We start from the raw sequence: 115,343 nt of genomic DNA on the forward strand, positions 1-115,343 counted from the left end.
CTTCAGCTCGCCGTCCGCGGAGAAGAACTCCGTCACGAACCCGTCGAAGAACTCGTCGCGGTCCTTCGTCAGCGACGCCGCCATCCCGGCGGCCTGCGACTTGGTGAGCGGCCCCTCCGGGTTGTCGCCGGACTGGAGCAGGAACGGCGTGATGGCCGAGGCGAAGACGACGTCGCGCACGCGCTGCGGCCCGAAGTTCGCGATGTAGCGGGCGACCTCACCGCCGCCCATGGAGAAGCCGACCAGCGTGACGTCGTTCAGGTCGAGCTCGGTCAGCACCTCGTGCAGATCCTCGGCGAGCGTGTCGTAGGTGTAGCCGGTCAGCGGCTTGCTGCTGCGCCCGAACCCGCGCCGGTCGTAGGTGACGACGCGGTGGCCCGCTTCCGCCAGCGCGGGCACCTGGTACTTCCACGACTCCCCCGACAACGGCCAGCCGTGGATGAGCACGACCGGGCGTCCCGGCCCTCCCGTGTCGTCCACGTGCAGGTCGGTGTCCTTGAAAAGGCCGTGGTGGGCGGTGACTTCAGGCATGCGGGTCTCCCAGGTGGTCGATGTCCACCCCGGACTACCCGTGACCGGTCGCTCTACACCGGGGCGATGTCCACGACCAGAGCCAACAGCACCATGTCGACGGTCAGATCGTTGCGGATCAACGGGATCCACCGCAGGTTCGTGCGCGGATCGACGATCTCGGTGCCGATCGCGACCGCGCGCCGGAACAGCCCTTCGGCGAACGGGGAGGGGTCGAAGTACGTGACGACGGCGCCCATCTCGAGGTCTTCGGTGATGGATCTTCGGTCAGCGGGACCTGCTGGAGTGGTCATGGCCGGAGGTACCCCGTGCGGACGTGGATAAGCAGGTCGGCCGCGAACTTCAGCTCTCGCAGAGCTCGGGGTGGCGGGAGACGCGCGGCGGTGAGGTGTCCGCGTGGAGGGTCTGCGACGGTGACTCGCCGTACGCGGCGCGGTAGAGCGCGGCGAAGGTGCTGGCGCGGCTGAAACCCCAGCGCGCACCGACGCGGGTCACCGTCACGTCGCCGGGACCGGAGGCCCGCAGGTCCGCCCTGGCCCCGTCGAGCCGGACGCGCCGCAGGTAGACCATCGGCGTCATGCCGAGGTGCCGGCGGAACGACAGCTGCACCGCGCGCAACGTGACGTTGGCGGCCGTGGCTATGTCCGCGGCACTGATGTCCTTGTCCGCGTTGGACTCGATGAACACCATGGCCCGGCGCAACGTCCCGGTGTGGGCGTCGCGGTCGTCCATCGCGGACGGCGAGGAGCACGCGGTGCCCGGGAACGCCTGCACCACCGATGCCGCGAGGTACTGCGAGGCCGCCGACACCAGCAGCGGGCCGGTTTCGGGAGCGTTGAGCACGGTGTCGCGCACGTGGCCGATCGCGGACCGCAGCCGTCCGGCCGCGCGGTCGTCCACCGGACGGTGAGCCAGCGGCACGATCCCCCGTTCCGGCCCCGCCACCTGGGCGAGGAGGTCGGGCGCGAGCAGGGTGACGCGGGCGCGAGCGTGGTCGATCCTGCCCGTGACCGGCAGGTCCGGTGGGGCGAAGGAGAAGAGGTCGCCTGGCCCGAACCTCTCCGGTGCCCGCTGTCCCCGCACGAGGTGGTCCTCCACCGTGCCCGACTGGAGGTCGACGAGGCAGATCCGGCCGGTCGGCCCGGCCTCGAAGGCCATCGCGAAACCGAGTTCGAGCTCGTCGACGCTGATGGCGCCAGCGGTGAGCCTCGTGAGGCGCGCCTGCGCCCTGCCCGTCGCGCCGCTGATCCGCATCGGCGCGTAGGCGGTGCTCAGGAACCCTTGCACGCGGTCCACCTCGGCCTCGCTGAACGAGAGGCTGTGCACCGCGCCGCCGTTCGTGCCGGTGTGTCCGGCGAGCGCCTGGTCGAGCGTGCCGAACCGCGGCACGAGGGCGCTCGGGTCGACCACGTCCAGCACCAGGTGCACCGAGGCGTTCGCCGCGTCGGGCACCAGCACGCAGCCGACACTCCGTTCGGCACAGCCGTCCGCGAACGCCATCAGGACTTTGGCCACGCGCATCGAGACGAGGCCGAGCGCTCTCAGGTCGAGCACCACCAGCTTCGCGTCCGGGACGACGGCGACCGCCAGCGTCTTCGCGAGCAGTGCGGAACTCACGGTGCCGACGGTGTCGGGAATGGTCAGCACGACCGCGTCGCCGACCTGCCTCGGCCGGATCGTCACGTGCTCCACGGTTCAGCCCTTCGCCGACGGCCCTCTGCCTGAGCCTGACCGGACGTGCGGGAGCCCGTTCGCCATCTCGCGGATCGGCGGACACTCCTGAACCGAACGTACCGCTCCTGGAGGCGAAGAGCGCGAAAAAGGCGGGACCGGTCGAAACCGGCCCCGCCTTGTGATCACCTCGTGGTCACGCCTTCACGGAGTGCTTCTTCCCGTGGGTCCAGGACGCGGCGTCGCCGCCGTCGCCCGCAGGACCGGAGTGGCCACCGACCGTGTTGCTGTGGTTGGAGGCGTCGCCGGTCGAACCCGTGGCACCGGTGTCACCGGAGTCGCCCGAGGTGACCTCGGTCCAGGACTTGGTGCCGTGGTTCTTCCAGCCGTCGTGCTTCCAGCTGTGCTTCCAGCCGGAGTGCTTCCACCCGTTGTGCTTCCAGCTGTGGTCGTTCCAGCTGTTGTTCTTGTTCTCGGTCTTCACCACTGCGGAGTTGCCGCCGGTGTCGCCGGAGTTCCCGGAGTTGCCCGAGTTGCCGGTCGTGGCGTTGTTCGAGCTGGTGGCGTTGCCGCCGTTGCCCGAGTTACCGCCGTTGCCCGCGGTGGCCTCAGTGGAGCCGTTGTTGTTGTGGTTGCTCCACTTGCTGTGGTGCTTCCAGGACTTGCCCTGCTCGGTGACCGCCCAGGCGTCGCCGCCATCGCCGGCCGGACCGGAGTTGCCGCCCACCGTGTTGCTGTGGTTCCACGCGTCACCGGTCGAGCCGGTGGCACCCGTGTCGCCGGAGTCACCCGACGTGACGGTCGTCCAGGACTTGTTGCCGTTCCAGGACTTCTTGTCCCAGTTCCAGCCGTGGCCCTGCTCCGAGCCGATCGAACGCACGACGGCCTTGTTGCCGCCGGTGTCACCCGAGCTGCCCGAGTTGCCGGAGTTGCCGGTCGTGGCGCTGTTCGAGCTCGTGGCGTTGCCGCCCTTGCCCGAGTCACCGCCGTTGCCCGCGGTGGCCTCGGTGGAGCCGTTGTTGCTGTTGTTGCGGTGGCCCCACTTCTGGTCCTTGCTCACGACCGCCGCGTCGCCGCCGTCACCGGCGGGACCGGAGTTGCCGCCCACGGTGTTGCTGTGGTTGGAGGCGTCACCGGTCGAACCCGTCGCACCCGTGTCACCGGAGTCGCCCGAGCTCACGTTCGTGTGGCACTCGGCCAGCAGGCAGACGCCGTAGGCGCTGTTGCCACCGGTCGAGCCGGAGTTCCCGGAGTTGCCCGAGTTGCCGGACTGGGCGTTGTTCGAGCTGGAGGCGTTGCCGCCGTTGCCCGAGTTGCCGCCGTCGCCCGCGTTCGCGTTCGCGCCGGAGTTCCTGCCGTTGCCGGCCGCGGTGGCGTCGCCACCGTTGCCCGCGGCACCGGACTTCCCGCCCACGGTGTTGCTGTGGTTGGAGGCGTCACCGGTCGAGCCGGTCGCACCCGTGTTCCCGGAGTCGCCCGAGCTCACGTTGGTGTGGCACTCGGCCAGCACGCACAGGTTCGTGGCGCTGTTGCCGCCGGTGGAACCGGAGTTCCCGGAGTTGCCCGAGTTGCCGGACCTGGCGTTGTTCGAGCTCGTGGCGTCTCCGCCCTTGCCCGAGTCACCGCCGTTGCCACCGTTCACGACCGAGTGGACGACGTTGCCGACGTCGCCCAGGAGGCCGTTGCCACCCGTGTCAGCGCTCGCCATCGCCGTACCGAACAGGAGGAAGCCTCCCGAGAACGCTGCGGCCACCAGACCGCGTCGCACATAGCTGTGCATTGTCGAACCTTCCTGTCAAACAAGCTTGGTGATCTGTCGGCTTGGTTGTCAGGACTGCTCAACTGGGATGATTCCGGCCGTAGTAGTAGCACCACGACCCGTGGACCTGGTGGTCGGTGACCACCACGAGCGATCCGCTGCCCGGACGGGCTCCCTGTACTGCCGGGAGGTCCGAGACCGCGAGTCCCGTGGATCCGGTCGACGACGCCGATCCCGTTGTGCCGGGTAGAGCGAACGGCACGTCAGGTGACGGCGGGGACGGCGCCTCGATCGGTGGCGCCACTTCAGGTGCGGAGATCTGCTGCCGCTGCGGCGTTTCCGCCACGGCGAACCGGTCGGCCCACGCCGCGGTCTTGATCTGCGGCGCGACGGCCGGTGCCTGCGGCGTTTCCGGAGCCACGGGCACGACCACCGGCGGCGGGACCTCCGCCGGAGCGGAAGGCTGTGCCACCAGAGGTTCCGCGATCCGCGGTACCAACGGCACGTCCTGCACCGTGTTCACCACGGGGGTGAGCAGCGGCGCGGTCACGGGCTGGAGAGGCTCCAGCACCGGGCTCAGGGTGCGCGTGGTCGTGTCCACGAGCGGAGCCAGCGGTTCCAGGACCGGTTCGGTCACCGGAGCGGCGGCCTTGAGCACCGGCTCGACCACCGGGGCGGCCAGTGCCGACACGTCACGTGTCACCGGAGCGAGTGAGTCCGTCACCGGCGCGAGTGAATCGGCCACCGGCCGAAGCGAACCCGTCACCGGAGCGACGAGATCGGTGACGCCACCCAGCAAGCCGGGCGAATCACCGTCGTCAGCGCTCGCGACTCCCGCCGAGAGCAGGCCGAACCCGATCAGGAACCCGGCCACGCCGAGAGTCCGCCTGAGCGCTGTGGAGCATGTCAACTTCATGCAATCACCCCCTCTCACCGAATCAGCACCTGCTTACGTGGGGCATTCGGATTCACCCAGGAGAGTGGATTGCACGAAAGTCGAAGTTATTTCGTCCGCGCAGCTCAAAGGAACAAAATAATTTGAAACATATTTTTACGACTACTTTGCGGCACATAATCGTGCCCGCGATGTCGACACGCTGTGATCACGAGGGCGCCGCGTCCCTGTGCGTTCCCACTCGCGAAACGCACAGGGACGTGCGTGGCGCCGGCCCGAACCGGCTGAACCGCATCTGGCGGATCCGCGCACAGGACATCCGCGCCACACACCCGGTTCGGATTGGCGTTCTGAGCTAATGCACCTGATGGAGTGACTACCGCGCGGAGGACAGGTCAACGTCCTCCAGCGCGCGTTCGAGCTCGCGCCGGTTCTTCGCACCGAGTTTGTTCCGAATGCGGGTGACGTGGTGCTCAACCGTTTTGGCCGAGATGAAAAGCGCGTCGCCGACCTCGCGGTAGGTGAGCCCGTCCCGCACCAGCGCGGCCACCTCCTGCTCGCGTTCGCTCAGGACCTCCGCCGCGGTGCCACCCTGCCCGTTCGGGCCGTGGAACTGCCGGGCGATGTCGAGCAGCTGCGTCATGGCCTTGCGGTCGGTGGTGTGCATCGCCGCGTGCCCCGCGAGCCGTGCCGCGTCCGCGCGCATGCCGTGGGCGTGCAGCTCCTGCGCCGCCGACTCGACGCGCAGGTGGTCCACCTCGCCGCCGGCGGCCTGGCTCCAGCAGTGCGCGGCGGTCGCGAGCGCGCGGCCGAACGGCAACGCGTCCGCCGCGTCGTCCAGTGCCGCGAGGTGCTCCTTCGCCGCCGGGTGGTCGCCGAGCAGAAGCGTGGCGTGGAAGGCGTTCCACCGCGGCAGCACCGACCACAGTGGAGGATCGCCCAGGTCCGCGAGCAACGTCCACGCCTCGTCCAGGTGCGTCTCGACCCTGTGGAACTGGCCGACCCTGGCCGCCGCGACGGCGATCTCGGTCAGCGGGATCAGCGTGTAGAGGTCGACGGGGTGCACGACGAGCGCCTGCTGGGCCGGTTCCCACGCCGTGCGCAGGGCGTGGAGGTCCCCGGCGCGGCGGGTGATGCCGAGCTCCAGCGCCGCGGCCAGCAGTGCCTCACGCGGTTCTCTGGACGGGTCGGGGCGCGAGAGCCGTTGCGCCGCTTCGACGTCACCGCCGAAGAGCTCCACGCAGGCGAGCAGCAACTGGTGCCGGTCCGCGTGCAGTCCCCTGCCGCCGTCGCCCTGCACCGCCTTGGCCAGCAGCGACCTCGCCACCGTCAGCTCACCGGCGTGGACGCAGATCAGCGCGGCGAGCGCGGTGGGGCTGTCCGGCTGCACCGAGGCCCTCGACCCGGCCTGGTTCACGCCCGCCGTGGCCACCGCGGCGGCGACGGCGGCCATCGGCGGTCCGGTGACGGACTCGAGCACCACCCCTGCCAGCCGGTGCCCCAGCGTGTCGGTGAGCGACCTGACCGGCTGCGACCCCGCGCCGGACCGGACGCCGCGCGCCTCCTCCAGGCGACCGGCGCCGAGGAGACCGGTCACGGCGAAGCCCAGCGCGAGACCGTTGTCCGAGCGCTGGAGCAGTTCGCCGCCACGACCGACCTGCCCGCGCAGGGTCAGGACGGTCGCGGCGACCAGCAACGCGTCCGCGTCGGCGTGTTCGAGGTCCACCACGTCCACGGCACCGTCGAGGTCACCGCTGAGAGCACGGGCCCGCGCCAGCAGTGCGGTCGAGCCCGTGCCGGCGGCGGTGAACAGCCGCGCCGCCAGCGCCGGATCGTCGTCGACCACCTCGTGGCCCGCCGCGGTGAACACGTCCGCGAGCCCGGGATCCACCACACCGAGCTCCAGCAACGGCCGCGCGTAACCGGCCACCGGCTGCGCCCGTTCGGCCTGGGTGAGAGCGAGCTTGCGCAGCAGGTCCGCGCGCTGTTCGACCGGCGCGAGCACCTCGATCGCCGCCGTAGCGACGGGGAGCGGTGCCCCGTCGAGCTGGAGCACGCCGGCCGACCGGAGAGCCTCGACGGACTCCGACACCGTGCTCGGGTCCAGTGCGAGCACCGCCGCGAGCAGTCCGACGTCCAGGGGAGCACCGAGCGCGCGGGCCAGCAGCAGGTCGCTCGCGGCGACGGACAGCCCGTCGAGGTGGCGGGCGAACGCGACGCGCGGCTCCGGCGACAGCTCGTCCAGCACGAACCCCGGCGTGCCCCCGGTCCGCTCGTGCAGGCGTTCCGCGAACTCCTCGCTCACCTCGGCGTCCAGGACGTGAGCGGCGAGGGCCCGGACGTGCCCGCGGGACAGCGGCCGCAGCCGCACCCGGACCACGGCACCGGGCAGCGAGCCGATCAGCCGCCCCAGCGCGCGGTTGTCCGGCCAGGGCCGATGGGCGAGAGCGAGCCCGCCTCCCGCGGCCACCTCGTCCAGCAGGCGGTCGACCTCGTCCTCGGTGAGCGCGTGCCCGTCGTCGACGACGATCGGCTGCCCGAAGGTGCGCAACAGGGTGGTCTTGCCGCACCCGGCGGGCCCGGCCAGCACGACGTGGTCGGCGTCGCGCGCGCGTTCGAGCGTCCGGGCGGTCCCGCTGTCGAGCAACAAGGGCGTGTCCGACATCGGGGACATGAGCGCGTGAACCTCCTGGTGGCCGACCTCTACCTCAGTCCTTCGGTGCATCACCCGTTCAGGTTTGGTCACGACCGAAAGATCGGGACTCACCCCTATTCCCCTATACGCGGCGACACCGATCCCCGACCCGTCCCCCACCGACAGGACCAGGCACGTCACCCGATGCGGTAATCCCCTAGCTCTCCGTAGCTTTCAGTGGCACAAGCTCAACAACGCACCTGGAGTTCGACGTGACCCTGCCGCAGACGCTGCACGACTTCACCCTCAACCTGCTCAGCGACCCCGAGGCCCGGTCGGCCTTCCAGCTCGACCCGCAGGGTTCGCTCGACGCGGCCGGCCTCGGTGACGTGCACCCCGCGGACATCCAGGAACTGCTCCCGCTGGTCCTCGACTTCGCGCCGACCACCGCGCTCGGCGACTTCGGCTCGACGATCTCCGGCCTCGACCTGGACCAGCAGCTCGACCTGATGAGCACGCTGCAGAACACCGTCGGCCAGCAGGTGGACGACAACACGGTCCTCGGCGCCGTCTCGGGCCTCACCGCCGCCGTGCACGGCGTCACCAACGGCTTCGACGTGCTCAGCGACCCGTCCAGCGCCCTGGACGTCGTCGGGAAGACCGAGATCACCGACGTCACCAAGACCGTCACCGACCTGAACGTCACCGACACCGTCGGCGACATCAGCAACGGCACCGACGTCCTCGACACCACGCACGTCACCGACGTCGTCGGCGACGTCACCAGCGGCGTGCAGACCGGCGACCTGGGCGTGACCGACGTGCTCGGCGGCGACATCACCTCCGCCGTCGGCAACGTGACCGGCAACGACCTCTCGCTCGACCACGTCGGCAACGTCAGCGACCTCGTGTCCGACGTCAACGTCACCGACGTCGTGTCGCACGTGGGCAACGTCGGCGACGTGACCGGCGTCGGCTCCGTCGGTGACATCGGCAAGATCGGTGACATCTCCGGCGAGCTGGGCGACGTCAACGTCGGCGGGGTGTTGAACGACCTCGACCTGAGCCTCTGACGCACCGGCTCGTGCACGACCGCTCGTGAAGCACCGCTCGTGAACCGCCGCACGTGAAGCACCCGCTCGTGAACGACCGCACGTGACAGGCCGCCCCGACCGCGCCCCGGGGCGGCCTGTCGGCGTTGCCGGGGCTGTCTGTCGGCCGGTTCAGGGGCTGTTTGCCGGCCGTTCGCGGTCGCCAGCCGTTCGCGGTCTCCGGCGGTTCGCGGTCTCCGGCGGCGGGCAATCCGCGCCGCTCCCGGTTCCGAAGAACTTCCGTGAAACCAGGAGACACCGCCCCCGACTTCACCCTGCCCGACGACAACGGCGAACCCCGCACCCTGTCCGCGTTCCTGGCCTCCGGACCGGTCGTGCTGTTCTTCTACCCGGCCGCGATGACAGGCGGCTGCACCGCGGAGAGCTGCCACTTCCGCGACCTGGCCGCCGAGTTCGGCGAGGTGGGCGCGCACCGGATCGGGATCAGTCCCGACGGCGTGAGCAAGCAACGCGCGTTCTCCGCCGCCAACGGCTTCGACTACCCGCTCCTGTCCGATGTGAACGGCGCCGTGGCGAAGCAGTTCGGTGTCTGGCGGCGCTTCAGTCCGCTGCACGCGAAGAGGCACACGTTCGTCATCGACACCGACCACGAGGTCCTCGCCGTGATCAAGAGCGAGCTGAAGTTCACCGTCCACGCCGACGAGGCCCTCGCACTGCTTCGAGAGCGCGCCGCCGAACGCTCCTAGGGTGCGCCGCGAGCCCGCCGCCCGGGAGGACGTGGGCGAGGGGCTCGTGCCGGGCGTGACTGGGGTGCCGGCTGGAGGTCACCAGCGAGGTCCGGTGCCACGGCTGTGTCCGGACCGCTGGCTCAGTTGGCCGGCAACGGCTCCGCCGCCACGACAGGTTCGCGCCGTCTGCTCAGGTGGCCAGCAGCGCCTCCAGGGCCCGGGCCGTGTCCGGGTGGCGGCTCAACAGCGCCACCCCGCTCGGCGCCGCCTGCCACGCGCCCTCGCAGCCCAGCAGGTCCGCCAGCGCGTCGCAGGTCGCCGGGTGGGCCGCCAGCAGCGCCAGGCCCGTGCCGGTCGTCCTGCGCACCGCTGCTGGTGCGGGTTGGTCGTGCCAGGGCGGGGTCCACTCGTCCAGTGCCGGGAGCCTGCCCGGGAACAGGCGGCCCGCCTCGCGGATGAGCAGCGGGACGAACTGCGCGCCGCGGGAGCGCAGGGTGCTGATCAGGCTGGGCAGCCACGGGAGCAGGAGTGGGTCCGGGAGGTGGGCGAAGGCGTTGGAGATCGTCTCCACCACGAAGTCCACCAGGCTCGGCACCGGCTCCAGGGCGTGCACGAAACCGCTGAGGTAGCGGGGATAGCTGGGCAGCGACAGCGGGTTGCGCAGGAGGTCGTCGCACCGGGCGCGCAGGTCGGCTCTGGACAGGCCTCCCAGGTGGACCTGGGCGGCCCACAGCAGGGCCACCTTCGACGGCTCCTCCGGGTGGGACTGGGCCACGGCCAGTTCCAGCTGGGTGCGGTCGCAGCCCAGGGACAGCGCCAGGGACTCCATGCTGAACAGGAAGCCGAGCATGGCGGCCACCTGGTCGACGCCCGCCTCCTCGTCGGTGAACGCCGTCGGCAGCAGGGTGCAGTAGTGGGCGTAGCCGGTCCTGACGAACGACTCGATCCACTGCGGCAGAACGGGTTCGTTGGTGCGGTAGTAGGCGAGCAGGCGGCGTGAGCGGCGCAGGACCTCCGGCGCGCCGTCGACCGTGCGTTCGGCGGACAGCACCTCCAGCGCGCGGATGCCCAGTTCGCCCGCCAGGCGGGGGCTGTGCAGGTAGCGGATGGCGTCCTCTACGGCTTCGAGGACGGTCGCGGTGGTGGCCTGCGGGTCGTAGGCGTTGCGGCGCAGGCGTTGTTCCACCACCTGCTCGATGCTGACGCCCTCGTAGCCCAGTTCGATCAGGGACCGCTGGTGGGTGCCGAGGGCGAGGTCCCAGGACTCCTGGATGGGACGTTCGCCCAGCTTCCGCTCGCCCATGATCGGGCGCGCGGCACCGTGCGGCAGCAGGTAGCGGAGCATCCACAGCAGGTTCGAGCAGGGTTCCAGCTCCGGGTGGGAGGCGATGTCGAGCAACGCCCGCTGCACGCCTCGTTGCTGGAGCTTGAGGTCGAGCGGGGCGAGGCGGTCGTGCACGTCGCGGGCCAGGGGTGGCAGCGCGTCGTAGCCGACCTGGCCGATGCGGTCGCCGCCCATCATGATCTCGACCAGGCGCCGGACGTCGCGGCGGCCGGGGACCACGTCCTTCTCGATGCAGGTGACGGCCGCGTCCTGGAAGTCGTACGGCGTCGGCCTGGCCCGGTCGCGCAGGCCCGCCAGCAGGATCGACGTCTCGAAGACCGCGATCGCGTCCGCGGTGGAGGCCAGATAACCGTTGCGGCGCGCGGCGCGCACGATCTCCACCGACCAGCCCAGCAGCTCGGCCTCGTCGAGGCGGTCCAGCACCGGCGGCCTTTGCAGGAAGCCGGAGAGCTGGTCCGCGGCGGCGAGTTCGGCTGCGGGACCCGGTAGCGCGGCGGGCTTCTTGGCCTTCTTGCCACCGGCCTGGCCCGCGAGCTGGAACGGCTTCACCTTGGTGCGCTTCAGGTTCTTCGCCCACTCGGTGGCCGCGATGGACACCGAGCCCGCCGCCAGGCCGAACTGCGCCTCGATCGCCGCGTGGCTCGACGGGATCAGGCCGTGCTGCCACTTCGTGGCGCTGCGCGGGCTGATCACGAACCCTTCGTTGCCGTCCACGCCGAACTCCGCGACCCGGCTGGCCGCGTGGAAGGCGCCGCAGACGTACAGGCAGTCGGCCGGGTCCGCGCCGGCCGCGGCCAGGTGCTCGCGCATCCGGGTCCACATGTACCGCTCGCGGTCCTCGTCGACGCTCACCCGGTGCGGATCGCCGGGCGCGAGCCGCCGGAACAGGCTGCCGATCAGGAACATCACCTGGCGGTACGTGTCGTGGTCGCTGTCGCCGAGCGGGAGCTCGACGTACTGGTGCCACCACTCCGACCAGTGCCGCACCTTGCCGTGGTGCAGCAGGTGCTCCTCCAGTTCGGCGAAGCGCGGCCGCAGGTCGCCGATCTCCACGCCGACCGCGTCACCGTGCAGCGCGTCCTCGTCCGCGTGCCTGCTCTCCGGCGGCTGCCACTGGAACACGTGGTCCGACGACCGGTCCACCAGGACCAGCTCGACGCCCGGCGTGTCCAGCGCGTACGCGATCGCCTGGTACTCCGCGGACGCCTCGGTGATCGGCGCGACCACCGACAGCGGTGCCCACTCGGCCGGGAATCCCTCGACCTCGCTGGAGAACGACTGCACCGCGACGGGAAGACGGCAGTTGCGCAGCTCGGTGAGCAACGGCGCCATGTCCTCGCACAGCTCCAGGTAGATCACCTTGGGCTGCTTGTCCCGCAAGCGGCGGGCCATCGCAACGGCGGAGGCCGGCGAGTGGTGGCAGACGGGGAAGATCTCCAGCGGTTCGGAGACCGCGCGGTCGACGTCGTCGACCATGCCGAGCAGGATGCCCTCCAGGGCGCCCGGACCGTCGGCGAACGTCGTCGCCGCCTCGTTCAGCTGCGTGCGCAGCGACTCGAAGCTCACGAGAGGGTGGCGATCGTGTCGCGGCCGCCGGCCAGGAACTCCGGCCACTCGCCGCCCTCGTCCTTGCCGCGCGGCTCGACGACCCCGTGCAGGTACTTGTTCATGATCGCCAGGTCTTCCGGCGCCCGCCTCGACAGCGAGCCCACGAGCGAGGAACCGAGCGTGCGCGCGGTGAGCGCCTGCTCGCCGAAGAAGTTGCTGTGCAGGATGGCGTCCTCCAGCACACCGATCTGCTCCGCGGTGGAGAGCGCGGACTCGAGCTTCTCGTCGTCGCTGCCCGCCGCGGCCGACGCGGCGCGCAGGTCGGCGAAGCTGCGCAGCAGCACGTCCAGCAGGGTGGGCGGCACGTCCAGCTCGATCTGGTGCCGGCGCAGCAGTTCCTCCGTGCGGAACCGGACGATCTCGGCCTCGCTCTTCTTGTTCGTCACCACCGGGATGCGGACGAAGTTGAACCGCCGCTTCAGCGCGGACGACAGGTCGTTGACACCCCGGTCACGGCTGTTCGCGGTGGCGATCACGGAGAAACCGGGCTTGGCGAACACGATGTTGTCGTTGTCCAGCTCCGGCACCGAGATGTACTTCTCGGACAGGATGGAGATCAGCGCGTCCTGGACGTCGCTCGTCGACCGGGTCAGCTCCTCGAACCGTCCGATGGTGCCGGACTCCATCGCGTTCATGATCGGCGACGGGATCATCGACTGGCGCGACTGGCCCTTGGCGATCACCATCGACACGTTCCACGAGTACTTGATGTGGTCCTCGGTGGTGCCCGCGGTGCCCTGCACCACCTGGGTGGAGTTGCGGGAGATCGCGGCGGCCAGCAGTTCGGCCAGCCAGCTCTTGCCGGTGCCGGGGTCGCCGATCAGCAGCAGGCCCCGGTCGGACGCCAGCGTGACGATGGCGCGCTCGACGATGCTCCTGTCGCCGAACCACTTCTGCGCGATCTCCCGGTCGAGGCCGTCGGACCGCTCGGCGCCCAGGACGAACAGGCGGATCATCTTCGGCGACAACCGCCAGGAGAACGGCTTGGGGTTGTCGTCGACCGACTCCAGCCAGTCCAGTTCCTCGGCGTACTTGAGCTCGGCGGGGGCGCGCAACAGGTCGGACATGTGCTTGTGATGCCTTTCGGGGAAGTCTGCCGGGAAGTCAGATGGTGAGGAACGTCTTCAGCTCGTGAACGAGCTTGCGGATGTGGCCGGAGAGCACCGGGGTGCCCAGGTCCTTGAACCGCTCGCGGAACCACGGGTTCACGCTGCCGCGGCCGGCGCTGGTCACCGAGCCGACGGGGATGAACTTGGCGCCGGAGCGGTGGATGGCCGCCATCGACTCGTAGAGCTGCTCGCAGTGGGACTCGTAGAAGTCGGAGATCCACACCACCACGGTGTTGCGCGGCTCGGCGATCTTCGGCTGGGTGAGCGCCATCGCCACCGTGCCGTCGGTGCCGCCGCCGAGCTTGGTGCGCAGCAGGGTCTCGAACGGGTCCGCCACCCACGGGGTCAGGTCGAGCGCCCTGGTGTCGTAGGCGATCAGGTGCACGTCGACCTTGGGCAGCCCGGCGAAGATCGAGGCGAGGATGGTGCAGTTGACCATCGAGTCGACCATGGAGCCGGACTGGTCCACCACCGCGATCAGCCTCTGCGGCGTGGTCTTGCGCGCGGTGTGCCGGTAGTAGAGGCGGTCGACGTAGAGCCGTTCCTCCTCGGGGCTCCAGTTCGTCAGGTTCTTCCAGATCGTGCGATCGAGGTCGAGGTTGCGGAAGACCCGCTTGGGCGGCACCGACCGGTCCAGCGCGCCGGCGGTGGCCTTCTGCACCTGGGTGCGCAGCACCTCGGCCACCTCGTCCACGAAGCGGCGGATCAGCGACTTGGCGTTGGCGAGCGCCACTCCGGAGAGGTTGTCCTTGTCGCGCAACAACTGCTCGATCAGCGACATGCTCGGCGTGAGCTGGGCGGCGAGCGCCGGGTCCGCCAGCACCTCGCGCAACCGCATGCGCTTGACCAGATCCGCTTCCAGGGCACCGAGTTCCGGGCCGATCTGCGGGATCAGGGTGCTGAGGTCCGGCGTTCCCGAGTCGACTCCGGTACCGGTCTGGCTCGCCTGGCGGCCACCACCGCGCAGTTGCCCCGGCTGACAGCCCAGCGCCCGTTCGAGCCAGCCCGCGTCGGACTGCCACCGCGCGAGCTGCGCGGCGCTGACGTTGCCGGATCCCGTGCCGTAGACGTTCAGCAGCACCTTCGACACCAGTGCGGCGCGGCGCACCTCGGCCGACCTGTCGCGGTCCTCGTCGGACCGCGGGACCATCACGCCGTCGAACTCGGCGGCGAGCTCGGGGTGGCGTTGCACGATCGAGTCGACGCCGGCCTGCTGGTCGAGCAGGGCGGGCGGCAGGCCGATGTCCTGGAGCACTGCCAGGCTCGCGGACTCCAAAGTGGACTGTTCCTCGTGGTCGAACAGCCTGGACAGCAACCGCCAGTACAGGACCTGCCGGCGGTTCTCCTGTGCGTCGGTCATTTGCGCAGCAACCTTCCCGCGCGCTCGCGGAGCACGGTCGCGGCGTCGGTGGCGGCCTTCTCCGCCTTCACGCCGGCCTTGTCCACCGCTCCGCCCGCCCACGCACCGGCGTGCAGCGACGCGGTCTTCTTGCGCGCGGTGGTCTCGACGGCGAGCGGCTGGACGCGGAACGTGCCGGCGTCCCAGCGCAGCAGGCCGATGCAGGCGTTCGACGCGGCCACCGCCTCCGGGGTGAGCGGCCCGGCGGCCGGCACCCTGTCGGTGTCGACGGTGATGGACTTCCCGGTGAGGGAGAAGGTCAACGCCTCGTCGGCCTGCTCGGCGGTGTACCCCTCCAGGAACACGGGCACGGCGATGCGTGCCGGGTGCCGGTCGAGAGGTGCCGTCGGCAGCGCGTTCGCGGCAGGCAGGACGACGCGCGCGGTGGCGAACGGATCGGCGGGCTCGCCGGGTTTCGCGTGCTCGTCGCGCCACAGCAGGTCGCCCTCGGCGGTGACCGGCATGTCGGTGAGTTCCATGGACCTGCCCTCGCTGACGGCCGTCAGCAACGACATGTGCGGCCTCAGCACCTGCCAGATCCCGGCGCCGATGATCGTGTCGGGCTTCGGCGCGGACACGCTGGCCCGCACCAGGTACGGCGTGCCGCCGTCGGCCGGTTCGAACACCGCGTGCACCTGGGCCTGCGCGGCGGTCGCGTGCTCGTGCAGGTCCACGCCCAGCGGCAGCAGCCGGCCGGTCACCGTGCTCGTCGTGGTCTCCGTCGCGCCGGGCAACGTCAGCAGCAGCGCGCGTGACCACAGATCTCCCCAGCGGCGCACCGGAATCCGCTCCAGGGCGGCCCCGGGACACGACGCCGCGAGCTCGGCCGCGAACCCGTCCAGCAGCGCGGCCAGGCGACGCAGACGCGGCTCCGGCAGCAGCGCGGAGATCACCGGTTCGGCCCCGGACACCAGGTCGTGGTCGATGCCCTGCCACCCGGCGCGCGCCAGGTCGGCGAGCCAGGACCGCGCGGCCAGCAACAGGTTCTCGGCCTGCCCGCCACCGGACACCGGCTCACTCGTCCCGGCCTGCGCTCGTCCGGTCGCCTGCTCGATCCGCGCCATCAACGCGTCGTGCACCGAACCGAACAGCGCCATCCTCGCCGCCGCGAGGGAGAGGAAGTGCTCCTCCCCCGCGGCGCCCGCGGCCGCCTTCTCCGCGGCCTCGGCCACCTTCGCGCTCAACGGCGACGCCGCCACCGCGTCGGCGAGCGCGGCCAGCCCTTCGGCCTGGGAGGCCTGCGGCCTCAGGAGCCCGCCCACCAACGCCTGGTCGGCGCCGGCGACGACCGCCAGCACCTCGTCGACCCCGTCGACGGGATCGGCCAGCAGATCGGCGCGCATCACACCACCACCCTGGTCGGCGGGAACCACTGCAGCTCCGGCAGCGGAGCCGTCGTCGCGGGAAGCTCCACATAGGCCAGATGCCGCAGGAACCGGCTGAACACCTGCGCCGCGGCGGCGTTGCCCGCCTGCGACGGCCGCGCGCCCAGCATCAGCGAGTAGATGGCCTGCGCGTCCATGTCCGCCGCGTCGACGCGCAGGTACCGCGCCACCCGCTCCACTCCGTACTGCAGCACCGCCTCGGTGATCAGCGCGGAGATGTGGTTGCAGAACGACCCCCGCGCCCCACCGCACGGCCGGTTGTTGTTGGTGCTGCAGGCGAACTCGTAACTACCCGCGGCGACGGAGGAGACGTACACCCGCTCGATGTCCGACCCGCTGGACACCACCCCCTGCAGCCGCCCGTCCGCCAGTTCGACGAACGGCACCTTGGCGAGCTTGCGCGGCCGGGCGGGCGGCAACACCCGCGCCGTGCTCGCGCTTTCCCAGTCTGACAACGATTCCTCTCCTTGCCCCCGAGCCGGTCGATCCGCCTGATCGGCGGTGCACGACGAACGTTAGCGAGCACCACCGACAATTTTCGGCCGATCGGGCTGAGCTGGGAGAAGAGAGTGGACGCGGACGGGCGAAGCGAGAGGAGGGCACCTGCCGAACGGCCCGGCTAGTGCATCGCGTCGAGCAGGGCGTGCGCGGCCTTGGTCAGCGAGGCGCTCGCCGCCGCCCAGTCGACGTCCTGGCTCCAGGAGCTGAGCAACGTCACCACGTAGGTGTCACCGAGCTCGACCAGACCGGTGCTGTTGAGCACCCGGCGGCCGTCCGAGCTGCCCCAGCCCTGCTTGACCGCCCACGTCGCGTCCGGCATGCCGCTGGGAATGCCGAAGTGCTGGTCGAAGCCGTCCGCCGCGGCACGTGGTGCCTCGGCCATCGCCGACGTCAGGAGTTCGCGGTCCTCGGCACCCAGAACGCCGGCGATGTGGCGGTAGACCGCGGAGACGTCCGCCGCCGACATCGCCGTGCTGCCCCACTGGCCCGCGGCCGCCGGTGGACGGGTGTTGCGCAGGCCCAGCGCCTTGACCTGGCGCGTGACGATCGCCGGTCCGCCACCGCTCTGCCACAGGCGGCTCGCCACGCCGTCGTCGCTGCGGGCCAGCATCGCGGTGACGTCGTTCTCGACGCTGCCGGAGTTCGACGACGTCCTCTGCAGCAGGTCGAGCGCGATGAGCAGCTTCACCACCGAGGCCGTGGGCTGGGCGAGGTCGCCCTTCCAGGACAGGGCGGTCGCGCAGGTGTCGAGGTCGACCACCTCCATCGAGAGCACCGGGTCGTGCCCGACGCCCAGCAGCTCCTGACGCGCCTTCTCCAGGGCGGGCACCGCACCGGCGGCCGGTGTGAACTGGGTGCAGTCCGTGCTCCAGTCCGGACCGGACCGGCCGATCACCACTCCCAGTACCGCGACCAGCACGATCGCCAAACCCGTTGGCACGACCCACTTCTTCCGGCCGCGCCGCTTCCGCAGGGGCTGGGTGACCATCTCCGACACCATTTTGCGGGTCGGCAAATCCGCATTGCTCTTGATGACCATGATTCCTGCCCCCGCAGAAGACGAAAGGTGAACTACTCGGTCCGCAGCCCCAGGGCTCCTGTCGCCCTTCTCAGCGCGGGCAACGTCAGCGCGGTGACCAGCACGACGAGCCCGACGGAGATGCCGGTGACGACGCCGATGCCCGTCCAGTCGTAGGCGACCTCGGCGCCGAACGACCTCGTGACCAGCACGCCGAGCAGGACGCCGGTGCCCACGGAGACCACCGTGGAGATCACCAGCGGGATCGCGTTCTGCCACACCAACGAGAGAGCGAGCGTGCGGCGCGGCACACCGCTGGCCGCCATCACGGCGAGCGGGCGGCGGCGTTCCCGCACCTGTTCCAGCGCCACGACCAGCAGCGACGCCCCGGCCAGCAGCAACGTGAGCAGCGCGGCCGCGTACAGCGCCCTGCGCACCGCCAGGAACACCTGCTCGGTCTCGGAGGTGTTGTCCTGTCCGATGTAGAGGGTGTGCACCCGCCACGAGTAGGGCGCCAGTGCGTTGCGCACGTGCTCCGCGACGTCCGGCCTCGTCGTGTCCATCTCGGCCTGGATCTCGGCGTAGGCGTGGGTCAGGTCGACGCCCTGGGCGGCGGCCGGGGTGGTGAAGATGCCGAGCAGGGGTCCCCTCGCGCTCTCCATCGCCGGCACCGTCCACGAGGCACCGGTCTTGCCGAACGTGAGTGTGTCACCGGTCCTGGGGTCGCCCTGGCCGCTGGCGAACGGGACGAGGTAGCTCTTGCCGTCCGTGCAGTCCGAGGCGTTCACCAGGGACTTGAGCGCGTCGCACGTGCCGACCGTGATGGAGGTGTTGTCACCGTCGGGCGTCATCGCCTGCACGCGCCGAAGGCTGTGCACGTCGAGCACGCCCGGCGTCCTGGCCAGCACGTCCGGCAGGTCCGGGAGCGGCGTGGACGCGTCCACCGAGACGGTCAGTGAGTGGTTGTCCGCCGACCGCGCGTCCTCGGCCTTCACGTCCAGCTCGACGCCGGCGAGGATCACCTGCAGCGTCACGGTGCCCGCGAGCACCACCGCCACCCCGCCGACCACACGCGCCGCGGTACCGGCGTCGAGCTGCAACCGGCGCACGGCCAGCTGCAACGCGGGCGTCGCTCCGCTCATGCGGTAGACGACCAGCTCGACGAGCCACGGCAGCAACGTGGGCACGGCGAACATGAGCAGGACGACACCGAGGACGATCGGGTACTCGTCGGCCTTGGCCCCGTTCGCGAACTTGCCCGCCTGGCTCGCCAGCAGCGCCACGCCACCCAGTGCCGGCACGACCCGCCACCACAGCCTGCGCCGCACCGGCTTCTGCTCGCGCACGACGCCGAGCGGTTCGATGATCGTCCGGCGCATGGCGAACACCGAGGTCAGCACCGCCAGCACCGGCACGGCGACGACCACGACGAGCGTCAGCGGCAGCGTCGGCGTGAGGTCGCTCGGGAAGGACGCGACCTCGGGCAGCGGGATGTCGTCGGCGAGCGGCCTGATCGCGAACATCAGTCCGAACCCGACGGCGAGACCGACCACCGCACCGGCCAGCGCCTCACCGGACGCGATCAGCCGCACCCGCGTCGCACCGGCCCCGACCAGCCGCAACGCCGCCAGCCTGCGGTCGCGCTGAGCGGCGGCGAGCCTGGCGGAGACGCTGACGAACACCAGCACGGGGAACAGCAGCACGACCGCGCCGACGATGCTGAGCAACGCCAGGACCGTCGGCAGCGATCCACCACCGCCCTCGTGGCCGAACGAGTAGACCTGGTTGCCCTCGCTCGGTTCGATCTTCGCGTCACCGGCGAGGAACCGGAGGTCCAGCGGACCGTCCATGCCCTCCTGGGTGAACGTGCCGACGACCTTCTGCGGGAACCGCGGTCGCAGCAGTTCTCCTTCCGGGCTCGCGAGCAGGGCGGCGAGCCGAGGCGACACGATGATCTCGTTGTCACCCGGCAACCGGTCGACACCGGGCGGCTTGGGCGCGTCCGGCACGAGTGCGCGCACGTACTCGCCACGGACGTAGTCGGCCCGGTACGCGACCGACCCGTTCTCCAGCAGCAGCGGCGCGGGCCCGGTGCCCTCTTCCACGGCGTAACGGGCGTCCTCGCGCAGGTCGCGGTTGCCGAACGCGGTCGGGATGGACGCGGCGAGCAGCAGCACCGCCACGCACATGCCGATCCCGAGGCCTTGGAGCAGCAACCTCGCCCAGGACTTCCGGCTGCCCCCGACAGCCAGCCGGACCCCCAGGGCGAGGTCGCTCAGCACGCGGTTCACCTGACGAACTCCACGTCCCGCGAACGGCCGTCCCGCACCACGACCTCGCGGTCCGAGTACGCGGCGACCCGTGCCTCGTGCGTGACCAGGACGACGGCCGCGCCGGTCTCCCTCGCCGCGGTGGTGAGCAGGTGCATGACCCGCTCGCCGTTGAGCGAGTCGAGAGCACCGGTCGGTTCGTCGGCGAAGATCACCTTCGGTGCCGTGACCAGCGCACGGGCGACCGCGACGCGTTGTCCCTGGCCACCGGAGGTCTCACCGGGCCGCTGGTCGGCGACGCCGTCGACCTCCAGCCGGGCCATCCACTCCCTCGACGCCCGCTCGGCGTCCCTGCGCTTCATGCCGCTCAACCGCAACGGCAGCGCCACGTTCTCCAGGCAGGTCAGCTCCGGCACGAGCTGGCCGAACTGGAACACGAACCCGAACTCGGTCCGCCGCAGCTCGCTGCGGGTGCCGTCGTTCATCGTGGTCAGCTCGCGGTCCCGGTAGGTGACCGTGCCCGAGTCCGGCGGCAGGATGCCCGCGAGGCAGTGCAGCAGGGTCGACTTGCCGGACCCTGACGGGCCCATGATCGCGACGACCTCGCCCTCGCGGACCGAGATGCCGGCGCCGTCCAGCGCGTTCGTCTTCCCGAACGCCTTGTACAGGTCCGTCGCGGACAGCAGCGCGGTCACCGGGCCACCTCCGCCGCCAGTTTGTCGACGCGGGCGGCGGTCAGCTCCAGCCACCGCAGGTCCGCTTCGAGGTGGAAGAGCGCGAAGTCGCAGATCAGCTGGTCGGCGAGGTCACCGTCGGTCTTCCGCCTGGTCAGCTCGCGCATCGTCCGCAGGTGCGCGGAACGCTGCGTGTCGAGCACCTCCGCCGCGCTGCGCCCCGACAGCAACGCCAGCACGACCTTCGCGTACAGCGTGTTCTGCAGGTACGGCTCCGGCTTCTCCGGGGTGCCGAGCCAGCGCTCCACGTCGGTGACGCCGGCGTCCGTGATCGCGTACCGCTTGCGCTCAGGACCGTCCCCCGCCTCGACGCCCGCCTCGCTCACGAGGCCGTTCTTCAGCAGCCGGGACAGGGTCGAGTACACCTGCCCGTAGTGCAACGGCCGGTCCTGCCCGAAACGCTCGTCGTAGGCGCGCTTCAGGTCGTAACCGTGCCTGGGACCGCCTTCTAGCAGGCCCAACAGCGTGTGTCCGATCGACATGGGAGCCACTATACACACTAGGTATACACATGGTGCATACCTGGATCGCGGGAGCCGCTCGCAGCTCCCGCGCCCCTGGTCAGGTCACTTCGCCGGCTTGTCCCCCGCGTGCTCGACGACGGCGGAGTCGACGGCCGAGAAGGAGATGTTCGTGCCCGCGGGCACGCCCTCGGCCGGCTGGAGGAGAACCCGCCGCGTTCCGATGTACCGGCCCGAACCGGGGTCGATGATGATGTCGTCGCGGGTCTTCTCGCCGGACACCCCGAGAGCCGTGCCGACCCTGCCGTCCAGGTTCGCGGCCGCCTCCACGACCCGCAGGCCGGGCAGGTTCAGCAACGCCTCGTAGAGCGCGGACCTCAGCTCCCGCGACGCCTCCGGTGACGCCAGGACGTGGCCGGCGTTGGACAGCGCGTTCTCCGCGTCGTCGCGCGAGTCGGTCCACAGGCGGTCGTACAGCGCCTGGGGTGAGGTCGGCAGCGAGGCGAGGAACCGCGGGTTCGGCTCGTGCCAGGCTCCGACCCGCTCGGCGCACGGCCTGCCCCAGTCGGGGTCACCGCCGAGGTCCGGGTTCATACCGGGGAAGTCGCCGCACGGACCGCGCCGCTCCTTCGTCGAGGCGTCCTCTGCGAACAGTCCGCCGTCGCCCTCGGACGCGGCCAGCTCCTCGCTCCCGACCAGCCACCGCCGGTCGAGGACCGCGCGCCGTTCCAGCCACTCCGCCGAGCGGTCGGTGGGGATCCACACCTCGTTGAGGTTGTGGAAGAGCACCGAGAGGGGCTTGCCGGTGCCGGTCGTCGCGCTGCCCAGGTCCCACGAGTGGGTCGCGACGTACTGGTACTGGCTCGCGGACGGCCGGGGCTGCGCGGTCGTGGCGGCGGCCGCCCGGCGCAGCGTCTCCGCGGCGCTCGCGGTGGTGCCCGAGTCGTCCGACCACAGGGCGGGAACGGCGATCAGGGACCCGGCGACGAGCGTCACCGCGGCGGCTGCGACCAGCCAGCGGTTCCGGGGCTTCTCCTCGGCGGCCAGCATCCGGGCGAGTGCGCGCTCACGGGCTTCCGCCGTGAACGCCGGGCCCTCCGGCTGGTCTCCGATCGCCCGGTCCAGCTCCTCTTCCGTCCACATCTTCTCAGTCATCGTTGTTCTCCAGGACGATGGCGGGGCACGCGGTGCGCAGCTGCTGCCGGACGCGGTGGAGCCGGGAACGCACGGTGCCGACGGGGATGTCCAGCGCCTGCGCCACCTCGGTGGTGTCCAAACCGGCCCAACTGGTCAGCAGCAGCACGTCGCGATCCCGTTGCTTGAGCTGCCTGACCGCCACTGCGAACTGACGTGCCTTGACCTCGGCGTCCACGGAGTCGACGACCCTGCCCTCGTGGCTGTCGCTCTCGCCGGCCTGCACGAGGCGCGCGTACGCCTCCCGTTCCCGCCGGCGACCGCGCAGGTGGGTGTGCAGGAGGTTGGTCGCGATGCCGAACAGCCAGGCCCGCGCGGAGCCCAGGGAGGGGTCGAAGCGAGCACGGCTGCGGATCGCCGAGACGAACACGTCGGCCACGAGGTCGTCCGCCGCCATCGGCACCCATCTGGCCAGATAGCGGTGCAACTCGTCGGCGTGGCGGGTGAACAGAGCTGTGAAGTCCTCCCCCGGCGAGGCCTCCGCTTCGGCGGGGCGTTGCGGGGGTGGGACTCCGTCCCGCGAACTACGGTTGATCACGGTCATCACACGAGTACTTGGCCGCAGCCGCCTTCCGCGTTCACGCCGGAGGGTCTTCTGCCCGGCACGGTACTCAGCGGCCGGTCAGCAGCACGACCTGAGGTCCCGCCACGGGCGTGGAGGCGGCGTGGGCGAGCAGTCCGGCAAGCCCGGCGGCTCCGGACGCCGACGCACGGACGCCCCGCCGTGCCAGGAAAGCCTGAGCGTCGACCAGGTCCGCGTCGCTCACCGAGTGCACGGCGCCGTGGGAGTCCGCGATCGAGACCAGGGCGTCTGGGCCGTGCAACGCGTGCCAGTTCACCAGCGGCTCGTTGTGCTCGGTGGTGGTCACCTCGTCGCCGCGCAACGGCCGGTACGGTCCCGGCCAGCTGGTCGCGACCGGGTTGTTGCCCGCGGAGCACACGCCGTGCACCGCCAGCGGCCACCCGAGGTCACGGGCCCGGCGGTGCGCGGCCACGACGGTCGTGCCGTTGCCGACCGGCACCCACAACGAAGCCGGTTCGCCGTCCAACGCGTCGTGCAGTGCGTCGACGACGTGGCCGTGGCCTTCGAGAACTGTGTCCTTGTAGGGGCCGTTGACGTTGCCGTCCGCCGCGCCGGTCGTCTCGGCGAGCCTGCTCGACTCCGCGACCGCGTCCTCGTACCCGCCCGGCACCTCGTGGACGACGGCGCCCGCCGCAGCGGCGAACTCCCCGCCGTCGCCCCATCCCTGCGGGATCACGACGGTGCACCGCAGACCGGCGGCGGCACAGGCCACCGCCATCGCGCGCCCGTAGCTGCCGCAGGACCCCACCACCACGTGGGTGTGCCCTGCCGTACGGGCGCGTTCCACGACCGCGCGCGCCGACGGTTCCTTGTGGCTGCCGGAGGCGTGCCGCGACTCGTCGGCCAGCAGGACGCCGGGCAGCGGGCCGTCCGCCAGGGGGATCAGCGACGGCAGGATGGTCCGGGTCATCGCGGAGTCCGTTCTGCGGCGGTGTGCGTGGCGAGGAGTGCGTCGGCCTCGCGCTGGAGGTCGTCGCGGCTGCCGATGTGCGCGGGCGGCAGTGCGTCGGGCAGCTCGTCCTCGATCAGGCGGAGCCTGCGGTTGACCCACCCGCGCAGGGCCCAGGCCAGCTGGAGCAGTCCACTGAGGACGATCAGCAGGCCGAGTCCCCGCCCGCCGAACGTCCCGGACGACTCCAGCAAAGGCTGGACGTAGCGCTCGGCCAGCGGCCCGACCACGAGGTAGCCCAGCGGCATCGTGAGCATCATCAGGGTGATGAACAGCGAGAGCACCCGGCCCTGCAGCTCCAGGCCGACCTTGCTCTGCACCACCGCGATCCAGTGGCCCTCCGCGAGGGACTCGCCGAACCCGACGAGGAACATCCCGGCGATGATCAGCGCGGGAACCGTGCTGATGCCGACGAGGAACATCGCGACGCTGCCGACGCACATCGCGGCGAGCATGCCGTGGGTTCGGCGGGCGGTACCGCCCCAGACGCCCATCAGGACGCTGCCGGTGAGCCCGCCGACACCGCCCGCGCCCAGCGCCAGGCCCATCACCGCGGCGGGTTGTTCCGCCAGCAGCATCGGGGTGATCACGGCGAACCCGAGCGTGTAGAAGACGTGGTCGATCACGAAGAACCGCAGCGCGGCCCGCAGTCCCGGCCTGCGCGTGATGTAGCGCCAGCCGTTGCGGATCTCCGTCCCGAACGTCTCCTCGCGGCGGCGGAACAGCAGGTTCGGGAACCGCACGAACAGCAGGGTGAGCGCCCCGGCGGCGAACGTGGCGGTGTCGACGAGCAGCACGCCCTCGATGCCGATCGGGCCGATCAGCGCGGCGCCGAGCATCGGTGAGAACACCACGCCGACACCGACTCCGAGCTGGCCGATGCCGCTCGCGTGCCCCAGGTACCGCTTCGGCACGAGCTGTGCGACCGCGGCCAGGTACGCGGGCCGCTGGAACGCGCCGGCGAGCGAGGTGACCGTGACGGCGACGTAGACGTGCCAGAGCTGCAGGCCGTCGGTCAGCATCAACGCGGCCAGCGTCGCCATGGAGAGGCCCGCCGCGCTGTCACTGGCGAGCATCACCCTGCGCCGGTCCCACCGGTCGGCGACGGCGCCCGCGACGGGTCCTGCGAGGATGCCCGGCAGCATGCCGATCGCACTCACCAGCGCGAACGACGTGAGCGACCCGGTCAGCTGCAGCACCCAGATGCTCAGCACCAGCGTGCTCAGCCCGCTGCCGACCATCGACAGCAGCTGGCCGGTGGCGACGACCGCGAACTTGCGCAGGTCCGGCTCGGCCACCGGCGCCGGAGCCGGCGGCACCGGGGTCTGCGCGTCGCCCGCCGCCAGCTTCCGCAACGCCTCGGACAACGGTTCCGCGTGGCTGCGGAGGAAGAAGTGCCCGGCGCCCGGCAGCACCGCGACGCTCAGCTCACCGTCGGTGAAGTGCCCCCACTCCCGGTGGCGCTCCTGGTAGTGCTCGGTCACGCGGTCGCGGGCGCCCACCACGGTGAGCACGGGTGCCTTGAGCCGCGCGAACTCCTGCCGGTACGCGGCGGTGAAGTACTCCTCGGCGGCGCGGGCGTCGTGGCGGACGTTGCGCAGCACGAACGACTTCTGCTCGGCGTCGAGGTCGGTGAACCCGCCCCTGGCGCGCAGGAACTCGAGGTACTCGCGGTCGGAGGTGAACCTGTCCACGGGCAGGGTGCGGTAGATCCAGTCGAACAATCGCCCCGGAAGGCGCGCCTCCGGGAACCCCGCCCCGAGCGCGACCCCGGCCAGTTCGATGCCCGCTGCCTCGGCCCTGCGCGCCGTCTCCACGGTGTAGGCAACGCCCTGGCAGTGTCCATAGAGGACGATCGGGCCGTTGATCGCCTTCATCTCGGCGACGACGAGGTCGGCCACGGCCTCGATGGACAGCAGTTCCTCGTCCGGCCGCGACACCTCGTGGCCGGGCAGTTCGACCGCGTGCAGCGCCCAGCCGTCCGGCAACGAGTCCGCGAGCGGCTGGTAGGCGACCGCGCTGCCGCCGTTGTACGGCACCGCGACCACGGTGTGCCCGCCGGCGGACGCGTCGGCGTTCGTCAAGCGGTGCAACAACTTCCGCTCGACCTCGCCGGTACGCCCGTCCAGGAACCGCGCGAGCCCGCGGACGGTGTTGTGCCGGTAGAACTCGACCAGGGTGGGCGCGGGGTCGATCCGCCGGACGGCCTTGAGCGCGCTGAACGAGTCTCCCCCGAGCGCGAAGAACGGGTCGTCGACGCCGAACTCGCTGATCCCGAGGACCTCGGCCCACACAGCCGCGATCCGCATCTCGGTCGCGGTCTCCGGCAGCACCAGCGACCCGGCCTCCGCCGGAGCGGGCAGGCGCCGACGGTCGAGCTTGCCGTTGGGGCTCAACGGCAACGCGTCCAGCTCGACGATCCTGGCCGGGATCATGTGCGGCGGGAGACTGTCCGCCAACGCCTCCCGCAGTCGTGCCTCGGTGACCCCGCCACCGGTCACGACGTACCCGACGAGCTGGGTGTACCCGGTGGACGACTGGTGCAGGCCCGCCGCGGCCGCCACGACGCCGGGCTGCGCGCCGAGGGCGACCTCGACGTCACCGAGCTCGATCCGGTAGCCGTTGACCTTGACCTGGTCGTCGAGCCTGCCGAGGAAGTCGACCGTGCCGTCGCGGTGGAACCGGGCCGAGTCGCCGGTGCGGTACATCCGGCCGCCGGTGAACGGGTCCGCGACGAACTTCTCCGCCGTGAGCTCGGGCCGGTCGTGGTAGCCCGGCGCGACACCGAGGCCGCCGAGGTACAGCTCCCCCACCACACCCGCCGGAACCGGTTGACGGTGCTCGTCGAGCACGTAGACCCGGTTGTTGGGGAACGGCCTGCCGATGGGCAGGGGCGCGTCGTCGGCGAGGTGCTCCGCCGGCCCGTCGAACAGGACGTTGTCGACGGTGACCTCGGTGACGCCGTACGAGTTCCCGACGCGGTTGCGCGGGCCGACGAGCCGTTGCGCCAGCCGGTACTCGCGGACGTGCCACTTCTCGCCGCCGCCGATCAGCAGGCGCACGAAGCTCAGGTCCTCGCCCGTCTCGTCGACGTGGTGCAGCAGGGCGCGCAGCACGGCCGGGACGAGTTCGGTGCAGCCGACCCGTTCGGCCTTCATCAACGCGAACAGGCCCGCGGGATCGAGCACCGCCTCCCTGGGCGCGACGACGAGACGGCCACCGCTGAGGTGCGCCCGCATGGTCTCGCCGACGAACATGTCGAACGAGAAACTGGCCGCCTGCAGGTACGTCCACCGAGGACTCAGGCAGTACGCGGCACGCCACATGCCGGCCGCGTGGACGAGGTTGCCGTGCGTGATCACGACGCCCTTGGGCCTGCCCGTGGAACCCGACGTGTAGATGACGTACGCAGGGTCGTCGGCGTTGCCGCACAACGGAAGGTCGCTGTCGTCCTCGGAACCGGTGTCCTCGGCCAGGTAGCCGTCGTCGATGACAATGGCCGCGCCGCTGTCGGCGAGCATGTGGTCGAGGCGGTCCCGCGGGTAGGACGGGTCCATCGGCACCCAGGCGCCACCCGCCTTGAGCACCGCCCACATCGCGACGAACAGCGGAACCCCGCGGTCGAGGTGGATCGCCACCCGGTCCCCCGGCGTGACACCTTCGCGCCGCAACCGCCGTGCCAGCCGGTTCGCCCGGCGGTTCAGCTCGCCGTAGCCGATCGTCTCGGCGCTGAAGGTCAACGCCGGGGCGTCCGGGGTGTCCTGCGCGTGTCGTTCGAAGAGCTGGTGCACCGCAACGACATCTGGCACAGGGGCAGTGATGTCGTTCCACTCGTGGACGATCCGGTCGTGCTCGGCGGCGGTGAGCAACGGGAGCCGGGTGATCGGCGTGTCCGCACCGGAGATCGCCGCGTCGAGCACCGTCAGCAGGTGGTCGAGGAACGCGTCGATCCGTGGGCGGTCGAACAGTTCGGTGGCGAAGTCCGCGTGCAGCACCGGACCGCCGGCCGGGAAGTCGATCGAGAGCGAGAGGTCGGCCATCAGCGCGACCGGCGCCAGTTCCCCGGCGTAGCTCAGCACGCCGTCCTGCGGCGCGGGAGTGTTGTGCACGGTCAGCATCACCGGGCTCAGCCGCCGCACGGCCAGCGCCCGCATCAGGTCGGGCAGCACGAGATCCTGGTGGTCGAGGTCGCTCAGCACGGCCTCGCGCACACGTCCCACCAACTCCGCGAACGACGGCTCGCCGGTGACGTCACCGCGCAACGGCAGGGTGTTCAGCGCCGGTCCCACGAACGACGCCAGCTCGCTCGCCGCCCGCCCGGCCACCGGGGAGAGCACGGTGACGTCGGCGGACCCGGTGTAGCGCCGCAGCACGACCTGAAGGCCCGCCAGGACGACCATGAACAGGCTGGCGCGCTGTTCACCCGCGTAGCCGCGCAGGCGGTCCAGCAACGTCGGGTCGAGCGGGCGGACGATGCGTTCGGAGGCGTAGGTGCGCGCGACCGGCCGCGACCGGTCCGCCGGCAGGTCGAGTTCGAGATCCGCGTCCGCCAAGCGCTTCCGCCAGTACTCGACGAGCACGGCGTTGTTGTTCGCCTCGGCATCGCGAGCGGCGAGATCCAGCGCGGGCAGGGCCGGCAGCGCGGTTCCGGAGTACAACGCGGCCAGGTCCTGCGCCACCACACCGGCGGACCAGCCGTCGAAGGCGAGGTGGTGCACGAGGAGGACGAGCTCGTCGCCGTCCAGGAACGCGTGCGCCACCGGGCCTTCGCGGTGGTCGACGCCGCTTCGGTCGGGCAGGCCGCGCGTCAGCGGGATGGCCCCGGCGGAGTCGATGACCACGTGCGGTTCGGTGCCGCTGTCGGGAAAACGCCCGCGCAGCAACGGATGCCGCCGCGCCAGCGCCGCCAGTGCCGACGTCAGCGCGGCCTCGTCGACCGGCGCGGTGAAGCGGTACCGGATGCCGAGCGTGTACACCGGCAGGTCGCACAGCTCCTCGGCCAGCCAGTAGTCGCGCTGCATCGGGCTCAGCGGGTGCGGAACACCTTCTGCCAGCACGGGATGCGCGGAGGTGGTGGCGCCGGACGAACCAGTGATCACCGCGGCGAGCGCGGTGACGGTCGGGTCTGCGTACCAGCGGCTCAGCGTCAGCTCGGCGCCGTACCGCTGCCGGACGGCGGAGATGAGCCGAACCGAGTCCAGCGAGTCCCCGCCCAGCACCAGGAAGTCGTCGGCGGCACTCGTGACTACAACGCCGAGCACCTCGGCGAAGAGGTCCGCCGCACGCCGTTCCGCTTCGGCCAGCTCGACCTCCGGCGACTCCTCGACCGGTTCTGCCGCAAGAGCCGCCTTGTCGATCTTGCCCGCCGGGGTCAGCGGGAACCGGGGATGCCGCACCAGCACGGCGGGCACGAGGTGGTCCGGCAGTTCCAGCGCGAGCTCCGCGCGCAGGGCCGCGAGGTTCGTCGCATCGGTGACCACGTGCCCGACGAGCCGCGCGCGACCGGTGCTCCGGTCGACCAGCACGACCGCGTCGGTGACGTCGCCGAGCGCGCGCAACGCCGCTTCGGCCTCGCCCGGTTCGACCCGGTGGCCCCGGATCTTCACCTGGTCGTCGAGGCGCCCGAGGAACTCCAGCTGCCCGTCGGACGACCAGCGCACCCGGTCTCCCGTGCGGTACTCGCGCACGCCGCCGGGTCCCTCGACGAACCGCTCGGCGGTCAGCTCCGGCCGGTTGAGGTAGCCGTCCACGACACCGGCGCCGCCGATCAGCAGCTCGTCGCCGGCCCCGATGCGGCACGTGACGCCGGGATGAGGTGTGCCGATGGGCACGACCTCGCCGGACCACTCGGTGACGTCGCCGGCGGTGGCGCCGACCGTGGTCTCGGTGGGGCCGTAGGTGTTGAACAGCCGCGTCGCGGTGCCCACGGCGGCCTGCCACTGCCGCACGGCGTCGGGTCGCGCGGTCTCGCCGCCGATGATCACGCAGCGGATCGACGACGGCAGCGCGGCGTCGCCCCGGTCCAGCGCCGCGACCAGCTCGTGCCAGTACGCGGTCGGCAGGTCCAGCACGGTGATGCCGAGCGCGCCGCAGCGGTCGAGGAACAGGTCGGGCCTGCTGATCATGTCGTCGTCGCGCAGGACCAGCGTCGCCCCGCGGATCAGCGTGCAGAAGATCTCCTCGACGCTGGTGTCGAAGCTCAGCGACGCGAACTGGAGCACGCGGTCGGCGGCGGAGAAGGCGAACCTGTCGGCGAACACGCGGGTGAAGTCGCGCAGGTGACGCCGCCCGACCAGGACGCCCTTGGGCCGGCCCGTCGAGCCCGAGGTGAAGATGACGTAGGCGGGATCGTCCCGGGAGACGCTGCCGGCCAGCGGCAGCACGCCGTCCTGCGTGACCAGGGCGCTCGGGCGCGTCTCCTCGATCATCATCGCGAGCCGCGCGTCGGGGTAGAGCGGGTCCAGCGGCACGTACCCGGCGCCGGCGCGCAGCACGGCGAGCGCGGTGACGACGAGGTCCCGGCCGCGCGGCAACCGGATCGCCACGAGGTCGCCCGGCAAAACACCCTCGTCGGCCAGTCGTCCGGCCACGTCCTCGACCAGCCCGACGAGCTCGGCGTACCCGACCTCACCCTCCGCGTCGACCAGCGCGACGGCGTGCGGGGCCAGGGCGGCGTGCGAGGTCACCTGCGACCACACCTCGTCGTCCACAACGGACGGACGCGTCGCGACCTCTCCCGGCGAGATCACATCGACCAGCTCGTCGGCGAGCGGTCCCAGCGGTGGGCGCGCAGCACGTCGACCAGCTCCGCCGGCAACGGGCCGAGGCCCGACACCGCGAGGTTCGCCCGCACGTGCTCTGGACGCCGCATGCCGGGGATGACCACGGACACGGCGGAATGGTGCAGGATGAACCGCAAGGCCATCTCCGGCAACGACATGCCGTCCGGCAGCACCTCGCGCAAAGCGTTCACGCGCCCGACGGTCGGCAGCAGGTTCTCGGGTCCGAAGTAGACGGCACGCCAGTCCTCGTCCGGGAAGACGGTGTCCGCGTTCAGGGTCCCGGTGAGCGAGCCTTCGTCGAACGGGACGCGGGCGATGATCGCGATGTCCTCCTCGGCCGCGCGCGGGAACAGCTCGTCCTCGGGCGCCTGGTCGAAGACGTTGTAGATGACCTGGATCGCGTCGACCAGCCCGGTGTCCAGTGCGGCGAAGCAGTTCGCGGGCTCCCAGCGGTTGACGCTGATGCCGAACCCGTCGACCAGCCCCTCCTCCTTGAGCCGCGTGACGACGCGCTGCCAGCCGGGTTCGGCCGCCCAGCGGTCCTCCCAGACGTGGAACTGCAGCAGGTCGATCTTCTCGACGCCGAGGTTGTCGAGGCTGCGGCGGGTGTAGTCGAGCACGTGCTGCTCGGGGAAGACGTCCTCCAGGGTGTCCTGGGGACGCGGCGGCCACTCGCGGTTGAGCGGCGGGATCTTGGTGGCCAGTCGCAACGTCCGGTCCGGCTGCCTGCGGCGCAGCTCACCCAGCAGCTCCTCGGACTTGCCGCGCCCGTAGACCCAGGCCGTGTCGAAGAAGTCGCACCCGAGTTCGACGGCGAGGTCGAGCGCGGTGGGAGCGGTGTCGTAGTCCCAGCCGGTGAACCCGCCGGGGCCACCGCCGATGCCCCACATGCCGTAGCCGATCTCGCCGACCTCCCAGCCCAGCCGCCCCAGGGTGCGGCGCCGCACCAACGGCTCCGCGTGGCTCTCGCTCATCACTTGCTCCTCGTCACGCACGGGCGGGCTTCTTCGGTCGCGCGTCCGACACGGCGAACAGCGCGGGGTTGTCCTGCAACAGGTCTTCGAGCACTCGGCGCACGACGTCCTCGTCTCCTGCGGCACCGGCACAGCGGTGCTCGACGATCGCGAGCAGCGTCGCGAGGTCCGCGTCACCGGACCGGCGCAGTTCGCCGAGGAAGCGCAGGCACGACACCGGGGTGGCGTCGGTGAGGTCGCCGAAGTGCACGCTGCCGTCGCGGAACAGGTGCCAGGCCCTGCCCCACGCGGCCGGGTCGGCGACCGTCTCGACAACGGCGCGGGCCACCTCGTCGACCGGGCTCACGTCGGACCGGATCGCGGCGTCCGGCACCACGCCCAGCCGGTCGAACGCCTTGAGCAGCAACGTGGTCAGCGCCGCCGGGTTCGGCACGGGCACGTCGGTCGCGGGCATGACCTCGCCCAGCCGCAGCACCGTCACCGGCAGGTCGGTCGCGGCACGCACGAGCCGTTCGGCGACCCACTTCGACAGGCTGTAGCCGCTGGACGGCGGCGTCACCCCGGCCAGGTCCACGTGCTCCGGAACCATCCCGGGGACGCGCAGCGCGTGGTCGTGCAGCACACCGAGGGTGGAGACGTGGTGCAGCGGAACGCATCCCGCCGCCCGGGCGAACCGGATGACCTCCGCCGTGCCGAGGACGTTCGGCTCGCGGTGCATCCGGTAGTCGTAGAGGAGGTTGACCAGCGCTCCGTTGTGGACGATCAGGTCGCACTCGGCGGCGAGCGCGCGCCAGCGTTCCGGGGTGAGCCCGAGGCCGGGTTTCGCCAGATCTCCCGCGACGGCGGTCATGCGGCTGTCCGGGAGCCCGAGGCCCTGTGCGGCGAGAGCGGCCAGCACACGTCGTTCGGCGTGGGCGTCGTCGTCGCCTCTCACCAGGCACACCACCGCCAGGTCGGTCCGCTCCAGCAGCTCGTGCAGCAGCCGAGCCCCGACGAAGCCCGTAGCTCCCGTGAGCAGAACAGTCCGAACAGGACCGTCGGCGGGTTCGGAGCGCAGCCCTCGGGGTGTGGCCGTCAGGGCGGCGAGATCGGCGGTCGCCAGGTCGGCCTGAGAAGGAACGGCGACGCCGTCGGTCGCGCGGCGGGCCAGCAGGATCCGCAGTTGTGCGGCGGTCGGGTGGTCCACCAGGTCGCGCACCCCGACCTCGACCCCGGTCAGCTCGCGGAGCCCGAGCACGGCCCTCAGCGCCCGCAACGAGTCACCGCCCGCGGCGAAGAAGCCGTCCTCGGCGGTGAGAAGGGGCCGGCGGAGGACTTCGCGCAACAACGCCAGAACCGGGTCGGCGTCGTCGGACGGCTCGCCGGACAGTTCCAGCAGGTCGGCCAGGCGACGGCGGTCGATCTTGCCGGGACCGGTGAGCGGCATCTGGCCGACGTTCACCACGCGCGAGGGCACGGCACCACGGGGAAGCCTCGCCCGCAGGACGTCGAGCACGTCGCCGGAGGTGGCCGTGCCGGTCATCGCGAGCACGAGCTCCCGGTCACCGGATGCCCCGACGACCATGGCCACCGACTGACGAACGCCCTCGCACGCCAGGGAAACCGCCTCGACCTCACCCGGCTCGACGCGCACGCCGCCGATCTTGATCTGGTGGTCGATGCGCCCGGCGAAGCGGAAGCGCCCGTTCTCGTCGAGCCGGCCGAGGTCGCCGGTGCGGTACATGGCGCGCTCCGCGCCGAACCAGTCGCTGGTGAAGAAACGCGCCGCCGTGCGGTGGGGTTCGCCGTGGTAACCCGCTCCGACGCACGCGCCGCCGATGACGATCTCGCCGGTCGCTCCCGGTGGCAACGGCCGCCCGTCGACGTCGACGACCACCGCGACGCAGTTGTCGATGGGCCGTCCCAGCGGGATCTCGTCGCCGTCCTCGGCCCTGACGTCGTGGAAGATCATGCCGATCGACGCCTCGGACGGCCCGTAGGCGTTGCTGACGCGCAGGCCGGGCAGCAGCTCCCGCAGCCGGTGCACGTCCTGGGGGATGATCTGCTCGCCGCCGACCACGACGTGCCGCAGCGACCTCAGCCGTTCCACGAGGGCGGGCCGCTGCTCGACCAGCGCCAGCAACGCGCTCAGCACCGCCGGCACGAAGTCGGTGACCGTCACCCCGTGGGCCTCGACGAGGTCGATCGTGTGCTCCAGGTCGAGCAGGTCTCCCGCGTCCGGCACCACGGTCGTGCCACCGGTCGTCAGCGGCCAGAAGATCTGCCAGAACGCCGAGTCGTAGGTGTGCCGGGTGCTCTGCAGGACCACCTCGCGGCCGGACGGGGGCTCGCCGAACCAGCGGTCCATGAACGACAGCCGGTTCGCCAGGCCGCCGTGCAGGTTCACGGCGCACAGCGGCGTTCCGGTGGTGCCGGAGGTGTAGATCCCGTAGACGACCTCGGCCTCGCCGAGATCCGGCGCCTCGCCCTGGACGGGCTCGCCGGGATCGGCCGGGTCGACCAGGAGCGCCCTGCCGCGGTGGGCGACCGGCACGGCCTCGGGGTCGACGCACACCACCGGCCCGCCGACGAGGTCGAGCACCTGCGTGATCCGCTCCACCGGCCAGCGCGGGTCGATCGGCACGTACCCGGTTCCCGCGAGCATCACCGCGGTCCACGACACCGGCAGGGCGAGGCCGTCCGCGACCAGCACGGGCACCAGTGACCCCGGCGTGGTCACGGCGCGCAGCCGGGAGGCCAGAGCGGTCGCCTGGCCGAGCAGTTGCCCGTAGGTCAGCGTGCCGTCGCCCGCGTGCACGGCCACGGCGTCCGGACGGGACGCGGCCGTGTCCCAGATCCGCCGGGGCACGCTGCGGTACGGCCCGTGGTCCACCTCGACGCCGGCCAGCTCACCGAACACGGATTCAGCGACCTTTTCGGACATTCCAGCCGCCGCCGGGGACTCGTTCAGCAGCTCTACGCACATCTCGGCGACCGCATGGATAGCGCTTTCCCACAGGTCTCCCAACGGACAGGTGACCTCAAGCCCCTGAGGCCCCACCCGCACGGCCGGCCCAGGACCGCCGTCGCCGTCACGCGAACCGACGACGACCTCGGAACCAGGCTCCTCGAACACCTCCAGTTCGCGGTCGAGCCGCCGCGCCACCTCTGCCAGCACCCGCACCACCGCTTTTCCCGGTGGGACAACGGATCCGGGCAGCGGTCGACGCACCTGGCGCGCCGGTCTCTGTGGCATGGGTGCCACACAAGGTGGCCCAGGTTTCCAGCTGGAGGCAGCGAGATAGCGCTCTCACGAACTCGCCCTGAACGATCACCACGACGGCTGTGCGCGGCCGTTCGGACTATCCATCATGAACACCCGTGTCTCCCGTTGTGTGCAAGGAAAAGGCCAGGGCGAGCGCGACCCGCGCCGCCACCACGTCACGTGTGCGCGTGCGGATGCTCGACACGATCTCGGACTGCGCCGCCGCCGAGCGGCTGCTGTGCGAGGTGTGGCGGACCGGTCCGGACCAGCCGCCTCTGGCTGCCGACGTCGTGAAGGCCATGGCCGACGCGGGAAGCCACGTCGCCGGCGCGTTCGACACGGCGGGCGACGACCTGGTCGGGGTCTGCGTCGGACTCTGGGGGCCGCCCGACCGGCCTGGCATGCACAGCCACCTCGCCGGGGTGCTCGGCTCCGCCCGCGGCCGGCACGTCGGCCTGGCGTTGAAGCTGGACCAGCGCGCGCACGCCCTGGAGCGCGGAACCGGCCGGATCAGCTGGACGTTCGACCCGCTCATCGCGCGCAATGCGCACTTCAACCTGACCAGGCTCGGCGGCACGGTGTCGCGGTACCTCCCCGACTACTACGGCCGGTTGCCCGACGGGCTGAACCAGGCCGACGAGTCGGACCGGCTGATGCTGGACTGGGACCTCGCCGACCCGCGGGTCGTCGCCGCGTGCGACGAGGCACGACCCGAACCGCCCGGCCCCACGCCGTTGCCCCTGCTGGCCGACGACGGCGGCCGGCCCGTGTCGAGACGGACGTCCGGCGGTCCCGTCCTGGTCGCGGTGCCCGAGGACTTCGAGACGCTCCGCGCGGAGCAGCCGTCGCTCGCACGGGAGTGGCGGGTCGCCGTCCGGCACACCCTCGGCGCCCTTCTCGACGGCGGCGCGCGGCTGACCCGCTTCGACCGCGCCGCCGGTGGCTACGTCCTCACGACGGGAGAAGGACGATGAAGATCGAACGCGTCTCGTTGCGACGCATCCGCCTGCCGCTGGTCGCGCCGTTCCGCACGTCCCTCGGCGTCGAGCACGAACGTCCGGCGCTGCTGGTGCAGGTGACCACGGCGGAGGGCGAGGGCTGGGGCGAGTGCGTCGCCGGCGCGGACGCCAGCTACTCCTCGGAGTACCTCGAAGGCGCCGAGGACGTCCTCCGGCGGCACCTGGTTCCTCGTTTGCTGGCAACGGATTCGGTGTCCGCGCACGCCGTGGCGCCGTTGCTCGCCGCGGTGAAGGGCCATCGGATGGCGAAGGCCGCGCTGGAGACGGCGGTGCTCGACGCCGAGCTCCGCGCGCTCGGGATCTCGTTCGCCACCGGGCTGGGCGCGCTCGCCACCCGAGTGCCGAGCGGGGTGTCCGTCGGCATCATGGACTCCGTTCCCGAACTGCTCGACGCCGTGGAGACCTACCTCGCGCAGGGCTACCGGCGGATCAAGCTCAAGATCGAGCCCGGCTGGGACGTCGTCCCGGTGCGGGCGGTCCGCGAGCGGTTCGGCGACGACCTCCTGCTCCAGGCCGACGCCAACGCCGCGTACTCCCGTGCCGACGCGCCTCTGCTGGCCCGTCTCGACGAGTTCGGCCTGCTGCTGCTCGAACAACCGCTCGACGAGGAGGACCTCCTCGGTCACGCCGCGCTCGCCCGGCGCCTCACCACCCCGATCTGCCTCGACGAGTCGGTGGTCTCCGCCCGGTCCGCCGCCGACGCGATCGCCCTTGGCGCGTGCCACGTCGTCAACGTCAAGCCCGGCCGCGTGGGCGGGTACCTGGAGGCCAGGCGGATCCACGACGTGTGCGCCGCGTCCGGGATCCCCGTCTGGTGCGGCGGCATGCTGGAGACCGGGCTCGGCCGCGCGGGCAACGCGGCGCTGGCCGCGCTGCCGAACTTCACGCTGCCCGGCGACATCTCGGCCTCCGACCGCTACTACGCCACCGACATCACCGAACCGTTCGTCCTGAAGGACGGGCATCTGGAGGTGCCGGACGGGCCCGGTCTCGGGGTCGCGCCGCTGCCGGACGTGCTGGCGGCGGTGACGACCGCGGTGAGCGAAGTGCGTTAGAGCGACACGTTTCCGCCCGACACCACGACCGCGGCGCCGTCCGGGAACTGCCCGGGGTGGGCGAGCAGGGCGGCGAGCGCGGTGGCTCCACCGGGCTCGGCCACGACGCGCAGCCGTTGCCAGAGGAGTGCGCGCGCAGCGGCGATGTCCTCGTCGGCGACTGTGAGGGTCTTCATGCCGAACGAGAGGCCGACGGCCGTGGCGATCCCGCCTGCCCGGCGGGCGCCGAGGCTGTCCAGGGCGATGCCGCCGACCTCCACGTCCACCGGGGTGCCCGCCTCCAGCGCGGCGGTGAGCGAGGGTGCCGAGGACGGTTCGGCCGCGATCACGGGGTTGCGGCCGTCGAGCGCCAGTGCGACGCCCGCGTACAGGCCTCCTCCGCCGCAGCCGACCAGGACGGGCAAGCCCTCCGGCACCTGGCCGGCGAGTTCGAGGCCGAGGGAACCCTGTCCCGCCACCGTGTGCGGGCCGTCGAAGGCGTCGAGGTGGAACGCTCCCTCGTCGCGCGCGTGGTCCTGGCTGGCGACCAGCGCGTCGGCGTAGAAGCCCTCGACGCGGTGCAGGCGGGCGCCGAGGGACTCGATGATGTCCGTCTTGGCCCTGGGCGAGAAGCCGGGCACGAACACGGTGGCGGGCAGGCCAGCCTGCCGCGCCGCCCAGGCCACAGCGGCACCGTGGTTGCCTCCCGACGCGCAGCAGACGCCGGTCGCGTCCCGCAGCAGGGCGACCGCGTTGGACGCGCCGCGGACCTTGAACGAACCGGTGTGCTGGAGGTACTCCAGCTTGAGGGTGACGGGCACGCCCAGATCGCCGGCGGCCAGCTCGATCACGGGCGTATGGCGCACCAGGCCACGAATCCGCTCGGCCGCGTTCCGGATGTCCTGCAGTGAAGGGATTTCAGCGTTCACGAGGTGTGTCCCGAGGAGTTGGTCTGCACGGCGCTGCGGGCCGTGGTGTCGACGTGGAGGCGGAAGACGTCGGGCCGCGCGTAGTGGCCGACGGCGTCGAAGTCGTAGCGGGCGCGCGGGATCAGTCCCATGTCGAGGTCGGCGGTCAGCAGGACCTCCTCGTCGTGGACGGGTCCGGCGAGCACCTCGCCCAGCGGGCCGATGATGCTGCTGCCACCCCGTGAGAGGAGTTGGTCCGGGCCGTACGGCGTGGGGTGGTCGGCCGGGAAGTCGCCGGCGCGCAAGAACTGGTTCGCCGTCAGCACGAAACACCTGCCTTCCATGGCGATGTGGCGCATGGTCGCGTGGTGGCTCTCCCTGCTGTCCGCCGTCGGCGCGCAGTACAGCTCGATCCCCTGCGCGTACATGGCCATCCGCGTCGCGGGCATGAGGTTCTCCCAGCAGATCACGGCGCCCAGCCTGCCGAGCCTCGTGTCGTGCACGTCGAGGGTCGAGCCGTCGCCGAAGCCCCAGATCATCCGCTCGGCACCGGTGGGCATGAGCTTGCGCCGCTTGCCGAGGAGGGTTCCGTTGTCGGAGAAGAACAAGACCGTGCAGTAGAGCGTGCCGCGTTCTCGTTCGACCACACCGATGACCAAGTGCGTGCGGGCTTCGGCCGCCAGTTCGCCCAGGCGGTCCGTGACGGGGCCGGGCACCTCCACGGCACCGTTCCAGTACCGCGCGAACTCGTCCCGCCCCTCGGGGGTCCGGTCGCCCACCACCGCACCGAACGCGGACCCCTTGGGATACCCGCCGACGAACGCCTCGGGGAACACCACGAGGTCGAGATTCCGTTCAGCCGCCTCGGAAAGCCACCGCCGCACGACGTCCAAAGTGGCCAATGGGTCGAACGGAACGGGCGCGGCCTGCACCACGCCCGCCCGGACGTGCGTGCTGTCGTCACTGGTCATGGCAGCGAGAATGCTGACGTCAGAGAGCGTGCGGAAGACGTCGACCCGTTCAGTGGGACACGGCGAGCCGGGAGAGCGCGTGGGCGGCCGCACGGACCTGGTCGATCAACGGGGACAGCGGCCGCGACGCCGGAACGGACACCGACAACGCCCCCGTGATGCCACCACGACCTGCGAGAACGGGCGCGGCGGCACAGCACAGCCCCGCCGTCACCTCCTCGTGGTCGAACGCCACGCCGGAGCGCGCCAGCCCGTCCACGGCCGCACGAGCGCTCTTCGCGATCTCCCGGTCGGCCTCGGCCCCCAGCACGCGACCACGCCGGTCCCCGGGAAGCCCCGCGAGCAGAACCCTCCCGACCGCGCTGCCGGCCGGTGCCTGCAGACGCCCGACCGCGGACGGCGCGACGTCCCCGTCCCGCCCCACGAGCTTGGCCACGTAACAAACGGAGTCGTCCACCAGCACCGCGAGGTGCACCATCGCCCCGGTTCGCCGGTGCAGCTCGGCCAGAACGGGCTGCCCCGCGTCCGCCAGCCGCGCTCCCGGCCAGCGCGAGCCGAGGCGGAACAGCCCGAGGCCGACGGTGAACCGGTCGCCGAGCCTCGTCACGGCACCGTGCGCCTCCAGCTGCGTGAGCAACCGGGACACGGTCTGCTTGGGGATGCCCGTCGCGCGGGAGATCTCGGCGCAGCGGACAGGGGCGTCGGCGGCTTCCAGTGCGCCGAGGACCGCGAAGGCCCCGTCGAGGACTCCGCGTCCGGGTGACCTCATCGACTCACCGCCCTTCCGCGTGCTCCTCCCAGCGTACGACGACCTTCCCGACCGTCCGGCCGCTCTTGCTGTGCTCCAAAGCGGCCACGACACCGTCGAGGGTGGGCTCGTACACGCGGTCGACGTGGACGCGGAGCTGACCGGCGTCCACGAAGCGGTCGACCCGGTCGAGGAGCTCGCGCGAGGCGTCGAGGAACACCGGAACGTAGGCGATCCTGCGGCCGAACCGCGAGCGCACCTGACGGGCGAGAATCGGCGGCGCCAACCGCAGAGCGGCGCCGAACGTGACGCGGTCGTCCTCGTCGCGGGAGATCGTGACGAACCGGCCGCCGTCCTTCAGCACGTTCCGCGCGGCCTCCCACTGCTCCCGGCCACCGACGAGGTCGAGCACCGCGTCGAACGAACGGGCGGGCAGGGCGCTGTCGAACCTGCCGGCGGTGTGGTCGACGACCTCGTCGGCACCGAGCCCGCGGACGAAGGAGGCGTTGCGGCCGCTGCTGACCGCGGTGACGTGCGCGGCACCGAGAGCCTTCGCGATCTGAACGGCGTACGTGCCGACGCCACCGGAAGCCCCGATCACGACCACCCTGCTACCGGCACCCACCCCGGCCTTGTCCAACGCCAGCAACGCCGTCTGCCCGGCCAGCGGCAACGCGGCCGCCTCGGCGAAACCGAGCGACTCGGGCATGACGCTGACCAGGTCCTGCTCCACGTTCACGAACTCACCGGCGCCGCCTCCGCCGAGCTTGTTGTCGGCGTGCACGCGATCGCCGACCTTCAGCCGGGTCACCTCACGCCCGACGGCGGTCACGACACCGGCCAGGTCGAAGAGCGGGACGAACGGGAACCGGCGCCGCACCAGCAGGCGGCGGTGACCCTCGATCATCTGCCAGTCGATCGGGTTGACCGACGCCGCGCGCACCCGGACGCGGACCTGCGTCGGGGACGGCGGCTCGATCGGGAGGTCGACCGACGACAACACGGCATGCGCGGTTCCGTAGCCGTGCTGCACCACGGCGCGTTGGGCAACTGGATCGGCGGGTTCCAGGACGATCACCGGGATCTCCCTCTCGGTGTAGCCGGCGTAGTCCGCGTAGGGCGGGAAGACCTCGACGAGGCGTGGCCACAACGCCTCGCGTTCGGCACCGGAGGCCACGCGCGGACGGACCCGGCGACGGATCCCGCCGCGCAGCTCCACGTCGGTGACCGGCATGGCCATGAGGTTGTGGAACCACGCGGGGTGCGCGTCGGAGCCGCCCTTGGAGGCGACCACGACGAGGTCGGGAGAGTCGTCGAGGTAGATCAACGGGTTGGTGCGGGCCTCGCCGCTGCGCCGTCCCACGTGGTCGAGCAGCAGGACGGGGGCACCGAGGAACTTCGAGCCCACCCGGCCCTTCGTGGCGCGGAACAGCGTCTTCTGCAGGCGGGCGCCCTGCCGGTGGAGGTCCCAGAACGAGCTGGAGTTGCGGGTCGACCGAGTCATGAGACCGATAGTGTCAGAGTCTGACAGTTGTCGCAAAGAGACAAAAGTCTGCGAACGACACCAAGGCGCGGATCTGGGTAAGGTTGGTTCATGAGCACTCCGGGGCTGCGCGAGCGGAAGAAGCTGCGCACGCGCCAGTCACTGGTCGACGCGGCGTACGCGCTCTTCGCGCGGCAGGGCTTCGCCGCCACGACCGTCGACCAGATCGCCGACGCGGTCGAGGTGTCGGCGCGGACGTTCCACCGCTACTTCGCCTCGAAGGAGGACGTCGCGCTGTCGGTGCTGACCGAGCAGCACGACGCCCTGGTCGAGGCGCTGCGGACGCGGCCGCCCGAGGAGCCGGTAATGACGGCGATCCACAACGCGGCCGTCGGGGTCCTGCGGACGTACGAGGCGGACGAGGACTGCGACGCGTTCCGGTTCCACCAGATGCAGACGCTGATCGCGGGCAGCCCGGCGCTGAGGGCCGCCGCCGCCGAACAGGGCACGGCGCGGACGACCGAGGTGGCGGAGCTGATCGCCGAACGGATGGGCGTCGACCCGGCGGCCGACCCGCGTCCCGGCCTCGTCGCCGCCGTCGCGCTGTGCGCCGCGCCTGCCGCCGTGGACGCGCGACGCGCGCACGAGCCGTCACGAGCGGCGTCGGAGCTGTACGGGCAGGTGTTCGACCTGCTCGGCGCCGGGATGGACTACCCGGCGGCGGTCCGCGGCTGATCAGAAGGCGGCGGCGCTGCTCCCCCTCAGCCTCGCCGCCACCCTCTCCCCCTCGTGGATCCCCTCATCCACGAGACAGAGCCTGCCAGGGTGAACCTGAAAGGACGCTGAACGATCCTGAAACGGATTTCAGGACTCGATCATGCGGGATGCGGCACTCTGCCCTCATGCGCGTGCTCGTCGTGGAAGATGACCCCCGCCTCGCCGACCTGCTCACCCGCGGCCTGACCGCCGAGGGGTTCGCCGTCGACGTGGAGCGGACCGGCACCGACGGGCTGTGGCGGGCGCGCGAGCACCCGTACGACGTGATCGTCCTGGACATCATGCTGCCCGGCCTCAACGGCTACCGGGTCTGCAAGGAGCTGCGGGACGCGGGCGTGTGGACGCCGATCCTGATGCTCACGGCGAAGGACGGCGAGTTCGACGAGGCCGAGGGCCTGGACACCGGGGCGGACGACTACCTGACCAAGCCGTTCTCCTACGTGGTGCTGGTGGCGCGGCTCAGGGCGCTCGGCCGGCGGTCGCGCACCGCCCAGCCGGTGCTGCTGCGGGCCGGCGACCTGGTGCTCGACCCGGTCAGCCGCGAGTGCCACCGCGGGACCACGCGGATCGACCTCAAGGCGAAGGAGTTCTCGGTGCTGAGCTTCCTGCTGCGGCACGCGGGTGAGGTCGTCACCAAGTCGGAGATCATCGACGGCGTGTGGGACTCGGCGCAGGACCCGGACCCCAACCTCGTCGAGGTCTACGTCAGCGCGTTGCGCCGCAAGATCGACACACCGTTCGACCGGCGCAGCATCACCACCGTTCGCGGTGTCGGCTACCGGTTGGCGGACCGATGAAGTCGTTGCAGGTCAAGGTGACCGTGCTGGCCACGGTGGTCACGGCGGTGCTGGTCGGGCTGGCCGGCGTGCTGATGGCGATGTCGCAACGGCAGCAGATCACCGTCCAGGCCGAGCACGGCTCGCGCGTCGAGTACGTGTGCGCCGGCAGCGAGTGCGTCGTCCTGGACGAGCGGAAGCTGCTCACCCCGCCCGGCGCGGTGGTCCAGTACGCGACCACCGCGGTGCGCCCGGAGCTGACGTTCTCGCCGTTCGGCGAGATCGGGTTCCAGGTGATCGGCGCCGGGCCGCGCCCCTCCGAGGAGGCGGGCTGGACGATCGCCTGGCAGGCGCAGTCGGAGCTGAACACCGCGATGCTGGGCCTGCTCGGGGTGTTCGTGCTGATCACCTCGCTGGTGTCGGTCACGGTGCTGACCGCGGTCGGCCGGGTGCTGCGGCCGGTCGAGGCGATGCGGGCCGAGGTGGCCGAGATCAACGAGAACAACCTCACCCGGCGCGTTCCGGTGCCGTCGTCCGACAACGAGATCGCGCGTTTGGGTGCCACGCTGAACGAGACGCTCGACCGGATGCATCGCACCGTCGAGGACACCCGCCGGTTCGTCGCGGACGCCTCGCACGAGCTGCGCAGTCCGCTGGCCGCGCTGCGGGCCGAACTGGAGATCGCGTTGTCGCACCCGCAGATGGCGGACTGGCCCACGGTCGTGAAGATGGCCCTGGAGGACGCCGAACGGTTGCAGGAGCTGACCACTGACCTGTTGCTGCTGGCCCGGCTGGACGCCGACGCGCTGGACCGGCAGGACACCGTCGACCTCAGCGCCGTGGTGCGCCGCGAGGTCTCCCGCCGGGCGATGGTCACGCTCGACGCCGACGACCACGTCCTCGTGCCAGGACGGCGTGCCCAGCTGTCCCGGCTGCTCGGCAACCTGCTCGACAACGCCGAACGCCACGCGGGCACCGAGGTGATCGTGCGCCTGCGCGGCGGTGCGGCCGCCACGCTGGAGGTGATCGACGACGGCCCCGGCATCCCCGAGGCGGACAGGGAACGCGTCTTCGACCGGTTCACCCGGCTCGACGAGGCCCGCACCCGTGCCGCGGGTGGCGCGGGTCTCGGGCTCGCCATCGCACGCCGCATCGCGGGACGGCACCAGGGCACGCTGGAGGCCACCGACACCGACGGGTTCCGCGGAATCCGTTTCGTGGCAACGATCCCGACCGGCATCCCGCAGCCGAGGAAGGCCGCCGTCATCCCCCACCAGCGCATGGGCGACGAGGTGTGGCAGTTCCTCAACGGGTCGATCGTCCCGACGCACCACCACGTTCCCGAACCACGCCCAGCCCCCTCGCCGGAACTGGACTGGGACCTCATCTTCGGGGAGCACCAGCCCCTGCACCGCTGACCTCCGCCAGGGGCACGCGGGTCTCGTGCCCCTGGCGCCGCCTGTCAGGTCCCGTTGATCAACCGGATGGCCAGGTCGGGGTTGAACGTCCCCGCGGGTGTGCTCGGAGCGATGCCGCAGGGGCCGTCCGACACGCCAGGTGTCTTGACCCACAACAACATCTCAGCGCCGCCACCGGTCTGGCTGGTGACGCCGAGCTTGGCTCCCGCCGGGTTGCACCAGCCGTTCGGGTCGGAGTTGCGCCCGTTGGCGTTGCGACTGGTGTCGATCACGAACGGCTTCGCCGAGGGCAGGAAGCTGTTCACGGTGTTGGCGTAGCTCACCGACTGGCTGGTCGTGTAGTAGTTGGACACGTTGACCGAGAACCCGCGGATGTTGGCCACGCCGGCTTCGTTCAGCCGGTACGCCATCGTCGACGGGGTGCCCCATCCGGCGTTGCCGGCGTCGAGGTAGGCGTAGGTGTTGGGCGCCTTGGCCTTCAGCTGCTCGGTGGCGTACTTGAGCAGCCCGGCCATCTCGGTGCGCTGCGCCGTGGTGAGGCACCCGTACGCGGCGAGCGCGTCCGGTTCGACGATCACCACCGCGGCCTTGGTCCCGATCCCGGCCGCGAAGCCGGAGATCCAGGTCCGGTAGGCGGACGCGCTGCCCGCGCCGCCTCCCGAGTGCCCGCCGCAGGCATCCCTGTTGGGGATGTTGTACGCGACGAGCACGGGCAGCTTGTCCTGCCCGTCGGCCGCGCCCGTGTAGTTGGCGACGGTCGAGCCGATGTTCGCGTCGTTGCCGAACCAGCGCGCGATCGGCTTGGAGCCGATCGAGGACTGGATCCGCGCGGAACGCGAGTCGCTCGGGTTGTTGCGCGCCCAGGTGGCGGGCGCGGAGTTGGTGTTGACGTACCACCCGCTGGTCAGGTCGAGCGGACTGGCTGCTGTGGCAGGGGTTGCGGGTGACAGCAGCACGACCGCGCAGACGGCGACCGCGGAACGGACAATCCACCGCACTGTGGATCTCCTCTCGGACGGGGACTCTTCCTCTCACCCACCGCGGGCCCGCCCGCACGACGCTGTGCGGGCGGGGGCGGTGGGAGTTCTCGGGGTCAGCGGGTGTCGGCGAACGCCGCGACCCAGGCGAGCGCGGAGTTCCAGTTGATCGCGACCTCGTTGGTCGACCAGGAACCCAGCTCGTCGATGTAGCACTTGGCGGGCGCACAACCGGGGAGGTTCTGCTGGGCCACCGGGTCCTGCAGGCCCGAGTTCGGGCCACCCGCGAGCGATCCGGCGGGCGGGTTGGGCAGCTTGGCGTCGACCTGGTTCGCCCAGTGCCGGTGGTGCTGGTTCCTGCTGGCCTTCTCGCCGTAGCCGCTGACGAACGACTGGTTGAGGCCGTTGCGGCCGAGCAGGTAGTCCATCGACTCCAGCACCGCGTCGCTGTACTTGCGGTCCAGCGTGGTGTCGTACGCCATCGCCATGATCATCGACGCGGTGAGCGTCGCACTCGTCGAACCCCAGGCGTACTGGCCGTCGGCCGGCTTGGACGGGTTCGGGTAGCCCTGCGACCTCAGGTCGTTCACGTGGCCGTTCGCGACGCTGATGACGCGCGACCGGGCGGCGAGCACGCGGTCGAGCGGGAACCTCAGCGGCAGCCGCATGATCGTCAGGTCCGCCAGGCCGCCGGTGTCCTTCCAGGAGAACCCGGCGGAGGTCAGCTTCGTGGTGATCCTGCCGAGGTACTCGCGCTTGCCGGTCGTCGCGTAGAGCTCAGCCGCGGCCCACGAGAACTCGTCGGTGACGTTGGTGTCGTCGTAGGCGCCGCCACCGACGCTGTCCTCGTCCGGAGCGTACTTCGCCGGGTTGGCGAGAGCCGCCTTCCACGCGGACTCGGCCGCTGCGAGGCACTTGTCGGAGAACGCACGGTCCCAGATCTTGTAGACGCGGGCGCACTGGGCACCGGCGGCGGCGAGGTTCAGCGTGGCGGCCGTCGACGGGGCGTGCAGGTAGCGCGGCTGCGGGTCGTTGGCCGGCAGCATCGGGTGCGCGGTCCAGGCCAGGTCGTGGATCTTGTGGTGCGCCATGCCCGCGAGCGGCTTTCCGGCGGGGACCTGCATCTTCAGCAGGAACTCGACCTCCCAGCGCGCCTCGTCCAGCACGTCCGGCCGCTGGTTGCTCTGCTCCGGGATCGAGAGCAGGCCGTCGCGGATGCCCTCGATGTCGAACGTGTGGAGCGAGCGCTCGTAGGTGTCCATCAGCTGCCACGCGGCCAACGCGCCGTTCACGACGTACTTGCCGTGGTCGCCCGCGTCGTACCAGCCGCCGCTGACGTCGAGCGAGTAGTCGCACTCCCCCGGCAGGCAGGGCACCGAGACGTCACCCTTGTTGGGCGCGACACCGACGTGGCCCGCGGCGCGCGCGTAAGCGTCGCCGACGTACTTCGCCTCGATCGGGATGCCGCTGCGGTTGTGGTAGAAGTACGCCAGCGAGTCCCGTCGTAGCTGGTCATAGGGCTTGTCGGTGATGTCGAACGGGTAGCTGGTGTCACTGCCGACGGTCAGGCTGTAACCGCTTCCAGCCTTCTTGTACGACGAGAAGTCGGCGATGTGCACGTCGTCGCGCGTCATCGCGTCCTTGCCCTTGACCTGCGTCTTTCCCGTCTTCACAATGGCGCCGGCAGCGTCGCGCAGCTGCCAGTCGAGCGGCGTCGTGGAGCTGCTGACGATCGAGGCGCGCTTGGCGCCCGCCGTCGGGTACGCGTACTGGTTCGTGCGGACCGGCGAGCCGTAGTCCCAGCCGCCGCCGGGCGGGACGATCCCGCCGGTCAGCGACACGTCGTCGATGCACAGCGTGTACGGCTCCGCGGACACGCCACCGGCCTGGATCGCGACCTGGCCGCCGGTGCGGGTGGCCACTGTGGACGTACCGGTGAACTCGAACGTCTTGGGAACACTGGTGAGCGCGGCCGGCTTGTTCAGCACCGTCGTGTTCGGGGCGACACCGAGAGCGACCGCCGCCCGCACCGTGACGTTCTTGGTCGCCGTCGCGGTGAAACGAAGCGTGTACGGCTGACCGGCTTCGAGCGGGATGTCGTTCTGGCCGATCATCGCCGTCCACGGGTTCGCGGTGCCGCCGGGGATCTGCGCGCAGAGCCTGCCGTCGGCCACTGTGGACGGAGCGATTCCGCTGCTCCACCAAGGGGTCTTCACGCTGTCGAACTTGCCGTTGAGCACGCGTTCATAGGGCTCGGCCGCGGTCGCGGGGGTCGCGATCACGGCGAGCAGCACGAGCGGAAGGCCGGTTGCCACCAGCCTGGTTTTCACGGACATACCGGGGGCCTCTCGAGGTCGACTGTCACCCGGCGCGACCGCAGCGTCGGAGCGAATGTTCACGCACCCGACCCCGGCTGTCAACGGCCTCGCGTCATCGAAATGTGACCGGCGCTACCTCTTCCCATCCTCGTGAACTCGTGGTTACAGTCCTGTAAGCGCTCACAGTTTCCCCCGATCCCGATGGGCGCGCACCGGCCGAAGCCGCAGCGTCGCAGCAGGTGAACGGTGTTCCAGTGGTCCGCAAGACGACCGATTTCAGGTGTTAGCGCTTGCGGACCATCCGCCAACTGGAGGTTCTTCGATGGGTGCACGACCAAGGCGCGCTCTGCTCGCCACAACTCTGCTCGGCTCACTGGTGGCCGTGTCCGCGTGCGGCGGCGGGACCGCCGATTCCGCGTCGGGGGACGTCACGCTGATCGTCAAGACGTTCAGCCAGTTCGGCTACGACGAGCTGTACAAGGAGTACGAGGCGAGCCATCCGGGCATCAAGATCAAGGAGGAGAACATCGGCAAGCTCGGCGACTACACGCCGAAGCTGCAGCAGTGGCTCGCCACCGGCAAGGGCGCCGGCGACGTCGTGGCGATCGAGGAGGGCATCCTCTCGCAGTTCATGGCGAAGCCCGACCAGTTCGTGAACCTGCTCGACCACGGCGCCAAGGACGTCTCGGGCAACTTCCTGCCGTGGAAGTGGCAGCAGGCGTCCACATCGGACGGCAGCAAGGTCATCGGGCTCGGCACGGACGTCGGCGCGCAGGGCATGTGCTACCGCAAGGACCTGTTCGAGGCCGCCGGGCTCCCGACCGACCGCGACGAGGTCGGCAAGCTCTGGCCCACCTGGGACAGGTACCTGGAGACCGGCAAGACGTTCAAGGCGAAGAAGCCCGACGTCGGTTTCTACGACTCGACCGGCAGCGTCTACCTGAACATGCTGATGCAGTCCGGCGACCACACGTACTACGACGCCACGAACAAGCTCGTCATCGACTCGAACGCCGCGGTCAAGCAGACGTGGAACGCCTCGATCGACATGGTGAAGGCCGGTCTGTCGGCCAACATCGAGCAGTGGAGCCCGCAGTGGAACGCCGGCTTCAAGAACGGCACCTTCGCCACGATCCCCTGCCCGTCCTGGATGCTCGGCACGATCGAGAAGCAGGCCGGCCCGGAGAACAAGGGCAAGTGGGACGTCACCCGCGTGCCCGGCAACGGCGCGGTGCGCGGCGGCTCGTTCCTCGCGGTGCCGACGCAGAGCACGCACCAGAAGGAGGCCGCCGAGCTCGCGAAGTTCCTGACCAGCGCGAAGGGTCAGACCGCCGCGTTCAAGGCGAAGAACAACTTCCCGTCGTCCCCGCAGGCCATCGACGACCCGGTGGTTCAGGACTTCAAGAACCCGTACTTCAGCGACGCGCCCGTGGGCAAGATCTTCGGCGAGAGCGTCAAGGCCCTCAAGCCCGTCTACCTCGGCCCGGACAACAACGCCATCGGTGACCGCGTCGGCAACGCGCTGCTCGCCGTGGAGCAGGGCAAGCTCCAGCCCGACGAGGCCTGGGCCAAGGCCGTCGACGACGCCAAGCGCCTGGCCAAGTAACGACCTGGCGGCCGGGGCTGACGGAGATCGCCCCGGCCGCCGATCCCACCTCCTCAAGGACTCACGTTGGTGACTGATCTGCGGCCGAGGACGGCCACGAGCACCCCGGCCGGGAGCACACCTCCCGAGCGACCACGCACCCGGCTGCGGGACCGGATCTCGCGCGTCGAGGTGAGATGGTCCCCGTACCTGTTCATCGCGCCGTTCTTCGTGATCTTCGCGGTCTTCGGCCTGTTCCCGCTCGTCTACACGGCCTACGTGTCGCTGCACGACTGGACCATCACCGGCGCGGGCGCGTTCGTCGGCCTCGACAACTACGTCACGCTGTTCGGCGACCCGGACTTCTGGAACTCCGTCTACAACACCCTGGGCATGCTCGTGCTCGCCACCGTGCCGCAGCTGCTGATGGCGCTGGTGCTCGCGAGCCTGCTCAACCAGAAGCTGCGCGGGGTCACGTTCCTGCGCATGGGCGTGCTGCTGCCGATCGTCACGTCCGTCGCGGCCGTCGGCATCGTGTTCAGCCAGATCTTCGACCGCGACGCCGGCATGGTGAACGGCCTGCTGGGCCTCGTGAACATCGACGCGGTGGACTGGCGCGCCGACAAGTGGTCGTCGTGGAGCGCGATCGCCACGATGGTCAACTGGCGCTGGACCGGCTACAACGCGTTGATCTACCTCGCCGCCATGCAGGCCATCCCCCGCGACCTCTACGAGGCGGCCACTGTGGACGGTGCGGGCAAGATCCGGCAGTTCTGGAGCATCACCGTCCCGAACATCCGGCCCGCCATCGTCTTCACCGTCATCATGTCCACCATCGCGGGCATGCAGCTCTTCACCGAGCCGCTGATCTTCGGCCAGGGCAGCTTCGCCATCTCCGGCGGCAGCCTGCGCCAGTTCCAGACGGTCTCCATGTACATGTTCGAGAAGGCGTTCCGGGACTTCGACTACGGCTACGGCTCCGCCGTCGCGTGGATGATCTTCCTGCTGATCACCGTGCTCGGCGTCGTCAACTTCCTGATCACGCGGAGGTCCCGCTGATGCGCAAGACGCAGCCCCTCCTGTACGCCACACTCCTCTTCGGCATCTTCCTGTCGGCGTTCCCGCTCTACTGGCTCTTCGTCGTCGCGACCCGGTCCAACGACGTCGTCGGCGACTGGCCGCCACCGCTCGCGCCCGGCCCGAACTTCTGGGACAACATCGGCAGGCTCTTCGCCGCCGAGGACGCGAACTTCCTGCTGGGCATGTGGAACTCGCTGCTGACGTCGGTGGTCGTCACCGTGTCGGTCGTGTTCTTCTCGTCGCTGGCCGGTTTCGCGTTCGCCAAGCTGAAGTTCCGCGGCCGCAACGGACTGCTGCTCGTCATCCTCGCCACCATGATGATCCCCGTGCAGATGGGCATCATCCCGCTGTACATGATCATGGTCGAGCTGGGCTGGCAGAACCGGATGGAAGCCATCATCGTGCCCGCGCTCGTCTCCGCGTTCGGCGTGTTCCTGATGCGCCAGTACGCCGAGCAGGCCGTGCCCGACGAGCTGATCGAGGCCGCGCGCATCGACGGCTGCAGCACGTTCCGCATCTTCTGGTCGATCGTGCTGCCCGCGCTGCGCCCCGGCGCCGCGGTGCTCGCGCTGACCACGTTCATGGGCACCTGGAACGAGTTCCTCTGGCCGCTCGCGGTTCTCGAAGCCGACAACCCGACCGTGCAGTTCTCGCTGTCCCAGCTCTCCACCACCTACTACACCGACTACACGCTCATGTTCACCGGAGCGCTGGTCGCCACCGTTCCGCTGCTGCTCGTGTTCATCGCGTTCGGTCGCCAGATCATCGGCGGCATCATGGAAGGGGCGGTCAAGGCATGACGACGTTCGAACCGGGTTTCCTCTGGGGCGCGGCCACGTCCAGCTACCAGATCGAAGGAGCCGCAGGCGAGGACGGGCGCGGACCGTCCATCTGGGACACGTTCTGCGCGACCCCCGGCAAGGTCGACAACGGGGACACCGGCGAGGTGGCCGCCGACCACTACACCCGGTATCCCGAGGACGTCGGCATCATGCGGTCGCTGGGGCTCGGCGCCTACCGGTTCTCGATCGCCTGGCCGCGGATCCAGCCGCTCGGCTCCGGCGCGGTCAACCAGCGCGGCCTCGACTTCTACCGGCGGCTCGTGGACACGGTGCTGGACAACGGGATCCAGCCGTGGCCGACGCTCTACCACTGGGACCTGCCACAACCGCTGGAGGACGCCGGCGGGTGGCCCGAACGCGACACGGCGCTGCGGTTCGCCGAGTACGCGGGGATCGTGCACGACGCGCTGTCCGACCGCGTGACGCACTGGACGACGTTGAACGAGCCGTGGTGCTCCGCCTTCCTCGGCTACGCCACCGGACGGCACGCGCCCGGCCGCCAGGACCCGGCCGCCTCCATCCGAGCGACCCACCACCTGCTGCTGGGCCACGGCCTCGCGGCGCGCGAAATGCCCGGTTCACGGGTCGGCGTCACGCTGAACCTGTCCCACGTCACGCCCGGATCGTCGTCGGACGAGGACCTCGACGCGGCCCGCCGCATCGACGGCATGCAGAACAGGCTCTTCCTCGACCCGGTGCTGCTCGCCGAGTACCCGGACGACGTCGTGCGCGACCTGGAACCCGTCACGGACTTCGGTTTCGTGCAGGAGGACGACCTCAAGACCATCGCCGCGCCGATCGACTTCCTCGGCGTGAACTACTACTCCCCCATGCTCGTCGGCCACGGCACGCAGGCCCGGCCGTCCGCGTACGTCGGTTCGGAGCACGTCGAGCACCTCGACGGCGGCCGGGCGCGCACGTCCATCGGCTGGGAGATCGACGCCCGCGGCCTGCTCGACCTGCTGGTGCGGCTGGAGCACGACTACCCCGCGATCCCGTTGTACGTCACGGAGAACGGGGCCGCATTCGACGACGAGGTGCACGACTCCGGACGCGTGGCGTACCTGGACGGGCACGTGCGGGCGTGCGCGGAGGCCGTGTCGCGAGGGGTTCCTCTGAAGGGCTACTTCGCCTGGTCGCTGCTGGACAACTTCGAGTGGTCCTTCGGCTACGCCCAGCGGTTCGGCCTGGTGCACGTCGACTACGCCACCCAGCGCCGCACGCTCAAGGACAGCGCCCACTGGTACGCCGGCGTGATTCGGCAGGGCGGACTGTGAGCGCTTACAACGTTGATAGGCTCAGCCCATGAACACGCGACCGCCCACCCTGGAGGAGGTGGCGCAGCGTGCCGGTGTCTCGACGGGCACGGTGTCGCGCGTCATCAACAACGCCCGCCACGTCAGCGACAAGTCGCGCCGGGCGGTCGAGAAGGCCATCTCGGAGCTCGGGTACGTGCCGAACACCGCCGCCCGGTCGCTCGCCACCCAGCGGCGCGGCGCGGTCGTGCTCGCGATCTCCAGCGACGACCCGGCGTTGTTCGCGAACCTCTTCTTCGCCGAGGTGATCACCGGGGTCAACGCGGTGATCGAGGAGACCGACCTGCAGCTGATGCTGGTGCTGGCCGCCTCGGAACGCGGCCGCGCCCGGTTCGCGAACATCCTGCAGTCCCGCAGCGCCGACGGCGTGATGCTGCTGGCGCTCAAGGAGAACGACCCGCTGTCCAAGATGGCCGAGGAGAGCGGGCTGCCGACCGTGCACGGCGGCCGTTCCCTCGACCGCACGCCCCAGTGGTACGTCGACGCGGACAACCGGGGCGGCGCCCGCACGGCCGTGGAGCACCTGATCGCCTCCGGCCGCCGCAGCATCGCCACGATCACCGGTGAACTGGACACCCACGCGGGTCAGGCCCGGTACATGGGGTACCGCGAGGCCGTGGTGCTGGCCGGGCTGAGCGACCAACGGGTCGCGCACGGCGACTTCAGCGAGGCCAGCGGCGCGGCGGGGATGAAGCTCCTGCTGGACGACCACCCGGACCTGGACGCGGTGTTCGCCGCGTCCGACGCGATGGCACTCGGAGCGTTGGAAGTGTTGCGGGAGAACGGGAAGCGCGTCCCGGAGGAGGTGGCGGTCGTCGGGTTCAACGACGTCGTCACGGCCAGGAACACGCAACCCGCGCTCACCACGGTCCGGCAGCCGATCGAGGCGATGGGCCGGGAGATGACGCGGATGCTCGTGCGGTTGCTGAACGGCGAGCAGCCGACGTCGCTGATCCTGCCGACCGACCTCGTGCTGCGCGCCTCGACCTGAGCTACTTGGTGCCGAGGGGCAGCACGCGCGAGAGCGTGGGCACCGCGGCCACGGCGACGACGACGTGCATCAGGATCAGCGCGATCGAGTTCACGATCGAGGCGCCGCCCGCGAGGATGCCCAGGTCGGGGATCCACGAGGCCACCACGACAGCGGGCACCAGGATCCGCAGCACCTTCCGCGGGTTGCCCGCGAAGCGGCGCACGAGGTACCAGCCGAGCGTGCCGAGCAGGATCCCGATCACCGTGGCGGGCGCGTACTCGCCCACGGCCAGACCCATGCGTTCGGTGCCTTCGGGGATGAACTTGCCCGCGACCAGGGCGATCAGCGCGTTGACCGCGATCGAGACCACCGCCGCGCCGAGGAGGCCCACCACGACCTCGGCGGCGGTCGGCGCGAGAGCGGAGCGGGAGGGGAGGCTGGTGTCGGTCATGAGCCCTGTCCTTCGATAGGGTAATTGCAAGCGGTCACTTGCAATTACGGTAGCCAATCCGGTCTCATCAATGCAAGTGCCTACTTGCATTGATGCCGGATCGAGGAGGACGTGTGGCTGGTCGGGTGGCCGACGAGGCGGTGTTCGACGCGGTGCTGGCCGTGATCGCCGAGCAGGGGTACGAACGCGCGACCACCCGCGCGATCGCCGACGCCGCCGGCATCAACGAGGCGACGCTGTTCCGCCGTTTCACCTCGAAGGAGAACCTGCTGCGCCAGGCCGTGCGCAGCAACTTCGTCGGGTTCGCGCTCGACCTCGACGCACCGGGCGACGACGTGGCCGCCGACCTGCTCACCATCGTGAGCTACTACGCCCGGCTCTACGAGACGCGCGGCGGCGTCGTGCTCACGCTGATGCGGGAGGCGAAGTTCAGCCCGGAGGTGGCGGCGGTGCTCGCCGAGCCCGAGAGGCTGCTGGAGAAGGTGGACGAGGTGATCCTGCACCACCAGCGCCGCGGCGCCCTCGTCGTGGAACCGCCCCGGCACACGTTCTTCGCGCTGATAGGCCCGTTGATGATGCGGTCGTTCGCCCGGCGGGTCGACAGGCTGGCCACGCAGGCGCCGGCCGATCCCGGAGCGGTGGTGGAGCGGTTCCTGCGGGGGCACCAGCGGTAGTTTGCCGACCGATCGGACGGGTACCTGGTGCTCAACCAGTTCGACGGAAGGCGAAGGGTGGAACCAGGACCCCTGCTCTACGCCGGAGCGGGCCTGGCGACGCTCGCCGCGGCGCTCCTGCCCCGGTTGCTGTCCAAGGCGCCGATCTCGATGCCGATGGTGTTCCTCGGCGCGGGCGCGCTCACGTTCACGGTCGTCGACCTGCCCGCCCCGGATCCCGTCGCGCACAGCGGCCTGCTCCTGCACCTGACCGAGATCTGCGTGATCATCTCGCTGATGGGCGCGGGCCTCGCGCTGAACCGCCACGTCAGCCTGCACGGCTGGGGCAGCACGTGGCGGCTGCTCGCGATCACCATGCCGTTGTCGATGCTCGCCGTCGGCCTGCTCGGCTGGGGCGCGCTCGGCCTGAGCGTCGCGGCGTCCGTGCTGCTCGCGGCCGCCCTGGCGCCCACCGACCCGGTGCTCGCGAGCGAGGTCCAGGTCGCCGAACCCGCCGAGCACCCGGAGTCCGACGAGGACGAGGCGCGGTTCGCGCTCACCTCGGAGGCGGGCCTCAACGACGGGCTGGCGTTCCCGTTCACCTACGCCGCCATCGCGATCAGCGTCGCCGGCGTGGCGCCGTCCGGCTGGCTCGGGCACTGGCTCGCGGTCGACGTGCTGTGGCGACTGGCGTCCGCGCTCGCCATCGGCCTGCTGATCGGCTGGGCGCTGGGCAAGCTGTTCTTCTCGGCGCCGTCGGAGAAGTTCCGGCTGGCCGAGCACGCGGAGGGCTTCGTGGCGCTCGCGGCGACGTTCCTCGCCTACGGCGTCACCGAACTCGTCGAGGGGTACGGGTTCATCGCGGTCTTCGTGTGCGCGTGCGCGATCCGGTCGGGCGAACGCCGCCACGGCTACCACCGGGTCCTGCACCAGTACGTCGAGCAGATCGAACGCATGCTCACCGTGGTGATCGTGTTCCTGCTCGGCGGCGCCGCGGCCACCGGCCTGCTGTCCGGCGTCAGCTGGACGCAGATCCTCGTCGCCGCGGTGGTGCTGCTGGTCGTACGACCGCTGGCAGGCTGGATCGGCCTGCTCCGCGGCAACACCGGCCCGCGCGAACGCAAGGTCATCGCCTTCTTCGGCGTGCGTGGCGTCGGCTCGCTGTTCTACCTCGTCTACGCGCTGCAGCACGGCGAGTTCGCCGAGCAGACCGCGCTCTGGCAGATGGTCGGCCTCGTCGTGATCGGCTCGATCCTCCTGCACGGCCTCTCGGCGTCACCCGTCATGTGGCTGCTCGACCGCAAACGCGAGCAGAAGGCCGAGGCGCGCCACGACGACGCCTCGCACACCCACGTCTGACCGTCACCTGGCCGGCAGGAACGTCCGCACGTCGACCCGCGCCAGCCACCGCCGCCACCGCGGCACCGTCGACCGCATCCGGGCCCTGGCCTCCCGCACCGCCGCCCAGTACGCGTCCACGGCGGCCTGGTCCGGGTCGCCGGGCCCGAACACGTGGTCGTCCGCGTGCACGGCCAGCGAGTGCACCCCGAAGGGTGCCAGCAGATTCGCCTCCTGGCGCCGGGTCAGCCCCTTCGGCACCTTCGCGCCCAGGTCACGGGCGTGGTCCACCAGCTCACGCCACCCGGTGGCGAGCCTGGTCGCGGTGCTGCCCCGCGTTCTCCTGCGATGACGCCGCACGGCCTTGCCACCGACGATCAGCGCGATGACGGCGACGATCGGCGCCAGCACGGAGGCGACGTCGAGCAGCAGGTTCAGCAGCCAGGCCGGGATCCACGGCCCGCTGAGCTCGCCCGCACCCACACCCGACGCGTCGGTGCGGCTCGCGTCGACCAGTGAGCTGGGCATCTTCATCGTGTTCGGGGGCGGGACGACGGAGGCGTCGGTGTTCTCGATCTCCTGGGGCGGCTGGTGATCCGGCCTCTTGGAGCGGTCCGGCATGTACTCGGTGTTCGGGATGGCGGCCCAGGTGCCGTCCGCCAGGTGGATCTCCACCCACGCCTGGACGTTCTCGCCGCGCACCACACCACCGGCCGGGACGGCGCCGAGAACCACGCGGGCCGGCATGCCCAGTTCGTTGGACACCAGCGCGAACGCGGCGGCGTACTGCTCGTCGTTGCCCGCCGGGCGCTTGGCGTTGAAGAACGCCGTCAGCCTGGCGGCGCTGTGGCCGGGCAGGTACTCCGTCTCCCCCGGTCCGCCGTCGGTGTAGGCGCCGTTGTCGCGCAGGTAGGTGGCGGCCGCCCGCAGGCGTTCGGCCAGCGTGGTGGCGCCGCCGGTCCACTTGGAGATCTTGCTGCGCACGAACGCCAGGTCACCGGTGCGGACGGTCGGCGGGCCGAACGGCTGGGCGTCGTCCGGGATGCCCGGTGCGGCGAGAACTGTGCGCAGGGCGTAGGTGTCGCCCTCGCGGAGGCGGTCGGCGACGATGCCGGACGCCGTCGCCAGGTTGTAGCGGAGGTTCTCGGTGTGGCCGTCCTTCCGCTCGCCGGTGAACGCGATCTCCGTGGCGCGGCCCGCGGTCGGCAGCCACGCGCTCAGCTCGTCGGCGGTGGCGTAGGCGGCCTCGATCCTGATGGTCACATCCGCCGACGCGCCGGTGCTCGTGACCGGGATGCGCACACCGATGCGCTGGAAGTTGTTGCGCTGCAACGGGTCGACCGCACCGGCAGGGTCGTTGGTGGCGCCCCAGACCCGTCCGTCGTAACCGTCCAGCGTGGCAATGCGGACCCGTTCGCCCTCCGGGAGGCCCTGCACGGTGAACAGAGTCTGGTCCCACAGCTGGTTGGCGTCCTTGGTGTGCTTGCGGTAGCCGACCAGCGGGCTCGCGTAGGCGCCGACCTCGAACGGCGGCTCCACGTAGTTGCGCAGCACCAGGCGGTGCGCGCTGCCGGTACCCGGCAGGAGCGGTGCGGCCACGAACGCCAGTCCGGCCGCGACGCCCACCAGGGCGACGGCGGTGAGCGTTCTCCTGACACCACCCGCGCGCGATCCGGTGCGGTGCCGGGCAGCGCGCACCGAAAGCCAGCCCGTGCCGGCCGCCGCGAACACCGCGCCCAGCACACCCGCCGCCTCACCGGTGCCGAGCAGGATCACCGCGGCGAGCACGGCCAGCGGCGCGCCGATCGGGGCCGCGCTCAACGACACCCGGCGGGCCAGCGTGAAGCCGCCCGCTCCGCACAGCAGGCCGAGGATGTACGGCAGCACCAGCAGCGGACCGGTGCCGTCGACCGGCGGAAGCGTGGTGAGCAGCTGCTTCCAGCCGTGCACGCTGATGGACGCGAGACCGGCCAGGTTGTCCGGCGTCGGCACCGCCTTCATCGCGACGACACCGCCGAGCAGGAAGAACACCGCGACCGTCATGGCCGCGACGGCGATCATCGGGCGGCGCAGCGCCGACGCGACGTGACCGGCCAGCACGCCGAGCGCCAGCCCGATGCCCCCGACCAGCAGGAAGCCCCAGCCGGTGTAGGTGGTGCGGAACCCCAGCAGCGCCACGACGAACAGCGCGCTGAGGAAGGCGGCGTCGACGAGGTCGTCGCGGCGGGGCACGAGTCTGGTCACTGCAGGGTTCCTCCCGACAGCAGCGCGGGCAGGTCGCTCAGCTGCCGCAACGTGAGCACGGAGAACGCGGTGCTCGCCGCCCGTCTGGTGTGCGCGGACGGGTCCACCCGCAGCACGACCTTGCGCACCTCGGGCGGGAACGCGGCCGCCGCCACGCGAAGGTCCGCGTAGCTGTGCTTCGCGCTCGTGATCAGCACGACGAGGGTGGCGTCCGGCGCCGCGGCCACCGCACGGGTCGCGGCCTCGGCGAGCACAGGACCGCCCTGTTCGGCGCGGGCGAACACGTCCAGCACGTGCTGCGCTCTGCCGCGGCCGGAGACGTGCCCGGCCGCCACGACGGTCGTGTCGATCTCGTCCGCCGCCGCCCGCTTCACCACGGAAGCGCCCGCCGACAAGGCGGTTTCGAAGACCTGGTCGTCCGGAAAGGACTCACCGTCGACCACGACGACGAGGTGCGCCCGCCGCGTGTCGAGGTACTGTCGCACCAGGAAGCGTCCGTCCTGAGCGAGCTTCGCGGTGGAACGCCAGTGGATGTGGCGACGGTCGTCCCCCGGCGTGTACTCGCGCAGCGCGTGGAACGCCAGGTCGCTCATCGAGACGTCGTTGGTGGTGCAGCCTTCCAGGTCACGCAGCAAACCGGTGCCGAGCGCCTGCAGCGGCACGGTCAGCGGGTGCACGAACACCTCGACGACCTCGGTCATCGGCACCGTCCGCCGCAGCAGCCCGAGCGGGTCACCCCGGACCGTCGTGGCCGGTCCGACCGCGATTACGCCGCGACGAAGCCCGTTGATCTCGACGACCCGGCCGCGGTCGAACACCTCGACGCGGTCCTTGCCGATCGGCAGCTCGACCTCGGGCGCGAACAACGACCTCCGCCCGTGGTGCTCGACTTCCACGGCACACTGCGTGGAGTCATCGGGTTGCAGGCGGCGCTTGGTGATGTCGACGGCGACCCGCACCGAACCACTGCCCAGCGTCAGCGCGCTGGCCAGCACCAGCGACAGCACACCGGCGGCACCGAGCAGCACGAGCTCGTCCCATCCGAGAACGGCACCGAGACCCCATGCCACCACGGCGGCGACGGCGAGCAGCCGCCCGGACGGCGAGACCGTCTCCAGCCACATCTCAGACCCCTCGCCGGACGGGCGGCTCGATGTCCGCGAACAGCGAGTCGACCACCTTTTCCACCGTGGCACCGTCGAACTGCGCTTCCGGGTGCAGCAGGATCCGGTGCCCCAGCACGGGATGCGCGAGCTCCTGGACGTCGTCCGGCACCACGTGAGCCCGCCCCTGCGCCAACGCCCAGGTCTTGACGCAACGCACGTAGGCCAAACACCCGCGCACCGAAACCCCAAGCCGCACAGCAGGATGCGACCGCGACGCCTCCGCGATCCGGCTGACGTACGACAGCACGGCGGGGTCGACGTGCACCTGGTCGGCGAGCGCGGTCAGCTGCGACACGGCGTTCGCCGCGATGGCCGCGGGCACCGTCGCCGACCGGTCCCGCGTGGCCGCGTCCGCCAGCAACGCCACCGTCGCGTTGTGGTCCGGGTACCCGATGCTGGTCTTCATCAGGAACCTGTCCAGCTGCGCCTCGGGCAACCGGTAGGTGCCGGCCTGCTCGATCGGGTTCTGCGTCGCGATCACCATGAACGGCGACCCCACCGGGTGCGTCTCCCCGTCCACGGTGATCCGCCCCTCCTCCATCACTTCGAGGAGCGCCGACTGCGTCTTCGGCGACGCGCGGTTGATCTCGTCCGCGAGCACGATCGACCCGAAGATCGGCCCGGGGTGGAACCGGAACACCCCGCGCTGCTGGTCGTAGATCTGCACACCGGTGACGTCCGACGGCAACAGGTCCGGCGTGAACTGGATGCGGGTTCCCTTGCCCTGCACGGTGTTCGCGAGGGCCTTGGCCAGGGAGGTCTTGCCGGTGCCGGGGTAGTCCTCCAGCAGCAGGTGACCGTCGGAGAGCAGGCAGGTGAGGGCCAGACGGATCACGTGCTCCTTGCCGGAGATGGCGCGGGAGACGTTCAGCACCATCTGCTCGAAGGTCTGCGCGAACAGCTGGGCCTGTTGAGGCGTAACGGTCATGATGTTTCCTCCACTACCAGACCATTGATCCCTGGACACCGTTACAGGTGACATAGACCCGTTCACCTACGTATCCATAGAAGTTCCGTGTTTGACGGGTCTCATTCGGACCGAAGTTCTGGTTCACGAATCCGCCCGGCCCGTGCTGGCTGTCAAACGTGCAAGTCACGTTGCTTGTGAAATTGACGGTCTGCACGACGATGTACGCACACGACGTGTCAGTGCACGCGGGTGCGCATGCCGCGCCGCATCTCGCGCCCTTAGAAACGTTGACCACCGGCGGTGGTGGCGGTGTCGTCTGCTGCTGGGACTGGCTCAGCGTCGGCCGTCCCGCATCCGTCACCGTCACGGTGATCGTCGTCTGGGCCGAGTGGCCGACGTCCTGGCTGCCCGACCAGCTCCACCCGCCCACCCCGGTCGTGAACGACTGGTTGAACCCGCGGCTCGTGGTCACCTGGACGTTCGCGGGCTTGCCGTTCGGGTTCACCGACACTGAGAAGTTGACGACGGTGTTGTTCGTTGAGGTGTTCAACACGAGGTCGCGCATCGGCCCGTACGTCGTCACCCCGGCGGAAACCGCGCTGTTGCAGGGGTTTCCGGCGTACGCGCCGCCACCGCTGCCGTTGCACGTCTGCAGGCTGATGGTCACGGGCTGGCCGTTCGGCAGGCCGTTGACCGTCTGCGTCGCGCCTGCCTGGCCGCCGGTCGGGTAGGTCCAGGTGCCGCACGAGCCGCCGGACCACGTGCACGTCACGGTGTTCGACTTGCCGTGCGAGGCGGGGGCGTCGAACCGCAGGGTGGCCTGGCCGTCGGAACCCGTTGGGGTGGCGGTGAAACCGGTGATCGGGTCCGGGGTGGCGGTCGCCTCCATCTGGGCCGGGGCGCTGGCGGGTGAGGTGTGGCCGGCGGGTTCGGCTTCGGCCGCGGCGTTGGCGGCGACGACCGTGTAGCTGTAGATCGTGCCGTCGTTCTGCAAGCCGTCGTCGAGACACGTCGTGGCGGTCACCTTGGTGCACACCGTCTTGGTGCCGCCGCCCGTGCGGGTCAGCGTGTAGGTGGTCGGGCCGGGGCCGTTCGCGCCCACCGCGCCCCACGAGACCGTGACGGCACGGGTTTGCGCGTTCGCGGCGTTGGTGGCGGTGAACGACGGCGCCGCTGGGGCCTGTGGGGCGCCTGCCGACTGGCCCTGCACGGTGACGGCCGGGCCCGGGCCCTGCGAGTTGACCGCGATGATCGTGAACACGGTCTGCGCGTTGTTGTCGAGGCCGGACGCGGTCACGTTCGTCGCGCCGCCCGGTGCGGTCGTGCGGCCGCCGCCGGACCAGCTGATCTCGTGCCGCAGCACGGGGGTGCCCTCGTTCGGCGCCGCGGTCCAGCTCAACTGCAACGAGCCGTCGCGCGGGTTCGAGGTCGAGAGTCCCGACACGGCGCCGGGCACGGTGTTCGGCTGGGCACTCGCTGACGAACCGCTCGGCTTGCCCCAGCCGACGAGGTTGTGCGCGCGCACGGTGAACCTGTACTCCGTGCCGTTCGAGAGGCCCGTGATCGTGCACGGCGACGCGGAGCACGTCTGCTTGCCACCGCCGTAGTCGACCTCGTAGGAGTCGATCGGCGCGCCGTTGCCCGACGGCGTGCTCCACGACAGCTCGACGACCTTGCTCAGCACCGTGCGGCCCGGCACCGGAACGCCGGGCGCGTCCGGCACACCGAGCACGTTCAGCCTGATGCGGCCGGTGACCTTGCGGTCGTCACGAGCGGTGTCGGCCACGTCGGTCACGACGACGTTGAAGTCGATCGCGCCGTGCGCGTCCCCGTTCGGTGTGATGCTCACGGACGACCCGGAGTTCGTCGCGGTCGCCGCCGCACCGCCGGCCTGCGTCACGGAGACGACCGAGACCTTCGGGTCACGCAGCTGTGAGCGCACGTACGAGACGAGGTCGACCGTCGCGGTGTCGCCGGCCTTCACGCCGTCGAGCGTCACGGGCGACACGGTGGGCGGTGGGGCGGCCGCGACCTTGACCGCGAGCTTGCCCTTCGGCCCGTCGCCCGCGCCGACCTCGATCGTGCCGTTCGAACCGGGCTTCGCGCCGCCCGCCGCCGTGACGGTCAGGACGCGTTCGCCGGAACCCTCCAGGGACACGCCGTCGACCTGTTCGAGCCAGGTCGCGGTGTACCGGACGTCGCCGAGCTTGGAGCGGTCCGCGACCCACACGTGGCACACGGACGTGACGTCGACCTTCACCGGGAGGCCGCCCTCGACGACGGTCAGCGCGGACGCGGGGCAGCGCAGCACCGGGGTGTCCGGCCCGACCTGCACCGGCACGGTGATCAGCGCGAACTTGCCCTCCGGGTCGGTGAGGGAGTTGCCGTCGGTGACCTGGAACGTCACCGCGGCCGGTCCGGTGTAGCCGCCGCGCGCGGTCAGCACGAGCCCGGTGTCGCCCTCGTTGCGGGCCTCCAGCCCGGTCGCGGGCGCCGCGGTCACCTTGTCGACGGTCGTGAGCTTCGCCTGCTTGCCCGACGGCACGTCGACGTAGTCCTTGATCTGCACCGCGACCGACCCGTCGGCGGGCACGGTGATCAGCTTGTCCGGGATGGCGCGCGGGGCGCCGGTTCCCTTGGACGGCACGTGGATGAGGCCCGCGGCGGTGGCGCCGGAGCTGTCCTTGACCTCGTAGACGAGCGTGCGCGGGTGGTCGCCGACCGGCACGGTCGCCTTGCGGCCCGACACCTTCGCCTGGTCGTGGAAGACCTTGGTGACCTCCAGCCCGTCCGCGGACCCGTCCGGGTCGGCGATCGCGCCCGCGAGATCCACCTCGACCGTGCTGTCCTCCTTCTTCACCACGGGGAACAGCTCGCCCGCGACCGGCGGAATCGCGTAGTCGTCGCGGCTGCGCACGGTCAACGTCGCGATGGACGGCTGGCCCAGCCCGTTCGTGATGCCGTAGGTGATCACCAGCGGCTTGCCGGTCAGGTCGGGCGCGGTCAGCTCGATCCGGCCGTCCGTCGCCTTCACGTCACCGGGCAGCGACGGGTTGCGCGCGCTCAGCGGCTCGACGGTGACCGTGTCGCCGGGCGCCTGCACGTCGTTGGACAGCACGTTCACCGCGAGCCGCGCGCCGGGTGCGGCGGTGACGACGTCGTCCACGGCGACCGGCGGCTGCGGGTCGCCCGGCGGTACCACGGCGACGCGCACGAGCGACTCACCGTCGCGGCCGTAGGAGTCCGTGACCACGAACCCGAACGTGTCGGTGCCGTTGGACGTCGGAAAAGCTTCGTACGTCAGGGTTGTACTCGCAATGCCGACAACGCGGCCGAGCGCCGGCGCGGACGCGATGCCGGTGACCGCGACCGAGTCGCCGTCCGGGTCCGCGCCGCTCGACGGGACGGTGACCGTCACCCGGTCGCCCGCGACGACCCGCACCTCGACGGGTTCGGGTGCCGGCGGCTGGTTCGGGTTGGCCGGGGTCGGCGCCGGGTTCACCGTCACGTGCGCGTGGCCGACGGCCTGGTCGCCGTCCGGGTTCTGGGCCACATAAGAGATGTCGGCGACGAACGGGGTGTCGAGCTTGTCCGGCGCCACGTACCGCACGACGTCGCCGGAGACGTAGGCGCTGCCGACGTCCTGGCGGCCGTCCCGCGCGGTCACGGCCAGCCTGCCGTTGCCCGGCGCGCCCTGCACGTTGGACTGCAACGTGAGCGGCGCTCCGGCGGGCGAGATGTCGTTGTCCAGCACCGGGATCGTCGTCGAGTCACCGGCACGGGCGGCCGCGCGGTCGTCCTTCGGCACCGGGGTGTCGTCGGCCGGCGGCGGGAGCTGGGTGACGGTGACCTCGCCGGTGATCGGGCCGGTCACGCCGTCCGTCACGGTGTAGCGCACGACCTGCGGGTTGCGGTCCAGCGTCGGCGCGGTGGCGCTGATCCGCAGCCACCGTCCTTTCACGACGGCCACTTCCAGTTGTCCCGACACGCTTTCCGCGTGCTGCACGCCGAGCACCGAACCGGCCGGGCTGAAGTCGTTGGCCAGCACGTCGGTGACGACGGGTTCCTGGCCGCGCACGACGGCGTTGTCCGGCATCGCGACCGGCGGCAGCGGTGAGGCGGGCGCGGCGGCCACGTCGACGCGGATGGCACCCTTCGCGAACGGCGCGTTGCCGAACGCGGCGGTGTAGTCGAGCGGGTACGTGCCGGGTTTGGTGGCCGTCAGCGTCACCAGCCCGGTCTTGGTGTCGGTGGTGATCGACACGCCCGCGAGCGGTGCCACGTCGGCGGCGAGCCGCAGTTCGGCGGCCGGGTCGACGGGGTCCGCGCCGGGAAGGTCGTTCTCCAGCGGGCGGATGAGGACAGGGGCACCGACCTGGCCGCGGGCCACGTCCGGACGGGCGACGGGAGGCAGTGCGGCGGGAGCGGCCGGGTCGAGCACCCTCACGCGTTCCGCGCTGGCCACGGCCTCCGCGATGCCATCGGTGACCTTGTAGTCGATCGGCTGCTCGCCCGCGCCGACCGGTGCCGCGTACTCGACGAACCCGGTGTTCGTGGTGGTCGCGACGCCCGCCTTGGCGACCGCCTCGGTCAGCACGACGGGGTCGCCGTCGAAGTCGCGCCAGTCCGCGAGCACCGGCAGCGTCAACCGGCCACCCGACGCAACGGACCAATCGTGCGGCTCGGCGCCCTTGCGCACGGCCGGAGGTTCGTTCTGCGACTCGGTCCGCACCTGCACGGTGACCGCGGCCGTGGCGTTGAGGCCCTTGCCGTCGTCCACCGTGTACTTGAAGTGCGCGTCCTGCGCCTGTTCCGGCAGCGTCACCTCGACGGTCTGGCCGTCCGGCGCGATCGCGAGCCCGACGTCCTTGCGGTCGAGGTCGCTGACGGCCGTGACGGACAGGATGTTCCCGGCAGGGTCGGAGTCGTTGTCGAGCACGTGCAGCACCGTCGTGCGGCCGGGGCGGGCGCCCAGCGTGTCGTCGGTGGCTTTCGGCGGCTTGTCCTTCGCCGACTCGGTGGTGTTCTCGTTCTTGTCCTTGTCGCTGGGGTTCTGCTCGGGCGGCGGCTTCACCGACTGCCAGTCGTCGACCTTGCGCTGGCTGCTCAAGTCCCAGACCGCGCCGGTCGCGACGTCGTTCAGCACGATCGCCCTGCGGTTGACCCGGAACACGGGCTGCACCAACGCCTTCGCGTCCCGCAGGTTGCCGGCCGACGCCTTCTTGCCGTCGCACGAACGGAAGTAACCGCCGGACGCACCGGCCCACGCGCCGTGCACGCACTCGCCGAGCCGCACCGGTTCGGCCGGGGCGCCGTCCACGCCCTCGTTGAGCGTCTCCGCGCGGTCGTCGTTGAGCTGGAACGCCTTCATCTCGGTGTGCGACGCCACGACCACGCTCGCCGCTTCCGGTCCTGCCTGTTGCAGCACGGACTCGCGCCCCGCCTTCGCCGTGCGTCCGCCGGGCAGGAACAGGGTGCCGGACTCGGCGTCGAGCACCACGGTCTCGCCGCCCACCGCGGTGATCCTCGGTGCCTTCGGAGAGTTCGCGAGCTTGCCGTACGCGGGTTCGCCGAACCCGGACTCCGCCGTGCTGACCTTGACCGTGCGGCCGTTGGCGGACGCGACGTGCACCGCGCCGTCCAGCCCGACGGCGAGCGCGGCGGTGTCGGCCGCGTCGAGAGTCGCGAGCGGCGGCGTCTCCTGGCTCAGCTGGTCGAGCGCGCTCACGCCGACGTGGAGGTCGACGCGGATCGCCCACACCTTGCCCGCGGCGGGGTCGAGCACGGCGAGCGTGCCTCCGGCGAGCGCGACCTGACCACCGCTGGGCAACGCCAGCCCGCGATCGCCCAGCGTCACCGACCGCGCCACGTCGACCGGGTAGAGCTTGCCGCCCGCGCGGTCCCTGGCCACGACCGCGGCCGCGTCCTGCACGACGTCGAGCTGGTAGTTCTGCTGCGCGCCGCCGGGAGGGTTGAACGCCGCGTCGAGCGACCCGACCGGTTTGTTGAGCCTGCCGAACAACCCGTCGCGATCGCTGGTGACCCAGACCCCGCCGTCGTTGAGGTCGACCTGCCGCACCGGGTTGCCGGTGGACGTGAGCGCGTAGGCGACGAGAGAGGCGGCCGCGAGGACGAGCACCGTTCCGGACGCGATCGTGGTCCGGTGCTTCCTGAAGAATCCCACTGTTCCCCTCGCTGACTTCCTGGACCTAGCCACAGCTCTCCCGCGACCACTCCGCGCTCGCGTTGCTGCCGTCCGCGCGGACCACCTTCACCTGCACGCACACCGGTTCCGCGCCCTCGACCTCGACCTGGGGCTCCTTCGCCACACCGTTCTGCGTGGAGGTGCGCCACGAGAACGTGTCCGTGGCCTGCTGGGCCGAGTAGCTCCACGCGAACCGGACCTTGTTCCCGTCCAGCCGCGTCGCGGTGATCTCGGGACGGCCGGGTGGCGCGTTGCCCGCGCCGGCGTTCTGGTCGGGGACCTCGTCGGCGACCGTGGTGACGACCGAGCCGCTGGGCTTTTCCTCGCCGGACAACAGGAACAGGCCGACGCCGACGATCGCGATGACGGCGGCAGCGCCGACGGCGTAGAGGGGCCAGCGAGACCGTGTGACGGGATCGGCCGGCAGGATGACGTTGTCCGGCAACGGCTTGCGCACCTGGGTGTGCGGCGCGCCGCCGGCCATCGGGCGTGGGCGGGCAGTGGTGTGCGGCACCGGCCTGGCCTGCGGTAGCTGGAGCGGCGGCGGTGCGACGACTCGCGCCGTCGTGTGCGGTGCCTGCTTCACCTCCTGCGGCACGAACACCGGCTGCATCCGCTGCCTCGTCGGCGGCGACAGCGGTGCGTCCGGCACCACGAACGACGTGCCGGCCACCGGCTCGTCCGGTTCGGGCGCGGGCATCAGCACCAGCTCGGTCTCCCCGAACCGTTGCGCCTTCTGGATCCTCTGCAGCCCGACCGCGAACTCGCGCACCGACCCCGGCCGTGCCGCCGGGTTCTTCGCCATGGCGCGCAACAACAACCGCTGCAGGTCGGCGGGCGCGGCCAGGCCGGTCGGCAGCCAGCCGGACACGATCCGGTGCTCGATCGAGGCGAGCGAGTTGTCGGTGCCGCGCGGCATGAACGGCGAGTGGCCCACCACCAGGTGCCACAGCGTCGCGCCCAGCGAGAACACCTCCGCCGGCACGCCGCCCTGCTCCACCGCGGACCTGTCCAGCAGCTCAGGGGCCGACCACGGCACGGACAGCATGACCTGGCCGTCCTCGTCCTGCTCAGCGAAGCGGCCGGCGATGCCGAAGTCGGTGAGGCACGGCTTGCCGTACTCGTTCATGAGGATGTTCGCGGGCTTGATGTCGCGGTGCAGGATCCGGCGCTCGTGCGCGGTCTCGATCGCCCCGGCGACCTGCACGCCGATGTCGAGGACCTCCTTGACGGACAACGGTGTCCGGCCGGAGAGCTTCGCGAGGTCACCGCCGGGGCAGTACTCCATCACCAGGAACGGGCGGCCGTCGGCGGACGTGTCCGTGTCGTAGACGGTGACGACGTTGCGGTGGTTGCCGAGCTCCGCCATCGACTCGCCCTCGGCGATGAACCGCTCCCGCACCGCGTCGGACAGGTCCGTCGCCTTGGGCACCTTCACGGCCACGTCGCGCTTGAGCTTGCGGTGGTAGTAGCGGTGCACCATGGCGAACCCGCCGCCGCCGATGTCGCCGCGGTACTCGAAGTGCGGGATCTCGGGTGGCCCGCCGGTCATCCGTTCACCTCGAAGGTGAAGGAGAACTGGTCGCCGAGCACCACGCGCGTGCCGGGGTAGAGGAACTCCTCGATGTGCGCGGCGAGCTTCTGCGGCGGGCAGCCGGGACGGGCGACGGACGTGCCGTTCATCGAGCCGAGGTCGCGCACCAGCACGTCCCAGCCCTCCAGCCGCACCTCGACGTGCGTCCGCGAGATCTCGGTGTCGTTCTCCCTGCCGACCTGCACGAGGTTCACGCCCCTGCGGTCACCGCTGGGATCGCGGCCCATGACGACGTTGCGGTCGAGCGTGATCGTGTCGCCGTTGGACAGCCGCAGCAGACCGAGCACGGGCATCGGCAGCATGGCGGCGTCCTGCTCCGGCAGCGGCACCTCGCACACGCGGCAGTGCACGGCGTAGTCCGAGCTGAGGTGGCCCGCCGGGCACTTCTTGGCGCGCACCAGCTGCGGACCGCTCGCGCTGCCGGGGTGCAGCATGCGGGTCTCGTCGGGGGACAGGACGTTCGTGCGCAGCACCGTGTCGGTGACCGGCTCGGCCTGGACGACGGTCATCGGTTCGGGGCGGTGAGCGGTGGGTGCCGGGGGCGCCCAGTCGAGGGACTGGATGACGCCGGTGATCTGGGTGACCTGGGGTGCGGGCTGGGCCTGAGGCACGGGCTGGGCGGGCTGTCGCGGGGCCGGCGGGAGCGGCTCGTCCCGGACGACCGTCAGCTCCACCAGTTCCTCCTGCGGCACAACGCTTTCCCGCGGCACCACGTTCTCCTGCGGCGCAACAGCCACCTGCGGCGCGATCCGCGGCGCGGCCGCCACCACCTCGGCCACCGACACCGCCAGCTCCCCCGCGAGCACCACACCGCCGTGCAACGGGAGTCCCGGCCCGGCCGCACCGGTCGCGATCCGCATCCGCGCCACGTCACCGAGGTTGCGGTCCACCCACGTCCCGACCCCGGCCGCGTTGATCTCGTCCACCGCACCGGAGGCGTCGGCGAACTGCAGCCGCGCCGAACCCCGCACCACCGCGCGCTTCTCGCTCGGTGCCAGCCGGACGAGGGCGAACCCGCTGACCGCGCGGAACCCCTCGTGCACGATCTCCGCCAGCACCTCGTCCAGCGGCTCGTCGGCCCGCACGAGCTCCCAGCAGCGGCGCACCAGGCCGGACTCGGGCGCGACGGCCAGCAGGAGCCACGTGCGCTCCCCCACCACCGCTACCCACGTGCCCGGCACGTACTCGACCGCGGTCATCGCGGACTCCGCGGCACCGTGTCACAGCTGGCGTCCGCGGCGACGGAGTAGTCGGCCACGAGCGCGGTCACGTTGTCGCGCGCTCCCGCGGCGAGCGCCCTGGCGACCAGTGCCGCGGCGGCCTCCCGCGCGTCGGGGTGTGAGCGGAGCACGTCGTTGATCTCGGCGTCCGTCACCTCGTTGCTGAGCCCGTCGGTGCAGATCACGAACCGCTCCCCGGCCCGCGGCGGGAACAGCCACAGGTCCGGGTCCGACATGCCGGCCTTGCCCAGCACGCGGGTGACGACGTGGCGGCGAGGGTAGGTCCTGACCTCGTCCTCCGTCAGCAGTCCCGCCGCCACGAGCTCCTGCGCCTCGGAGTGGTCGACGGTGAGCTGCGTCAGCGCCGCGCCGTCGAACCGGTAGACCCGCGAGTCGCCGACGTTGAACACGACCCAGTGCGGCCGTTCGGACACCGTGACGAGCGCGATGCCAGAAACCGTCGTCATGCCGGAGTGCCCGGCCTCCTCCAGCGACCGTCCCGCCGCGGCGAGCGTCGCGCGGACGTCATCGGGCCCCGGCGCGTCCAGCTGGTCGAGCTCGTGCAGCCGCGCCACGAGCAACGCGCTGGCGACCTCGCCCGCCGCGTGCCCGCCCACGCCGTCGGCCACCGCGAAGACCCGCCTGCCCGCGATCGCGTTGTCCTCGTTGACGTCCCGCACCACTCCGGGATGCGTGGTGACACCGGTCCTGATCTCGCCCATCGTGCTCCCCCGCACCTCCTCCGCTGCGCCGTTCGGACGTCTCATCGCTCGCACCCCGCCGAGCGTTAGGCGGAAAAGGAGACAAAAACTGGCCACGGCGAAACGGAAACGTTCGAGCCACGCGCAACGATGTGTTGGGTCGTTCAGCACCCGCCTGATCAGGCAATTCACCCGGAAGAGCGACATACGAACACCGAATCGGCGGTGTTCAGAACCACCGCGGAAGAATGCGACGGCCGCATTTCCGGCAAACAGAAAACGCCCCGGCACCTCGTCGAGGTACCGGGGCGTCGTCGTGCCCGCGGATCAGCCGATCTGACCGCCGGAGAACCGCGGCGGCCGCGGAACTCAGGCCAGTTGCCTGCTGTTGAACGACAACGGGACCGTCGCGTTCAACGGCACGCTCGCGCCGAACTGCCAGTACGAGCCGTGGCTCGACACGGCCACCACGGACAGCACGCCCGCGTCCATCCGCATGCTGGTGTGCTCGGTGAAGTCGGCGTTCAGCCCCTCCGGGCTCACCTGCTGCCACGGGTGGAACTCGGTGCCGTCCGCCGCGCCCTTCGACGTGGTCGCGTAGACCTTGCCGCCGGCCGTCAGCGACACGGCCAGCGCCCCGTTCGGCAGCACCACCGCGTCGACCTGACCGCCCTCCTCGCCGGGCACGTCGGGGAGGAACGTCCAGGTGTCCTCGAAGCCGCTGCGGTCGGCCTTCTCCCGCAGCACGAAGGCGCCCTTGCCCGCGCCCTCCCCCGCCCTCGTGCCGACGTCGACGAGCAGGATCCGGCCGGCGGCGTTCTGCACGAGCTTCGGCCGCGCGCCCACGACGTACGGGAGCAGGGTCCTCTCGGCCGGCACGGGCACGCCGCCGGCCCCGGTGCGGAACCACGACGTCAGCGATCCGTGCCTGCCGACGAACGTCACCTCGCCGCCGCGGTCCAGCACGCTCGGCGACTCGTCGTAGAGGCCGTCGCCGAACCGCTTCCACGCGAGGAAGTCGCCGTTCGGGAGCTGTTCGCGGTAGTAGAGCTGGCCTTCCCACGGACCGCCGTCGCTCGCCTTGTCGCCCATCGCGTAGACGACCAGCGTGCCGTCCGCTCGCCGGACCAGAGAAGGAGCCACCCGCATCGCGCCCTTGAGCACCTGGCTCTGCCACCGCCCGTTGAGGTCCAGCGTGTGCAGCTCGACGTCACCGCCCGGCATCCGCGTGGTGCCGACGGTCTCCGTGCCGGACTCGGGGCCGGGCACCACGTTCGAGAGGCCGGTGTGCTCGTGGCCGAACGGTTCGAAGATCCAGTGGCCGAAGCCGCTGTCGCGCAGGTCCGTGAGGCGGTTGCCGGGCTCGACCCGCAGCAGGTGCGCGGCGCCCCGCGGGCTCACGTACGCGACCGGCATCGCGTCCTGGTCCTTCACCTCCGGGTTCCGCGGGAACCAGTAGCCGGACACCGAGCAGTCGTTCGTGGTCGCCGTGATGTCCGTGTCGGTGCCCCAGTCGTTGCCGACCACCGTGCCACTGGCCGTCCGCCAGCCGTCGGCGTTGTACTCCTGGAAGTCGTTCCACACCAGCTGTCCGGTGCTCTGCCGCACGGTGTAGTAGACGTCGCCGCCGGGCGAGAACAGCTTGGTGTCCGCCTGCCAGGTGAGCCGGTGGTTCCAGGTCTCGTGGACGACGAAGCGCTCGGTCACCCGGTCGTAGCGGAAGTGGTGCAGGACGCCGGAGCTGTCGCGCGCCTTGATGCCGCCCTGGCCGCTCGCGGCGATCAGGTCGAACCGGCCCCAGCCCCTGTCCAGCACGCGCCCGGACCCCGGTGCCCACTGGCGGTTCTGCTGGTCGAACGACCACCACCGCAGCTGGTCGCCCTCCAGCGTGTAGATCGACCCGTCCGAGTCGACCGTGATCCTGCCGCGGTTCGCGCTCTGGACGAACTTCTCCCAGCCCCACCCGATGGTGTCGTAGTCGAGCGAGCCGAACTTGACCCAGCCGCCACCCGTGTAGCGCAGCCGGCGGAGCTCACCACCCGTGGTGATGTTGAACAGCCAGCCGTCCGGGCCGGCGAACGTCCTGCCGCCCCAGCCCCAGCCGACCTGCTGGGCTCCAGCCCACGAGAAACCGCCCGAGGTGGGCGCGGAGTGCCGGTAGAGCCACAGGTCGCCGTCCGCCTGCATGGTGAAGATGTTCGCGGCGGACGCGCACGTCGCGGCCGACGCGGTGCCGGCGGTGACCGTCACGGCGGCGGTCACCGCGCCCGCGGCGAGTGCCGCGGACACGGTGAGAGATCTCAGCTTCTTCTTCAACGGTGTTCCCCCAGTGAGCCGATCAGTTTCCGGGCTGCGGGCCCGGCAAGGTGACGGAGCAGTCGTTCGTGGTGGCCGTGACGTCGATGTCCGTGCCCCAGCCGTAGCCAATCACGGAACCGGGGACGCTCTGCCAGCCGGTGTCCTCGGTGAACCGGTTCCAGCGCAGTTCACCCGTGTCGGACCGCACCGAGTAGTAGAGGTCGCCACCGGGCGAGAAGAGCGTGCCGTGGCCCTCCCAGCCGGCCTCGGGAACGACGTCGTCCACGACGAACTGGTCCGTCTGGGCGTGGTAGCGGAAGCGGTGCAGGGCGTGGCCCGCGTCCTGCGCCTGCAGCCCGCCGTTGCCGCTCGCGGCGATCATGTCGAACTCGCCCCAGCCGGTGTCGAGCACGCGGCCGGTGCCGGGAGCCCACGCGCCGGCCTGCTCGTCGTAGCGCCACCACCGCAGCTGGTCGCCTTCGAGCGTGTAGATCACGCCGTCGGCGTCCACCGTGATGCTGCCGCGGTTCGCCGGCTGGAGGTACCTCTGCCAGCCCCACCCGATCGTCTGGAACTGGCCGCCGCCGGGGTAGGTGTCCCAGCCGGCGCCGTTGTACCGCAGCCTGCGCAGGTCACCGCCCGTGGTGATGTTGTAGAGGCGGCCGTCGGCGCCGGCGAACGTCTTGCCGCCCCAGCCCCAGCCGACCTGCCGCGCGCCCGCCCACTCGAACGCTCCGGTCGCGGGCGCCGAGTGCTCGTACAGCCACAGGTCGCCGTCGGCCTGCATGGTGAAGACGTGCGCCACCGGCCCGCAGGTGGGGTCGGCGGCGGCAGCGGTCGCCACCGACGCTGTCGCCATCGCGGCGGCGGCGACAGCGGTGAGGCACAACGATCTCAGCTTCTTGGTCATGGTGAGTCCCCTACGCGGCGTCCCGGTTCGTCGCGGGGGAGCATACGTCCCGAGACCGACAAATCCGACATGCTGTGACAGCGCCGTCAGTCGCTGTGGCGGATCGCCACCAGCGCCACGTCGTCGGTCGCCGGCCGGTCGCCGACCAGCGCGGCCATGATCCGGGTGCAGGCCGCCTCCGGTCCCATCGGGCCGACGGCGCCGCGCAGCCGTTCCAGCCCGGCGTCCAGGTCCTGCCCGCGCCGCTCCACCAGGCCGTCGGTGTACAGCACGACCAGGCTGCCCGGCGGCACGGGCACGCTGACGCCGCGGCGGCCGGTGGTGCCGAGGTCGAACCCGACGGGCGGTCCGACGGGAGCGGGCGCGAACCTGGTCCGCTCCCCCGGCACGGCGACGACCGGCAGCAGGTGACCGGCCACGGCGAGGTTCATGAGGTGGGTCTTCGTGTCGATGATCGCGTAGGCCACGGTGGCCATGGTGTTGTGCTCGAAGTAGCTGGCCTTGCGGTCGAGCTTCTCCAGCACCTGCGCGGGATCGAGGTACTCCAGGGCGTAGGCGCGCAACGCGCTCCTCAACCGTCCCATCACGACGGCCGCGCGGAGCCCGCTGCCGACGACGTCACCGATCACCACGCCGATGCGGTCACCGGGCAGTGTGAAGACGTCGTACCAGTCACCGCCGACGCCGCTCTCCGCACCGGGGACGTACCGGGCCGCCAGCTCCCAGCCCTCGGCGCTCGGCAGGCTCGACGGGAGCAGGCTCTCCTGCAGCATCGTGGCGGCGGCGCGTTCGGCGCGCGTCCTGTCCGCGTGGACCGCGACGGCCAGCCGGTCGGCGACGAGCTGCAACGCGCCGACCTCCTCCGCGGTGAAGCGGCGGGACGTGGTGCTGCCGACGTGCAGGACGCCGGCCAGCTCGCCCTGGGCGATCATCGGCACGCCGAGCAGCACGCGCAGCCCGTGCTCCCACAGCAGCGGGTTGACCACAGTGGACTCGTCGACGCGCTCGATCAGCACGGGTTCGCCGCGCCGGGCCACGCTGCCCGCGAACCCCCTGCCGACGGGCACCCGCACGCCCTGGAAGACCTCCGCGGCGAGCCCGGAGCTCGCGCGTGCCACGAGTTGTTCACCGCCGCGGTCGACCAGCAGGACGGTGACGGTGTCGACGCCGAGCAGCTCGCGGGAGCGTTCCAGCAGGACTCCGAGCATCTCGTCGAGGTCGAGCTCCTTGAGCGCCCCGTCCGTGATGGCGTCGAGCACGCGCGAGCGGATCGACGGACCTCCCGCCTCGGTCATCGCACCTCCGCTGTCGTCGCGGACGCCAGTTTTCCACGGCCGGGCCGGTCCCGCGTCCGGCGGCGACCGGAATTGTCGGACCCCCTTGCTAACGTCCGTTCCAGCTGATCGACACGAGGGGGAAAGACCGTGGCCGTTGCCACCACGTACCTGGAGCTGTCCGAGAGCGCCGGGAGCGCGCACAAGTTCTACGAGGTGGTCATCGACGGCACGTCGGTGAGCATCACGTTCGGCCGCATCGGCGAACGGGGCTCCACGCGCACGTCGACGTTCGCCGACGAGGCGAAGGCCGTGAGCGCCGCCCAGAAGAAGATCGGCGAGAAGGTGCGCAAGGGCTACGCGCCGGCGGTCAAGGGCCAGCGGGCGCGGCGGGCGATCACGCGACGCGAGATCACGAGCGTGCGGTCGAGCGCCCGGCAGGCCCCGGTGCTGTGGCAGTTCCACTCGGGAGCGCCCGCGTTCGGCATCTTCATCGGCGACGACGAGGCGTGGGTCGGCAACGAGAACGGCGACGTGTTCACGCTCGCGCACGACGGCAGGGTCACGGGCCGCTACGGCCTCCCGGACGGCGTGAAGTGCATCGTGGCCGACGACTTCTGGATCTACGCGGGCTGCGACGACGGGCGCGTGTACGACCTGGGCGGCAAGGTCCCGCGCGTCGCGTACGAGATCGCCACCGACGTCGACATCTACTGGCTCGACATCGACGACGGCGTGCTCGGCGTGTCCGACCGGCAGGGCGGCATCACGATCGTCGACCACGAGGACGAGTTCCAGTGGTCGCGCCGCAGCAAGGGCGACAGCGCGTGGATGGTGCGGTGCGCGCCGGAAGGCGTGTTCCACGGGCATTCCGACGGCGTCACGCACTACGCGGCGCGCAGCGGGGACCCGGTCTGGCACGCCGACACCGAGGGCGCCGTGCTGTTCGGCTGGCAGGAGCCGTCCGAGGTGTTCGCGGGCACCAGCCGCGGCTACGTGCACCGCCTGTCGCGCGCCACGGGTGCCGAAACGGCCCGTTACCGTTGCGACGCGGCGGTTTTCTCGTGCGCCACCTCACCGGGCGGCGACTACGTCTTCGCGGGCGACAACCACTCGTCGGTCTACTGCTTCGCCGCCGACGGCACCCGCCTGTGGAAGCTCGGCACGGGCTGCGGTTCCGCGTTCTCCATGCAGTACCGCGACGAACGCCTCTACATCGTCACGACGGACGGCTCGCTGGCGTGCATCGACGCGAGCCCGGCGGCGATCCACGCGGCCGAGCAGGGAGAGCTGCCGCAGCGCAGCGACATCAAGGCCGACCACTGGCAGCGCGTCGAGGCCACCACCGAGGTCGAGACCGTGGTGGCGAGCGCGGTCCCGGCCGGCGGTGTCGTCGTGGAGTGCATCCAGGAGGCCGGCCGCCTGCGCGTGCACGTGATCTCCGACGGCTACGACCGCACCCGCGCCGTCCAGTTCCCGAAGGACATCCGCGTCCCCGGCGCCCGCTACCTGGTGACCGAGATCCACACCTCGGCGAGCGGCGGGTTCTACCGCGCGAGGGGAGAGATCAAGCGCCTGCTGTGACACCGGTAGCGTGGATGCCGGGGGTGCGCATGGGCAGGATCGCTGTCATCGGCGACGTGGGCGGGCACGCCGACCAGTTGCGGGAAGCGTTGCGGGACCTGGGGATCGAGGACGGCCGGGCTGCCGACGTGGTCGTGATCCAGGTCGGCGACCTCGTGGACCGGGGCCCGGACAGCCTCGGCGTGCTGAACGTCGTCGCACCGCTCCTGGGCGAGCGCTGGGTGCAGCTCGTGGGCAACCACGAGGCCCAGTACCTGCCGGGCTCCGAGGTGTTCTGGCCGGATCCGCTGCCGCCCCAAGGCGTGGAGACGTTGCGCGCGTGGTGGGCCGACGGCCGCATGCGGGTCGCCGCGGCCCTCACCGCGGGCGGGGAGGAGTTCCTCCTCACCCACGCGGGACTGACGCTCGCCGCGTGGCAGCAGCTGGGCGAGCCCGCCTCCGCCGCCGAGGCAGCGGGTCTGCTCAACGAACGGCCGGAGCTGATCTGGAGGATGGGCGCGCACGGCCGTGACCCGGAAACGGGCCCGTTGTGGGCCGAGTCCGGAGCGGCGCTGCACGAGCCGTGGATGCGGTACCAGGGCGTCGTGCCGTTCGGGCAGATCCACGGGCACTCCACCGTCGTCCACTTCGGCGACCGGAGGTGGACCTGCGACGGGCGGATCCGTCAGCGCGCCACCGTCGACTGGGAGCAGCGGCACGTGCGGGTGCGCGTCGGCGGGCGGACGTTCGTCGGCGTCGACCCCGGCCACGGCAGGGCGGGCGCCGAGGCGTGGCGCCCGCTGGTCTTCGACGAGGCCGGGCTGACGGCGTGAACTAGGGCCGGTACAACGGGTTCGGGCAGTCGACGTACCGGCTCGCCGCGCCCTCCGCCCGCGTCCAGCGCAGCAGCAGGTTCGCCTTAGCCGGCACGTATCGGTCCTCCAGCAACGACAGGACCTGCCGGCAGTCGTGGTCTTCCGCGTAGGCGACGAAGACGGAGCGCGCCTCGGCCCACACGTCCAGGCCGGGGTGGCGCTCCAGCACGGCACCGGCGATCTCGATCAGGTGGTTGACGACGAGGCAGTACCGCAGGCGCTCCCAGCCCTTCGCCTCGGACACGCCGCGCGAGCCGTCCACTCCGTCCATCGAGGACAGCAGCGAGGCGTGCCGGGGCAGCAGCCGCATGCCCTCGGGGTCGCGGTAGATCGCCTGGACCGGCATGCCCGCGGCGTCCACGCCCACCACGACGTTCTGCAGGTGGCACTCCATCACGACGCCGTGCGCGAAGAACGCGTGCAGCACGGGCGGAACGACGACCGACACGTACTGCCGGAACCACCGCAGCGCGTCGGCGGAACCCAGCGAGTCCAACGGGTTGCCGTCGAAGCCCTCGCTGATCCCCGCCGCCAGCAACGGGGTCACGCCGGGCAGCGCGTGCTGCCGGATGCCGTCCCGCACGACGACGGCGAGACCCTCGAAGGCGTCGGGGGACGTCCGGTAGCCGCGGTCGATCAGGAACGCCGCGCCGGGGAAGACCGAGGCGATGTCCGCGAACACCGGTCTCAGCAGGCGCGCGAGCGGCGGGATCCACCGGAGGTCGTGCGCCCACAGCCGGCGCACGTCGTTGGTGATCCGCACGTCGAGGCTGAACTTGTAGAACAGGTCGGCGGCCGGGTCGTAGACCGTGCGCACCGAGGACGTCGGCCACACCTCGTGATCGGACTCCTCGCCCCGCAGCCCCAGCAACGAGAGCTGCCAAGGGTGCGCGAGCAGCACACCGGCGGGCAACGGCACGTCGCCGTCGTCCACGAACGCGCCTTCCAGGCGGGCCAGCGAAAAGCTCGCGTGCGTCTCGGGCGAGTACGGCAGCCAGTCCGACGCGGGCAGGCCGCCGCGGCCCTTCGGCGCGGGGTGGTAGCGGTGGCCTGCGACGAGCGCCTGCTCGGAGCGCCGGTACAGGTCGGCGGGCGGGGCGGGGCGGGCGTCGAGCACGGCGGCGATGGCCGACCGCGAGCCGGCGATCTCGTCCAGGAAGCCGACCGGCGGGTCGCCGAGCTCCTTCGTGACGAGCACAGCGAGTTCGTGCCAGGACAACGGTTGCCACGATCCGGTGAACACCTCGGGGTCGGACAGCCAGCGTCCCTCCCGCGCGCGCAGCAGGGTCCCCGTGCGGGGCAGGCGCAGCAGGCCGTCGTCCCACTCCCCCACCTCGCGGCGCAGGCAGTTCAGCAGCGCCGTCGCGGTGATGCCGTCGGGGTCAGTGATCGCTTCCACCGGTGTCCGCTTCCCTCACGCGATGTGTCAGGATCAGATCATTCTGGCGCAAACACCGGTCGAGTCCGCCTTTGTCGCCGCATTGGACGAAGATCGCGCCGAAAGGTTCACCGCGGCGCTGCCCGGAGCCCGTGCGGCGATCCTCGCGCGCCTGCGCAGGGCCTTCGCGATCGAACCGTTGCCGCAGGTCAGCGTGGATCCGGCCGAGTACGAACACCCGGTCGACCTGCTCACCGCGCTGCGCTGGCCCGGCTCTGAGAGCCTCGTCACGGAGGTCGCCCACAGCGTCGCCGGACTGGCCCTGTCACGCACCACGGACCCGCTCACGACCCCGTTCCCGAACCGATCGCTGGAGGAGCACGAGCAGAGCGTGGTCGACGGTCATCCGCTGCACCCGTGCTGCCGCAACCGCACCGGGTTCACCGCCCTCGACCACCTCGCGTACGGCCCCGAACACCGCCCGGTCGTCGACCTGCGCCTGCACCCCGCGAAGGACCACGTGGTGTTCGGCGACTGGCCGGACGAACTGCGCGACGGCGAACGGATCCTGCTCCCGGTGCACCCGTGGCAGGCGGACCGGCTGGGCGTCACCACGACCGGCACCCTGCGGGCGGACCCGCTGATGGCCCTGCGGACCCTCTCGACCGGTTCCTGGCACGTGAAGACGACGCTGAGCGCCCAGATCACCTCGGCCGTGCGGGACATCTCGGCAGGCTCGATCACGACGGCCACGACCGTCTCGGACTTCCTGGCCGGCACCGTCGAAGGCATCGAACTGCAGCACAACCGCGCGTCGGCCGCCGTGCTCACCGACGGCGAACCGGACCGCCGGCTCGGCGTGATCCTGCGCGACAGACCCGTGCCGCGCGAGGGCGAGACCCTTCTGCCCCTGGCCGCGCTGAACGCCCACGAGATCCCCGACCCGCTCCGGTGGCTCAAGGAGTTCGCCGAACTGACGGTGCCGCCGTTGATGACGCTGCTCGCACGCGGCGTGGCGCTGGAGGCGCACGAGCAGAACCTGCTGCTGGGCCTGGTGAACGGCCGCCCGAGCCGGGTGGTCTACCGCGACCTGGCCGACATCCGCGTCAGCCAGCGCGCCGGCCTGCCCACCCGCCTGCACGCGAGCCCCGAGGCGTTGCGCGCCAAGACGTTCGCGACGTTCTTCGCCACCGCGCTCACCGGACTGATCGGCAGGCTCGACGCCCAGGACGCCGACCTGTGGGACGTCGTCGCGAAGACCGTCCCGGACACCCCGGACCGGCACGCGCTGCTGCGCGACCCGTTGCCCACCAAACCGCTCACGTTGATGCGCCTCGACCCCGGCACGACGGCCTGGGCCTACCTGCCCAACCCGTTCAGAAGCTGAGCCCGGTGCTGCCACGCCAGTGACAGCAGCGCGGCACCGGCGGCCTGCGTCGGCTCGTGGTGCGCGAACCGCTCGACGTTCCCGGCGGTGAACGGAAGCCCGCGCAGCACCTGCCCCTCCTCGTTGTGCGACACCAGGTCCCCGAACAACGAGTCGAACTCGCCCGCCTCGATCACCGCCACCGTCAACATGTCCGTCGCGAACGTCAGCGGGTCCACGCCCATGCCGAGGTAGAACACGCGGGCAGCGGCGGTCAGCCGCCGGGCGAACGGCCAGGCCTCGTAGTCGACGGCGCCGATCTCCGGCGCGCCCAGCATCTCCTCGGCGAACTCCCGGACCATGCAGTGCCACAACGAGAAGTCGGCCTCGGTGCAGCCCTGGAACACCCCGACCGGCAGCACCTGGAACATGCCGCCCGCGTGCCCGACGCGCTTCGGGTCGCGCCAGTGCAGGAAGAACGTCGCCTCCCCGGACGCCTCGTCGTGGCGCAGGGTCAGCGTGCTGACGGCGACGTTCACCGGCCGCCGCCGCGGGTCGCACGGATTCCCCACGGCGGCGCGCAACGGCAGCGCGTCGATCAGCCCGGCCTCGCGCGCCGCGTACTCGTGCGCGCACGCCTCACCCACGTTGATGCCGTCGAAGTAGGTGCCGAGACCGAACGTCAGCCGCCGCCCGCCGAAGCCGAGCAGCCGGTAGGTCTCGCGGTTCTGGAACACGGCGGGCGCGGCGAGCGCGGCCATCGCCTCGGAGTAGCTGCCGAAGCCGTCGGGCAGCACCGAGCCCGGCAAGGCGGGCAACGGGGGTGAGACCCGCAGGTCCAGGGAGAGATCAGCCAGGGGAACCGGCGAAGCGGGCGTCCAGTCCGGGGCCGTCAGCAGCGGCGTTCCGGCGACCCTGGGCACGTCCGGGTACTCCGAGACGGCCTGCACGGCGAGCGCGTGGCGGTGGCGCAGCAGGTGGGCGCGCACGGCGAGCCAGTCGGCTGAGGTCGGCATGGGCGTCATTGTCGCCGAGCACGGCGAACTGACCGGGTCACCGCCTGACCCGGTCTCCGCGGTACGAGTCGGTCAGGCCCGCCAGCGCCGTGACGCGTGGACGACCTCGCCGACCGCGCGTGCCAGGCTTCCGTCGGCGTCGACGTGGCTCTCGTGGTGCTCGGCCGGAAGCGGCTGGGCCACCTCGGGCGGAGCGGTGTACGAGTCGCTGTCTTCCCAACGCAGCCTGCGCGCCGTCTTCACGAACGCGACCGCCGCTCCCAGCAGCAGCACCCCGACCACGGCCGGCCACCAGACCGACTCCGAGACCGCGATGGCGAACTGGACCTGGGCCACCACGACGAACACGACAGTCAGTCCGACCACCGACCACGGGGCCGATCTGCTGTCACGTCTTCGCTGGGCGGCACTTGCCCCCATTGGCGTCACCTCCACCGATGCTGCCGTGGACATCGGCGATTGATCGCACGGAGTTACAGCACCAAGCGTACTCCTGGATCGTTTGGTTGCAGACCGTCACTTCCCGACAATTCGCCACCAGCGAGAAGCAGGTGCACAACGCGTGCGCGATTCACCCGGCGGTGTGATCATCAACCCGTGTCCGCACTGCACTCGGGTGACCCCGCCGCATTCGCCGCCGATGTTCTCGCCGAAGGTCCACCCGAACTCGAGTACGTCCCGGGCGTGGCGTCCCGCCGTCCCACCAAGACGAGCGCGGGCGGCGCGCTGATCCGCGACTCCTCCGGACGTGTGCTGTTCGTCGTGCCCACCTACAAGGCGGTGCTGGACGTCCCCGGTGGCATGACCGAGGACGACGAGTCGCCGAAGGCCGCGACGGTGCGGGAGATCCGCGAGGAGCTCGGCCTCACCTTGCCGTTGGGACGCCTGCTCGTGGTGGACTGGACGCCGCGCAACGGGGTCTGGCGCGACTGCCACCAGTTCGTGTTCGACGGTGGTGTGGTGGACGGCGCCGTGGCGTGCGATCCCGAACTGGAGGGCGTCGTGTACCTGACGCTGGACGAGGCCGCGCCGAGGATCTACCCGTCGCTGCACCGCAGGCTGACCCTCGCCGTCGCGGCGGCGGAGAGCGGTTCCACGCGGTACGCCGAGTTCGGCAGGGAGGTCTGATGCGGATCGTCTCGCTGCTGCCCGCGGCCACCGACGTCGTGGCCGAACTGGGCCTCGCGGACCACCTGGTCGGACGCACCCACGAGTGCGACTGGCCCGCCGGGATCGAGAGCGTCCCGGTCGTCACGAGCACCGGCGTCGACCAGAACGCCCTGAGCAGCAGGGAGATCAACACGACCGTGCACCGCGGGTCGTCGCTGTACGGGCTCGACGCGGACCTGCTGAACGACCTGAAGCCGGACGTCGTCCTCACCCAGGACCTGTGCGACGTCTGCGCGATCTCCTACCGCAAGGTCACCGACACGGTCCGGATGATGGACATAGGTCCCACGGTCCTGAGCCTCGAACCTTCCACTTTGGACGAGGTGCTCGACTGCCTGAAGACCGTCGGCGACGTCCTCGGCGTCGACAGCGCGGACAGGATCGCCGCCCTGAGGCACCGGATCGACGACGTCGAACGGCAGACCCGGCACCTGCCGCACCCGAGGGTGGCCCCGATCGAGTGGCTCGACCCGGTCTGGCCGGCCGGGCACTGGGTCCCTGAGCAGATCACCAAGGCGGGCGGCGTCCCGCTCCTCGCGGAGAAGGGCGAGCACACCAGGCCGATCACCTGGCAGGCCGTCCACGACGCGAAGCCGGACGTCGTGCTGCTGATGCCGTGCGGCTTCCCGCCCGAACGGACGCTGCGCGAACTCCCGGACGAGGACCTCCCCGAGACGTGGGTCCTGGATGGACCGTCGTACTTCAACCGGCCCGGCCCACGCGTCGTGCGCGGCATCGAGGTCCTCGCCCACGTCCTGCACGGCGTCGGCCCGGCACCTCACCACACCGAGGCAACTAAGCTCGCCCCATGGACCTGAGCGCGTTCCCCCGAGTCGCACTGGGCAGCTGGCCGACCCCGCTGGACGACGCCCCGAGGCTCGCCACCGCGCTCGGCGGCCCGCCGGTCCTGATCAAGCGCGACGACGTCAACGGACTCGGCGCGGGCGGCAACAAGCTGCGCAAGCTCGAGTTTCTGCTCGGTCAGGCGATCGAGGACGGCGCGGACACGATCATCACGTTCGGCGCGCTGCAGACCAACCACGGCCGTCAGACGGCGGCGGCGTGCGCGAAGCTCGGCCTCAGGTGCGAGCTCGTCCTCACCGCCAAGGTGCCGATGGAGGGCGACGCGTACGAGAGGTCCGGCAACGTCGTCCTGGACCACATGTTCGGCGCGAACGTGCACGTGTGCGCGGACGCCGACGAGACCGTCCGCACCTACGAGCGGATCAACCACGACAAGGCCGTGACGCTGCCCGTGGGCGGGTCGAACGGACTCGGCGCGCTCGGCTACGTCGCCGCCGCCGTCGAGCTCGTCGGGCAGCTGAACGAGCGCGGCATCGACAACGCCACCATCGTCGTGCCGGACGGCAGCGGCGCCACGGCGGCGGGCGTCGCGCTCGGCACCGAACTGCTGGGCTGGCCCGGCACCGTGCACGCCGCGAGCGTGTCGCACACCGCGCAGGACGCCGAGCAGGAGCTCCACGCCCTCGCCACCGAGGCCGCCGCCCTGCTCGGGCACCCGGCCCCGAAGCTCGCGCACGTCACCGTCACCGACGACACCATCGGGCCGGGCTACGGCGTGCCGACGCCGGAGATGTGGAGCGTGCTGAAGCTCTTCGCCGAGACCGAGGGCGTGATCCTCGACCCGGTCTACACGGGCAAGGCCGCGGTGAAGTTCCGCGAGATCGCTCCGCACAGCGACGTGCCGGTCGTGTTCCTCCACACAGGTGGTCTTCCCGGCTTCTACGGCTACGCGCCCGAGGCGGTGGCGCGGTTCGGGCCGGCGTGATCAGTACCCTGGACGTCGTGACCGATCTGGCCGACGACCTGGGTGTGCTGCGCGATCTCGAACGGCGGCTGCTCGTCTACAAGTTCGCGATCGAGGAGCTCATGACGAAGCTCCGGATCCTGAGCGAGGAGTTCGACTCGGTCCACCAGCACGACCCGATCGAGCACATCACCAACCGGGTGAAGAAGCCGGAAGGCATCCTGGAGAAGCTGCGGCGCAAGGGCTTTCCGCTCGACCTCGACTCGTTCGGCGACTGGCTCGACGACGTCGCGGGCGTGCGCGTGGTCTGCCCGTTCGTCTCGGACGTGTACCGCGTGAAGGAGATGCTCGCGCGCCAGCACGACGTGGAGATCCTGCTCACCAAGGACTACATCGCGCAGCCGAAGCCGAACGGCTACCGCAGCCTGCACCTGATCGTGCGGATCCCGGTGTTCCTGTCCGACCGGGTCGAGCACGTGAAGGTCGAGGTGCAGCTGCGCACCATCGCCATGGACTTCTGGGCGACGCTGGAGCACAAGCTCTTCTACAAGTACGACGACCACCCGCCGGCGGACTTCGTGGGTGAGCTGCTGTCGACGGCGATGATCGCCTCGCAGCTCGACGACCGGATGGAGTCGCTGCACCGGCGGATCCACCGGGACGACGTGTGAGAACCGTCCTGCCGCTGTGCGCGGCGGGGTTCGTCACGGCGTTCGGCGCGCACGGCGTCGCCTCCGGCCTGGGCTTCCTGCAGTCGGACCTGCTGGCCCTCGGGCTGCTGCTGGCGATCTACGACGGCGCCGAGGTGCTGCTCAAACCGGTGTTCGGCACGCTCGCCGACCGCATCGGCCCACGTCCGGTGCTGCTCGGCGGGCTCGTCGCGTTCGCTCTCGCCTCCAGCGCGTTCGTGCTGGTCGGCAACGTCGCGGTGGCGCGGTTCGGGCAGGGGGTGGCCGCAGCGGCGTTCTCCCCGGCGGCCAGTGCGATGGTGGCGCGGCTGACCCCGGAGTCGGCGCGCGGCAAGGCGTTCGGGCGTTACGGCGCGTGGAAGGGCATCGGCTACACGGCAGGGCCGCTGCTCGGCGGGGTGCTGATCCACTTCGGCGACTTCGACCTGTTGTTCCTCACGATGGCCGTGCTGGCCGTGGCGGTCGCGCTGTGGTGCCTGACCGTGCCGGCCCTCGGGCCCCTGCCCCGTCAGCGGCAGACCGTCCGCGATCTCGTGAAGCGCCTGTCCCACAGCGACTTCCTCCGGCCGACGGCAGCACTCGCCGCGTCCACCGCCGCACTGGCCACCGCGATCGGCTTCCTGCCGGTGAAGGCCGCCGCGCACGGCCCGATCGTCACCGGCGCCGCGATCAGCCTCCTCGCGATCACCGCGGCACTGGTCCAGCCGCGCGCGGGCAAGGCGCTGGACGCGCAACGGGTCACCACGCGCACGGGCACGCGGGCCGGACTGCTGGCGGCGGCAGCGGGATTCGCGGCCGCCGCGGCGGTTCCCGGACTGGCGGGCACGCTCGTCGCGGCCGTCCTCATCGGAGCGGGCTCGGGAGTCGTGACGCCACTGGCGTTCGCGGCGCTGGCGAAGTCCACTTCGGAGGAACGGATGGGGCAGACGATGGGCAGCGCCGAGGTCGGCCGCGAGCTCGGCGACGCGGGCGGCCCGCTCCTGGTGGGCGGGCTCGCCTCGGTCGCCTCGCTGCCGGTCGGCCTGCTCGGTCTGGCCGCCGTGATCGCCCTTACGGCTTGGTGATCTCCAGCTGCAGCTCGGTCACCCAGTCCGCCGGGTCGCCCTCGCCGTACTTGACGTACACCTCGCGGGCGAACCCGTTCTGCTTGTACCCGTGCGCCTCGATCCACGACGCGACGGCCTGGTACGACGTGTCGACGTCGTCCATCGTGCCGCGGTGCACGATCGTCGCGGCCTCCGCCAGCGCCGGCAGGTCCACGACCTCGAAGTCGTAGGCGGGCGACTGGTCGACGGCGACGGTCACGCCGGCGTGCACGACCACGGCGTCGCCCTCGGCGGGCTCGTAGGTCGCGATGCCGTACCCGGCGGGCTCGACGCCCGCGCGGCCCAGCCGTTCGAAGAGCTGCGGGTACATCGGCTGGATGACCGGGCCGATGTCCTCGGGCTCGTACGACGGGGCCGTCGCGGTGAGCCTGGCGACGCGGACGGCGGGAACGGACTTCACGACGATCTCGTCGGTGGGCATGGCGCCCTCCCTCTCTATGACGCGGAGACGCGCCTCGACCCGCCGCAGCCGCGACTCGTCCGCGAGGATCTGCTGCCGCAGCTCGGCCCGCCGCAACGAAAGCATGCCGTGCAGCTGTTCGACGGAAAGCTTCTCGTCGAGCACGACGCGCACCTGGTCGAGCGTCAGACCGAGGTCCTTCAACGCGACGAGGCGGTTGAGGCGTTGGAGCTGGGAGGCGGTGTAGAAGCGGTAGCCGCTGGACGGGTCGACGTGCGCCGGCGGGAGCAGGCCGACGGCGTCGTAGTGGCGCAGCATCCGCACCGACACGCGCCCCAGATGGGCGAAGTCTCCGATGGTGAACATGATGGTTCCTGTGTAGGGGCTGACACGGTGTGAGGGTCAAGAAATGATGGTTTGAGCAACGCTCCGGGTGGGGATCCTGGGACGTTGACGAGAGGTGGCACATGACGTTCGCACATCCGGCGCTGTTCTACTCGGACGAGGACGCCTACATCGACGGGACCGTCCCGTTCGTCGTGGAGGGTCTCGCGAGCGCCGAACCGGTCGCCGTGGCGGTGCCGAGCAGGAACCTCGGGCTGCTCAGGGAGGCGCTCAGCGGGTTCGCCCACCTCGTCACCTTCATCGACATGGCGGACACCGGCCGCAACCCCGGCCGGATCATCCCCGAGCTCCGCGCGTTCGCCGACCGGCACCGCGGGGCCGTCCGCATCATCAGCGAACCGGTGTGGGACCTCCGCACCGACGTCGAGTACCCGGCGTGCGCGCTGCACGAGGCGTTGGTCAACTACGCGTTCAGCGGACGTGATCTGAGCATCCTGTGTCCATACAGCACCACCAGCCTCACCCACGACATCCTGGCCGACGCCGAGAAGACCCACCCGGTCGTGATCGACGCGGGCGGCCACCGCCCCAGCGACCACTTCCACCCCGCACGGGTGGTCGTCGCCGCGCACTCGCTGCCGCTGACCATCCCGTCCGACGCGGCGAGCGCGTCCGTCGGCGCGGGGGCGATGGCGGCCGTGCGGTCGTTCGCCCGCGAGCAGGCCCTGCAGCACGGGCTCCCGCAGGACCGGGTCGACGACTTCGCGCTCGCGGTCACCGAGCTCGCGACGAACAGCGTGCGGCACGGCGGCGGCGAGAGCACCGTCCGGGTCTGGGCGGAAAGCAAAAGTATTGTTTGCCAAGTCAACGACAACGGACACATCACCGATGTTCTGGCTGGACGCACCCCCGTTCACGCAAACGAACCAGGCGGTCGCGGTCTGTTGCTTGTCAACCGTTTGGCGGACCTCGTGCGCACCCAAACGACGTCAAAGGGCACCGCAATCCAAGTCAGATTCGACCTGACTGACAAAAAGGCAACGTGATCCACTCACATTCGGGCGCTTTCGTTATAGCTTGAGCACGTGCACGACGAGGAAGCGACGGAAATCGGTTACACGGGGGCCCGGTTCGGGTCTCCCGCAACCCGTAGACGGCTGCACGCCGACGGAAGTGGAGACTTCAACGGCGCGGAGACGCAACAACTGCCCCGTCAGCAACCGTTGCGCCAACGCCCACCGGAACCGCCACCGGAGTGGCCTGTGCAAGAAGACGAACAGCCCCAAGCCCCCGCCAGGGACAGCTCGCTCATCCGTCCCTACGCCCGCACCGGCGGCCGCACCGCGGCCCGCCACGACCTCCGGCTGGAGACGCTGCTCTCCACGGACGAGGACAAGCTCTACCGCGCCACCAACGACCAGGCGGCGATGATGCGGCTGTGCCTGCAGCCGCGGTCGGTCGCCGAGATCTCCGCGCTGATGAAGATCCCGCTCGGTGTCACGCGAGTGCTGCTGAGCGACCTGATCACGCTGAACCTGGTCGCGGTGCACGAGCCGGCCGACAAGCCGAACGTGGCTCTGCTCGAACGCGTGCTGTCGGGGTTGCGCCGGTTGTAACCCGTTCGCCAGCGCGCGGGATGACGCGTGGTCGCCGATAATTTCCTCGTGGCGACCTCCAGCGACGAGACCCCGAAGACGCCGGTCACGGAACCGATCCCGACCGCTCCGCGGACCGCTCCCCCGACCCCGTCCGCCCCGGCGGCCGCACCGAAGAAGCTGCGGCCGACCCGGATCAGCGGCACCTGGATCGCCGTGCTGGTGGCGATCGTCGTGCTGATCTTCCTGCTGGTCTTCATCCTGCAGAACGGCGACAACGCGACGATCCACTTCCTGTGGGGCGAGTTCAGCCTTCCCCTGGGCGTGGCACTGCTGTTCGGCGCGATCGGCGGCGCGCTGCTGGTCGCGGTCGTCGGCGCCGCCCGCATCCTGCAGCTGCGCCGTCAGGCCAAGCGGATCACTGGTCGTCCCGCGAGCGCATCACCAGCTCGACGCGAGAGCTGATCTCCAGCTTCCGGAAGATCTTGCGCAGGTGGAAGTTCACCGTGTGCGGCGACATGAACAGCTGCGTGGAGATCTGCCGGTTCGTCTGCCCCTTGGCGACCAGGTTGGCGATAGCCCGTTCGGTGTCGTCCAAACTGGACCATCCGGACGCGGGACGGGCCGGTGCGGCCCTGCGGCGCCGGCCGAGCTTGCGCAACCGGCCCAGGACCCGCGCGCTGTCGCGGGACGCGCCGATCTCCCGGTAGAGCGCGACCGCGTTCTCCAGCGCCCTGACCGACTCCGCGCGGTGCGAGTCCGTGAGCAGCACACCGAGGTCCTCGGCGGCGTTGGCCCGCGCCCACAGGTCGTGGTGCTGCCGCGCGGCCAGTTCCAGCAACGCGGCGTCGGAGTCGAGCAGTCCCCGCGCGTGCACCGCGGCCGCCGTCACCGCGCCGAACCCCGGGTGCTCCTCGGCGAGCCGTTCCACGCGGTCCACGACGGCCTTGGCCAGCCCGTCGTCCCCCGCCTCCATCGCACGGCGCACGAACCACCCCGCGGCACGGGGTTCCTCGGCGAAGAGCCCTGACGCCACCAGGTCGTGGGTGAGCAGCGGCAGCGCCTTCTCCAGCCCGGAGTCGACGTAGGTGACCAGCACCTCGGCCCACCGGTAGTAGGCGCGCGAGAAGATGATCGCGTCAGCCGGGACCTGGTCGCGGTAGCGCGTGACGTGCTCGATCGCGGCGGGCAGGTCTCCGGTGTGGACCGCGACCATCGCGAGCACCGCCAGCGCGGGGGCGACGACCGTCTCGTGCCCGGTCTCCTCCGCCACGGCCAGCGCCGCGCGCGCCTCGGCTGCGGACTCCTCGATCCGCCCCGCCTGCAACAGGATCCGCGCCTGCACGACCGCCGTCATGACCTGCCGGGTGACCACGGCGGACGGTCCGCTGCGGACCCGCCGCACCACCGCGTCGGCGTCGGCGAACTCGCGCAGCCCCGAGAGCAGGGACGCGAGCAGGAGCTGCGGGTACGCGCTGAGGTCGTGCGAGGTGCTGCACTGCGCGGCCTCACGGGCCAGTTCCAGTGCGGCGCCGGGACGTCCGGTGTCGCGCGCGATCGCGGCCAGCACGGCCAACGCCGTCGCCAGCACGTCGTCCGGTGCTGCCTGACGGGTGCGCACGACGGCCTCGGCCAGTTCCTCCGCGCGGCCGCGGTCGTGGCCGAGCAACGCCAGCAGCCTGGTGATCTCCACCCACGGCGCGAGTTCCGGCGCGAGGTCGGGTTCGCGCAGCAACGCCTCGGAGATCTCCACGGACTCGGCGTGCTGCGCCTCCAGCAACGCCGTGGTGGCCACGCAGTGCCGGAGCTTCGCGGCGGGATCCGGCGGGACCTGACGGGCCAGCGCCTCTCGCGCGAGCGCCTGCGCGGCGGCGAGCTTGCCTGCCGCGCTGAGCGCGCGCACCGCCATGACCGTGCGGTGGACCAGCGAAGCAGACGCTTGGTCGGTCAGTTCGAGGGCGCGCACCGCGAGCTCGGCGGCGGCCTCGGGTGCGTTCCACAGCACGGCTTTCGCGGCCGCGACGAGTCCGTCGATCGACCGGGCGTCGCCGCGCTGGGCGCCGTGCAGCAGGTGTTTCGCGGCGACGACGGCGTTGTCGCCGCGTGCCAGCAGCATCTCGCCCGCCTCGCGGTGCAACGCGCGCCGCACGGGTGGTGGCACGGACTCGGCGACCAGGCGCCAGAGCAGCTCGTGGCGGAACGCCAGCCTGTCGTCGAGCGACGTCACGACACCCGCCGAGATGACCTCGTCCAGGGCGGGCAACAGGATCGCGGTGCTCGACGCCAGCATCTCGGCGACGTCACCGGGTTCGAAGCACGGGCCGAGCACGGACGCGACCTGCAGCAGGTGCCTCGCCTTGCCGCTCAACGAGGTCACGTGGTCGCGCAGCAACGCCTCGGTGTCCGGTCCCCTGCGCTCGGAGAGCGAGGCCTGCCCGGCGGCGACCACGACGCGGCCGTCCCGTCCGAGGGCCGCGAACAGCTCGACCAGCGCGGCGGGATTGCCCTGTGCCGTGGAAGCAAGCGCTTTCAGGTCGGCGTCGGGAACGGCGCCGGTCAGGTCGGTGACGAGGTCCACGACCACGTCGTCCGTCAACGGCCGCAGGTCGACCCTGGTGGCACCGCGGTGCGCGGCGGCGGCGAACAGGCGGTCGGCACCCTCGCGGCGCCGGGCGAGCAGCCACACGACCTTCTCGTGCGCGGAGGCGGGCAACAGCCCGCGCAGGGAGGCCAGGGTGCCCGGTTCGGCCAGGTGGAGGTCGTCCAGCACGACGAGCGCGGGACCGTCCGGACGGCGTTCTGCCAGGCGGGCCAACAGGAACGGCTGGTCGAGCTCGTCCTGCGCGGTCGCGACCTCGATGCCGCGGCTCGCGGCGACGGCGGCGATCTCGGCCAGCAACCGCGTCTTGCCGGTACCGGCGGCCCCCTCGACCAGCACCACGCCGGTACCCGCGTTCAGCACACCGCAGAGGAGCTCCCGTTCCCCCTCACGGCCGCGGAACACACTGTCCCGATTCCCCGACACTAATTTTCCTTTCGCTCCGCGGCGGCGGAGAACAAGCGCTGCAATACCACAGCGTCCACACCTCGACCACCCCCCGACCGGCCTCCCCCAGGCCGTTCGGATGACGCGTGAGGCCACCGCCGGGCGGCCGCTACCCATTCGAGTAGTTGCCCGCGGGATCATACGTGCAGCCCCTCCTGTTGAGACGCCCATAGCGCAGGAAGCTTTACCTGGGCAAGTGGACCTGTTTCTCCTAGCATCAATTCCGCTGATCTTTCAGCGGCGGATTGTGGAGAGATCTTGGAAAACCGGCTGAAAGCGTGGTGCGCCGGAATCGGCGACCAGGTGGTGCCGGGCACGACCACGGTCGTGGAGGGCGCCCCCGGCACGGGCAAGACTGCGGCACTCGACGACGTCACCGCCCGCTGGGAGGCCAACGGCGGACAGGTCGTGCGAGCACGCGGCAGCGCGTTGGAAGGCGCGCTGCCGTTCGGGGTCGTGGCCCAGCTCTTCGACCTGATCGACCCCGATCTCGTGCCCGCGGAGGCGATGGGAGCGTTGCAGCTCACCGCCACGACCGCCGACTTCCCCGTGCTGCACGGCGTCTACCGGCTCGCGGCCGGGCTGGCCGCGCGCGGTGACCTGCTCGTCGTCGTGGACGACGCGCACTGGGCCGACTCCGCTTCCCTGCGCTGGCTGGCTTATCTGACGTTGCGGGTGGGCCGCCAGCCGATCGCCGTGGTGCTGGCCGTGGGCCTGGGCGAACGCTGCGACGACCCTTCGTACGGCGAGATCGTGGTGGCGTGCCGGCGGGTGACGCTAGACGTCCTGACGCTGAACGAGACGGACCGTCTCGTCTCGTCGGCGCTGGGTGAGGCCGCGCCGGAGTTCTCCCGGGCCTGCTTCGAGGCGACCGGTGGCAACCCGTTGGCCGTGACGCGCCTGGTCCAGGCCCTGGTGGAGGACGGCGTGACGCCGGCGGCCGACGCCGTGTGGCGGGTGACCGAGCGCGGCGCGGAGGTGGCTGGCGAGATCATGGCCGCCCGGCTGCGCCGCCGTCCCGCCTCCGTCGTGACCACGGCGCACTGCCTGGCAGCGCTGGGACCGTCACCGCATCCGGGTGTGCTGGCCGAACTGACCCGGCTGAGCCCGGCAGAATTGGCAGAGGCCGTCCGGACCGTCGCACTGCTCGGCGTGGCCGGACCCGCGGTGCTCGACGACATGTCCGCTCCGGCGCGGGCCGCGTTGCACATGCGGGTGGCCAGGTCGTTGCGCTCGCACGGCGCCGCGGACCGCGCCGTCGCCGATCACCTGCTGGAGACCTCGCCCGGTCTTGAACCGTGGGCGGGCGAGGTGCTCGACCGGGCCGCGCAGGAGGCGGTGACCCGTGGCGACACGTCCGGTGCCGCACGGTTGCTGTGGCGGGCGTTGCGCGAACCGGTGGCGAACCCGGCGCGGGCGTTGCGGCTGCTGGGGATCGCCGAACTGGTCGGCAACCTGCCCGGCGCGACGGCGCGGTTGCGCGAGGCGCTTCAGTCCGATGTGGACGACGTCGAGTCTGCCGTCGCGCTGTCGTACGCCCTGCACGCCGACGGCACCCCCGCCGAGATCCGTTCGGTGCTGGGCGATTCCCCCTGGGCGCAGGCACATCTGGCAGTGCACGGACTCGCGTGGCAGGAGGCCGTGCCGTCGTCGGTGTCGCTCGACTCGCCCGCCGGGGTGCTGCACCGCGTGATGGTCGGGGACATCAGCGCCACGGAAGCCGTATCGCGCGTCTCCACCGCGGACGTCCTGTCGTCGCTGACGTCCGCGATGATCCTCAACCTGGCCGACTCCCTCGACGAGGCGCTCGCCGTGCTGGACGACGTGGACCGCGCGCAGGCCCCGGCGTTGCGGGCGCTGACGAACGTGATGCGCGCGAACGTCCAGCGCCGCAAGGGAGATCTCACCTCCGCGCACGCCGACCTGGCCGTGGCCGCCGACCACCTGCGCCAGGACCGCCGCTGGCACGCGGTCTCCACGTGGCACGCGACGCTGCTCGCCGACATCCTGCTGGAGGAGGGCCGCCTCGACGAGGCCGACGTGGTGATCACCGAGGCCACGACGGACGAGGCTCGCCGCACCTGGTCGTTCGGCGGCATCCTGACCGTGCGCGGACGGCTGCTGACCGCGCGAGGCGACGATCACGAGGCCCTGGAAGCGTTTCTGGCCGCCGGACGGCACAGCGCCGCGTGGCCGTACCGCAACCCGGCACCCCTGGCGTGGCGTTCCGGCGCGGCCGTGGCGTACGCGGCACTGGGCGACGGCGAGCGGGCCCGCGCGATCGCCCAGGAGGAGGTCGCCCTGGCCCGCGTCTGGGGCGCGCCGCGCGCGTTGGGCATGGCGTTGCGCGCGGAGGGCAGGGTGACGGCCGGCGCGGCGGGTCGGACGTTGCTGGAGGAGGCCGTGCGGGTGCTGCGCGACTCCCCCGCCCGCCTGGAACTGGCGCGCGCGTTGGTCGACCTCGGTGTGGTGGCGCGGCGTCAGGACGACAAGGCCTTCGCCCGAGCGTGCCTGCGGGACGCGGTGGACCTGGCGCAGAAGTGCGGCTCCTCGGCGATGGCGGCGCGGGCCTACTCCGAACTGGTGGCGACGAGCGCCGGACCTCGGCGGATGCGGCAGACCGGCCCGACCGCGCTCACCCCGGTGGAGCACCAGGTGGCGGAACTGGCGGCACGCGGCCGTTCGGACGACGAGATCGCGTCCACGCTGCTCATGCCCGCCGACGACGTCGAGGGCGCGCTGTCCGGCATCTACCGCAAGCTAGGCGTGGGCGGCCGTTTGCAGCTCGCAGATGCACTCTTTGTGGACTAGTTCGGACCCGTTCGGCCGATAGTTCTCGTTGCGGCGTTCGGCCTATCGTCCTGCCCATGGCGAGCGAATTTCAGCGCAGCAAGGTGGACCTGGTGTTCGGCGCGATGGACGCCGACGGCGACGGTTTTCTGACCGCGAACGACTTCCGGTTGCTCGCGCAGCGCTGGGCCGAGCTGCGCGGCAGCGACGAGGAGCTGCTGTCGACCGTGATGCTGGGCTGGTGGACGACCCTGCAGTCGGTCGCGGGAGGCGCGGACTACGTGACGGTGCAGGACGTGCTCAACGTCGTGGACGTGTTGCCGGACAACATCGAGCCGGTGCTCGGCACGGCGGACGCGATGTTCAGCGCCGTGGACGCGAACCGCGACGACTACGTCTCCGAGGACGAGTACCGGACGATGATCACCGCCTGGACCGGCGACGACAGCGGGACCGTGTTCGCGAAGCTCGACCTCGACGGCGACGGACGGTTGTCGCGCAACGAGTTCACCACGCTGTGGGCCGAGTTCTGGGCCGGCGACGACCCCGACGCCGCCGGCTCCTACGTGTTCGGCCCGGTCCACGCAGCCTGAACGGGGTCGGTCAGGCTCCGTCCTCCAGGTCGCCCTCGGTCTCCAGGTACGCGGCCCGCAGAGCGTCCAGAGTGGACTCCTCCGGGTGCTCCCACATCTTGCGCTCGGCCGCCTCCAGCAGCCGCTCCGCGATGCCGTGCAACGCCCACGGGTTCGACGTCTGCAGGAACTTGCGCGTCTCCGGGTCGAGCACGTAGCTCTCGGTCAGCTTCTCGTACATCCAGTCCGCGACGACACCGGTCGTGGCGTCGTAGCCGAACAGGTACTCGACCGTCGCCTGCAGTTCGAACGCGCCCTTGTAGCCGTGGTTGCGCATCGCCCCGATCCAGCGCGGGTTCACCACGCGGGCGCGGAAGATCCGCGAGGTCTCCTCGGTCAGTGTGCGCGTGCGGACGGCCTCCGGGCGCGTGCTGTCACCGACGTACGCGGCGGGCGCCTTGCCCGTCAACGCCTTCACCATCGTGACCATGCCGCCGTGGTACTGGAAGTAGTCGTCCGAGTCGGCGATGTCGTGCTCGCGGGTGTCGATGTTCTTGGCCGCCACCGCGATCCGCCGGTACGCCGACTCCATGTCCGCGCGCGCCTCCACGCCGTCGACACCGCGGCCGTAGGCGTAGCCGCCCCACACCGCGTAGACCTCGGCGATGTCGGACGAGTCGCGCCAGTTGCGGCTGTCGATCAGCGGCAGGACGCCCGCGCCGTACGCGCCCGGCTTGGAACCGAAGACGCGCAACGTGGCCCGGCGCTGGTCGCCGTGCTCTTCGAGGTCGCGCAACATGTGCGCGCGCACGAAGTTCTGCTCCGCGGGCTCGTCCAGCGCGGCCACCAGCTGCACGGCATCGTCCAACATGGACACGACGTGCGGGAAGGCGTCGCGGAAGAAGCCGGAGATGCGGACCGTGACGTCGATGCGCGGCCGGTCGAGCTCCTCCAGCGGAACCACTTCGAGGCCGGTGACGCGGCGCGACTGGTCGTCCCACACCGGCCGGACGCCGAGCAGCGAGAACACCTCGGCGATGTCGTCGCCTGCGGTGCGCATCGCGGACGTGCCCCAGACCGACAGGCCGACCGACGGCGGCCACTCGCCGTCGTTCTCGTCGCGGTAGCGGGCGAGCAGCGAGTCGGCCATCGCCTGGCCGGTCTCCCACGCGAGCCGTGACGGGATCGCCTTCGGGTCGACCGAGTAGAAGTTGCGGCCGGTCGGCAGCACGTTCACCAGGCCGCGCAACGGAGAACCCGACGGACCGGCCGGAACGTAGCCACCGTCCAGCGCGTGCAGGACGTTCGTCATCTCGTCCGTGGTGCGCGCGAGCCGGGGCACGACCTCGACGGCCGCGAACTCCAGGATCTTCCGCACGTCCTCGGAGGAGTGCAGACCCGCCGCGGCGGAACGGTCCCAGCCCGCGTCCTCCATGGCCTGGACGAGCGCGCGGGCCTCTTCCTCGATCGCGTCGACGTCTTCACGGGCGGTGCCGACCAGCCCGAGCGCCTCGCGCAGACCGGGCAGCGCGGCGACCTGACCGCCCCACATCTGCCGCGCCTGCAGCATCGCGAGCACGAGGTTGACCCGCACCGACCCGGTCGGCGCCTCGCCGAGGACGTGCAGGCCGTCGCGGATCTGGACGTCCTTGACCTCGCACAGCCAGCCGTCGACGTGCAGGATGAACTCGTCGAACTCCGCGTCGTGCGGCCGGTCGTCCAGGCCCAGGTCGTGGTCGAGCTTCGCGGCCTTGATCAGCGTCCAGATCTGCGCGCGGATGGCCGGCACCTTGGCCGGGTCCATCGCGGAGATGTTCCCGTACTCGTCGAGCAGCTGCTCCAGGCGCGCGATGTCGCCGTAGCTGTCGGCGCGGGCCATCGGCGGCACGAGGTGGTCGACCAGCGTGGCGTGCGCACGCCGCTTGGCCTGCGTGCCCTCACCGGGGTCGTTGACGAGGAACGGGTAGATCAGCGGCAGGTCGCCGAGCGCCGCGTCCGTGCCGCAGGACGCCGACATGCCGACCGTCTTGCCGGGCAACCACTCCAGGTTGCCGTGCTTGCCGACGTGCACGACCGCGTCCGCGCCGAAGTTCGACTCGATCCACCGGTACGCCGCGAGGTAGTGGTGCGACGGCGGCAGGTCCGGGTCGTGGTAGATCGCGATGGGGTTCTCGCCGAACCCGCGCGGCGGCTGCACGATCACCGCGACGTTGCCGGACCGCAGCGCGGCCAGCACGATCTCGCCGTCCTTCGACTTCGAGAAGTCCACGAACAACGAGCCGGGCGCCTCACCCCAGTGCTCCCGCATCGACTCGCGGAAGTCCTCGGGCAGCGTCTCGTGGAACTCGCGGTAGTCGGCCGCGGCGATGCGGATCGGGTTGCTCTCGAACTGCTCCTGCGTGAGCCAGTCGGCGTCCTGGCCACCGGCGGCGATCAACGCGTGGATCAGCTTGTCGCCGTCGAGCTCGTCGACGCCCGGCAGTTCGTCACCGATGTCGTACCCGTGCTCCCGCATGGCCTTCAGCAGCCGGACGGTCGACGCGGGCGTGTCGAGCCCGACCGCGTTGCCGATGCGCGAGTGCTTGGTCGGGTACGCCGACAGCATCACGACGACCTTGCGCTCGGCGACCGGGATGTGGCGCAACCGGCCGTGCCGCACGGCGATGCCCGCGACGCGCAGCGCCCGTTCCGGGTCGGCGACGTAGATCGTGAGGCCGTCCTCGTCGATCTCCTTGAAGGAGAACGGGACCGTGATGATCCGGCCGTCGAACTCGGGGATCGCGACCTGGGTCGCGGTGTCCAAAGGAGACAGTCCGTCGTCGTTCTCGTCCCACGTCTCGCGGCTCGACGTGAGGCACAACCCCTGCAGGATCGGCACGTCGAGAGCCGCGAGCGCACCGACGTCCCACGCGTCGTTGTCACCACCGGCGGACGCCTTGGCGGGGTTCGTGCCCCCCGCCGCGAGCACGGTCACGACGAGCGCGTCGGCCTGGCGCAACGTGTCGAGCAGCTCGGGCTCGGCGGTGCGCAACGAGGAGCAGAAGACCGGCAGTGCCTTACCGCCCTTGGCCTCGATCGCGTCGCACAGCGCGTGGACGAACGCCGTGTTCCCGGCGACGTGGTGCGCGCGGTAGTAGAGGACCGCGACCGTCGGACCGTTCTCCGGCGTGGTCTCGCGCTCCAGCACGCCCCAGCTCGGGGTGGCCGCGGGCGCCTCGAAGCCGTGACCGGTCAGCAGCACGGTGTCGGAGAGGAACTTGTGCAGCTCGGTGAGGTTCGCCGGGCCGCCGTGCGCGAGGTAGAGGTGCGCCTCCGCGCACACGCCGCCTGCCACCGTCGACAGCTCCATGAGCGCCGCGTCGGGCTGCATCTCGCCGCCGAGCACCACCACGGGCAGGCCGCAGGCGAGCAGCCAGTCGAGCCCCTCCTCCCACATCCGGCGGCCGCCGAGGATGCGCACGACGACGAGGTCGACACCGTCGACGAGCCCGGGAAGGTCCTCGACGGTGGTGCGCGCCGGGTTGCCGAGCCGGTACTCGGCACCGCTCGCACGCGCCGACAGCAGGTCGGTGTCGGAGGTCGACAGCAGCAGGATCACGCAGGGCTCCATCCCTCGTGGGGTCCTCGCCCCAGGTTGCGGGTGACTGGCGAAGCAGAGTTCCTGACTCCCAGCGGTTCGCTGGTCACAGTGGCGGGACCGCGCCGGATTCACACCGGCTTCCTCCTGCGCTTCGTCGTTCGGGCTCACCCTAACCGGCGGGTTACAGTCCGACCTATGCGTAGTCACCCGGATGCCTGCCCCGGCGCCGTCGAGCTGCACCAGGCGGCCGACGGCGGGCTGGCGCGCATCCGGGTGCCGGGTGGGACTCTTCCCGCTGCTCAGTGGGACGTCGTGCGGCTGGCGGCGTTGGAGCTCGGGAACGGCTCGGTGGAGCTGACCTCGCGGGCGAACCTCCAGATCAGGGGCCTGGCGGACGGCGTGGAGCTGGGCGCGCGACTGGCCGCGGCGGGCCTGCTGCCGTCGGCCACGCACGAGCGGATGCGCAACATCATCGCGGCGCCGCTGGAGGACAACCAGGCGCTGGTCGACGAGATCGACGCGGCACTGTGCGCGGACCCGGCGCTGGCGGAGCTGCCAGGGCGTTTCCTGCTCACGATCGGCGCCTCGGTGAGCGGGCTGGGCGGCGACTTCGGCCTGGTCAGCGCACCGGACGGCACGTTCTCCCTCCTCCTCGCCGGCGCCGACACCGGCGTCCGCGTGACCGACCCCGTCGACGCCGTCCTCACCGCCGCCCGCCTCTTCCAGCGGCTGCGCGGCCCGGCCTGGCGCCTGTCCGAAGTGGACGACGGTGTGCGAAAGATCACCGCTCACTTCGGCGCCACCGACGCCCCGCGCGTCACCCCGGCTGTGACACCTGTCGCACCTTCACCGTTGACCCCAGGGGTCCCACTCGGTCGCCTCGACGCGCGTCAGCTCCCCGGCGTCGGCCTGCGCCTGACCCCGTGGCGCGGCCTGGTCGTCCCCGCCGGCACCGACACGTCCGGCCTCATCACCGACCCGGCCTCCCCCTGGCACGGCGTCAGCGCCTGCACCGGCCGCCCCGGCTGCGCGAAGTCGCTGTCCGACGTCCGCGCCGACGCCCGTGCCTGGCTCGGGACCCCGCACAGGCGGCCCGTCCACTGGTCCGGTTGTGCCCGCCGCTGCGGTCGTCCCGCAGGCGAAGTGATCGAGTTCGTCGCGACCGGCGACGGCTACGAGGAGATCCGTTGACGCAGTACATCAGGGACGGGGCGGAGATCTACCGCCAGTCCTTCGCCACCATCCGCGCGGAGTCGGACCTCACCCGGTTCCCCGACGACGTCGCGAAGGTCGTCGTCCGCATGATCCACGCGTGCGGCATGACCGACCTCCCCCAGGACGTCGCGTTCTCGCCGAACGTCGTCCAGAACGCCCGCGCGGCACTACGCGACGGCGCGCCGATCCTGTGCGACGCCAACATGGTCGCGTCCGGCGTGACCCGCCGGCGGCTGCCCGCGGACAACGAAGTCCTTTGCCTCCTCCAAGATCCGCGCACACCGGACCTGGCCAAGAGCATCGGCAACACGCGCAGCGCCGCGGCGCTGGAGCTGCTCGCGGACCGGTTCGACGGCGCGGTGATCGCGATCGGCAACGCCCCCACCGCGTTGTTCCACCTCCTCGACCTGATCGCCCAAGGGGCCCCGCGTCCCGCCGCGATCCTCGGCATCCCCGTCGGGTTCATCGGGGCCGCGGAGTCCAAGGAAGCTTTGGCCGCAACGGATCTGGAGCACCTCGTGGTGCGCGGCCGGCGCGGCGGCAGTGCCATGACGGCGGCGGCCATCAACGCGATCGCGAGCGAGGAAGAATGACGGGCAAGCTCTACGGCGTCGGCCTGGGTCCCGGCGACCCGGAACTCGTGACGGTCAAGGCCGCGCGACTCATCACCGAGGCCGACGTGGTCGCGTTCCACAGCGCGCGGCACGGCAGGTCGGTGGCGAAGACCATCGCGGCGCCGTACTTCCGCGACGGCCAGATCATGGAACAGCTCGTCTACCCGGTCACCACCGAGGACACCGACGACTACCAGGGCGAGATCGACACCTTCTACGAGGAGGCAGCCGGCAAGCTCGCCGCGCACCTCGACGCGGGTCGGAACGTCGTCGTGCTCGCCGCCGGGGACCCGTTCTTCTACGGCTCCTACATGCACATGCACAAGCGCCTCAAAGACCACTACGAGTGGGAGGTCGTGCCCGGCGTGACGTCGGTGAGCGGTGCGAGCGCGGTCCTCGGCACCCCGCTCGTCGAACGCGACGAGGTGCTCACGATCCTGCCCGGCACGTTGCCGCCCGCCGAGCTCGCGAGCCGTCTCGCCGACACCGACAGTGCCGCGATCCTCAAGCTGGGCCGCACTTTCGGCAACGTCCGCGAGGCGCTCGAAGCGTCCGGACGACTCGACGGCGCCTGGTACGTCGAACGCGCCACCACCGGCAGGCAGAAGATGTCGCCGCTGGCGGACGTCGACCCCGAGACCGTCCCGTACTTCTCGCTGGCCCTGCTGCCGAGCCAGTCCAAGCCCGCCAAGCCGAAGGGCGAGGTCGTGGTCGTCGGACTCGGTCCCGGCGACCGCTCCTGGCTCACCCCGCAGGCCCGCCAGGAGCTGGAGGCCGCCGACGAACTGGTCGGCTACAGCACCTACCTGAACCGCGTTCCCCAGCGCCCTGGCCAGAACCGGCACTCCTCGCACAACCAGGTCGAGTCGGAACGCGCCGCCTTCGCCCTCGACCTCGCCCGCAAGGGCGCCCGCGTCGCCGTCGTCTCGTCAGGTGACCCCGGCGTCTTCGCCATGGCCACGGCGGTGCTGGAGGTCGCGGCGGAGACGGCGGACGTGCCGGTGCGCGTCATCCCCGGCGTCACGGCCGCGAACGCCGTGGCGGCCAAGGCGGGCGCACCGCTCGGGCACGACTACGCGGTGATCTCGTTGAGCGACAGGCTCAAGCCGTGGGACGTCATCGCCGAACGCCTGACCGCCACCGCGAAGGCCGACCTGGTGATCGCGATCTACAACCCGGCGTCGAAGGCCCGCACGCACCAGGTGGCGGACATGCGCGACCTGCTGCTCCAGCACCGCGCACCGGAGACGCCGATCGTCGTCGGACGCGACGTCGGCGGCCCGGAGGAAGAGATCCGCGTGCTCACGCTCGGCGAACTCGACCCGGCCACGATCGACATGCGCTGCCTGCTGATCATCGGCTCGTCGCAGACGGTCGTGACGCCCCAGGGCGTCGTCTTCACGCCCCGGCGGTACCCAACCAGCTGAGCGCGCCGTCCACGTCGGCCACCGTTTCCGCAGGTGGGAGTGGTGGCCGACGCACGACCACGACCGGCACCCCGAGCTGACGCGCGGCCTCCAGCTTGGCCGACGTCATCGCACCACCGCTGTCCTTGGTGACGAGCACGTCGATCTCCCGCGACCGCATCAGCTCCAGCTCACCGTCCACAGTGAACGGTCCGCGCGAGAGCAGCACCTCGATCCGTTGCGGCAGAGGCGGTTCCGGCGGCTCGACCATCCGCGCCAGGAACCACTGCGGGCACCCGGCGAACTCGCCGAGGTCCTGCCGCCCGGTCGTGAGGAAGACCCGCTCCCCCGGCAGCTCGCGTGCGGCCTCGGCCACGCTGTCGACCCACCGCCAGCCGGACTGCGGCGTGAAGCCCGGCCGCCGCAGGATCAGCAACGGCACACCGGCCTGCGAGCAGGCCTCGAAGGCGTTCGCGGTGATTCGCCGCGCGAACGGATGGGTCGCGTCGACCACGGCGTGGACATCGTTGTCGCGCAACCACTGCACGAGCCCGGCGACTCCGCCGAAGCCGCCGATGCGGACTTCGCCGGGAGGAAGGGCGGGACTGCTGACCCTGCCCGCCAGGGAGGAGACGACCGGACCGCGGAACACGGCGGGAGTGGTCAGGTCCGGGGTGCCGGCCGCGTGCGCTCCCACCTCCGGCACCACCCGCCGAGCCAGCTCCCGCGCCTCCCCCGTCCCGCCGAGGATGAGGATCATCGAACGCGCGTGGCCGAGTACAGGTGGCTGTCCGGGAACTGCGTCGCCCCGAGCACCCGCCCCACGATGATCACCGCGGTCCGCCTGATCCCGGCGGCCTCGACCTGCGCGGCGATGTCGTCCAGGGTCCCCCGCAACACGACCTCGTCCTCGCGGGAGGCGTAGGCGACGACCGCGACCGGGCAGTCGAGCCCGTAGTTCGGCACGAGCTCCGCCACGACGTCCGAGATCCGTTGCACGGCGAGGTGCAGCACGAGGGTCGCGTTGCTGCGACCCAGCGTGTCCAGGTCCTCACCCTCCGGCATCGGCGTGGCCCGCTGCGAGGTCCGCGTGAGGATCACCGTCTGCCCGACACCGGGCACCGTCAGCTCGCGCTGCAACGACGCCGCGGCCGCCGCGAACGCCGGCACCCCCGGCGTCACGTCGTAGGCGATCTCCAACGCGTCCAACCGGCGCATCTGCTCGGCCATCGCGCTGAACACCGACGGGTCCCCGGAGTGCAGCCGGGCCACGTCCAGCCCCTGCTCCGAGGCCGCGACGAGTTCGGCGACGATCTCGTCCAGCGTCAGCGACGCAGTGTCGACCTTGCGCGCGCCCGGCGGGCAGAAGTCCAGCAGTTCCACCGGCACCAGCGCGCCGGCGTAGAGGCAGACCGGGGACGACTCGATCAGCGACCGCCCCCGCACCGTGATCAGGTCGGCCGCTCCCGGCCCGGCCCCGATGAAGTGCACGGTCACTTCGTCACGCTCCACGTCGTCACCGGCATGTGCGGACGCCAGCCGGTGAACTTGCCGACCGACGAGCCGCGGTTCACCGCGATCCGCACCAGGTCGCCGCCGAGCCGCGCATACCACTGCGCCACCACGGCCTCGGACTCCAGCGTCACGGCGTTGACGACCAAACGACCACCGGACGCCAGAGCGTCCCAGCAGGACTGCAGCACGCCGGGCACGGTCACGCCCCCGCCGATGAAGATCGCGTCGGGCTTCTCCAGCCCCTGCAACGCGTCCGGCGCCCGTCCGATGTGGACCTCCACACCGGGCACCCCCAGAGACGCAGCGTTACCGGCGATTCGCTCTGCGCGTTCGGCCGACTGCTCGACGGCGATCGCGCGGCACGTCGGGTGCGTGCGCGCCCACTCGATGGCGATGGAACCCGATCCCGCGCCGACGTCCCACAGCAGCTGCCCGGGCAGCGGCGCCAATCTCGACAGCGAAATAGCCCGCACCTCTCGCTTCGTCAGCTGGCCATCGGATTCGTACACGTCGTCGGGCAGTCCGGGAACCCGTGAGAGAGCGCTCCCGCGGTACTCGATCGCGATCACGCACAGCGGGTCCGCGTCCTGCCCGGACCAAGGGTAAACCCGCTCGGCGGGACCACCTAGCTGTTCGAGCACGACGATCGGTCCGGCAATGCCCGCAACGGTCTCCGGGTCACCGCCCAGCACGAGCACGCGCCGTCCCGGCGTCAACACGGGGCGTAGCAGGTCGGCCGATCGTGCCACGAGCGACACGACCTCGACCTCGTTCAACGCCCACCCGAGCCGCGCGCAGGCCAGTGACACAGAGGACGGGTGCGGGACGACACGCACCCGTTCGCCCAGCAACCGCACCAAAGTGGTCCCGATGCCGTGGAACATCGGGTCACCCGACGCCAGGACGCACACGTCGCGGTACTTCTCGAACAACGCGGGCAGAGCCGGCACCAGCGGCGACGGCCACGCGACCCGTTCGAACTCCCCCGGCACCAGGTCGAGCTGCCGCTGCGAACCCATCAGCACACGCGAGGTGGAAACAGCCTGTTGGGCCGCAGGGGAAAGCCCGTCCCAGCCGTCGGCGCCGATGCCGACGACCACGACGTCAGACGGTGCCGGTGACACGCTTCACCTGGATCTCGATCACGACCCGCTGCGGGTTGGCCCTGGGCTGCTTGTACCGCAGGGCATAGCGCCGCTCGGCCTCGCGCACGGATTCCACGTCGTCACGCACGACGACGGGACCCTCCAACGTGGACCAACGCCGTCCGTCCACCTGGCACACCGCCGCGTACCCGGCCTTGAGGGCGTGCTTGACCTTCCAGGTCGTGCCGGACGTGATGACCCGCGCGACGCCGGTCTCCAGGTCGAGCGTGACGCCGACGGGCACCACGTGCGGAGTCCCGTCGGGACGGACGGTGGACAACGTGCACAGGTGCCGTTCGGTCCAGAACTCGGCGAACTCGGCACCCCGGTCGATCGACATGCCCCAAATCATGCACACGCGGCGGTCGTGAACGAAAATCGCCGCACCAGCGGCAGCCACTTCCGGTACGCGGCCAGGTCGTCCGGCACGGCGAGATCACCGACCAGCCGGTCCCTCTCCTGCCGCCAGTCCCGTCCCGACTCGATGGCGTCGAACAGCGCGTCGCACTGCCCGGACCGGCCGACGAGCACCGCCAGCAGCACCAGCACGACCCGGTAGTCGGTGCTCAGGAACCCGTCGGACTCCAACACCGCCGACCGCGCCCTGACCAGCCGATACAGGTTCACCAGACGTTTGGCGGCACGCGGCGTGCGCACCAGCGGCGCGAGGCTCTCCAGGTACAGCAGCTCCGGCCCGGTGATCCGCATGCCGCGCGGCGCCTGGTCGGGCGGACCGACCGGCTCCCCCGTCACCTCCGGGGCCGCCACGCGAGGCAGGTTCTGGACGTCGTCGTCGAGCGGCGTGAGATAACTCGCCTCGCCGAACTCCTCACCGGCCAGGTCCGCCACCAGCCGCCGGAACCCCTGCCCCTGCATCGGCCGCAGCGCGAAGGACACCTGGAAGATCTTCTCCAGGTAGTCGACGGGATCGTCGAGCATCTCGGGGTAGTGCTGTTCCAGCGCCCTGAGCAGCCACCGCGGGTCGACGGCCACGACCACCACGAACACGGGCTGCGCGAGCAGCAGGTGCACCGCCTCCAGCACCTTGATCACGACGTGCGGCGGGCACCGGTCGAGGTCGTCGACGTAGAGCACGATCCGTTCGGGCCCGGCGGTGCTGTTCGCGAGGATCGCCGCGAACGTCTCCAGGTCCTTGCGCACCAGCGAGACCACGCCGAGGTGCTGCCGGTACTCGCCGTCGCGGGTCCGCGCGTACTCGGCCACGTCGGGCGCGAGCTCCGCGATCGACCGCTCCAGCCCCTCGATCTCCTCGTCGAGCGCGGCGAGCCGGTCGTCGAGCGGGTCCTGCCGGTCCTTGAGCTGCCGGAACCACGTCACGGCCTTCGAGGCCCGCACGAGCAACGGCGTCGCGGCGGCCACCGACGCGGCGAGCGCCAGCGGCCACTTCGCCGTCACCACGAACAACCCGGCGACGACCAGTGCCCCCAGCAGCAGCGAGACGACCACGGCGCGATCCCGCCTGACCTCGCCCCACACGAACTCCGGCACGGTCACGCCGGGCGCGACGAACGACAGGTCGCCGTCGCTGAGCTGCCGGGAGAGCCTGCGCCGCGCCGACCCCAGGGTCTTCTGCTGCCGGGCGGCGACCGCCATCCGTTCGAGCCGGACGACCGAGAGCCGGTCGACCAGCGACGTCTTCTCCTCGCGCTGGCCGGCGAACTCGTCGGCGATGCGCTCCAGGTCGTGCGCGGGCCCGTTGGCGAGGGTGTCGAAGATGTGGGTGGCGAGCGACGCCCAGAGGTCGGCCTCGACGTAGTGCCAGGCGTTGAACCTGATCTGCCGCACCGACGAGCAGTACACGGGGTGCCTGTGGGAGAGGTCGTCCACCCGCTGTTCCAGCTGCCGCAGGAAGAAGCTCTTGCCGCTGCCCCACCTGCCGAACAGCCCGATCGACAGCGGCGGACTGATCAGCCGCGACGCCACCAGGTCCGCGAGCATCGCGACGTCGGCCTCGATCCCGAGCCGGTCGGCGCCGCCCTCGTCGTCCGCCCGGTAACCGGCGTGCACCCGGACCGGCCCCGCCTTGCGCACCTCGTGCAGGAACTCCTGCACCGTGTCGACCGGCGGCAACGAGGGGTAGAGCCGCCGGACGTGGTCCTTCTCCTGGTCGCTCAGGTAGATCGACACCGGGACGACGACCGCGTCCACCACCCAGTTGGGAAGCGTGCGGGTCGTCGCCGACTCGAACACGACGATCCACCGCGGCGTGCTCAGGTCGATCCTGGCGGGCAGCGAGCCGTAGTCGAACCAGACCACCGACTCCGCGACCACGGGCTCGCCCTCGCCGGGGTTCACCACGATGGGCTTGTCCGGCAACGTCCGCAGCAGCGCCTCGTAGACGGCCCTGCGCCCGCCGGCCCCACCAGGTTCGGTCCGCACGAGCACGACTCCGGGACGCCGCAGCGCGCGGTCCAGTTGGGCGTCGACGTCTCTGGGCAGGTAGAGGCCCTGCGAGCCGCCCGGCTCCTTCAGCAGCCGCGTCCTGTCGACGTCCCGGACCCAAACAAGATCATCCGCCACAACCGTTGATTGTGGCGGATGATCCGGACCCGCGTGGGGAACTACGGGTAGCTGATGACGTTCACCGGCACGGTGCCCGGCGGTGTCACCCCGCCCACGTTGTTGATCACGTGCGTGATCGTTCCCTGGTAGTTGAGCGACACGGTCAGCAGGTTGTGCATCCTCACGCCGGACCGGTTGGGCACCTCGAACGCGTGCTCGGCCCGCACCGACGGGTTGACGTTGAAGAAGCAGTAGCTGCCGAGCCCCCACGCCTCGTGCGTGGTGACGCTGTCGGCGACCTTGTAGGCCGCGTACCCCGTCACCCCGTTGGGAGCGTTCCAGGCCGCCTGGTTCGGCACGTCGTACGGCATCTCGTTCTGGAAGAAGATCGTCCGTCCGCCGTTGCCGTTCCAGATCACCTGGTACTTCTGGTAGTGCTCGACGAACAGGCCGGTCGCCAGCACGTCGTTGCCGTTCACCACCAGGCCCGTGTCACCGATCGCCTCGTCCCAGCCCCAGGTTCCGGCGTTGCCGTGGTCGGCGCGCCAGATCCAGCTGTGGTCGATGATCGTGTTGTTGCTGTTGACGACGAGGCTGTTGGTCGCCTTGCCCGCGATCGCGCCGCCGACGCGGAAGAACACGTCCTGCAGCGTGGTCGGGTTGGACGCGTGCGACGCCGACGAGCCGGCCGGGCCGACCGTCAGCAGCGACGGGGACAGCGTGGTGCCGGCGTCGAACAGGATGCCCTTGATCCGCACGCCGTCGACGTCCGCGACCTGCATCGCGGTGACGCCGTTCTGCGGCACGATCGTCGCGTAGCCGATGCCCAGCACGACGGTGTTGGGCCGCGTGATGTTGATCGTCTGGTTGACGTTGTAGATGCCGGGCGTGAAGAACAGGTTGCAGCCGCTGGCGAGCGCCGCGTTGATCGTCGCCGCGGTGTCACCGGACTTCACGACGTAGAACTCGGTCATCGGCAACGACGTGCCGGGCGTGCCACCGTTGATCCACGACGCACCGGAAGCGTTGGTGCGCAGGGAAGGCAGGAACACCCGGTACTTGCCGTTCTCGAAGTAGAGGTACGGCACGTCGCGCGAGATCGGCGTCGTCGCGAGGTTCGTCGACGGCGGGTTCGGGAACGTGGTCGCGGGCGCGCCCGGCGTTCCGGAGAACACCATGTTCCACACGCCGCCGTTCCAGCTGCCGTAGTTCGAGTCCCGCGTGTACCACTGCTGCTGCGAGACCGACGCGGTCTGCCCGGACACGCGGCTGTCGGCCGTGTAACCGCCGGACGCGAACCCGTAGCTGGCCGGGTAGAGCGCCAGGTTGCCGCGGACGTCCATGCGGCGGAACGGCGCGGCCTGCGCGACGGCCCACCGGTTGGTGCCGCTGCTCGGGTTCACGGCCATGTTCTCGGCCGAGCGCCAGAAGTTCTGCAGCGCCACGCCCTTGTCGGACTCGTTGAACGCGTCCACGGTGATGTCACCGTTGATCAGCACGTCACCGGGGTTCTTGCCCAGGCCCGCGACCGACGTGTAGTAGCCGACGTCGTCGTGGATGCCGCTGTACGTACCGGGCTTGAACAGATGCGCGACCCGCCGCGGCGCCATCTGCGCGGTGATCGTGTCCTTCTGGTTGTTGAAGTCGATGTCGAGCTGCGTCTGGATGCTCGTCGCCGACATGCTGGGGTCGAAGATGCGCGTGTTCGGCCCGAAGTTCGGGGTGTCGGACTGCAGACATCCCTGCTGCGTCCCGATCGTGTAGGTCGCGCTGGCCACGGCCGAGTTCACGAGCCCGGACTTGATGCCGATCGCGCTGATGGTCCTGTTGCTGGGCACGGAGATCGGCCCGCTGTAGACAGGACTGCTGCCGGTCGGCGTCGAGCCGTCCACTGTGTACCGGATGGTCGCACCGGACGTGGACGTCGAGATCGTCACCGTCTGCGCGGACGCGTAGGCACCACCCGGCGGGCTGAACGTCGGCGTCGCGACCGGCGTGCCGATCACGTACGACGCGCTGCCCACCGCCGAGTTCGGCTGACCGGACTTGATGCCGATCGCGTTGATGGTCCTGTTGCTGGGCACCGAGATCGCACCGCTGTACACAGGACTGCTGCTCGTCGGCGTGGACCCGTCGGTCGTGTACCGGATCGTCGCGCCGCTCGTGGACGTCGAGATCGTGACCGACTGCGCGGTCGAGTACGTGCCGCCCGGCGGGCTGAACGTCGGCGTCGCCACCGGCTGCACCGCGCCCTGGTGGGTGTACGTGAAGTGCGGCGTGTCGTACTGCGGACCGCTCTTCTCGTAGGTGAACCAGTAGTCGATGACCGTGCCGGACGACAGCGACCCGACGGTCTTCTGCCAGGTCCCGGCGTTGTTGGTCATGCGGAAGTTCTGCTGGGACTGGCCGGAGATCAGGTAGTGCACGTCGACGTAAACGGCAGGGGTCGTCGGCGTGAAGTTGATCCGGGCCTGAGTCGCGTCGATCGCGGTCACGTTCTGCGTGTAGTCCTCGGCCGCTTGGGCGGCCTGGACCGTCGCCAATGACGACAGGGCAATCGCTACGGCGGCGAGTCCTCGCCGCCATCTCACCTTTGAGAGCGCTCTCACACCTGGAACGGTAAAGCCGGGATGTCAGCTTTGGAAGACGCAAGTTACAAGAAAGCTCCGGCACTCCAGTGAAACCCGAACGGAGCATCGCGAGTTGTTTTCACCCGAACGAGCAGCAGCTTGGATCGAATACAACCCATAGCGTCGGTGCATGACTGCATCCACCGCGTACAGCCGGGACCTGGGTGACGAGCTCCGGCGCCTCCGCGAGACCTGCACCGGTTTGAGCGGCAACAGGCTCGCCGTGAAGCTGGGCTGGGACCCGAGCAAGATCTCGACGGTCGAGCACGGCAAGGCCCGCGCGAGCGAAGTCGACCTGATCCAGTACTTGTCCATGTGCGGCAAGGACATCGACTTCGTCAACGACTTCCGGCGCCGCTACCAGTACGCCTTCGACGAGTACATCGTGCAGGTGTCGGACGAACTGCGCACCGTGATCATGGCCGAGTCCACCTCCACGGCGATCACGAGCTACTCACCGCAGTCGATACCCGGCCTGGTGCAGACTCCGGAGTACGCCGACGGGCTGTACCGGATGACCGGACAAGTGACGGAAGCTCGCATCCCGGCCCTCGTCCAGTTCCGAACCGAGCGCCAGCGGATCCTCCGCCGCCACGATCGGCCTGCTTGCGTGTTCTACATCCACGAGCACGCGCTGCAACTCCAGGTCGGAAGCAGCGAGATCATGGAGGACCAGTACGCCCGGCTGCTCTTCGACACTCACATCATCCGGATCGTGTCCGCTGACGCGCCCCTGGCTGCTTCGAGTTGTGTGCTCTGGGAGTATGAGAAAGCACGCCCCATCGCGTTCAGCGAGTCCGACCTGACGAACGTGTTCGTGCAGGATCCCGGTGCGATCGCCCGCACTCGTCTGCTCTTCGATCGCCTGGATCAGGTCGCCTTGGATGCGGAACAATCGCGGAGCAAGCTGGCGGAGTACGTCAGCCGACCGCGAGGGGATCACGATGACTCAGGACCGCACCTGGCGTACTAGCAGCTACAGCAACGGCACCGAGCATGGTGAGTGCGTTGAAGTGTCGCTGGTCCACGACGCCCTCGTCCGGGACTCCAAGAACGCGAGCGGCGACGTGCTCGCGTTCTCGGCCCCCGCCTGGCACAGCCTGCTCAGGTTCCTCGGTTCTCGTTGAGGTAGTTGTAGATCGTGTAGCGGGTGACCTCCAGGACGCCCGCCAGGTGGTCGACCGAGTCGCGGATGAGGAAGAAGCCCGCCTCGTCCAGCACCCGCACCACCTGCGACTTGTGCACCTTCTTCATCAGCTCGACCGGCACGCCGACGTCGGCGATGGCCTTCTCGACCAGCACCCGCTGGAGCGTGTCCACGTCCTGCGGGAACGACTCCACCGGGCCCGACGCCTCGTGCGCGGCGAGTTTGTTGACGCACAGGCAACCCACGGCGATGCCCGACGCGTCGCGCACGAACGTGGTCGACGACCAGATCGCGCGGCCGTCCGGGGCGTAGGTCTCGTAGCCGGGCATGTCGGTGGTGGTACCGCGCCGCACAAGACCCAGCAGCAGGTCCGTCATCGGGCCGCCCACCTGGCGGCCGGTCAGCGAACCCGCGATGGCGATGATCGAGTTCGGCAGGCGGGACAGGTCGTGCACCACGACCTCGGTGTCCGGACCCAGGGCCGACGCCAGGCTGTCGATGGTCGGCACCAGCGCCGAGAGTGCTGCCGGGATCGGGGAGGAAGCCGTGCCGGACAACGACTTCAGCGCTGCCCGCAGCCGTTCCAGGGTGCCGCCCGAGGTGGTGGCGTGGGGCGAGAGGCGGACGTGCTCCGGGCGGACGGTGGCGGTGATGCCGAAGGCGTTCAGTGCCTCGCCGACGACCGAGGCGGCCTCGGGCATGGTGAAGGCGAGGATGCCGGCTCGGCGGTCGCGGGCGGAGACGATCTTGCCGCCGGCGGCGAGCACTATCTCCTCCGTCTCGGCGACGATCTCGGCCACGGCCGCGTCCAGTGCGGAGACGCCTGCCAGTTCGACCAGTTCCAGGGCCTCCGCGAAGGCGCCGGAGACCACCGGGGACAGGTTCGTGATGTTCCAGGAAGCGGCGTCCGGGGCGGCGTCGTGCACCGCGTCGTCGAACAGGCCCGCGTCCACGGCTCCCGTCCAGCCCGACAGCACCGGCGAGAGGCGTTCCAGGGCGCGGTCGGAGAGCACCACGAAACCGGTGCTCCACCCCGCGCGCAACCACTTCTGGCCGCCGACCACCAGCACGTCGGCGAGTTCCCACGGCTCGTCGACCACGCCGAAGCCCTGGATGCCGTCCACGATCAGCAGCCGGTTGCCCACCGCTTCGCGCAGCGCGGCGAGGTCCGCGCGGTAGCCGGTGCGGAAGTCCACAGCGGACACCGACAGCGCGGAGACCTCGGGCGTCAGACCGACAGCGACGGCCGCCGGGTGCACCGGGCCGTCGAGGACGACGGACGGGAGTCCCGCCCGCACCCACGGGTAGGTGTTGGACGGGAACTCCGCCGCCGAGTACATGACCGTGCCCGACAGGCCGAAGGCCGCCTGGAACAGGCCGATCGACGTGTTCGGCACCAGCGCCACGTGGTCGGTGTCCGAACGGCAGAGGCGCGCGACGGCGGCCTTCACCCGTTGCTCCTCGCGCATCAGGGTGTCCACTGTGGACGGCCCGGCGAGGGAGGCCTGTTCCATCAGGCGCGAGGTGGCCGTGACCACCGCCGACGACGGCGGGCCGAAGCGGGCGAAGTCGAGATACCCCTCCGGTTCGCGGAACTGGGCGAGGTACGAGGCGTCGATCAACTCAGAGCACCTTTGCGAGGAACTGTTGCGTGCGCGGCTGCTGCGGATTGTCCAGCACGTCGGTCGGCGTGCCGGTCTCCACCACCGCGCCGTCGACGAGGAACACCACGCGGTCGGCGACCGAGCGGGCGAAGCCGATCTCGTGGGTGACCACGATCATCGTCATGCCGTCGCGGGCCAGCGAGGTCATCACGTCGAGCACCTCGCCGACCAGCTCCGGGTCCAACGCGGACGTGGGCTCGTCGAACAGCATCAGCTTGGGCTTCATCGCCAGAGCGCGGGCGATCGCAACACGTTGCTGCTGACCACCCGAAAGCTGCGCCGGGTACGCGGAGGCCTTCTCGGCCAGTCCCACCCGTTCCAGCAGCGCCAACGCCTCCGCGCGCACCTCCGCGCGACCGCGGCCGAGCACCTGGATCGGGCCCTCCATGATGTTCTCCAGCGCCGTGCGGTGCGGGAACAGGTTGAACCGCTGGAACACCATGCCGACGTCGCGGCGCTGGTGGGCTGCCTCGCGTTCGCGCAGCTCGTAGAGCTTGCCGCCGGCCGAGCGGAACCCGACCGGCACGCCGTCGACCCAGATGCGGCCGGCGTCGATGGTCTCCAGGTGGTTCACGCACCGCAGGAACGTCGACTTGCCGGCACCCGACGGGCCGAGCAGGCACACGACCTCGCCGCGCTCGACCTCCAGGTCGATGCCCTTGAGCACCTCGGTGTGGCCGAACGACTTCCGGACACCGATCGCCTCAACGAGGGCCATAAGCACGCTCCAGGTAGTGCTGCCCGACCGACGCGAGGGACACCATCACGAGGTACCAGGCCGCGGCGGCGAACAGGGTTTCCATGATCTCCAGGTTCCGCGACGAGATGTTGTTCGCGGCGTGGATGAGCTCCGTGAAGGCGATCACCGACGCCATCGAGGTGCCCTTGATCATGTTGATGAAGTTGTTGCCCGTCGGCGGGATGATCACCCGCATCGCCTGCGGCAGCACGACGCGCCGCAGCGTCGTCAACGGCGTCATGCCGATCGACTTGGCCGCCTCGGTCTGGCCCTCGTCGACACTGCTCAGGCCCGCGCGGACGATCTCCGCCATGTACGCGCTCTCGTTGAGCCCCAGGCCGAGCAGCGCCGCGACGAACGCCGTCATGACCACGTTGGTGGGCACGGAGAACAGCCCGGGAATGCTGATGTTCTGGAACACCAGCGCGAGGTTGAACCAGATCAGGATCTGCAGCAGCACCGGCAGGCCGCGGAACAGCCAGATGTAGCCGACCGCGAACCACCGCGCGACGGGGTTCGCCGACAGCCTCATCAGCGCCACGACCACACCGAGCACGATCGCGCCGCCCTGCGCGGCGACGGCCAGCACGATGGTGTTGAGCAGGCCTTCGAGCATCACGGGGTGAGTGAAGAACCCCGGCACGTCCTCCCACTGGATCTGGGCCTCGGACATCGCCCAGCCCAGCCCCGCGATGACCAGGACGATCACCGCGCCGCTGATCCACCGCCAGGGGTGGCGCAGCGGCACGACGACCAGGTCCTCACGCACGTCGTTCATGCGGGTGTCACTTGCCATTGATGGCGGCCTTCGTGATCGCACCCTGCTTGATGTCCCAGGTGGTGACGATCTTCTCGTAGGTGCCGTCGTCGATCAACGACTGCAGCGCGGCCTTGATCGCCTCGGACAACTTGGCGTTCTTCTTCGCGACACCGATGCCGTACGGGCCACCGTTGATCGGCGCGAGCGGCACGACCTCGAAGTACTGGCCGTCACCGGCGGTCTTCGCGACGTAGACGGCGGTCGGCAGGTCGTTGAGGATCGCGGCGACGCGGCCGGTGCGCAGCTGGTTCTGGTTGCCGGTGTCGCTGTCGGTGACGCTCAGCGTCACCTCCTGCTTGCCCGCCGCCTTGCACTTCTCGCTCTGTTCCTTGCCGAACTGCTCCTGCGAGCTGCCCAGGTTCACCGCGATGCCCTTGCCGCACAGGTCGTCGACCGACTTGACGCCCTGCGGGTTCCCCTTCTGCACCATGATCGTGATGCCGGAGGTGAAGTAGTCGACGAAGTCGATCTTCTGCTGGCGCTCGGCGGTGTCGTTCATCGCGGCCATCGTCACGTCGACGCGGCCGGTCTCCAGACTGGTGATCAGCGAGCTGAACGCCATGTCGCTGTGCTCGGCCTTTAGCCCGAGCTTGGCGGAGATGGCCTTGATCAGGTCGACCTCGGACCCCATCGGGGTCTTGCCGTCCTGGTCGTAGAAGTTGTTCGGCGGGTTCTGGATGTTCGACCCGACCTTCAGCGTGCCGGCCGAGGCGATCTCGGGCGGCAGCAGCGCGGCGAGCTTGTCGTCCTTCTTGACCGAACCCAGGTCGGACGACGGGGGCGTGGACGTCTGGGCGGGGTCGGACGTGGACCCGCAGGCGGCGAGCCCCAACACGAGCAGCGAGGTCACGAGCAGGCGCGGCATCATGGCGGGGACCGTACAACGTCGAGTTGAAGACGTCCACAAAAAGTTGAAAACAGACGTGACCGGGCCCACCTGGGGAATTCCACCGCGCTCCGGTTCGTTGGTCCGGATGCCCCCAGAAAACGAGGAGGACCAACATGGCGACGGTCGAGCTGACCAAGGAGAACTTCGACGAGGTGGTCGGTGGCTCCGACGGCTCCGGCATCGTCCTGGTCGACTTCTGGGCCGAGTGGTGCGGCCCGTGCCGCGCGTTCGGGCCCACGTACGAAGCGGCGTCGGACAAGAACGAGGACATCGTGTTCGGCAAGGTCGACACGGAGGCGCAGCAGGAGCTCGCGGCCACGTTCGGCATCCGCTCCATCCCGACGCTGATGATCGTCCGCGAGGGCGTCGTGCTGTTCTCCCAGCCGGGCGCGCTGCCCGGCCCGGCGCTGAACGACCTCATCCAGCAGGCGCGCGACGTGAACATGGAAGAGGTCCACGCGAAGGTCGCGGAGGCGCAGGCCCAGCAGGGCTGATTGGCTCAACCCACCTGTGGGTAATCGACGTGCATGAACACCGACACGTCGACCGCACAGCTGGTGAACCAGCTGTCCGAGCAGGTGAGCAGGCTCGCGCGCGATGAGATCCGTCTCGCCGTCGCCGAGCTGAAGGACAAGGGCAAGCACGCCGGTGTCGGCGCCGGGATGTTCGGCGCGGCCGGCGTGTTCGCGTGGTGGGGCGGGCTCAGCGTCGTCGCGGGCCTGATCCTGCTGCTGGCACTGGTAGTTCCGCCGTGGGCGGCCGCTCTGATCGTCGCGGCCGCCCTTCTGCTGTTCGCGGGCGTCTTCGCGCTCGTGGGCAAGGGCCAGGTGAAGCAGGCCGTTCCGCCGGCGCCGCGGCAGGCGTTGGACAACGTCCAGCAGGACATCGCGACGATCAAGGAGAGTGCGCACCGATGAGCGACCCCAAGGACCAGTTGCAGCGCGATGTCGAGCGCACCCGGCAGGAGCTCGGTGAGACCGTGGAAGCGTTGGCGCACAAGGTCGACGTGCCCGCCCGCGTGAAGGAGCAGGCGCACGAGACCGCCGAACGCGTGAAGGGCCAGACGCAGGAGACGGTCGCGAAGCTGACCGCCGCGACGAACCAGGCCGTCGACTCGCTGCCCGACCCCGTAGCGGCGCAGGTCGAGAAGGCGCGCAGGCACCCCGGTGCGATCGCGGCGGCGCTGATCGCCCTGATCGTCGCGATCTGGGCGATCTCGAGGAGGAACCGATGAAGCTCCTGTACCGCCCGCTGGGCATGCTGGTCGGCGCACTCGGCGGCTTCCTCGCCACCGCGATCTTCGGCCAGATCTGGAAGCTGATCGCGGGCGACAAGGAGGCGCCGAGCGCCACGATGCGCAACCGCGCGTGGACCGAGGTGCTGCTCGCCGCGGCCCTGCAGGGCGCGATCTTCGGCCTGGTCAAGGCCGCGATCGACCGCGGTGGCGCGAAGGGCTTCCAGAAGCTCACCGGCGAATGGCCCGGCGACGAGGAAGACTGATGTCAGCGCCGACGCCCGGCCCGCACAGGGGCCGGGCGTCTGAGCCTGCGAACGTTTGAATCATCAACTACCCTGGCGGGCATGCCACAGCCAGAGGGTGAAGAGCTCGCCGCGATCCGGGCCAAGCGCGATGAGCTGCGCGAACGGTACGTGAAGCCTCTCGCCGAACGCGGCGGCTCGCCCACCAGGGGCGTGCACCACATCGCGTTGATCTGCAAGGACGTCGAGGAGACCATCCGGTTCTACCAGGAGTTCCTCGGC

General features: G+C 70.8%; 91 protein-coding genes and 1 riboswitch (2 of these 92 only partly in view). Of the genes, 37 read left to right on the forward strand and 54 right to left on the reverse strand.

Annotation, left to right across the window (positions count from 1 at the left end):
• The 6 genes from ACFWN2_RS16950 to ACFWN2_RS16975 form a co-directional block, all read right to left on the reverse strand.
• Nucleotides 1-531, reverse strand: partial view of an alpha/beta fold hydrolase gene (locus ACFWN2_RS16950; RefSeq protein ID WP_382428411.1) — the 5' portion only. It extends 309 nt beyond the left edge of the window; only the first 531 of its 840 coding nucleotides appear in the window; its start codon is at nucleotides 529-531; the stop codon falls past the left edge of the window.
• 53 nt (nucleotides 532-584) lie between these two features.
• On the reverse strand, nucleotides 585-824 hold the full coding sequence (locus ACFWN2_RS16955) for a hypothetical protein (protein WP_382428412.1): 240 nt from the start codon (nucleotides 822-824) through the stop codon (nucleotides 585-587).
• 49 nt (nucleotides 825-873) lie between these two features.
• A complete protein-coding gene (locus tag ACFWN2_RS16960) occupies nucleotides 874-2,214 on the reverse strand; it encodes a helix-turn-helix domain-containing protein (protein ID WP_382428413.1) in 1,341 nt (446 codons plus the stop codon).
• 184 nt (nucleotides 2,215-2,398) lie between these two features.
• Nucleotides 2,399-3,982, reverse strand: coding sequence for a hypothetical protein (locus ACFWN2_RS16965; RefSeq protein ID WP_382428414.1), 1,584 nt, complete (start codon nucleotides 3,980-3,982; stop codon nucleotides 2,399-2,401).
• Nucleotides 3,983-4,040: 58 nt separating this feature from the next.
• Nucleotides 4,041-4,877, reverse strand: coding sequence for a hypothetical protein (locus tag ACFWN2_RS16970; protein ID WP_382428415.1), 837 nt, complete (start codon nucleotides 4,875-4,877; stop codon nucleotides 4,041-4,043).
• A 355-nt stretch (nucleotides 4,878-5,232) separates the two neighbouring features.
• Nucleotides 5,233-7,530 carry a LuxR C-terminal-related transcriptional regulator gene (locus tag ACFWN2_RS16975; RefSeq protein WP_382428416.1) on the reverse strand — a complete coding sequence of 766 codons (2,298 nt, stop codon included), beginning with the start codon at nucleotides 7,528-7,530 and terminating at the stop codon, nucleotides 5,233-5,235.
• 233 nt (nucleotides 7,531-7,763) lie between these two features.
• Between ACFWN2_RS16975 and ACFWN2_RS16980 the strand changes: the two genes are divergently transcribed.
• Entirely contained in the window at nucleotides 7,764-8,564 is an 801-nt protein-coding gene (locus ACFWN2_RS16980) for an IniB N-terminal domain-containing protein (protein ID WP_382428417.1), read from the forward strand.
• A 260-nt stretch (nucleotides 8,565-8,824) separates the two neighbouring features.
• Nucleotides 8,825-9,289 carry a peroxiredoxin gene (locus ACFWN2_RS16985; RefSeq protein ID WP_382428418.1) on the forward strand — a complete coding sequence of 155 codons (465 nt, stop codon included), beginning with the start codon at nucleotides 8,825-8,827 and terminating at the stop codon, nucleotides 9,287-9,289.
• Nucleotides 9,290-9,461: 172 nt separating this feature from the next.
• On the opposite strand, the gene ACFWN2_RS16990 is transcribed toward ACFWN2_RS16985, so the two are convergent.
• The 15 genes from ACFWN2_RS16990 to ACFWN2_RS17060 all read right to left on the reverse strand — a co-directional run bounded on the left by ACFWN2_RS16990 (nucleotide 9,462) and on the right by ACFWN2_RS17060 (nucleotide 34,740).
• The gene (locus tag ACFWN2_RS16990) at nucleotides 9,462-12,182 is read right to left on the reverse strand and encodes a DUF5682 family protein (RefSeq protein WP_382428419.1); all 2,721 of its coding nucleotides are present in this window, start codon (nucleotides 12,180-12,182) and stop codon (nucleotides 9,462-9,464) included.
• On the reverse strand, nucleotides 12,179-13,291 hold the full coding sequence (locus ACFWN2_RS16995; RefSeq protein WP_382428420.1) for an AAA family ATPase: 1,113 nt from the start codon (nucleotides 13,289-13,291) through the stop codon (nucleotides 12,179-12,181). Before ACFWN2_RS16995 ends, ACFWN2_RS16990 begins: the two co-directional genes overlap by 4 nt.
• Before the next feature lie 37 nt (nucleotides 13,292-13,328).
• Nucleotides 13,329-14,693, reverse strand: a complete 1,365-nt coding sequence (locus ACFWN2_RS17000) for a VWA domain-containing protein (protein ID WP_382428421.1) — start codon at nucleotides 14,691-14,693, stop codon at nucleotides 13,329-13,331.
• Complete coding sequence (locus ACFWN2_RS17005; RefSeq protein ID WP_382428422.1) at nucleotides 14,690-16,105, reverse strand: hypothetical protein; 1,416 nt, start codon at nucleotides 16,103-16,105, stop codon at nucleotides 14,690-14,692. The genes ACFWN2_RS17000 and ACFWN2_RS17005 overlap by 4 nt, the downstream gene beginning before the upstream one ends.
• On the reverse strand, nucleotides 16,075-16,572 hold the full coding sequence (locus ACFWN2_RS17010) for a hypothetical protein (protein WP_382428423.1): 498 nt from the start codon (nucleotides 16,570-16,572) through the stop codon (nucleotides 16,075-16,077). Before ACFWN2_RS17010 ends, ACFWN2_RS17005 begins: the two co-directional genes overlap by 31 nt.
• A gap of 164 nt (nucleotides 16,573-16,736) precedes the next feature.
• Nucleotides 16,737-17,606, reverse strand: coding sequence for a hypothetical protein (locus ACFWN2_RS17015; RefSeq protein WP_382428424.1), 870 nt, complete (start codon nucleotides 17,604-17,606; stop codon nucleotides 16,737-16,739).
• An 83-nt stretch (nucleotides 17,607-17,689) separates the two neighbouring features.
• A complete protein-coding gene (locus ACFWN2_RS17020; protein WP_382428425.1) occupies nucleotides 17,690-19,927 on the reverse strand; it encodes an FtsX-like permease family protein in 2,238 nt (745 codons plus the stop codon).
• A complete protein-coding gene (locus ACFWN2_RS17025) occupies nucleotides 19,924-20,601 on the reverse strand; it encodes an ABC transporter ATP-binding protein (RefSeq protein WP_382428426.1) in 678 nt (225 codons plus the stop codon). Before ACFWN2_RS17025 ends, ACFWN2_RS17020 begins: the two co-directional genes overlap by 4 nt.
• Complete coding sequence (locus ACFWN2_RS17030; protein WP_382428427.1) at nucleotides 20,598-21,122, reverse strand: PadR family transcriptional regulator; 525 nt, start codon at nucleotides 21,120-21,122, stop codon at nucleotides 20,598-20,600. The genes ACFWN2_RS17025 and ACFWN2_RS17030 overlap by 4 nt, the downstream gene beginning before the upstream one ends.
• An 84-nt stretch (nucleotides 21,123-21,206) precedes the next feature.
• Nucleotides 21,207-22,256 (reverse strand): CU044_5270 family protein, encoded by a 1,050-nt coding sequence (locus tag ACFWN2_RS17035; RefSeq protein WP_382428428.1) that lies wholly within the window; start codon nucleotides 22,254-22,256, stop codon nucleotides 21,207-21,209.
• Nucleotides 22,249-22,839: an RNA polymerase sigma factor gene (locus ACFWN2_RS17040; RefSeq protein WP_382428429.1), complete on the reverse strand. Its 591-nt coding sequence runs from the start codon at nucleotides 22,837-22,839 to the stop codon at nucleotides 22,249-22,251. The genes ACFWN2_RS17035 and ACFWN2_RS17040 overlap by 8 nt, the downstream gene beginning before the upstream one ends.
• 67 nt (nucleotides 22,840-22,906) lie before the next feature.
• Nucleotides 22,907-23,788 carry a pyridoxal-phosphate dependent enzyme gene (locus ACFWN2_RS17045; RefSeq protein ID WP_382428430.1) on the reverse strand — a complete coding sequence of 294 codons (882 nt, stop codon included), beginning with the start codon at nucleotides 23,786-23,788 and terminating at the stop codon, nucleotides 22,907-22,909.
• Nucleotides 23,785-30,576 (reverse strand): amino acid adenylation domain-containing protein, encoded by a 6,792-nt coding sequence (locus tag ACFWN2_RS17050; RefSeq protein WP_382428431.1) that lies wholly within the window; start codon nucleotides 30,574-30,576, stop codon nucleotides 23,785-23,787. The genes ACFWN2_RS17045 and ACFWN2_RS17050 overlap by 4 nt, the downstream gene beginning before the upstream one ends.
• The gene (locus ACFWN2_RS17055) at nucleotides 30,573-31,583 is read right to left on the reverse strand and encodes an aldo/keto reductase (RefSeq protein WP_382428432.1); all 1,011 of its coding nucleotides are present in this window, start codon (nucleotides 31,581-31,583) and stop codon (nucleotides 30,573-30,575) included. Before ACFWN2_RS17055 ends, ACFWN2_RS17050 begins: the two co-directional genes overlap by 4 nt.
• Before the next feature lie 13 nt (nucleotides 31,584-31,596).
• Nucleotides 31,597-34,740 carry an amino acid adenylation domain-containing protein gene (locus ACFWN2_RS17060; protein WP_382428433.1) on the reverse strand — a complete coding sequence of 1,048 codons (3,144 nt, stop codon included), beginning with the start codon at nucleotides 34,738-34,740 and terminating at the stop codon, nucleotides 31,597-31,599.
• Nucleotides 34,741-34,943: 203 nt separating this feature from the next.
• On the opposite strand from ACFWN2_RS17060, the gene ACFWN2_RS17065 reads away from it, so the two are divergent.
• Together ACFWN2_RS17065 and menC are read left to right on the forward strand one after the other, a co-directional pair.
• Nucleotides 34,944-35,801 (forward strand): hypothetical protein, encoded by an 858-nt coding sequence (locus ACFWN2_RS17065; RefSeq protein WP_382428434.1) that lies wholly within the window; start codon nucleotides 34,944-34,946, stop codon nucleotides 35,799-35,801.
• Nucleotides 35,798-36,901 (forward strand): o-succinylbenzoate synthase, encoded by a 1,104-nt coding sequence (gene menC, locus ACFWN2_RS17070; RefSeq protein WP_382428435.1) that lies wholly within the window; start codon nucleotides 35,798-35,800, stop codon nucleotides 36,899-36,901. The genes ACFWN2_RS17065 and menC overlap by 4 nt, the downstream gene beginning before the upstream one ends.
• Here menC and ACFWN2_RS17075 read toward each other — a convergent pair.
• The 4 genes from ACFWN2_RS17075 to ACFWN2_RS17090 are packed head-to-tail and all read right to left on the reverse strand — an operon-like array spanning nucleotide 36,898 to nucleotide 41,011.
• The gene (locus tag ACFWN2_RS17075; protein ID WP_382428436.1) at nucleotides 36,898-37,809 is read right to left on the reverse strand and encodes a pyridoxal-phosphate dependent enzyme; all 912 of its coding nucleotides are present in this window, start codon (nucleotides 37,807-37,809) and stop codon (nucleotides 36,898-36,900) included. The two genes, menC and ACFWN2_RS17075, sit on opposite strands and share 4 nt — an antisense overlap.
• Nucleotides 37,806-38,759 carry a carbon-nitrogen hydrolase family protein gene (locus tag ACFWN2_RS17080; protein ID WP_382428437.1) on the reverse strand — a complete coding sequence of 318 codons (954 nt, stop codon included), beginning with the start codon at nucleotides 38,757-38,759 and terminating at the stop codon, nucleotides 37,806-37,808. The genes ACFWN2_RS17075 and ACFWN2_RS17080 overlap by 4 nt, the downstream gene beginning before the upstream one ends.
• Nucleotides 38,760-38,808: 49 nt before the next feature.
• Nucleotides 38,809-39,528: an IclR family transcriptional regulator gene (locus ACFWN2_RS17085; protein WP_382428438.1), complete on the reverse strand. Its 720-nt coding sequence runs from the start codon at nucleotides 39,526-39,528 to the stop codon at nucleotides 38,809-38,811.
• A gap of 4 nt (nucleotides 39,529-39,532) precedes the next feature.
• Complete coding sequence (locus ACFWN2_RS17090) at nucleotides 39,533-41,011, reverse strand: nitroreductase/quinone reductase family protein (protein WP_382428439.1); 1,479 nt, start codon at nucleotides 41,009-41,011, stop codon at nucleotides 39,533-39,535.
• A gap of 90 nt (nucleotides 41,012-41,101) precedes the next feature.
• Between ACFWN2_RS17090 and ACFWN2_RS17095 the strand changes: the two genes are divergently transcribed.
• The 3 genes from ACFWN2_RS17095 to ACFWN2_RS17105 all read left to right on the forward strand — a co-directional run bounded on the left by ACFWN2_RS17095 (nucleotide 41,102) and on the right by ACFWN2_RS17105 (nucleotide 43,961).
• On the forward strand, nucleotides 41,102-41,725 hold the full coding sequence (locus ACFWN2_RS17095; RefSeq protein WP_382428440.1) for a TetR family transcriptional regulator: 624 nt from the start codon (nucleotides 41,102-41,104) through the stop codon (nucleotides 41,723-41,725).
• A gap of 167 nt (nucleotides 41,726-41,892) precedes the next feature.
• Nucleotides 41,893-42,564, forward strand: a complete 672-nt coding sequence (locus tag ACFWN2_RS17100; protein WP_382428441.1) for a response regulator transcription factor — start codon at nucleotides 41,893-41,895, stop codon at nucleotides 42,562-42,564.
• A complete protein-coding gene (locus tag ACFWN2_RS17105) occupies nucleotides 42,561-43,961 on the forward strand; it encodes a sensor histidine kinase (RefSeq protein WP_382428442.1) in 1,401 nt (466 codons plus the stop codon). Before ACFWN2_RS17100 ends, ACFWN2_RS17105 begins: the two co-directional genes overlap by 4 nt.
• Before the next feature lie 44 nt (nucleotides 43,962-44,005).
• Here the strand turns inward: ACFWN2_RS17105 and ACFWN2_RS17110 are convergent, their stop codons facing one another.
• Complete coding sequence (locus ACFWN2_RS17110; RefSeq protein ID WP_382428443.1) at nucleotides 44,006-44,959, reverse strand: glycoside hydrolase family 6 protein; 954 nt, start codon at nucleotides 44,957-44,959, stop codon at nucleotides 44,006-44,008.
• A gap of 95 nt (nucleotides 44,960-45,054) precedes the next feature.
• Nucleotides 45,055-47,274, reverse strand: a complete 2,220-nt coding sequence (locus ACFWN2_RS17115; protein WP_382428444.1) for a glycoside hydrolase family 9 protein — start codon at nucleotides 47,272-47,274, stop codon at nucleotides 45,055-45,057.
• A gap of 304 nt (nucleotides 47,275-47,578) precedes the next feature.
• Between ACFWN2_RS17115 and ACFWN2_RS17120 the strand changes: the two genes are divergently transcribed.
• From ACFWN2_RS17120 to ACFWN2_RS17140, 5 genes are all read left to right on the forward strand, one after another.
• Complete coding sequence (locus ACFWN2_RS17120) at nucleotides 47,579-48,862, forward strand: ABC transporter substrate-binding protein (RefSeq protein ID WP_382428445.1); 1,284 nt, start codon at nucleotides 47,579-47,581, stop codon at nucleotides 48,860-48,862.
• Between the two features lie 78 nt (nucleotides 48,863-48,940).
• Nucleotides 48,941-49,900, forward strand: coding sequence for a carbohydrate ABC transporter permease (locus ACFWN2_RS17125; protein ID WP_382428740.1), 960 nt, complete (start codon nucleotides 48,941-48,943; stop codon nucleotides 49,898-49,900).
• Nucleotides 49,900-50,721, forward strand: a complete 822-nt coding sequence (locus ACFWN2_RS17130) for a carbohydrate ABC transporter permease (RefSeq protein ID WP_382428446.1) — start codon at nucleotides 49,900-49,902, stop codon at nucleotides 50,719-50,721. Before ACFWN2_RS17125 ends, ACFWN2_RS17130 begins: the two co-directional genes overlap by 1 nt.
• Nucleotides 50,718-52,040, forward strand: a complete 1,323-nt coding sequence (locus ACFWN2_RS17135) for a GH1 family beta-glucosidase (RefSeq protein WP_382428447.1) — start codon at nucleotides 50,718-50,720, stop codon at nucleotides 52,038-52,040. Before ACFWN2_RS17130 ends, ACFWN2_RS17135 begins: the two co-directional genes overlap by 4 nt.
• A 28-nt stretch (nucleotides 52,041-52,068) precedes the next feature.
• Nucleotides 52,069-53,070 (forward strand): LacI family DNA-binding transcriptional regulator, encoded by a 1,002-nt coding sequence (locus tag ACFWN2_RS17140; protein WP_382428448.1) that lies wholly within the window; start codon nucleotides 52,069-52,071, stop codon nucleotides 53,068-53,070.
• Between the two features lies 1 nt (nucleotide 53,071).
• Here ACFWN2_RS17140 and ACFWN2_RS17145 read toward each other — a convergent pair whose 3' ends face one another.
• Complete coding sequence (locus ACFWN2_RS17145; RefSeq protein ID WP_382428449.1) at nucleotides 53,072-53,503, reverse strand: DUF6069 family protein; 432 nt, start codon at nucleotides 53,501-53,503, stop codon at nucleotides 53,072-53,074.
• 113 nt (nucleotides 53,504-53,616) lie between these two features.
• Between ACFWN2_RS17145 and ACFWN2_RS17150 the strand changes: the two genes are divergently transcribed.
• Nucleotides 53,617-54,177: a TetR/AcrR family transcriptional regulator gene (locus tag ACFWN2_RS17150; RefSeq protein WP_382428450.1), complete on the forward strand. Its 561-nt coding sequence runs from the start codon at nucleotides 53,617-53,619 to the stop codon at nucleotides 54,175-54,177.
• A gap of 57 nt (nucleotides 54,178-54,234) precedes the next feature.
• The gene (locus ACFWN2_RS17155) at nucleotides 54,235-55,515 is read left to right on the forward strand and encodes a cation:proton antiporter (RefSeq protein WP_382428451.1); all 1,281 of its coding nucleotides are present in this window, start codon (nucleotides 54,235-54,237) and stop codon (nucleotides 55,513-55,515) included.
• A gap of 3 nt (nucleotides 55,516-55,518) precedes the next feature.
• Here ACFWN2_RS17155 and ACFWN2_RS17160 read toward each other — a convergent pair whose 3' ends face one another.
• The 10 genes from ACFWN2_RS17160 to ACFWN2_RS17205 form a co-directional block, all read right to left on the reverse strand.
• Nucleotides 55,519-57,738, reverse strand: coding sequence for a DUF3488 and transglutaminase-like domain-containing protein (locus ACFWN2_RS17160; protein WP_382428452.1), 2,220 nt, complete (start codon nucleotides 57,736-57,738; stop codon nucleotides 55,519-55,521).
• A complete protein-coding gene (locus ACFWN2_RS17165) occupies nucleotides 57,735-58,862 on the reverse strand; it encodes a DUF58 domain-containing protein (RefSeq protein WP_382428453.1) in 1,128 nt (375 codons plus the stop codon). Before ACFWN2_RS17165 ends, ACFWN2_RS17160 begins: the two co-directional genes overlap by 4 nt.
• 1 nt (nucleotide 58,863) lies before the next feature.
• A complete protein-coding gene (locus ACFWN2_RS17170) occupies nucleotides 58,864-59,832 on the reverse strand; it encodes an AAA family ATPase (RefSeq protein ID WP_382428454.1) in 969 nt (322 codons plus the stop codon).
• Nucleotides 59,833-59,845: 13 nt separating this feature from the next.
• A complete protein-coding gene (locus tag ACFWN2_RS17175; protein WP_382428455.1) occupies nucleotides 59,846-65,998 on the reverse strand; it encodes an Ig-like domain-containing protein in 6,153 nt (2,050 codons plus the stop codon).
• Between the two features lie 25 nt (nucleotides 65,999-66,023).
• Nucleotides 66,024-67,571, reverse strand: a complete 1,548-nt coding sequence (locus tag ACFWN2_RS17180) for a protein kinase (protein ID WP_382428456.1) — start codon at nucleotides 67,569-67,571, stop codon at nucleotides 66,024-66,026.
• Nucleotides 67,568-68,812: an FHA domain-containing protein gene (locus ACFWN2_RS17185; protein WP_382428457.1), complete on the reverse strand. Its 1,245-nt coding sequence runs from the start codon at nucleotides 68,810-68,812 to the stop codon at nucleotides 67,568-67,570. The genes ACFWN2_RS17180 and ACFWN2_RS17185 overlap by 4 nt, the downstream gene beginning before the upstream one ends.
• The gene (locus tag ACFWN2_RS17190; RefSeq protein WP_382428458.1) at nucleotides 68,809-69,600 is read right to left on the reverse strand and encodes a PP2C family protein-serine/threonine phosphatase; all 792 of its coding nucleotides are present in this window, start codon (nucleotides 69,598-69,600) and stop codon (nucleotides 68,809-68,811) included. The genes ACFWN2_RS17185 and ACFWN2_RS17190 overlap by 4 nt, the downstream gene beginning before the upstream one ends.
• Before the next feature lie 303 nt (nucleotides 69,601-69,903).
• Nucleotides 69,904-71,850 carry a tachylectin-related carbohydrate-binding protein gene (locus ACFWN2_RS17195; RefSeq protein WP_382428459.1) on the reverse strand — a complete coding sequence of 649 codons (1,947 nt, stop codon included), beginning with the start codon at nucleotides 71,848-71,850 and terminating at the stop codon, nucleotides 69,904-69,906.
• 22 nt (nucleotides 71,851-71,872) lie between these two features.
• Nucleotides 71,873-72,742 carry a tachylectin-related carbohydrate-binding protein gene (locus ACFWN2_RS17200; protein WP_382428460.1) on the reverse strand — a complete coding sequence of 290 codons (870 nt, stop codon included), beginning with the start codon at nucleotides 72,740-72,742 and terminating at the stop codon, nucleotides 71,873-71,875.
• An 86-nt stretch (nucleotides 72,743-72,828) separates the two neighbouring features.
• The gene (locus ACFWN2_RS17205; RefSeq protein ID WP_382428461.1) at nucleotides 72,829-74,037 is read right to left on the reverse strand and encodes a PP2C family protein-serine/threonine phosphatase; all 1,209 of its coding nucleotides are present in this window, start codon (nucleotides 74,035-74,037) and stop codon (nucleotides 72,829-72,831) included.
• 129 nt (nucleotides 74,038-74,166) lie between these two features.
• Between ACFWN2_RS17205 and ACFWN2_RS17210 the strand changes: the two genes are divergently transcribed.
• Both ACFWN2_RS17210 and ACFWN2_RS17215 read left to right on the forward strand, forming a co-directional pair.
• Nucleotides 74,167-75,600 (forward strand): WGR domain-containing protein, encoded by a 1,434-nt coding sequence (locus ACFWN2_RS17210; RefSeq protein WP_382428462.1) that lies wholly within the window; start codon nucleotides 74,167-74,169, stop codon nucleotides 75,598-75,600.
• A 29-nt stretch (nucleotides 75,601-75,629) separates the two neighbouring features.
• Nucleotides 75,630-76,412, forward strand: coding sequence for a metallophosphoesterase (locus ACFWN2_RS17215; protein ID WP_382428463.1), 783 nt, complete (start codon nucleotides 75,630-75,632; stop codon nucleotides 76,410-76,412).
• A gap of 1 nt (nucleotide 76,413) precedes the next feature.
• Here the strand turns inward: ACFWN2_RS17215 and ACFWN2_RS17220 are convergent, their stop codons facing one another.
• Nucleotides 76,414-77,853: an IucA/IucC family protein gene (locus ACFWN2_RS17220; RefSeq protein ID WP_382428464.1), complete on the reverse strand. Its 1,440-nt coding sequence runs from the start codon at nucleotides 77,851-77,853 to the stop codon at nucleotides 76,414-76,416.
• An 82-nt stretch (nucleotides 77,854-77,935) separates the two neighbouring features.
• Here ACFWN2_RS17220 and ACFWN2_RS17225 point away from each other — a divergent pair, with 82 nt between their 5' ends.
• Nucleotides 77,936-79,219 carry an IucA/IucC family protein gene (locus tag ACFWN2_RS17225; protein ID WP_382428465.1) on the forward strand — a complete coding sequence of 428 codons (1,284 nt, stop codon included), beginning with the start codon at nucleotides 77,936-77,938 and terminating at the stop codon, nucleotides 79,217-79,219.
• Here the strand turns inward: ACFWN2_RS17225 and ACFWN2_RS17230 are convergent.
• Nucleotides 79,192-80,214 carry a hypothetical protein gene (locus ACFWN2_RS17230; protein ID WP_382428466.1) on the reverse strand — a complete coding sequence of 341 codons (1,023 nt, stop codon included), beginning with the start codon at nucleotides 80,212-80,214 and terminating at the stop codon, nucleotides 79,192-79,194. The genes ACFWN2_RS17225 and ACFWN2_RS17230 overlap by 28 nt on opposite strands.
• A gap of 72 nt (nucleotides 80,215-80,286) precedes the next feature.
• Nucleotides 80,287-80,580, reverse strand: a complete 294-nt coding sequence (locus ACFWN2_RS17235) for a hypothetical protein (protein WP_382428467.1) — start codon at nucleotides 80,578-80,580, stop codon at nucleotides 80,287-80,289.
• A gap of 231 nt (nucleotides 80,581-80,811) precedes the next feature.
• Between ACFWN2_RS17235 and ACFWN2_RS17240 the strand changes: the two genes are divergently transcribed.
• From ACFWN2_RS17240 to ACFWN2_RS17260, 5 genes are read left to right on the forward strand one after another with little or no spacing between them, the layout of a single operon-like run.
• Complete coding sequence (locus tag ACFWN2_RS17240) at nucleotides 80,812-81,342, forward strand: NUDIX domain-containing protein (RefSeq protein WP_382428468.1); 531 nt, start codon at nucleotides 80,812-80,814, stop codon at nucleotides 81,340-81,342.
• The gene (locus ACFWN2_RS17245) at nucleotides 81,342-82,202 is read left to right on the forward strand and encodes an ABC transporter substrate-binding protein (protein WP_382428469.1); all 861 of its coding nucleotides are present in this window, start codon (nucleotides 81,342-81,344) and stop codon (nucleotides 82,200-82,202) included. Before ACFWN2_RS17240 ends, ACFWN2_RS17245 begins: the two co-directional genes overlap by 1 nt.
• On the forward strand, nucleotides 82,193-83,173 hold the full coding sequence (locus ACFWN2_RS17250) for a D-cysteine desulfhydrase family protein (RefSeq protein WP_382428470.1): 981 nt from the start codon (nucleotides 82,193-82,195) through the stop codon (nucleotides 83,171-83,173). Before ACFWN2_RS17245 ends, ACFWN2_RS17250 begins: the two co-directional genes overlap by 10 nt.
• A gap of 8 nt (nucleotides 83,174-83,181) precedes the next feature.
• The gene (locus tag ACFWN2_RS17255) at nucleotides 83,182-83,823 is read left to right on the forward strand and encodes a GTP pyrophosphokinase family protein (RefSeq protein WP_382428741.1); all 642 of its coding nucleotides are present in this window, start codon (nucleotides 83,182-83,184) and stop codon (nucleotides 83,821-83,823) included.
• A complete protein-coding gene (locus tag ACFWN2_RS17260; RefSeq protein WP_382428471.1) occupies nucleotides 83,820-84,905 on the forward strand; it encodes an MFS transporter in 1,086 nt (361 codons plus the stop codon). Before ACFWN2_RS17255 ends, ACFWN2_RS17260 begins: the two co-directional genes overlap by 4 nt.
• Here ACFWN2_RS17260 and ACFWN2_RS17265 read toward each other — a convergent pair.
• Nucleotides 84,892-85,713, reverse strand: a complete 822-nt coding sequence (locus ACFWN2_RS17265) for a MerR family transcriptional regulator (protein WP_382428472.1) — start codon at nucleotides 85,711-85,713, stop codon at nucleotides 84,892-84,894. The two genes, ACFWN2_RS17260 and ACFWN2_RS17265, sit on opposite strands and share 14 nt — an antisense overlap.
• A 101-nt stretch (nucleotides 85,714-85,814) precedes the next feature.
• Here ACFWN2_RS17265 and ACFWN2_RS17270 point away from each other — a divergent pair, with 101 nt between their 5' ends.
• The 3 genes from ACFWN2_RS17270 (at nucleotide 85,815) to ACFWN2_RS17280 (ending at nucleotide 87,752) form a co-directional block, all read left to right on the forward strand.
• Complete coding sequence (locus ACFWN2_RS17270; protein WP_382428473.1) at nucleotides 85,815-86,738, forward strand: anti-sigma factor RsbA family regulatory protein; 924 nt, start codon at nucleotides 85,815-85,817, stop codon at nucleotides 86,736-86,738.
• 216 nt (nucleotides 86,739-86,954) lie between these two features.
• Complete coding sequence (locus ACFWN2_RS17275) at nucleotides 86,955-87,308, forward strand: DUF742 domain-containing protein (RefSeq protein WP_382428474.1); 354 nt, start codon at nucleotides 86,955-86,957, stop codon at nucleotides 87,306-87,308.
• A gap of 48 nt (nucleotides 87,309-87,356) precedes the next feature.
• A complete protein-coding gene (locus ACFWN2_RS17280; RefSeq protein ID WP_382428475.1) occupies nucleotides 87,357-87,752 on the forward strand; it encodes a lipopolysaccharide assembly LapA domain-containing protein in 396 nt (131 codons plus the stop codon).
• Here the strand turns inward: ACFWN2_RS17280 and ACFWN2_RS17285 are convergent.
• The gene (locus ACFWN2_RS17285; RefSeq protein ID WP_382428476.1) at nucleotides 87,706-90,312 is read right to left on the reverse strand and encodes a LuxR C-terminal-related transcriptional regulator; all 2,607 of its coding nucleotides are present in this window, start codon (nucleotides 90,310-90,312) and stop codon (nucleotides 87,706-87,708) included. The two genes, ACFWN2_RS17280 and ACFWN2_RS17285, sit on opposite strands and share 47 nt — an antisense overlap.
• Before the next feature lie 279 nt (nucleotides 90,313-90,591).
• On the opposite strand from ACFWN2_RS17285, the gene ACFWN2_RS17290 reads away from it, so the two are divergent.
• Both ACFWN2_RS17290 and ACFWN2_RS17295 read left to right on the forward strand, forming a co-directional pair.
• A complete protein-coding gene (locus tag ACFWN2_RS17290) occupies nucleotides 90,592-93,144 on the forward strand; it encodes an AAA family ATPase (RefSeq protein WP_382428477.1) in 2,553 nt (850 codons plus the stop codon).
• A 56-nt stretch (nucleotides 93,145-93,200) separates the two neighbouring features.
• Nucleotides 93,201-93,716: an EF-hand domain-containing protein gene (locus tag ACFWN2_RS17295; protein ID WP_382428478.1), complete on the forward strand. Its 516-nt coding sequence runs from the start codon at nucleotides 93,201-93,203 to the stop codon at nucleotides 93,714-93,716.
• 10 nt (nucleotides 93,717-93,726) lie between these two features.
• Here the strand turns inward: ACFWN2_RS17295 and cobN are convergent, their stop codons facing one another.
• A complete protein-coding gene (gene cobN, locus ACFWN2_RS17300; protein ID WP_382428479.1) occupies nucleotides 93,727-97,293 on the reverse strand; it encodes a cobaltochelatase subunit CobN in 3,567 nt (1,188 codons plus the stop codon).
• 35 nt (nucleotides 97,294-97,328) lie between these two features.
• Nucleotides 97,329-97,462, reverse strand: a riboswitch (cobalamin riboswitch).
• Nucleotides 97,463-97,470: 8 nt separating this feature from the next.
• Between cobN and ACFWN2_RS17305 the strand changes: the two genes are divergently transcribed.
• The 3 genes from ACFWN2_RS17305 to ACFWN2_RS17315 are packed head-to-tail and all read left to right on the forward strand — an operon-like array spanning nucleotide 97,471 to nucleotide 100,531.
• Complete coding sequence (locus tag ACFWN2_RS17305) at nucleotides 97,471-98,466, forward strand: hypothetical protein (RefSeq protein ID WP_382428480.1); 996 nt, start codon at nucleotides 97,471-97,473, stop codon at nucleotides 98,464-98,466.
• A complete protein-coding gene (locus ACFWN2_RS17310; RefSeq protein ID WP_382428481.1) occupies nucleotides 98,463-99,083 on the forward strand; it encodes a precorrin-8X methylmutase in 621 nt (206 codons plus the stop codon). The genes ACFWN2_RS17305 and ACFWN2_RS17310 overlap by 4 nt, the downstream gene beginning before the upstream one ends.
• Nucleotides 99,080-100,531 carry a precorrin-2 C(20)-methyltransferase gene (locus ACFWN2_RS17315; RefSeq protein ID WP_382428482.1) on the forward strand — a complete coding sequence of 484 codons (1,452 nt, stop codon included), beginning with the start codon at nucleotides 99,080-99,082 and terminating at the stop codon, nucleotides 100,529-100,531. Before ACFWN2_RS17310 ends, ACFWN2_RS17315 begins: the two co-directional genes overlap by 4 nt.
• Here the strand turns inward: ACFWN2_RS17315 and ACFWN2_RS17320 are convergent.
• Genes ACFWN2_RS17320 through ACFWN2_RS17345 form a run of 6 tightly spaced genes read right to left on the reverse strand, consistent with a single transcriptional unit; the run spans nucleotide 100,503 to nucleotide 108,236 of the window.
• A complete protein-coding gene (locus ACFWN2_RS17320; RefSeq protein ID WP_382428483.1) occupies nucleotides 100,503-101,270 on the reverse strand; it encodes a cobalt-precorrin-6A reductase in 768 nt (255 codons plus the stop codon). The genes ACFWN2_RS17315 and ACFWN2_RS17320 overlap by 29 nt on opposite strands.
• Nucleotides 101,267-102,007 (reverse strand): precorrin-4 C(11)-methyltransferase, encoded by a 741-nt coding sequence (gene cobM, locus ACFWN2_RS17325; RefSeq protein WP_382428742.1) that lies wholly within the window; start codon nucleotides 102,005-102,007, stop codon nucleotides 101,267-101,269. Before cobM ends, ACFWN2_RS17320 begins: the two co-directional genes overlap by 4 nt.
• Entirely contained in the window at nucleotides 102,004-103,149 is a 1,146-nt protein-coding gene (gene cbiE, locus ACFWN2_RS17330) for a precorrin-6y C5,15-methyltransferase (decarboxylating) subunit CbiE (RefSeq protein WP_382428484.1), read from the reverse strand. The genes cobM and cbiE overlap by 4 nt, the downstream gene beginning before the upstream one ends.
• Nucleotides 103,130-103,510 (reverse strand): TIGR03618 family F420-dependent PPOX class oxidoreductase, encoded by a 381-nt coding sequence (locus ACFWN2_RS17335; protein ID WP_382428485.1) that lies wholly within the window; start codon nucleotides 103,508-103,510, stop codon nucleotides 103,130-103,132. The genes cbiE and ACFWN2_RS17335 overlap by 20 nt, the downstream gene beginning before the upstream one ends.
• Nucleotides 103,511-103,518: 8 nt before the next feature.
• Complete coding sequence (locus ACFWN2_RS17340) at nucleotides 103,519-105,711, reverse strand: P-loop NTPase fold protein (RefSeq protein WP_382428486.1); 2,193 nt, start codon at nucleotides 105,709-105,711, stop codon at nucleotides 103,519-103,521.
• A gap of 41 nt (nucleotides 105,712-105,752) precedes the next feature.
• A complete protein-coding gene (locus tag ACFWN2_RS17345) occupies nucleotides 105,753-108,236 on the reverse strand; it encodes a chitobiase/beta-hexosaminidase C-terminal domain-containing protein (protein ID WP_382428487.1) in 2,484 nt (827 codons plus the stop codon).
• Nucleotides 108,237-108,453: 217 nt separating this feature from the next.
• Between ACFWN2_RS17345 and ACFWN2_RS17350 the strand changes: the two genes are divergently transcribed.
• Nucleotides 108,454-109,296: a helix-turn-helix domain-containing protein gene (locus ACFWN2_RS17350; RefSeq protein ID WP_382428488.1), complete on the forward strand. Its 843-nt coding sequence runs from the start codon at nucleotides 108,454-108,456 to the stop codon at nucleotides 109,294-109,296.
• Nucleotides 109,268-109,450 (forward strand): DUF397 domain-containing protein, encoded by a 183-nt coding sequence (locus tag ACFWN2_RS17355; RefSeq protein ID WP_382428489.1) that lies wholly within the window; start codon nucleotides 109,268-109,270, stop codon nucleotides 109,448-109,450. Before ACFWN2_RS17350 ends, ACFWN2_RS17355 begins: the two co-directional genes overlap by 29 nt.
• On the opposite strand, the gene ACFWN2_RS17360 is transcribed toward ACFWN2_RS17355, so the two are convergent.
• Genes ACFWN2_RS17360 through ACFWN2_RS17375 form a run of 4 tightly spaced genes read right to left on the reverse strand, consistent with a single transcriptional unit; the run spans nucleotide 109,428 to nucleotide 113,561 of the window.
• Nucleotides 109,428-111,092: an aminotransferase class V-fold PLP-dependent enzyme gene (locus tag ACFWN2_RS17360; protein ID WP_382428490.1), complete on the reverse strand. Its 1,665-nt coding sequence runs from the start codon at nucleotides 111,090-111,092 to the stop codon at nucleotides 109,428-109,430. The two genes, ACFWN2_RS17355 and ACFWN2_RS17360, sit on opposite strands and share 23 nt — an antisense overlap.
• A 1-nt stretch (nucleotide 111,093) precedes the next feature.
• Nucleotides 111,094-111,852 carry an amino acid ABC transporter ATP-binding protein gene (locus ACFWN2_RS17365; RefSeq protein WP_382428491.1) on the reverse strand — a complete coding sequence of 253 codons (759 nt, stop codon included), beginning with the start codon at nucleotides 111,850-111,852 and terminating at the stop codon, nucleotides 111,094-111,096.
• Complete coding sequence (locus tag ACFWN2_RS17370) at nucleotides 111,839-112,651, reverse strand: amino acid ABC transporter permease (RefSeq protein WP_382428492.1); 813 nt, start codon at nucleotides 112,649-112,651, stop codon at nucleotides 111,839-111,841. Before ACFWN2_RS17370 ends, ACFWN2_RS17365 begins: the two co-directional genes overlap by 14 nt.
• Before the next feature lie 7 nt (nucleotides 112,652-112,658).
• Nucleotides 112,659-113,561, reverse strand: a complete 903-nt coding sequence (locus tag ACFWN2_RS17375; RefSeq protein WP_382428493.1) for an ABC transporter substrate-binding protein — start codon at nucleotides 113,559-113,561, stop codon at nucleotides 112,659-112,661.
• A gap of 134 nt (nucleotides 113,562-113,695) precedes the next feature.
• On the opposite strand from ACFWN2_RS17375, the gene trxA reads away from it, so the two are divergent.
• From trxA to ACFWN2_RS17400, 5 genes are all read left to right on the forward strand, one after another.
• Nucleotides 113,696-114,076: a thioredoxin gene (gene trxA, locus ACFWN2_RS17380; protein ID WP_382428494.1), complete on the forward strand. Its 381-nt coding sequence runs from the start codon at nucleotides 113,696-113,698 to the stop codon at nucleotides 114,074-114,076.
• Nucleotides 114,077-114,109: 33 nt separating this feature from the next.
• Entirely contained in the window at nucleotides 114,110-114,499 is a 390-nt protein-coding gene (locus ACFWN2_RS17385) for a phage holin family protein (RefSeq protein ID WP_382428495.1), read from the forward strand.
• Nucleotides 114,496-114,816 carry a DUF3618 domain-containing protein gene (locus ACFWN2_RS17390; protein WP_382428496.1) on the forward strand — a complete coding sequence of 107 codons (321 nt, stop codon included), beginning with the start codon at nucleotides 114,496-114,498 and terminating at the stop codon, nucleotides 114,814-114,816. The genes ACFWN2_RS17385 and ACFWN2_RS17390 overlap by 4 nt, the downstream gene beginning before the upstream one ends.
• Nucleotides 114,813-115,082 (forward strand): DUF4235 domain-containing protein, encoded by a 270-nt coding sequence (locus ACFWN2_RS17395; protein ID WP_382428497.1) that lies wholly within the window; start codon nucleotides 114,813-114,815, stop codon nucleotides 115,080-115,082. The genes ACFWN2_RS17390 and ACFWN2_RS17395 overlap by 4 nt, the downstream gene beginning before the upstream one ends.
• An 81-nt stretch (nucleotides 115,083-115,163) precedes the next feature.
• Nucleotides 115,164-115,343: the beginning of a VOC family protein gene (locus ACFWN2_RS17400; RefSeq protein ID WP_253323863.1), read on the forward strand. It continues 339 nt past the right edge of the window; only the first 180 of its 519 coding nucleotides appear in the window; it begins with the start codon at nucleotides 115,164-115,166; its stop codon lies off the right edge, out of view.

The sequence above is a fragment of the Lentzea sp. NPDC058436 genome, assembly GCF_042721515.1.
Lineage (GTDB): Bacteria > Actinomycetota > Actinomycetes > Mycobacteriales > Pseudonocardiaceae > Lentzea.

Coding starts and splice junctions, on each gene's coding strand:
- ACFWN2_RS16955 (WP_382428412.1), bottom strand. CDS start 824: ATGACCACTCCAGCAGGTCCCGCTGACCGAAGATCCATCACCGAAGAC.
- ACFWN2_RS16965 (WP_382428414.1), bottom strand. CDS start 3,982: ATGCACAGCTATGTGCGACGCGGTCTGGTGGCCGCAGCGTTCTCGGGA.
- ACFWN2_RS16970 (WP_382428415.1), bottom strand. CDS start 4,877: ATGAAGTTGACATGCTCCACAGCGCTCAGGCGGACTCTCGGCGTGGCC.
- ACFWN2_RS16975 (WP_382428416.1), bottom strand. CDS start 7,530: ATGTCCCCGATGTCGGACACGCCCTTGTTGCTCGACAGCGGGACCGCC.
- ACFWN2_RS16995 (WP_382428420.1), bottom strand. CDS start 13,291: ATGTCCGACCTGTTGCGCGCCCCCGCCGAGCTCAAGTACGCCGAGGAA.
- ACFWN2_RS17000 (WP_382428421.1), bottom strand. CDS start 14,693: ATGACCGACGCACAGGAGAACCGCCGGCAGGTCCTGTACTGGCGGTTG.
- ACFWN2_RS17015 (WP_382428424.1), bottom strand. CDS start 17,606: ATGGTCACCCAGCCCCTGCGGAAGCGGCGCGGCCGGAAGAAGTGGGTC.
- ACFWN2_RS17030 (WP_382428427.1), bottom strand. CDS start 21,122: ATGTCGATCGGACACACGCTGTTGGGCCTGCTAGAAGGCGGTCCCAGG.
- ACFWN2_RS17035 (WP_382428428.1), bottom strand. CDS start 22,256: ATGACTGAGAAGATGTGGACGGAAGAGGAGCTGGACCGGGCGATCGGA.
- ACFWN2_RS17040 (WP_382428429.1), bottom strand. CDS start 22,839: ATGACCGTGATCAACCGTAGTTCGCGGGACGGAGTCCCACCCCCGCAA.
- ACFWN2_RS17045 (WP_382428430.1), bottom strand. CDS start 23,788: ATGACCCGGACCATCCTGCCGTCGCTGATCCCCCTGGCGGACGGCCCG.
- ACFWN2_RS17055 (WP_382428432.1), bottom strand. CDS start 31,583: ATGAGCGAGAGCCACGCGGAGCCGTTGGTGCGGCGCCGCACCCTGGGG.
- menC (WP_382428435.1), top strand. CDS start 35,798: ATGAAGATCGAACGCGTCTCGTTGCGACGCATCCGCCTGCCGCTGGTC.
- ACFWN2_RS17080 (WP_382428437.1), bottom strand. CDS start 38,759: ATGACCAGTGACGACAGCACGCACGTCCGGGCGGGCGTGGTGCAGGCC.
- ACFWN2_RS17085 (WP_382428438.1), bottom strand. CDS start 39,528: ATGAGGTCACCCGGACGCGGAGTCCTCGACGGGGCCTTCGCGGTCCTC.
- ACFWN2_RS17090 (WP_382428439.1), bottom strand. CDS start 41,011: ATGACTCGGTCGACCCGCAACTCCAGCTCGTTCTGGGACCTCCACCGG.
- ACFWN2_RS17095 (WP_382428440.1), top strand. CDS start 41,102: ATGAGCACTCCGGGGCTGCGCGAGCGGAAGAAGCTGCGCACGCGCCAG.
- ACFWN2_RS17100 (WP_382428441.1), top strand. CDS start 41,893: ATGCGCGTGCTCGTCGTGGAAGATGACCCCCGCCTCGCCGACCTGCTC.
- ACFWN2_RS17105 (WP_382428442.1), top strand. CDS start 42,561: ATGAAGTCGTTGCAGGTCAAGGTGACCGTGCTGGCCACGGTGGTCACG.
- ACFWN2_RS17115 (WP_382428444.1), bottom strand. CDS start 47,274: ATGTCCGTGAAAACCAGGCTGGTGGCAACCGGCCTTCCGCTCGTGCTG.
- ACFWN2_RS17120 (WP_382428445.1), top strand. CDS start 47,579: ATGGGTGCACGACCAAGGCGCGCTCTGCTCGCCACAACTCTGCTCGGC.
- ACFWN2_RS17130 (WP_382428446.1), top strand. CDS start 49,900: ATGCGCAAGACGCAGCCCCTCCTGTACGCCACACTCCTCTTCGGCATC.
- ACFWN2_RS17135 (WP_382428447.1), top strand. CDS start 50,718: ATGACGACGTTCGAACCGGGTTTCCTCTGGGGCGCGGCCACGTCCAGC.
- ACFWN2_RS17140 (WP_382428448.1), top strand. CDS start 52,069: ATGAACACGCGACCGCCCACCCTGGAGGAGGTGGCGCAGCGTGCCGGT.
- ACFWN2_RS17145 (WP_382428449.1), bottom strand. CDS start 53,503: ATGACCGACACCAGCCTCCCCTCCCGCTCCGCTCTCGCGCCGACCGCC.
- ACFWN2_RS17165 (WP_382428453.1), bottom strand. CDS start 58,862: ATGTGGCTGGAGACGGTCTCGCCGTCCGGGCGGCTGCTCGCCGTCGCC.
- ACFWN2_RS17170 (WP_382428454.1), bottom strand. CDS start 59,832: ATGACCGTTACGCCTCAACAGGCCCAGCTGTTCGCGCAGACCTTCGAG.
- ACFWN2_RS17180 (WP_382428456.1), bottom strand. CDS start 67,571: ATGACCGGCGGGCCACCCGAGATCCCGCACTTCGAGTACCGCGGCGAC.
- ACFWN2_RS17185 (WP_382428457.1), bottom strand. CDS start 68,812: ATGACCGCGGTCGAGTACGTGCCGGGCACGTGGGTAGCGGTGGTGGGG.
- ACFWN2_RS17190 (WP_382428458.1), bottom strand. CDS start 69,600: ATGAGACGTCCGAACGGCGCAGCGGAGGAGGTGCGGGGGAGCACGATG.
- ACFWN2_RS17200 (WP_382428460.1), bottom strand. CDS start 72,742: ATGACCAAGAAGCTGAGATCGTTGTGCCTCACCGCTGTCGCCGCCGCC.
- ACFWN2_RS17205 (WP_382428461.1), bottom strand. CDS start 74,037: ATGACCGAGGCGGGAGGTCCGTCGATCCGCTCGCGCGTGCTCGACGCC.
- ACFWN2_RS17215 (WP_382428463.1), top strand. CDS start 75,630: ATGGGCAGGATCGCTGTCATCGGCGACGTGGGCGGGCACGCCGACCAG.
- ACFWN2_RS17230 (WP_382428466.1), bottom strand. CDS start 80,214: ATGCCGACCTCAGCCGACTGGCTCGCCGTGCGCGCCCACCTGCTGCGC.
- ACFWN2_RS17245 (WP_382428469.1), top strand. CDS start 81,342: ATGCGGATCGTCTCGCTGCTGCCCGCGGCCACCGACGTCGTGGCCGAA.
- ACFWN2_RS17250 (WP_382428470.1), top strand. CDS start 82,193: ATGGACCTGAGCGCGTTCCCCCGAGTCGCACTGGGCAGCTGGCCGACC.
- ACFWN2_RS17265 (WP_382428472.1), bottom strand. CDS start 85,713: ATGTTCACCATCGGAGACTTCGCCCATCTGGGGCGCGTGTCGGTGCGG.
- ACFWN2_RS17270 (WP_382428473.1), top strand. CDS start 85,815: ATGACGTTCGCACATCCGGCGCTGTTCTACTCGGACGAGGACGCCTAC.
- ACFWN2_RS17295 (WP_382428478.1), top strand. CDS start 93,201: ATGGCGAGCGAATTTCAGCGCAGCAAGGTGGACCTGGTGTTCGGCGCG.
- ACFWN2_RS17305 (WP_382428480.1), top strand. CDS start 97,471: ATGCGTAGTCACCCGGATGCCTGCCCCGGCGCCGTCGAGCTGCACCAG.
- ACFWN2_RS17315 (WP_382428482.1), top strand. CDS start 99,080: ATGACGGGCAAGCTCTACGGCGTCGGCCTGGGTCCCGGCGACCCGGAA.
- ACFWN2_RS17320 (WP_382428483.1), bottom strand. CDS start 101,270: ATGATCCTCATCCTCGGCGGGACGGGGGAGGCGCGGGAGCTGGCTCGG.
- ACFWN2_RS17335 (WP_382428485.1), bottom strand. CDS start 103,510: ATGTCGATCGACCGGGGTGCCGAGTTCGCCGAGTTCTGGACCGAACGG.
- ACFWN2_RS17350 (WP_382428488.1), top strand. CDS start 108,454: ATGACTGCATCCACCGCGTACAGCCGGGACCTGGGTGACGAGCTCCGG.
- ACFWN2_RS17355 (WP_382428489.1), top strand. CDS start 109,268: ATGACTCAGGACCGCACCTGGCGTACTAGCAGCTACAGCAACGGCACC.
- ACFWN2_RS17365 (WP_382428491.1), bottom strand. CDS start 111,852: ATGGCCCTCGTTGAGGCGATCGGTGTCCGGAAGTCGTTCGGCCACACC.
- ACFWN2_RS17370 (WP_382428492.1), bottom strand. CDS start 112,651: ATGAACGACGTGCGTGAGGACCTGGTCGTCGTGCCGCTGCGCCACCCC.
- ACFWN2_RS17375 (WP_382428493.1), bottom strand. CDS start 113,561: ATGATGCCGCGCCTGCTCGTGACCTCGCTGCTCGTGTTGGGGCTCGCC.
- trxA (WP_382428494.1), top strand. CDS start 113,696: ATGGCGACGGTCGAGCTGACCAAGGAGAACTTCGACGAGGTGGTCGGT.
- ACFWN2_RS17385 (WP_382428495.1), top strand. CDS start 114,110: ATGAACACCGACACGTCGACCGCACAGCTGGTGAACCAGCTGTCCGAG.
- ACFWN2_RS17390 (WP_382428496.1), top strand. CDS start 114,496: ATGAGCGACCCCAAGGACCAGTTGCAGCGCGATGTCGAGCGCACCCGG.
- ACFWN2_RS17395 (WP_382428497.1), top strand. CDS start 114,813: ATGAAGCTCCTGTACCGCCCGCTGGGCATGCTGGTCGGCGCACTCGGC.